This is a genomic window from Neisseria macacae ATCC 33926 (assembly GCF_022749495.1).
GTDB lineage: Bacteria > Pseudomonadota > Gammaproteobacteria > Burkholderiales > Neisseriaceae > Neisseria > Neisseria macacae.
The window spans coordinates 2471352-2586694 of the sequence record NZ_CP094241.1; the positions used below are offsets into that span (position 1 = coordinate 2471352).

The 115343-nt window shown below is 51.1% G+C and carries 108 protein-coding genes (2 of these 108 cut by a window edge); 45 read left to right on the forward strand and 63 right to left on the reverse strand.

The features are described from left to right. Window positions 1-602, reverse strand: partial view of a type IV pilus assembly protein PilM gene (pilM, locus tag MON40_RS11825; RefSeq protein WP_003776205.1) — the 5' portion only. The gene continues 508 nt to the left of window position 1, outside the view; the window shows 602 of its 1110 coding nt (coding positions 1-602); its start codon is at window positions 600-602; its stop codon lies beyond the left edge, outside the window. 150 nt (window positions 603-752) lie between these two features. On the opposite strand from pilM, the gene MON40_RS11830 reads away from it, so the two are divergent. Further along, window positions 753-3158, forward strand: a complete 2406-nt coding sequence (locus tag MON40_RS11830; protein ID WP_003776203.1) for a penicillin-binding protein 1A — start codon at window positions 753-755, stop codon at window positions 3156-3158. Window positions 3159-3679: 521 nt separating this feature from the next. On the opposite strand, the gene yihA is transcribed toward MON40_RS11830, so the two are convergent. Further along, window positions 3680-4333 (reverse strand): ribosome biogenesis GTP-binding protein YihA/YsxC, encoded by a 654-nt coding sequence (yihA, locus tag MON40_RS11835; RefSeq protein ID WP_003776201.1) that lies wholly within the window; start codon window positions 4331-4333, stop codon window positions 3680-3682. Between the two features lie 200 nt (window positions 4334-4533). On the opposite strand from yihA, the gene MON40_RS11840 reads away from it, so the two are divergent. The 7 genes from MON40_RS11840 (at window position 4534) to ribD (ending at window position 12191) form a co-directional block, all read left to right on the forward strand. Further along, window positions 4534-5160 carry a c-type cytochrome gene (locus tag MON40_RS11840; protein WP_003759506.1) on the forward strand — a complete coding sequence of 209 codons (627 nt, stop codon included), beginning with the start codon at window positions 4534-4536 and terminating at the stop codon, window positions 5158-5160. Window positions 5161-5403: 243 nt separating this feature from the next. Next, window positions 5404-7422 (forward strand): cytochrome c biogenesis protein ResB, encoded by a 2019-nt coding sequence (locus tag MON40_RS11845; protein WP_003776199.1) that lies wholly within the window; start codon window positions 5404-5406, stop codon window positions 7420-7422. Beyond that, window positions 7412-8599: a c-type cytochrome biogenesis protein CcsB gene (gene ccsB, locus MON40_RS11850; RefSeq protein ID WP_003776197.1), complete on the forward strand. Its 1188-nt coding sequence runs from the start codon at window positions 7412-7414 to the stop codon at window positions 8597-8599. Before MON40_RS11845 ends, ccsB begins: the two co-directional genes overlap by 11 nt. Window positions 8600-9018: 419 nt before the next feature. After that, window positions 9019-9861: a class II glutamine amidotransferase gene (locus MON40_RS11855; protein ID WP_003769129.1), complete on the forward strand. Its 843-nt coding sequence runs from the start codon at window positions 9019-9021 to the stop codon at window positions 9859-9861. Window positions 9862-9996: 135 nt separating this feature from the next. Next, window positions 9997-10458 (forward strand): transcriptional regulator NrdR, encoded by a 462-nt coding sequence (gene nrdR / locus MON40_RS11860; RefSeq protein WP_003776195.1) that lies wholly within the window; start codon window positions 9997-9999, stop codon window positions 10456-10458. Between the two features lie 40 nt (window positions 10459-10498). Beyond that, on the forward strand, window positions 10499-11029 hold the full coding sequence (locus MON40_RS11865) for a hypothetical protein (protein ID WP_242925918.1): 531 nt from the start codon (window positions 10499-10501) through the stop codon (window positions 11027-11029). A 64-nt stretch (window positions 11030-11093) separates the two neighbouring features. Further along, window positions 11094-12191, forward strand: a complete 1098-nt coding sequence (ribD, locus tag MON40_RS11870; protein WP_003776189.1) for a bifunctional diaminohydroxyphosphoribosylaminopyrimidine deaminase/5-amino-6-(5-phosphoribosylamino)uracil reductase RibD — start codon at window positions 11094-11096, stop codon at window positions 12189-12191. A 74-nt stretch (window positions 12192-12265) separates the two neighbouring features. On the opposite strand, the gene MON40_RS11875 is transcribed toward ribD, so the two are convergent. The 3 genes from MON40_RS11875 to MON40_RS11885 all read right to left on the reverse strand — a co-directional run bounded on the left by MON40_RS11875 (window position 12266) and on the right by MON40_RS11885 (window position 14025). Then, window positions 12266-13162, reverse strand: a complete 897-nt coding sequence (locus MON40_RS11875; protein ID WP_242925829.1) for an IS3 family transposase — start codon at window positions 13160-13162, stop codon at window positions 12266-12268. Next, window positions 13066-13416, reverse strand: coding sequence for a helix-turn-helix domain-containing protein (locus MON40_RS11880; protein ID WP_003756443.1), 351 nt, complete (start codon window positions 13414-13416; stop codon window positions 13066-13068). Before MON40_RS11880 ends, MON40_RS11875 begins: the two co-directional genes overlap by 97 nt. A gap of 348 nt (window positions 13417-13764) precedes the next feature. After that, window positions 13765-14025 (reverse strand): hypothetical protein, encoded by a 261-nt coding sequence (locus tag MON40_RS11885; protein WP_242925919.1) that lies wholly within the window; start codon window positions 14023-14025, stop codon window positions 13765-13767. 27 nt (window positions 14026-14052) lie between these two features. On the opposite strand from MON40_RS11885, the gene MON40_RS11890 reads away from it, so the two are divergent. From MON40_RS11890 to dtd, 17 genes are all read left to right on the forward strand, one after another. Beyond that, complete coding sequence (locus MON40_RS11890) at window positions 14053-15360, forward strand: nucleotide sugar dehydrogenase (RefSeq protein WP_039862706.1); 1308 nt, start codon at window positions 14053-14055, stop codon at window positions 15358-15360. A 164-nt stretch (window positions 15361-15524) separates the two neighbouring features. After that, the gene (locus tag MON40_RS11895) at window positions 15525-16958 is read left to right on the forward strand and encodes a lipopolysaccharide biosynthesis protein (protein WP_003776187.1); all 1434 of its coding nucleotides are present in this window, start codon (window positions 15525-15527) and stop codon (window positions 16956-16958) included. A 127-nt stretch (window positions 16959-17085) separates the two neighbouring features. After that, window positions 17086-18258: a glycosyltransferase gene (locus MON40_RS11900; protein WP_003776185.1), complete on the forward strand. Its 1173-nt coding sequence runs from the start codon at window positions 17086-17088 to the stop codon at window positions 18256-18258. Window positions 18259-18273: 15 nt separating this feature from the next. Beyond that, window positions 18274-19551, forward strand: a complete 1278-nt coding sequence (locus MON40_RS11905; protein WP_003776183.1) for an O-antigen ligase family protein — start codon at window positions 18274-18276, stop codon at window positions 19549-19551. Between the two features lie 13 nt (window positions 19552-19564). Continuing rightward, complete coding sequence (locus tag MON40_RS11910) at window positions 19565-20638, forward strand: glycosyltransferase family 4 protein (RefSeq protein ID WP_003776181.1); 1074 nt, start codon at window positions 19565-19567, stop codon at window positions 20636-20638. A gap of 14 nt (window positions 20639-20652) precedes the next feature. Next, window positions 20653-21825: a glycosyltransferase gene (locus tag MON40_RS11915; RefSeq protein ID WP_242925920.1), complete on the forward strand. Its 1173-nt coding sequence runs from the start codon at window positions 20653-20655 to the stop codon at window positions 21823-21825. Further along, entirely contained in the window at window positions 21818-22435 is a 618-nt protein-coding gene (locus MON40_RS11920; protein ID WP_003759473.1) for a sugar transferase, read from the forward strand. Before MON40_RS11915 ends, MON40_RS11920 begins: the two co-directional genes overlap by 8 nt. Continuing rightward, on the forward strand, window positions 22422-23396 hold the full coding sequence (locus tag MON40_RS11925) for an ATP-grasp domain-containing protein (RefSeq protein WP_003776174.1): 975 nt from the start codon (window positions 22422-22424) through the stop codon (window positions 23394-23396). The genes MON40_RS11920 and MON40_RS11925 overlap by 14 nt, the downstream gene beginning before the upstream one ends. Then, a complete protein-coding gene (locus MON40_RS11930) occupies window positions 23383-24093 on the forward strand; it encodes an HAD family hydrolase (protein WP_003776172.1) in 711 nt (236 codons plus the stop codon). Before MON40_RS11925 ends, MON40_RS11930 begins: the two co-directional genes overlap by 14 nt. 21 nt (window positions 24094-24114) lie before the next feature. Beyond that, a complete protein-coding gene (locus MON40_RS11935) occupies window positions 24115-24897 on the forward strand; it encodes a formyltransferase family protein (RefSeq protein ID WP_003776170.1) in 783 nt (260 codons plus the stop codon). After that, the gene (locus tag MON40_RS11940) at window positions 24890-26065 is read left to right on the forward strand and encodes a DegT/DnrJ/EryC1/StrS family aminotransferase (RefSeq protein ID WP_003776169.1); all 1176 of its coding nucleotides are present in this window, start codon (window positions 24890-24892) and stop codon (window positions 26063-26065) included. Before MON40_RS11935 ends, MON40_RS11940 begins: the two co-directional genes overlap by 8 nt. Before the next feature lie 193 nt (window positions 26066-26258). After that, complete coding sequence (locus MON40_RS11945) at window positions 26259-28148, forward strand: polysaccharide biosynthesis protein (RefSeq protein ID WP_242925921.1); 1890 nt, start codon at window positions 26259-26261, stop codon at window positions 28146-28148. Window positions 28149-28235: 87 nt separating this feature from the next. After that, the gene (locus MON40_RS11950; protein WP_003776166.1) at window positions 28236-29369 is read left to right on the forward strand and encodes a polysaccharide export protein; all 1134 of its coding nucleotides are present in this window, start codon (window positions 28236-28238) and stop codon (window positions 29367-29369) included. 162 nt (window positions 29370-29531) lie between these two features. Continuing rightward, a complete protein-coding gene (locus MON40_RS11955) occupies window positions 29532-29978 on the forward strand; it encodes an arsenate reductase/protein-tyrosine-phosphatase family protein (RefSeq protein ID WP_003759455.1) in 447 nt (148 codons plus the stop codon). 51 nt (window positions 29979-30029) lie between these two features. Further along, entirely contained in the window at window positions 30030-32216 is a 2187-nt protein-coding gene (locus MON40_RS11960; protein WP_003776163.1) for a polysaccharide biosynthesis tyrosine autokinase, read from the forward strand. A gap of 550 nt (window positions 32217-32766) precedes the next feature. Further along, the gene (locus MON40_RS11965; RefSeq protein WP_050797960.1) at window positions 32767-34161 is read left to right on the forward strand and encodes a tetratricopeptide repeat protein; all 1395 of its coding nucleotides are present in this window, start codon (window positions 32767-32769) and stop codon (window positions 34159-34161) included. 240 nt (window positions 34162-34401) lie between these two features. Next, complete coding sequence (dtd, locus tag MON40_RS11970) at window positions 34402-34863, forward strand: D-aminoacyl-tRNA deacylase (RefSeq protein WP_003776157.1); 462 nt, start codon at window positions 34402-34404, stop codon at window positions 34861-34863. A gap of 70 nt (window positions 34864-34933) precedes the next feature. Here dtd and MON40_RS11975 read toward each other — a convergent pair. From MON40_RS11975 to MON40_RS12085, 23 genes are all read right to left on the reverse strand, one after another. Continuing rightward, window positions 34934-35781, reverse strand: a protein-coding gene (locus MON40_RS11975) for an IS630 family transposase (RefSeq protein WP_242925872.1) whose coding sequence is annotated in 2 segments (ribosomal slippage) — window positions 34934-35466 and window positions 35466-35781 — 849 coding nt in all. Because the reading frame shifts where the segments join, the coding sequence is not laid out codon by codon here. Window positions 35782-35923: 142 nt separating this feature from the next. Next, window positions 35924-36223, reverse strand: coding sequence for a DUF2818 family protein (locus MON40_RS11980; protein WP_039862702.1), 300 nt, complete (start codon window positions 36221-36223; stop codon window positions 35924-35926). 127 nt (window positions 36224-36350) lie between these two features. Beyond that, complete coding sequence (nuoN, locus tag MON40_RS11985) at window positions 36351-37793, reverse strand: NADH-quinone oxidoreductase subunit NuoN (protein WP_003776153.1); 1443 nt, start codon at window positions 37791-37793, stop codon at window positions 36351-36353. Window positions 37794-37802: 9 nt separating this feature from the next. Next, window positions 37803-39299 (reverse strand): NADH-quinone oxidoreductase subunit M, encoded by a 1497-nt coding sequence (locus MON40_RS11990; RefSeq protein WP_003776152.1) that lies wholly within the window; start codon window positions 39297-39299, stop codon window positions 37803-37805. A gap of 240 nt (window positions 39300-39539) precedes the next feature. Next, a complete protein-coding gene (locus MON40_RS11995; protein ID WP_003776150.1) occupies window positions 39540-39860 on the reverse strand; it encodes a cupin domain-containing protein in 321 nt (106 codons plus the stop codon). Window positions 39861-40083: 223 nt separating this feature from the next. Further along, window positions 40084-40389 carry a chorismate mutase gene (locus MON40_RS12000; protein WP_003776147.1) on the reverse strand — a complete coding sequence of 102 codons (306 nt, stop codon included), beginning with the start codon at window positions 40387-40389 and terminating at the stop codon, window positions 40084-40086. A gap of 55 nt (window positions 40390-40444) precedes the next feature. After that, window positions 40445-42469 carry an NADH-quinone oxidoreductase subunit L gene (nuoL, locus tag MON40_RS12005; protein WP_003776145.1) on the reverse strand — a complete coding sequence of 675 codons (2025 nt, stop codon included), beginning with the start codon at window positions 42467-42469 and terminating at the stop codon, window positions 40445-40447. A gap of 493 nt (window positions 42470-42962) precedes the next feature. Next, on the reverse strand, window positions 42963-43379 hold the full coding sequence (locus tag MON40_RS12010; RefSeq protein ID WP_003776140.1) for a GFA family protein: 417 nt from the start codon (window positions 43377-43379) through the stop codon (window positions 42963-42965). Window positions 43380-43594: 215 nt separating this feature from the next. Further along, entirely contained in the window at window positions 43595-44122 is a 528-nt protein-coding gene (locus MON40_RS12015) for a DUF1697 domain-containing protein (RefSeq protein WP_003776134.1), read from the reverse strand. Window positions 44123-44246: 124 nt separating this feature from the next. Then, window positions 44247-44552 (reverse strand): NADH-quinone oxidoreductase subunit NuoK, encoded by a 306-nt coding sequence (nuoK, locus tag MON40_RS12020; protein WP_003776131.1) that lies wholly within the window; start codon window positions 44550-44552, stop codon window positions 44247-44249. Then, on the reverse strand, window positions 44549-45220 hold the full coding sequence (locus tag MON40_RS12025; RefSeq protein ID WP_003776130.1) for an NADH-quinone oxidoreductase subunit J: 672 nt from the start codon (window positions 45218-45220) through the stop codon (window positions 44549-44551). Before MON40_RS12025 ends, nuoK begins: the two co-directional genes overlap by 4 nt. 164 nt (window positions 45221-45384) lie before the next feature. Further along, window positions 45385-45777: a nuclear transport factor 2 family protein gene (locus tag MON40_RS12030; protein WP_003776126.1), complete on the reverse strand. Its 393-nt coding sequence runs from the start codon at window positions 45775-45777 to the stop codon at window positions 45385-45387. Between the two features lie 262 nt (window positions 45778-46039). Further along, on the reverse strand, window positions 46040-46519 hold the full coding sequence (gene nuoI, locus MON40_RS12035; protein ID WP_002216341.1) for an NADH-quinone oxidoreductase subunit NuoI: 480 nt from the start codon (window positions 46517-46519) through the stop codon (window positions 46040-46042). Between the two features lie 79 nt (window positions 46520-46598). After that, window positions 46599-47675, reverse strand: coding sequence for an NADH-quinone oxidoreductase subunit NuoH (gene nuoH / locus MON40_RS12040; RefSeq protein WP_003776119.1), 1077 nt, complete (start codon window positions 47673-47675; stop codon window positions 46599-46601). Window positions 47676-47677: 2 nt separating this feature from the next. Next, a complete protein-coding gene (gene nuoG, locus MON40_RS12045) occupies window positions 47678-49939 on the reverse strand; it encodes an NADH-quinone oxidoreductase subunit NuoG (RefSeq protein ID WP_003776117.1) in 2262 nt (753 codons plus the stop codon). 379 nt (window positions 49940-50318) lie between these two features. After that, window positions 50319-50675, reverse strand: coding sequence for an endonuclease domain-containing protein (locus MON40_RS12050; protein WP_039862699.1), 357 nt, complete (start codon window positions 50673-50675; stop codon window positions 50319-50321). A gap of 194 nt (window positions 50676-50869) precedes the next feature. Continuing rightward, complete coding sequence (gene nuoF, locus MON40_RS12055; RefSeq protein ID WP_003776111.1) at window positions 50870-52165, reverse strand: NADH-quinone oxidoreductase subunit NuoF; 1296 nt, start codon at window positions 52163-52165, stop codon at window positions 50870-50872. A gap of 151 nt (window positions 52166-52316) precedes the next feature. Then, on the reverse strand, window positions 52317-52757 hold the full coding sequence (locus MON40_RS12060; RefSeq protein ID WP_003776109.1) for a hypothetical protein: 441 nt from the start codon (window positions 52755-52757) through the stop codon (window positions 52317-52319). Window positions 52758-52901: 144 nt separating this feature from the next. Further along, the gene (gene nuoE, locus MON40_RS12065; protein ID WP_003741945.1) at window positions 52902-53375 is read right to left on the reverse strand and encodes an NADH-quinone oxidoreductase subunit NuoE; all 474 of its coding nucleotides are present in this window, start codon (window positions 53373-53375) and stop codon (window positions 52902-52904) included. Next, the gene (nuoD, locus tag MON40_RS12070; protein WP_003776106.1) at window positions 53375-54631 is read right to left on the reverse strand and encodes an NADH dehydrogenase (quinone) subunit D; all 1257 of its coding nucleotides are present in this window, start codon (window positions 54629-54631) and stop codon (window positions 53375-53377) included. Before nuoD ends, nuoE begins: the two co-directional genes overlap by 1 nt. Then, window positions 54621-55214, reverse strand: a complete 594-nt coding sequence (locus MON40_RS12075) for an NADH-quinone oxidoreductase subunit C (RefSeq protein WP_003776104.1) — start codon at window positions 55212-55214, stop codon at window positions 54621-54623. The genes nuoD and MON40_RS12075 overlap by 11 nt, the downstream gene beginning before the upstream one ends. 13 nt (window positions 55215-55227) lie before the next feature. Beyond that, the gene (locus tag MON40_RS12080) at window positions 55228-55710 is read right to left on the reverse strand and encodes a NuoB/complex I 20 kDa subunit family protein (RefSeq protein ID WP_003677002.1); all 483 of its coding nucleotides are present in this window, start codon (window positions 55708-55710) and stop codon (window positions 55228-55230) included. Continuing rightward, window positions 55701-56057: an NADH-quinone oxidoreductase subunit A gene (locus MON40_RS12085; RefSeq protein WP_003741940.1), complete on the reverse strand. Its 357-nt coding sequence runs from the start codon at window positions 56055-56057 to the stop codon at window positions 55701-55703. The genes MON40_RS12080 and MON40_RS12085 overlap by 10 nt, the downstream gene beginning before the upstream one ends. A gap of 350 nt (window positions 56058-56407) precedes the next feature. Here MON40_RS12085 and MON40_RS12090 point away from each other — a divergent pair, with 350 nt between their 5' ends. Continuing rightward, window positions 56408-58270: a ribonuclease catalytic domain-containing protein gene (locus MON40_RS12090; protein WP_003776102.1), complete on the forward strand. Its 1863-nt coding sequence runs from the start codon at window positions 56408-56410 to the stop codon at window positions 58268-58270. 73 nt (window positions 58271-58343) lie between these two features. Here MON40_RS12090 and MON40_RS12095 read toward each other — a convergent pair whose 3' ends face one another. The 7 genes from MON40_RS12095 to MON40_RS12125 all read right to left on the reverse strand — a co-directional run bounded on the left by MON40_RS12095 (window position 58344) and on the right by MON40_RS12125 (window position 64533). Continuing rightward, the gene (locus MON40_RS12095; protein WP_242925922.1) at window positions 58344-59240 is read right to left on the reverse strand and encodes an IS3 family transposase; all 897 of its coding nucleotides are present in this window, start codon (window positions 59238-59240) and stop codon (window positions 58344-58346) included. Beyond that, entirely contained in the window at window positions 59144-59494 is a 351-nt protein-coding gene (locus MON40_RS12100) for a helix-turn-helix domain-containing protein (RefSeq protein WP_003756443.1), read from the reverse strand. The genes MON40_RS12095 and MON40_RS12100 overlap by 97 nt, the downstream gene beginning before the upstream one ends. Window positions 59495-59600: 106 nt before the next feature. Continuing rightward, entirely contained in the window at window positions 59601-61142 is a 1542-nt protein-coding gene (gene murJ, locus MON40_RS12105; protein ID WP_039862698.1) for a murein biosynthesis integral membrane protein MurJ, read from the reverse strand. Window positions 61143-61379: 237 nt separating this feature from the next. Then, entirely contained in the window at window positions 61380-62099 is a 720-nt protein-coding gene (gene pyrH / locus MON40_RS12110) for a UMP kinase (protein ID WP_003686859.1), read from the reverse strand. Window positions 62100-62410: 311 nt separating this feature from the next. Beyond that, complete coding sequence (gene tsf, locus MON40_RS12115; RefSeq protein ID WP_003759406.1) at window positions 62411-63265, reverse strand: translation elongation factor Ts; 855 nt, start codon at window positions 63263-63265, stop codon at window positions 62411-62413. Window positions 63266-63388: 123 nt separating this feature from the next. Beyond that, a complete protein-coding gene (gene rpsB, locus MON40_RS12120; RefSeq protein ID WP_003759405.1) occupies window positions 63389-64117 on the reverse strand; it encodes a 30S ribosomal protein S2 in 729 nt (242 codons plus the stop codon). A 173-nt stretch (window positions 64118-64290) separates the two neighbouring features. Beyond that, the gene (locus tag MON40_RS12125; protein ID WP_003776094.1) at window positions 64291-64533 is read right to left on the reverse strand and encodes a hypothetical protein; all 243 of its coding nucleotides are present in this window, start codon (window positions 64531-64533) and stop codon (window positions 64291-64293) included. 77 nt (window positions 64534-64610) lie between these two features. Here MON40_RS12125 and MON40_RS12130 point away from each other — a divergent pair, with 77 nt between their 5' ends. From MON40_RS12130 to MON40_RS12145, 4 genes are all read left to right on the forward strand, one after another. Next, window positions 64611-65201, forward strand: a complete 591-nt coding sequence (locus tag MON40_RS12130; protein ID WP_003776092.1) for a 5-formyltetrahydrofolate cyclo-ligase — start codon at window positions 64611-64613, stop codon at window positions 65199-65201. A gap of 94 nt (window positions 65202-65295) precedes the next feature. Further along, window positions 65296-65883: a GNAT family N-acetyltransferase gene (locus MON40_RS12135; protein WP_003776090.1), complete on the forward strand. Its 588-nt coding sequence runs from the start codon at window positions 65296-65298 to the stop codon at window positions 65881-65883. Window positions 65884-66258: 375 nt separating this feature from the next. Next, a complete protein-coding gene (locus MON40_RS12140; protein ID WP_242925923.1) occupies window positions 66259-67734 on the forward strand; it encodes a malate:quinone oxidoreductase in 1476 nt (491 codons plus the stop codon). A gap of 226 nt (window positions 67735-67960) precedes the next feature. After that, window positions 67961-68332: a DUF488 domain-containing protein gene (locus MON40_RS12145; protein WP_003776084.1), complete on the forward strand. Its 372-nt coding sequence runs from the start codon at window positions 67961-67963 to the stop codon at window positions 68330-68332. A gap of 197 nt (window positions 68333-68529) precedes the next feature. Here the strand turns inward: MON40_RS12145 and MON40_RS12155 are convergent, their stop codons facing one another. From MON40_RS12155 to MON40_RS12170, 4 genes are all read right to left on the reverse strand, one after another. Further along, window positions 68530-69162 carry a DUF421 domain-containing protein gene (locus MON40_RS12155; protein ID WP_003776081.1) on the reverse strand — a complete coding sequence of 211 codons (633 nt, stop codon included), beginning with the start codon at window positions 69160-69162 and terminating at the stop codon, window positions 68530-68532. A 12-nt stretch (window positions 69163-69174) separates the two neighbouring features. After that, window positions 69175-69624 carry a DUF3290 family protein gene (locus MON40_RS12160; protein ID WP_003776079.1) on the reverse strand — a complete coding sequence of 150 codons (450 nt, stop codon included), beginning with the start codon at window positions 69622-69624 and terminating at the stop codon, window positions 69175-69177. Between the two features lie 98 nt (window positions 69625-69722). Further along, window positions 69723-71066: an argininosuccinate synthase gene (argG, locus tag MON40_RS12165; protein WP_003776077.1), complete on the reverse strand. Its 1344-nt coding sequence runs from the start codon at window positions 71064-71066 to the stop codon at window positions 69723-69725. A gap of 148 nt (window positions 71067-71214) precedes the next feature. Further along, window positions 71215-71733, reverse strand: coding sequence for a hypothetical protein (locus MON40_RS12170; protein WP_003776075.1), 519 nt, complete (start codon window positions 71731-71733; stop codon window positions 71215-71217). A gap of 68 nt (window positions 71734-71801) precedes the next feature. Between MON40_RS12170 and MON40_RS12175 the strand changes: the two genes are divergently transcribed. The 4 genes from MON40_RS12175 (at window position 71802) to apaG (ending at window position 74984) form a co-directional block, all read left to right on the forward strand. Then, window positions 71802-72614, forward strand: coding sequence for a competence/damage-inducible protein A (locus tag MON40_RS12175; RefSeq protein WP_003776072.1), 813 nt, complete (start codon window positions 71802-71804; stop codon window positions 72612-72614). 473 nt (window positions 72615-73087) lie between these two features. Beyond that, a complete protein-coding gene (thiL, locus tag MON40_RS12185) occupies window positions 73088-74044 on the forward strand; it encodes a thiamine-phosphate kinase (RefSeq protein WP_242925924.1) in 957 nt (318 codons plus the stop codon). Continuing rightward, window positions 74037-74525: a phosphatidylglycerophosphatase A family protein gene (locus MON40_RS12190; RefSeq protein WP_003759387.1), complete on the forward strand. Its 489-nt coding sequence runs from the start codon at window positions 74037-74039 to the stop codon at window positions 74523-74525. The genes thiL and MON40_RS12190 overlap by 8 nt, the downstream gene beginning before the upstream one ends. 90 nt (window positions 74526-74615) lie before the next feature. After that, entirely contained in the window at window positions 74616-74984 is a 369-nt protein-coding gene (apaG, locus tag MON40_RS12195) for a Co2+/Mg2+ efflux protein ApaG (protein ID WP_003759386.1), read from the forward strand. 257 nt (window positions 74985-75241) lie between these two features. Here the strand turns inward: apaG and ruvC are convergent, their stop codons facing one another. Both ruvC and MON40_RS12205 read right to left on the reverse strand, forming a co-directional pair. After that, window positions 75242-75778 (reverse strand): crossover junction endodeoxyribonuclease RuvC, encoded by a 537-nt coding sequence (ruvC, locus tag MON40_RS12200; RefSeq protein WP_141758454.1) that lies wholly within the window; start codon window positions 75776-75778, stop codon window positions 75242-75244. Window positions 75779-75896: 118 nt separating this feature from the next. Continuing rightward, a complete protein-coding gene (locus tag MON40_RS12205; protein ID WP_003776064.1) occupies window positions 75897-77429 on the reverse strand; it encodes a helicase HerA-like domain-containing protein in 1533 nt (510 codons plus the stop codon). 300 nt (window positions 77430-77729) lie between these two features. Between MON40_RS12205 and MON40_RS13425 the strand changes: the two genes are divergently transcribed. Next, window positions 77730-78251, forward strand: coding sequence for a thioredoxin family protein (locus tag MON40_RS13425; protein WP_003776061.1), 522 nt, complete (start codon window positions 77730-77732; stop codon window positions 78249-78251). Between the two features lie 613 nt (window positions 78252-78864). Here the strand turns inward: MON40_RS13425 and MON40_RS12215 are convergent. The 6 genes from MON40_RS12215 to MON40_RS12240 form a co-directional block, all read right to left on the reverse strand. Continuing rightward, window positions 78865-80256 carry a pentapeptide repeat-containing protein gene (locus MON40_RS12215; protein WP_003776058.1) on the reverse strand — a complete coding sequence of 464 codons (1392 nt, stop codon included), beginning with the start codon at window positions 80254-80256 and terminating at the stop codon, window positions 78865-78867. 213 nt (window positions 80257-80469) lie between these two features. Beyond that, a complete protein-coding gene (gene pntB, locus MON40_RS12220) occupies window positions 80470-81855 on the reverse strand; it encodes a Re/Si-specific NAD(P)(+) transhydrogenase subunit beta (RefSeq protein WP_003776056.1) in 1386 nt (461 codons plus the stop codon). A gap of 91 nt (window positions 81856-81946) precedes the next feature. Continuing rightward, entirely contained in the window at window positions 81947-82600 is a 654-nt protein-coding gene (locus tag MON40_RS12225) for a class I SAM-dependent methyltransferase (RefSeq protein WP_003776054.1), read from the reverse strand. A gap of 87 nt (window positions 82601-82687) precedes the next feature. Further along, window positions 82688-83089: a GFA family protein gene (locus MON40_RS12230; protein ID WP_003776052.1), complete on the reverse strand. Its 402-nt coding sequence runs from the start codon at window positions 83087-83089 to the stop codon at window positions 82688-82690. Between the two features lie 92 nt (window positions 83090-83181). Further along, entirely contained in the window at window positions 83182-83565 is a 384-nt protein-coding gene (locus tag MON40_RS12235; protein WP_003776050.1) for an MAPEG family protein, read from the reverse strand. Between the two features lie 3 nt (window positions 83566-83568). Next, complete coding sequence (locus MON40_RS12240; RefSeq protein ID WP_003776048.1) at window positions 83569-85110, reverse strand: Re/Si-specific NAD(P)(+) transhydrogenase subunit alpha; 1542 nt, start codon at window positions 85108-85110, stop codon at window positions 83569-83571. A gap of 235 nt (window positions 85111-85345) precedes the next feature. On the opposite strand from MON40_RS12240, the gene serB reads away from it, so the two are divergent. Together serB and MON40_RS12250 are read left to right on the forward strand one after the other, a co-directional pair. Continuing rightward, window positions 85346-86179 (forward strand): phosphoserine phosphatase SerB, encoded by an 834-nt coding sequence (gene serB, locus MON40_RS12245; protein WP_003776046.1) that lies wholly within the window; start codon window positions 85346-85348, stop codon window positions 86177-86179. Between the two features lie 399 nt (window positions 86180-86578). Beyond that, window positions 86579-88552 (forward strand): TonB-dependent copper receptor, encoded by a 1974-nt coding sequence (locus MON40_RS12250; RefSeq protein WP_003776044.1) that lies wholly within the window; start codon window positions 86579-86581, stop codon window positions 88550-88552. A 215-nt stretch (window positions 88553-88767) separates the two neighbouring features. Here the strand turns inward: MON40_RS12250 and lpxH are convergent, their stop codons facing one another. From lpxH to MON40_RS12265, 3 genes are all read right to left on the reverse strand, one after another. Continuing rightward, entirely contained in the window at window positions 88768-89475 is a 708-nt protein-coding gene (lpxH, locus tag MON40_RS12255) for a UDP-2,3-diacylglucosamine diphosphatase (protein WP_039862831.1), read from the reverse strand. A 162-nt stretch (window positions 89476-89637) separates the two neighbouring features. Next, window positions 89638-91017, reverse strand: a complete 1380-nt coding sequence (locus MON40_RS12260) for a PIG-L deacetylase family protein (protein WP_039862695.1) — start codon at window positions 91015-91017, stop codon at window positions 89638-89640. 457 nt (window positions 91018-91474) lie between these two features. Further along, window positions 91475-92479, reverse strand: a complete 1005-nt coding sequence (locus MON40_RS12265; protein ID WP_003776036.1) for a TraB/GumN family protein — start codon at window positions 92477-92479, stop codon at window positions 91475-91477. Window positions 92480-92753: 274 nt separating this feature from the next. Between MON40_RS12265 and MON40_RS12270 the strand changes: the two genes are divergently transcribed. Then, window positions 92754-93203 carry a CopD family copper resistance protein gene (locus MON40_RS12270; RefSeq protein ID WP_003776034.1) on the forward strand — a complete coding sequence of 150 codons (450 nt, stop codon included), beginning with the start codon at window positions 92754-92756 and terminating at the stop codon, window positions 93201-93203. Window positions 93204-93747: 544 nt separating this feature from the next. Here the strand turns inward: MON40_RS12270 and MON40_RS12275 are convergent. From MON40_RS12275 to MON40_RS12315, 9 genes are all read right to left on the reverse strand, one after another. Next, a complete protein-coding gene (locus tag MON40_RS12275; protein WP_003776032.1) occupies window positions 93748-95100 on the reverse strand; it encodes a hypothetical protein in 1353 nt (450 codons plus the stop codon). A 47-nt stretch (window positions 95101-95147) separates the two neighbouring features. Beyond that, on the reverse strand, window positions 95148-95561 hold the full coding sequence (gene tssE, locus MON40_RS12280) for a type VI secretion system baseplate subunit TssE (protein WP_003758401.1): 414 nt from the start codon (window positions 95559-95561) through the stop codon (window positions 95148-95150). After that, window positions 95561-96100, reverse strand: a complete 540-nt coding sequence (gene tssJ, locus MON40_RS12285) for a type VI secretion system lipoprotein TssJ (RefSeq protein WP_003765178.1) — start codon at window positions 96098-96100, stop codon at window positions 95561-95563. Before tssJ ends, tssE begins: the two co-directional genes overlap by 1 nt. A 20-nt stretch (window positions 96101-96120) precedes the next feature. Then, window positions 96121-97230 (reverse strand): type VI secretion system baseplate subunit TssG, encoded by a 1110-nt coding sequence (gene tssG, locus MON40_RS12290; protein ID WP_003776031.1) that lies wholly within the window; start codon window positions 97228-97230, stop codon window positions 96121-96123. Beyond that, on the reverse strand, window positions 97194-98960 hold the full coding sequence (tssF, locus tag MON40_RS12295; RefSeq protein ID WP_003758395.1) for a type VI secretion system baseplate subunit TssF: 1767 nt from the start codon (window positions 98958-98960) through the stop codon (window positions 97194-97196). Before tssF ends, tssG begins: the two co-directional genes overlap by 37 nt. A gap of 9 nt (window positions 98961-98969) precedes the next feature. After that, window positions 98970-100595, reverse strand: coding sequence for a type VI secretion system protein TssA (tssA, locus tag MON40_RS12300; RefSeq protein WP_003776030.1), 1626 nt, complete (start codon window positions 100593-100595; stop codon window positions 98970-98972). Continuing rightward, window positions 100595-103870, reverse strand: a complete 3276-nt coding sequence (locus tag MON40_RS12305; RefSeq protein WP_003776029.1) for an ImcF-related family protein — start codon at window positions 103868-103870, stop codon at window positions 100595-100597. The genes tssA and MON40_RS12305 overlap by 1 nt, the downstream gene beginning before the upstream one ends. A 212-nt stretch (window positions 103871-104082) precedes the next feature. Further along, window positions 104083-104346, reverse strand: a complete 264-nt coding sequence (locus MON40_RS12310) for a PAAR domain-containing protein (protein WP_009310839.1) — start codon at window positions 104344-104346, stop codon at window positions 104083-104085. A gap of 625 nt (window positions 104347-104971) precedes the next feature. After that, window positions 104972-106255: an FAD-binding domain-containing protein gene (locus MON40_RS12315; protein WP_003776026.1), complete on the reverse strand. Its 1284-nt coding sequence runs from the start codon at window positions 106253-106255 to the stop codon at window positions 104972-104974. Between the two features lie 383 nt (window positions 106256-106638). On the opposite strand from MON40_RS12315, the gene MON40_RS12320 reads away from it, so the two are divergent. Together MON40_RS12320 and argC are read left to right on the forward strand one after the other, a co-directional pair. Further along, the gene (locus MON40_RS12320; RefSeq protein ID WP_003776025.1) at window positions 106639-107484 is read left to right on the forward strand and encodes a DUF817 domain-containing protein; all 846 of its coding nucleotides are present in this window, start codon (window positions 106639-106641) and stop codon (window positions 107482-107484) included. Between the two features lie 137 nt (window positions 107485-107621). Further along, window positions 107622-108665, forward strand: coding sequence for an N-acetyl-gamma-glutamyl-phosphate reductase (gene argC, locus MON40_RS12325; RefSeq protein ID WP_003776024.1), 1044 nt, complete (start codon window positions 107622-107624; stop codon window positions 108663-108665). 407 nt (window positions 108666-109072) lie between these two features. On the opposite strand, the gene MON40_RS12330 is transcribed toward argC, so the two are convergent. Continuing rightward, window positions 109073-109348 carry a hypothetical protein gene (locus MON40_RS12330; RefSeq protein ID WP_003758370.1) on the reverse strand — a complete coding sequence of 92 codons (276 nt, stop codon included), beginning with the start codon at window positions 109346-109348 and terminating at the stop codon, window positions 109073-109075. A 299-nt stretch (window positions 109349-109647) separates the two neighbouring features. On the opposite strand from MON40_RS12330, the gene MON40_RS12335 reads away from it, so the two are divergent. The 5 genes from MON40_RS12335 to MON40_RS12355 all read left to right on the forward strand — a co-directional run bounded on the left by MON40_RS12335 (window position 109648) and on the right by MON40_RS12355 (window position 113290). After that, window positions 109648-110334, forward strand: coding sequence for a S24 family peptidase (locus MON40_RS12335; protein WP_003758368.1), 687 nt, complete (start codon window positions 109648-109650; stop codon window positions 110332-110334). Window positions 110335-110550: 216 nt separating this feature from the next. After that, on the forward strand, window positions 110551-110889 hold the full coding sequence (erpA, locus tag MON40_RS12340; protein WP_003758366.1) for an iron-sulfur cluster insertion protein ErpA: 339 nt from the start codon (window positions 110551-110553) through the stop codon (window positions 110887-110889). 289 nt (window positions 110890-111178) lie between these two features. Beyond that, the gene (locus MON40_RS12345; RefSeq protein WP_003776023.1) at window positions 111179-111853 is read left to right on the forward strand and encodes a hypothetical protein; all 675 of its coding nucleotides are present in this window, start codon (window positions 111179-111181) and stop codon (window positions 111851-111853) included. A gap of 286 nt (window positions 111854-112139) precedes the next feature. Then, window positions 112140-112490, forward strand: a complete 351-nt coding sequence (locus tag MON40_RS12350; RefSeq protein ID WP_003756620.1) for a helix-turn-helix domain-containing protein — start codon at window positions 112140-112142, stop codon at window positions 112488-112490. Next, window positions 112394-113290, forward strand: a complete 897-nt coding sequence (locus MON40_RS12355) for an IS3 family transposase (RefSeq protein ID WP_242925846.1) — start codon at window positions 112394-112396, stop codon at window positions 113288-113290. Before MON40_RS12350 ends, MON40_RS12355 begins: the two co-directional genes overlap by 97 nt. A gap of 72 nt (window positions 113291-113362) precedes the next feature. On the opposite strand, the gene MON40_RS12360 is transcribed toward MON40_RS12355, so the two are convergent. The 3 genes from MON40_RS12360 to MON40_RS12370 form a co-directional block, all read right to left on the reverse strand. Beyond that, window positions 113363-114121, reverse strand: coding sequence for an iron ABC transporter ATP-binding protein (locus MON40_RS12360; protein ID WP_039862830.1), 759 nt, complete (start codon window positions 114119-114121; stop codon window positions 113363-113365). Window positions 114122-114192: 71 nt separating this feature from the next. Further along, window positions 114193-114816 carry an FmdE family protein gene (locus MON40_RS12365; protein WP_003776021.1) on the reverse strand — a complete coding sequence of 208 codons (624 nt, stop codon included), beginning with the start codon at window positions 114814-114816 and terminating at the stop codon, window positions 114193-114195. Window positions 114817-114874: 58 nt separating this feature from the next. Next, window positions 114875-115343 carry the end of an acyltransferase family protein gene (locus MON40_RS12370; RefSeq protein WP_039862693.1) on the reverse strand. 1397 nt of this gene lie beyond the right edge of the window, so only the last 469 of its 1866 coding nucleotides appear in the window; its start codon lies beyond the right edge, outside the window; it ends in the stop codon at window positions 114875-114877.

Genomic DNA, 115343 nt, shown 5'->3' on the forward strand with positions numbered 1-115343 from the left:
GGTGCATGATTATTAATCCAAAAAGCATAGGCATTTCTCTGAGCCAAAAGATCCAAATCTAAGGCAGACAGATCAAGTCCTGCATTTTCAAACATTTCAATAACAGGCTCAATATCGTCTTTTCTAGCTGCTACGGTTGTAATCTGCTGCCCCGCCGGGGAAACGGATACGCCGGTCACCTGATAGTCATAACTCATTTCATCAATAGGACCGATTGCTGAAATTTCAGATTCAGCAAACTCGTCCAAATCAAGTTCGGTATCGCGAGGGTTGTAAGTTATGTTCTCTATTGTTGCCAAGCTTTGTGGTACAGCTGCAACAAAGTTCTTACAAGAACTGCGCAATTGCGTATAAGTATGTTGCAAATAGGTGACAAGTTGGTCGTAATCTTGGATTTTGTTACCTTTTACAATATTTTTAGGTAATTTGGTAATAACGTATTTTTCTAGCTGAATTTGGTTTAAACTACGGCCTGTCAGCTGAACCATCTTAATGGCATGCTGGCTGATGTCGATGCCGATAGCGGCTCGGTTGCTTAACCCTCCGGAAGCTTTACTTGCCTTGCTGGTTTTGCTTTTAGGGCTTTTTGATAAGCTAATCATATAATTTCCCTGTATTGTTAGGAGTGAGTAACTGTTTCGATATCCGTAAAGGATTTCTTTTTCTTTGCACAGTAAATACTGTGTTTCACAGAAATCGGTTTCTATTTTACTTTATTTAATGCCAGTGATGGCAAAAATTATTACTTAGTCATGATTAAAAAGATTATAACGACCTGTCTTGGTTTGATATTAGGATTGGCACTCTTCGGTGTCGGCTTGCTCGCTATTGCGATTTTGGTCACATACCCCAAGTTGCCTGCTCTTGATTCTTTACAACACTACCAACCCAAAATGCCCCTCACAGTATATTCTGCCGACGGTCAGATTATTGGGGTTTACGGTGAACAGCGCCGGGAGTTTACAAAAATTGGAGATTTTCCAAAGGTTTTGAAAGACGCTGTTATTGCCGCAGAAGATAAACGTTTCTATGAGCACTGGGGCGTAGACGTAGTAGGCATTGCCCGTGCCGCTATCGGCAACGTAGTCGCCGGCGGTTTGCAATCAGGTGCCAGTACCATTACTCAACAGGTAGCAAAGAACTTCTACTTGAGTAACGAGCGTACATTTACCCGCAAATTCAATGAAGCCCTATTGGCCTATAAAATCGAGCAGACGCTTAGTAAGGATCAGATTTTAGAACTGTATTTCAACCAAATCTATTTGGGTCAACGGGCATACGGTTTTGCCTCTGCCGCTCAAATCTATTTCAACAAAAATGTGAAGGATTTGACTTTGGCTGAAGCATCCATGCTGGCAGGCCTACCTAAAGCGCCTTCAGCGTATAACCCCATCGTTAACCCCGAGCGCGCCAAACAGCGCCAAGCCTACATCCTGCGGAATATGCAGGAAGAAAATATGATTACTGCACAACAACGCGATCAAGCTTTGAAAGAAGAGCTGCATTATGAACGTTTTGTGCAAAACATCGACCAAAACGCTTTGTATGTTGCTGAAATGGCACGCCAAGAGTTGTATGAAAAATATGGCGAGGACGCATACACCCAAGGCTTTAAGGTCTACACAACCGTCAATACTGCCAACCAACGTGTTGCTACTGAAGCCCTTAGAAAAGCGTTGCGTAATTTCGACAGAGGCAGCAGTTATCGCGGCGCAGAGAACTACATCGACCTCAGCAAAACTGATGACGTAGAAGAAACGATCAGCCAATATCTTTCTACTTTATATACGGTTGACAAAATGGTTCCTGCCGTTGTCTTGGAGGCTTCCAAAAAAGGAGTTCTGATTCAACTACCTAGCGGAAAAAGATTCAATCTGAACAGCTACGCGCTCGGCTTTGCAGCCCGTGCAGTCAACAACGAAAAAATGGGCGACGACCGTATTCGTCGCGGTTCCGTTATCCGTGTCAAAGGCGGCGGCAACAATTGGTCTGTCGTTCAAGAACCCCTATTGCAAGGTGCTCTGGTTTCATTAGACGCGAAAACAGGTGCCGTGCGTGCATTGGTCGGCGGTTATGACTTCCACAGCAAAACATTTAACCGTGCCACCCAAGCCATGCGCCAACCAGGTTCTACCTTTAAGCCTTTCGTATACTCTGCGGCACTCGCCAAAGGCATGACAGCATCCACCATGATTAATGACGCACCACTCTCCCTGCCGGGTAAAGGTGCCAATGGTTCTGCTTGGAATCCTAAAAACTCAGACGGCCGTTATGCAGGCTATATCACCCTGCGCCAAGCATTGACCGCCTCTAAAAACATGGTTTCCATCCGAATCTTGATGTCCATCGGTATCGGATACGCGCAACAATACATCCAACGTTTCGGCTTCAAACCGTCCGAAATCCCTGCCAGCCTGTCTATGGCACTTGGTACCGGTGAAACAACACCATTGCGTGTCGCTGAAGCATATAGCGTCTTTGCCAATGGCGGTTACAAAATTTCCGCATACGTCATCGACAAGATTTATGACAGCGAAGGTCGTCTGAAAGCACAAATGCAACCTCTTGTTGCAGGCGAAAACGCTCCTCAAGCCATCGACCCGCGTAACGCATACATCATGTACAAAATCATGCAGGACGTTGTCCGTGTCGGTACTGCACGAGGCGCCTCCGCACTTGGCCGTTCCGATATCGCCGGTAAAACCGGTACGACGAACGACAATAAAGATGCATGGTTCGTCGGCTTCAACCCAAGTATTGTCACTGCCGTATACATCGGCTTCGACAAACCGCGCAGCATGGGCCGCGCAGGTTACGGCGGCACGATTGCCGTTCCAGTCTGGGTCGATTACATGCGCTTCGCGCTCAAAGGCGTAGAAAACAAAGGCATGAAAGCACCGGCAGGTATCGTGAACAGCGGCGGCGAATACTATATGAAAGAACGTATGACCACCAGCTCCGATATCACTCTGGACAATAGCGGTACCGTTCCACGCCCTGCACAACAACCTTCCCGACAACAACGCCCGGCCAATGCCAACACTGCCGCAACGCCTGATAGCGATCGGGATGGCGGAGACCGCGGTCGCGGTGATTTGCAAGAAACGCCGGTACAGCCAAGTAATGTTAACAATCGACAATTAGACTCGCTGTTCTAATTACACCGTTCAAAAGGTCGTCTGAAACCCGAATCAGGAATTTCAGACGACCTTTTTATATATGGCAGCACAATCTCAATTCATTGCCATGTGAACAAGATAGAAAAATTCACTTTAAACCGATACTGCATTGTCTCATCCGAGCCTAAAGCGGAGAGTTTCCCCAAATGCTAAAAAACCAGTTTCATACCATCTGCACTGTTCATCAAACTTATCCCCTACCCCTTGATTTCAAATTACCTCACCACACTAGATTCCGCCCCTTCCACTCACTCCATCAATCAAACGAATAGTGGATTAACTTTAAACCAGTACGGCGTTGCCTCGCCTTGCCCTGATTTAAAGTTAATCCACTATAAAAACAACAAGGTCGTCTGAAACATGATCCAACATTTTCAGACGACCTTTTCGGATTTATCTATTTCAAAGCAACATACACGGCAGTAAGACGATTTTTTCCCTCACCCTGCAAGACAATAAACGGATTTGCGTCCCGTCAATGCAGATAATACTACGACCGATTACAATGACTCGGAATTTTCCGGATTTCCGATATTCAAGTTGTCGATTTCTTCTTGATGCGTAGCAAACCATTCGCCGACGACTTGGTTGACTTCTTCGATGCCTTGCTTTTTAAGGCTGGAAAACAGTTGTACGCTGATGCGCTGACGGGTCATATAGGGTTTGAGCGATTTTTTGACTGAGCCTAAAGTTTTGATTTGCTCGTTTTTCGACAGCTTGTCGGCTTTCGACAACAAAATATGCACAGGGCGACCGGTGATGTGGAAAAAATCCAGCATCCGCAAATCCAGCTCTTTCAATGGGTGGCGCGCATCCATAATCAACACCAAGCCTATGAGCTGACGCCGTTGTTGGAGGTAGTCGCCCAAGAGTTTGACCCAATGCGTACGGATGGCTTCGGGAACTTGTGCATAGCCGTAACCCGGCAAATCGACCATGAAGCTGCCGTTGCTCAATTCGAAGAAATTGATGTGTTGGGTTCGTCCCGGCATTTTGGAAACGTAGGCGAGCCGGACATGGTTGGTCAGGGTATTGATCGCGCTAGATTTGCCTGCGTTACTGCGTCCGACAAATGCGATTTCTGCAGGTGTGTCGGGCAGGTCTTTGAGATGGTTGACGGTGGTGAAGAATTTGGCGTTCTGAAAGAGGTTCATCCGTATTTCCTTGTTCCCTGAGACGGAGTGGCGGAATTTGCCGTGTCCATGTTGCGAAACATGGTAGTAATTTAATGTAAATCTAGTATAGAATAGCACGTTTATAGAATTATCGGTTTTTATCGGGTAAAATTTATCCGGCGTTTTGAGTATAAAAAAGGCATTGTCGCGGTATGCAATGCTGTAATCAGGAGCACTCCATGAAACGATTGACTTTAGCGGCCTTGGTTTTGGCTGCCGGCGCGGCTGTCGCTGCCCCGAAAGCGGATATTGCAAAAGGCAAAGAAGTGGCTACTACCATTTGTGCGGCATGTCATGCGGCGGACGGCAACAGCGGCATCGCCATGTATCCAAAGCTCGCCGCGCAACACAGTGCCTATATCTACCGTCAAACCTTGGACATTAAAGAAGGCAAACGTACAAACGGTTCCGCCGCTGTGATGAAACCTATGGTGATGAACCTGTCCGAACAAGACATTCTGAATGTATCCGCATTCTATGCCAAACAACAGGCCAAATCCGGCGAGGCTAACCCGAAACAAAATGATCCTGTTTTGGGCGGCAAAATCTACCGCGGCGGTTTGGTGGATAAAAAGGTTCCTGCCTGTATGTCCTGCCACGGCCCCAGCGGCGCGGGTATTCCGGGCGGCGGTACCGAAATCGGCGCATATCCGCGCTTAGGCGGCCAACATATGTCTTATGTGGTCGATCAAATGAAGGCTTATAAATCCGGACAACGCAAAAACGCGATTATGGAAGATATTGCCAAACGCCTGACCGAAGAAGAGTTGAATGCGGTTTCCAACTTCATCCAAGGTCTGCATTGATTCCTGTCAATCCGTCTGTTTGCGGATGATGTGAATATTAAGGTCGTCTGAAAACGCTTGCCCTCGGGCGGTTGTTTTCAGACGACCTTGTGCGATGGTATGCCGCCGCTTTTGAGGCAATAAGTATTTTCAAATGGCAGCCTTTGGCTTTTTGCCCCATCATGTCTATTTTTCGTGCCGTTCGATAATCGGGCCTCTTCCGGATCCCGACCATCCCCGTATTCTTTATCAAATCAAACCGCTATGAGCAAATCCCCTTCATCCGTCCCCCTTATCCGCAAACCTTGGTTCGCTTTTTTAAGCTCCATGCGTTTTGCCGTTGCCTTGCTCAGTCTTTTGGGTGTCGCTTCAGTTATCGGGACGGTGTTGCAGCAAAACCAGCCGCAGGTCAATTATGTTGTGAAATTCGGTCCGTTTTGGTCGCAGATTTTCAACTTTTTAGGCTTGTACGATGTTTATGCGTCCGCTTGGTTTGTGGTCATCATGATGTTTTTGGTGATATCGACCAGCTTGTGCCTGATTCGCAATGTTCCGCCTTTTCTCCGTGAAATCAAATCATTCCGTGAAAACGCTAAAGAAAAATCATTGGCGGCGATGCGCCATTCGACTGTGTTGGAAGGCAAGATGTCGTCTGAAATCGCCCGGCGTTATCTCGAAGTACAAGGCTTCAGCTGCAAAACCGTAACGCGCGAAGACGGATCGGTTTTGGTTGCCGCCAAAAAAGGGGCGATGAACAAGTGGGGGTATATCTTTGCCCATACCGCGCTGATTGTGATTTGCTTGGGCGGCTTGATAGACAGCAACCTCCTGCTGAAAATCGGTATGCTGACCGGACGCGTCGTGCCGGACAATCATTCCGTCTATGCCAAAGACTTCAAACCGGAAAGCATTTTGGGTACGTCGAACCTGTCGTTCCGCGGCAATGTAAACATTACCGAAGGGCAAAGTGCGGACGTGGTCTTCCTCAATGCCGACAACGGGATGCTGGTTCAGGATTTGCCGTTTGAAGTGAAGCTGAAGAAATTCCACATCGACTTTTACAATACCGGGATGCCGCGTGATTTTGCCAGCGATTTGGAAATTACCGACAAGGAAAGCGGCAAAAAATCGGAACACACCATCCGAGTCAATCATCCACTGACGCTGCACGGCATCACCATCTATCAAGCGAGCTTTGCCGACGGCGGCTCCGATTTGAAGTTCAAAGCCTGGAATTTGGGCAACCCAAGCCGCGAACCGGTAACGCTCAGGGCGACGTCTATGCGCGATTTCCCGCTCGACATCGGCAATACGTCCTACAAACTGGAGTTTGACCAATTCACGTCCATGAACGTGGAAGACATGAGCAAGTCGTCTGAAAAAGAGCAAACCCTGCAATCAGCGATTAACGACGTGCGCGCCGTCTCTCAAGAAAACAAAAAATACACCAACATCGGCCCATCCGTTGTTTACCGAATCCGCGACAAAGCGGGTCAGGCTGTCGAATATAAAAACTATATGCTGCCCGTTAAGCAGGAACAGGATTATTTCTTCATCACCGGTACGCGCACAGGTCTGGAACAGCAATACCGTTGGCTGCGCATTCCTGCCGATAAAACTTTCAAACCCGACACCTTCATGGCGATGCGCGAACTCTTGAAAGACGAAGCCGCACGCAAAGCCGTCATCCGCAACGCGACCTTGAATGCGCCCGACAACATCCGCGAGCAATTCACCCTTGCCGCCGAAAACACCTTGGGCATTTTTGCGAAAGGCGGCTATTTGGCGTTGGACGAATTTATCACCAAAAACATCCCCAAAGAGCAACAGGAAAAAATGCAGGGATATTTTTACGAAATGCTGTTCGGCGTCATGAACGCCGTATTGGAAGAAACCATCCAAAAATACAAGCTACCCGCATGGCCTCAAGACGAAGCGCGCAACCGCTTCCTGCTGCACAGCATGGACGCCTATACCGGCCTGACCGAATACCCCGCCCCCATGCTCCTGCAACTGGACGGCTTTGAAGAAGTCCGCTCCTCCGGCTTGCAAATGACCCGTTCGCCCGGTGCATTTTTAGTCTATTTAGGCTCTGTTTTGCTGGTTCTCGGCACGATATTTATGTTCTACATCCGCGAGAAACGCGCGTGGGTCCTGTTTTCAGACGACCACATCCGCTTTGCCATGTCTTCCAGCCGCAACGAGCGCGACCTGCAAAAAGAGTTTCCGCAACATACACAAAGCCTGCAACGACTGGCGAAAGATTTAAACCATGACGCATAACCATAACCCCCTACCCGAACACGAGCTGCTGACGCACAAATCGTTCCTCAAGTCCCTGAATACGGTCGACTGCCTATTCGCCCTCCTGACCGCAGCCGGCGCATTCTTCGCCCAAACCCGCATTCAGCACGCCATGGACATCTACGAAATGGTGATTTTGTGGGCAAGCGCGGGCATTACCGTCTTTTTAGGCTGGTTTTTCAAACCCATGCGCTGGTTTGTCCCCTTGTGTGCCGTCCTCGCATACGGCGCCGTCATGCTCTACGATGGCGAAATCACGCATTCCGACAGCTTCCTGCTCAAATACTTCCTCAGCAGCCAGTCCGCGATTATGTGGCAATGCGCCTTCGTCTTCTTCGCACTCTTCGCCTATATCACCGGCGCCGTACTGGCACAACGCAAAAACGTCGCCACCAACACCCTGCTCGGCATGGGTTCCGTATTCGCCTGGGTGTCCGCAGTTGCAGGCTTTACCGGACTTTTAGTACGCTGGCACGAAAGCTACCTCCTGCGCCCTGACGCAGGACACATCCCCGTTTCCAACCTCTACGAAGTCTTCATCCTCTTCCTCGTCATCACCGCACTGATGTACCTCTACTACGAAGCCCGTTTCGCCGTACAAAAACTCGGCGGCTTCGTCTTCAGCTTCATGGCAATCGTCGTCGGCTTCGTCCTTTGGTACAGCTTTTCCCGCGAAGCACACACCATCCAACCCCTGATTCCCGCCCTGCAATCATGGTGGATGAAAATCCACGTCCCCGCCAACTTCATCGGCTACGGCGCATTCTGTATTGCCGCCATGCTCGGCATCGCCGAACTTTGGGCATTGAGAAACGAAAACGCCGGCAAAAAATCATCGCTGCCGCCTTCGCAAGTCATCGAAGAAGTCATGTACAAAGCCATCGCCGTCGGCTTTCTATTCTTCACCATCGCCACCATCCTCGGCGCACTGTGGGCAGCCGACGCATGGGGACGCTACTGGAGCTGGGACCCGAAAGAAACGTGGGCATTCATCGTCTGGCTCAACTACGCCGTCTGGCTGCACCTGCGCCTCGTCGCCGGCTGGCGCGGCAAAATTCTCGCATGGTGGGCAGTCATCGGACTGTTCGTTACCGCCTTCGCCTTCATCGGCGTCAACATGTTCCTGAGCGGCTTGCACTCTTACGGCACCTTGTAAGCGTCAAAACACAATAAAAAAAGGTCGTCTGAAAAGCTTTAGCGCAACCCGCAAAGCATTTTTCAGACGACCTTTCCACACCATCAGCCACAACACTATAAAATCACACAAAACACCTCCCAATATCCCTCCCCTTCCTATTGAAACACCCCTTCCGATACACCATAATTCCATCTATAAGGCGATCACGCAAAACGCGTGTACATTGCGTCGATTTACCCGTTTTATAGTGGATTAAATTTAAATCAGGACAAGGCGACGAAGCCGCAGACAGTACAGATAGTACGGAACCGATTCACTTGGTGCTTCAGCACCTTAGAGAATCGTTCTCTTTGAGCTAAGGCGAGGTAACACCGTACTGGTTTAAAGTTAATCCACTATACCCTCAACCCCACATCAAAATAACAAAGGTCAACATCATGTGCCAACTGCTCGGCATGAACTGTAACACCCCCACAGATATCGTCTTTTCCTTTGAAGGCTTCCGCCGCCGCGGCGGCATTACCGACCACCATGCAGACGGTTTCGGCATCGGCTTTTTCGAAGGCAAAGGCGTACGCCTGTTCCACGACGACAAACCCAGCGCCGCCTCGCCCGTCGCCGACCTCGTTCGCGCCTACCAAATCAAATCCGAAAACGTCATCGCCCACATCCGCAAAGCCTCGCAAGGACAAACCTCGCTGGCAAACACCCACCCCTTCATGCGCGAAATGTGGGGCGAATACTGGCTGTTTGCACACAACGGCCATTTAATCGATTTCTACCCCGAACAAGGCGAGTATTACCATGCCGTCGGCACCACCGACTCCGAACGCGCCTTCTGCTACATCCTCAACCGCCTGCGCAGCCGCTTCGCCACCAAGCCCGACCCGGACACCCTATTCGACGCCCTCGCCGCGCTGACCCACGAAATCCGCCGCTTCGGACTGTTCAACTTCGTTATGTCCAACGGCGACAACCTGTTTGCCCACGCCAGCACGCTTTTGCACTACATCGTACGCAAAGCCCCGTTCGGCAAAGCACGGCTTTTGGACGACGACGTCATGGTCGATTTTTCCGAAGTCACCACCCCCAACGACAAAGTCGCCGTCATCGCCACCTTACCGCTGACCCGCGACGAAACTTGGTCGCAACTGGCAGTGGACGAACTGGTCATGTTCCGACAAGGCGACATCGCCCGCAGCGACCGTCCTGAACAACCCGTCTACATGAGCGTAGAAGAAGGCTTGGCAATCGCCCGCGCCGTCGGCGTATCCGTTTAAAACAAAGAGGTCGTCTGAAAACCCAGATTCAAGGTTTTCAGACGACCTCTTCAACCCATAATAAACCCACCGACTATACGGGAATAGCTCAATCGGCTACAATTCCGTTTCACAAACAAATAAATTCAAAAGCTTATGAAATGTCCGTTTTGTCAGCATCCCAATACTCAAGTCACTGATTCGCGGCTCTTGGAAGAGACGAACAGCATCCGCCGCCGCCGCCGTTGCGTGGAGTGCGGGCAGCGGTTCAGTACGTTTGAAACGGTCGAAATGCGGATGCCGCAGGTGATTAAATCCAACGGTACGCGCGTGGCGTTTAATCCGCACAAGCTGAGAACCAGTTTGGAACGGGCTTTGCACAAACGCCCGATTGCCCAGGAAAAAATCGATGAAACGGTCGCGCTGATTGAGCAGCGTCTGTATCAGTCGGGCAACAAGGAAGTGCCATCGCGCATGGTGGGGGAAATGGCGATGGAGGAGTTGGCAAAAATCGATCAGGTCGCCTATGTCCGTTTTGCTTCCGTGTATAAAAGTTTCAACGACGTGTCCGAGTTTACTCAGGCAATCGCCACGCTGGTGCAGACCGACGGGAAATAGGTCGTCTGAAAGCGGTGTGTTGATGATGAAGAGGATGTTTATGAAAAGAGTTTTATCCGTAGCCGCCGCACTATTCTGCCTTGCCGCCTGCAACCCCGAACAGGGCGATGCGGTGTCGAAAGCCGCCTCCGATACGGTTCAAACGCTGACGAGCATGGACGGCAAAATTTCCATCTCCGTCCACAACAGCCACTTCACCGACATCATCGCCGATTCTGCCCGCCATCCGAAAAACGTTCCCGCCTCCAACCTGATTCTGCTCCAACACGACCCTGAAGCGCGCATTACCATTTATGCGGCGAACAACGGCCCGGCGCAAACGGATGCCAAAACCTATTTCGCCGAACTCAAAACCGCCCTGCAATCGGACGAGACTCAAAATGTCCGCGTCGGTATCGCCACCGACAACCGCATGAATTACCAAACCGACCGCGAAGACCGGCAAGGTACGTTCAACCAATACTGCATCGCCATTCACGAAGCCAATATTTATACCGTTTGCGCGTACAGCCATCATGCGGGGCAGAAAGATTTGTCCGTCGTTTTGAAAGAAGTGAGTTTGGCGCATTAGCGTTTGAACGAATGGAACACGGCGAAGGTCGTCTGAAAACGGAAAACTTTAAGAAATCCACATTATGTTTGATTGTATTGATGCCCAAATGATGCAAAACGCCCTTGCCCTTGCGCGGCTTGGGCGTTTTTCCACTTCCCCCAACCCGCGCGTCGGCTGCGTGATTGCACACGGCAGCCAAATCGTCGGGCAGGGGTTTCATGTTAAAGCGGGCGAACCGCATGCCGAAGTGCATGCGCTGCGGCAGGCGGGCGAAATGGCGCGCGGGGCGACGGCTTATGTGACGCTCGAACCGTGCAGCCATTACGGTCGTACGCCGCCCTGCGCCGAAGCCCTAATCGGCTCGGGCGTGTCGCGTGTGGTCGCTGCCATGACCGACCCCAATCCTTTGGTGGCAGGCAAAGGTTTGGCAATGCTCGAAGCCGCAGGCATCCGCACCGAAAGCGGTTTGCTGGAAACCGAAGTGCGCGAACTCAACCGCGGTTTCCTCTCCCGTATCGAACGCGGCCGCCCGTTCGTCCGCATCAAATGCGCCGCCAGCCTGGACGGCAAAACCGCGCTCGCCGACGGACGCAGCTACTGGATTACCGGTGAAGCCGCAAGGGCGGACGTACAAACCTTACGCGCGGAAAGCTGCGCCGTCTTAACCGGCATCGGCACGGTGCTTGCCGACAACCCGCGCCTCAACGTCCGTGCCTTCCCGACCCTGCGCCAACCTGCGCGTATCGTGTTGGACAGCAAACTGCAAACGCCGCTAAACAGCCACATGGTTTCAGACGACCTCAGCCCCACCGTCATCGTAACCGACGTCGATGATGAAGAACGCCTCAAGCCATACCGCGCATTCAGTCATATCCGCATCTTGAGGTCGTCTGAAAACGCCGCCGGACGTATAGACCTTGCCGCACTGCTGCCCCAATTGGCAGAACTGGGTTACGGCGAGATTATGGTCGAAGCGGGCGCGACGCTGACCTCCGCCTTTATCGAATCAGGCTTGGCAGATGAAATCGTGTTGTACCAAGCGCCGAAAATCTTAGGCGAAGGCAGAAGCCTGCTCACTCTCCCCGCCAACCCCACCGTTTTGGCTTCGGAAGGCGAGTGGGAAAGCCGTTCGGTAGAGCTGATCGGGCAGGACGTAAAATGGGTTTTGCGTAAAAAATAGGCTGCCTTGTAAACCAGAAAGGTCGTCTGAAAACTGAACTGGCCCCCAAATCTTGGACACTCATAAAAGCCTATTCAGGCGCTCTGTGCAAGCTGGGTTCTGTATGCGACAGGACTCAGCTTTTTCAATTTCAAACTGCAACGCTCCCGGTTGTAGTAATCCATATAGTCATCTATCTGCTTCATCAATTCATCTACCGTCAATTCACCTGCGTTATAGAAACACTCCGTCTTTAACACCGCAAAGAAGCTTTCCATCGGCGCATTGTCCCAACAGTTCGCCTTTCGCGACATGCTTTGAACCATGGAATGCTCCGCAAGCAATTCCCTATACCCCGCCGTACGGTACAGCACACCTTGGTCCGAATGAAGCATCGTTCCTTTATCAGTCAGACGGGGGGCGGCTTTTTCGAGCATTTCCTTCACCATTTCGCTGTCGGCTCTGCGGCTCATGGCGTAGGCGACGATTTCTCGGTTGAACAAGTCCAATATCGGCGAGAGGTACAGTTTGCCGTCCTTTCCTTTGAGTTCGGTCACGTCGGTCAGCCATTTTTCGTTAGGCTTTTCAGCTTTGAATAGGCGTTTGAGGAGGTGTTCCGATATTTCGCCCATGGCGGGATGGCGGTAGGCTTTTTTCGCCCGTATGAGGGCTTTCAGCCCTAGCTGCCTCATCAACCGCGCCGCTTTTTTGCGGTTCCAACCCAATGCTGCGGCAATGCGCCTTTGTCCGTAGCGTCCTTTATGCCGCCGGTAGGTTTCGACAAGGAGGGCTTTGTCGGCTGCGTCGGTGTCGGGCTGGTCTTGGTGGTGGTAGTAAAAGCTGCTTTTGGGCAGGTTTGCGATGTGCAGCAGGTATTTGAGCGGGTGTTGCGCCCTCAGTGTTTGGACGGTTTGGCTTTGTCCTTTTCGGTCTGTTTTTGGCTGAGGGCTTTTAACTCCTTTAGGTAGGCGACCTCTGCGCGCATATAGCACAACTCTTCGATAAGCTCTGCCTGCGTTTTTTCTTGGTCGGGTTTGTCGGCGATGAAGGGGTTTTTGCGGTGTTGGGGCATGGTTTTGGATTGGGGATGTTCGAGTGCGCCGATACCGCCTTCTTGATAGGCGCGTATCCATCGTCTCAGGTGGGTTCGGGAAATGCCGTAGTGGTCTGCGGTACGTTGTTGGCTGCGTATATGCAGGTAGTGGAGTACGGCTTGGTATTTGAAGTGTAATGTATATTTGCTCATAAAAAAACTGCACCTTGTGAGTTGGAGGGGATGTCCAACTTTTGGGGTGCAGTTCAAACTGATTTTGGGTTTTCAGACGACCTTTTTGTCAGAAGCAACGGTGTTTTATAGTGGATTAAAATAAAAATGAGACAAGGCGGCAACGCCCGCCGTGTACGGGTAGTACATAAGGGTGTTGCCAACGCCGTATCATTGCAATTTTAATCCACTATACTGCATCGCCTGATTTGCTTGACAGAGTTACAAATACCGCTTCAACATATACTGAAGTAATATTAATTTTAGGTTAAATTACGCAAATATATTAATACTAATTTTTATTAATTATTTGTATTTCCGATATTATATTTAGTCACCACCGGTATAGTAATCACTAAAAATAATACAATTCAAAATCTTACCGCCGAGCTTGATTATAATATTTGCATAAACATTTCCCAACACTCCATTATCGTCGGGCAATGCTGCATTTGCACATGCAAAACTTTTACGTCCAAAACCAATCTTAGGGAAAGATTTATTTTCGACACCGACAAAACGGATTCCGACCCTGCTGTTTTTATGACTGCCGGCCGGGGTTCTGCTGCGGCATTTTGCACTGTGCGGCACGCCCTTTTCCATCACATGAGACTTGTCATGAAAAATATTACCATTCAGAAATTTGCAGATAAAACCGCCAAAATCGGCATCGTCGGCCTGGGCTATGTCGGCCTGCCGCTGATGCTCCGTTATGTGGACATCGGTTATCAGGTTTTGGGCTTCGACATCGACAAAACCAAAGTCGACAAACTCAACAAAGGCGAGACCTACATCGAGCATATTCCTGCCGAGAAAATCGCCGCCGCTTCAAACAGCCTGTTTGAAGCCACCACCGACTTCTCCCGCATCGGCGAAGTGGAAGCCGTGATTTTGTGCGTACCGACTCCGTTGAACAAATACCGCGAGCCGGACATGAGCTTTGTTATCGACACCACCGACGCAGTGAAACCTTACCTGCGCGCCGGTCAAGTGTTGTCTTTGGAATCCACCACCTACCCCGGTACGACCGAAGAAGAATTGCTGCCGCGTGTTGAAGAAGGCGGCTTGAAAGTCGGTAAAGACGTGTTCTTGGTGTACTCTCCGGAGCGCGAAGACCCGGGTAACCCGAATTTTGAAACCCGTACCATCCCGAAAGTCATCGGCGGTCATACCCCTGCTTGTTTGGAAGTCGGTATCGCGCTGTACCAGCCTGCCATCGACAAAGTTGTACCGGTAAGCTCCACCAAAGCCGCCGAGCTGACCAAACTTCTGGAAAACATCCACCGCGCCGTGAACATCGGCTTGGTGAACGAGATGAAAATCGTCGCCGACAAAATGGATGTCGATATTCATGAAGTCATCGCCGCTGCGGCAACCAAACCGTTCGGCTTCGTCGCCTACTATCCCGGCCCGGGCTTGGGCGGACACTGTATCCCCATCGACCCGTTCTACCTGACTTGGAAAGCGCGCGAATACGGCGTAAACACCCGCTTCATCGAGTTGGCAGGCGAAGTGAACTCCCACATGCCCGACTACGTCATCAGCAAAGTGGGTCTGGCTTTGAACGAACACAACCGTTCCATCAAAGACAGCAAAATCTTGGTTTTGGGTATCGCCTACAAGAAAAATGTGGACGACATGCGCGAAAGCCCGTCTGTGGAAGTGATGGACCGCCTGCACAAATTGGGTGCAAACATTTCCTACTCTGACCCGCACGTGCTTGAGTTCCCGTACATCCCCGGCCACCACTACTTCGACCTGAAGAGCGAGCCGCTGACGCCAGAAACCGTAGCGAAATACGACTGCGTAGTCCTGACCACCGACCACGATAAGTTTGACTACGACATGATTGCCGAACACGCCAAACTGATTGTCGATACGCGCGGCAAGTTCCCTGCGAAAAACCCGAAAGTCGTGAAAGCGTAATACCTTTGACGATTGAGGCAGACTGCCTGCCGACGGGTTTCGGCAGGCAGTCGGCTTTCTTAGACCGTTTGTTTTCAGACGACCTAAGAAAGCCCTTATTTATATGATGCTGCTGCGTTTTCAGGTCGTCTGAAAATCTTGGCGGCAGCCAATCCCTCCTATTTATGAATATAAGAAAAATACTCGGCTATGCTTTGGGTCCGATAGGCAGTGCGGCTTTCGGCATCCTCTCGCTTCCGCTGATTTCATGGTACTACCCTGCGGAAGACATCGGCCGTATCGTCTTACTGCAAACCATATCCGCTCTGACCATCCTGATTTTGGGGCTGGGCTTGGATCAGGCGTATATCCGCGAATACTACGCCAGCGAAGACAAAGCCGCGCTGTTCAAATCCTTCAGCCTGTCCCCGTTTGTTTTGAGCATTGTCGGGGTATTGCTGATACTTTTGTGGAATCCCTCTTGGCCTTCCGAAATTATTTTTGATTTGAACAACACCAAGCTGGGTATTCTGTTTTTAGTTTTTTTACTGACCACCCTGTTTATCCGCTTTTTCTCGCTCATCCTACGGATGCAGGAAAAGGCAATTGCTTTCTCACTCAGCCAGCTGACACCGAAATTCCTGATTTTGGTTTTAGTTTTGCTCTTCATCCTAATCGGTTTGCCAACCCATACCACCAGCCTGGTCTTTGCCTATACCGCCGCCCAAATACTGACCGTCGCTGTATTGATCTACCAAACCCGAACGGATTTGGCCGCCGCCATCCGTTCGCCTTGGTCGGCAAAGCTGCACAAAATGGGTCTGCAATACGGACTGCCTTTGGCATTCGGCAATCTCGCCTACTGGGGGCTGACGTCTATCGACCGTTTTGTTTTGAAAGAAATGGCAAGTTTGGAGCAACTGGGGATTTACTCAATGGCGGTCAGCTTCGGCGCTGTCGCCCTGATTTTCCAAAGCGTATTCTCAACCATATGGGCGCCATTGGTGTTCAAATGGGTTGAAGACAACACCAACCTCGACAAAATCGGCGGCATTACCCTGTCGATGACTGCGCTCATCAGCGCGATGGTTTGCTTTATCGGTATTTTTTCGCCGGTGGTCACTTGGATTCTTCCCGGGAAATATGCATCGGTACAGTTTATTTTACTGTCGTGCATGATGTTTCCTTTGTTTTATACGCTGACGGAAGTGACCGGCATCGGCTTGAACGTCGTCAAAAAAACCTGGCTGATTACCGCAGTCAATATTGCGGCATTCCTGCTGAACTTCGGCCTGCTGTATTGGCTGGTTCCGCTCTTGGGCGCACGGGGCGCCGCAATGGCGAGCGCGACTTCTTTTTGGGTGTTTATGCTCATCAAGACCGAATTGTCTTCAAGGATGTGGCAGAAGCTGCCCTGCCGGAAAATTTATACCCACACCGCACTCTGCCTGATTTTGTGCCTGGGCTACACCTACTTCGGCAACACCGGCAACTACTACATTTTTGCTTTAATCTGGCTGGCAGGTTTGATTGCCCTGACTGTGAAATACAAAACACCACTTTCTTCAGCTTTATCAGTAGTGAAAGGTCGTCTGAATAAAAAACATTCAACACAATAACAACCATACCGCGCGCAGTTTTTGATTCTGCCGCTACAAAACGCTTACTCACCGAGAATCTTTGATTTTGTGCCCTGTCCGCAACCTATGCGGCTTGTACGCCGACACACTCGACACAGGTATTATCATGCATACATTAATCATTCCTTCTTGGTATCCATCCACTCCGGACGACGTCAACGGAATCTTCTTCCGCCTGCAAGCGCAAGCCTTGCAACGCTCCGGAGTCAAAGTAGGGGTCGTTGCACCGATATTCCGTTCGTTCAGAACTCAGGCAAAAACTGCGTTCAACCCGAAAAATTACGGAATAAGGACCTACATCGACAAAGACGTACCGACTTATGTGTACGACAGCATGTTTTTCTTCCCGCGCATTCCGCATATCGACCGCAAACGGGAAATCGCCGCCAGTATGAAACTGTTCCGCCGATACGTTGCAGACCACGGCATGCCCGATGTCCTGCACGCGCACTGCGTCAACAGCGGCGGCATCATTGCATACGAAATCCACAAAGCAACCGGCATTCCGTATGTCATCACCGAACACAGCACTACCTACGCCCGCAAACTTATCCGCAACTGGCAACGCCCGCTGATGTATGCCGCCGCCCAAAACGCCGCCTGCCGCCTGGCAGTCAGCCGCGACTTTGCCGAACTGCTGAAAGAAGAATACCGCGGATTGGAGTGGCAATATGTTCCCAATATCCTGTCCGCCAGCTTTGAAGCACCGATCGACCTTGCCAACAAACCCGCCAACGAAGACTTTACCTTCTGCTCGGTCGCGCACCTGCAACATAAAAAAGGCTACGACATCCTACTGCCTGCCTTTGCCGAAGCAGTCAAAGCCTATCCGAACCTGAAACTGAAAATCGGCGGCGGCGGCTACGAAGAATTCAAGCTGCACCGTCTGGCAAAAGATTTGGGACTGGAAAACAACGTTATCTTTGAAGGTCGTCTGAAAAACGAAGAAGTCTTGGAATTGATGTATCAAAGCGATGCCTTCGTATTGGCCAGCCGCCACGAAACTTTCGGCGTCGTTTTCATCGAGGCTTTGGCTCAAGGGCTGCCCGTCATCGCGACGCGCTGTGGCGGTCCTGAGACTATCGTCAATCCATCCAACGGGCTTTTGGTCGATGTCGGAGACCAAAAATCGCTGACGGAAGCACTTATCTCCCTCTATCGGAACCGGAAAAAATATTTCCCGCGCCTGTTGCGCGAAAACTGCCTGAAAGAATTTGGAGAGCGTCCCGTTACCGAACAAATCATTTCTGCATATAATAAAGCTCTTGGAACGACCTAAATTTCAGGAAGCAACGTGAAAATTAAAAAACAAAATATATACATTACTATGCTTTATACGATGGTTACCGCCTACATGCTGGGGCCGATGCTGTCGTATAAGCTGGGGATTCCGCGTATCGACAATCCGCTGACCCTCTTGCTGGTGCCTGCCACCCTGCTGATTTTTTTCATAGAAAACAAAACATTCAACAGCAAGGCAGGACTCATGCTGATGGCGGTCGGGCTGATGACCGGCTGGAGCGCAATCCATCTGTTCATCACGCCCTTGGATTCGGTCAGGGTCATGGATACCTTTTTCTTCCTGTCGGTCGCCGGCTTGTTTTACCTGCTGTATCTGATTTTGAGCCGACACGAAAACCCCTTGCGCTTCGTACGCAGGCTGTTGGTTTACTTTTGCGCCTTTATCATTATTCCGCCCGTTATCGAGGTGTTGACCGGCATCCAGTTTGTCAAATCAGACGAAATTTTGGCGATTGAGGCCGGCGTGATTAAAGGCTTTTTCTTCAACCCCAACAACTTGGGTACGACCGCCCTCTTCTTCGCACCTGCCGTGTTGATATTTTTCAATATCGGCGTCAACAAGAGGGAATATTTGTTCGGCTGGATTTTATTTTTGAGTTTGGGCGCGATTGTTTTCGCCAGCGCATCGCGTACGGCGACGATGAGTTACATCATTTTGTTTATCCTGAACTTGATTTACCGTAACAACGGGCTGTTTACGCTGATGACCATAGGCGTTACAGGCGCAGGCTTGTCGATGATTCCGAAACAGTACATTGCCGATTTCCTGCTCTCGATGCACGGCAATGCCTTTTTGGAAAACATTTCTTCCCGCCTGTATTTGTTCCTGTTCAATTTGGAGAGCGACAACTCGGTCGGCTACCGCCAAGAAATTTACAACTACTTCTGGAGCAATCCGCCGCTTTTGCTTTACGGCTACGGCCCTAAAAACTTTCAGGAATACTTCGGCGGGCATTTGAGCGACAGCCTCGGTTTTGAAAATCCGCACAGTTTCATCATCGAACTGTATTTGGGCTTCGGCATGATTTCCTTAATCGGCTTCATCTGTTACATCATTTGGTATGCAGTGAACGTCTTTTTAAGCCAAAACCTGCGGAACAAACAAAAAGCCATCGGCTTGGCGGCAATCGGCCTGTTTATTTTGGGCGGCTTCATCCCGTCCACCATTTTGCGTATGCCCTTCCTCTGGCTGCCCTGCTTTTTGATTTTCCTGTACAGCGTCCTGCCGCAGCGCGATACGGCATATAACGCGTACCGATACACCCCTTGATAGAAAACATGATATGAAAAAAATTGTTTTGACTACTTCCATGTCCGGCCTCGGCGGCACTGAAAATGCGACCTTCCGCTTAGGACGGTTGCTCAGGCAGCGCGGCCACGAGGTCGTCCTTGCCTCTTCCGATGGCCCGCTCATCAAAGAAGCCCAAGCCTTGGGCATCCAATGGCGTCCGATTGATTTTTATCAGGGCGGCATCTTGGGCTACATCAAAGGCATGTTCGCCTACATGAAGATGTTGAAACAAGAAAAACCCGACATCATCCACTGCCAAATGGCGCGTATCGTTCCCGCCTGTGCCATCGCGGCGAAAATCTCTTCGCCGAAAACCAAAGTGTTCTACCACGCGCGCGGTTTGGATGCCGAAACTTATCCGAAAATCGCCAAACTTTTCGACAAACTGGGTGTATACATCATCGGCAACTGCAGGCACGAACAGGAAAAACTCATCCGCCACGGCTTCCCCGCCAACCGCATCACCTACACCTACAACGCCCTGCACAAAGCCGATTACGTTCCTGAAAAAACCGCCAAAGACTACGTCATGCTCGGCACGCTGTCGCGCTTGGATACCGTCCGCGCCGTGCATGTGATGCTGGACATCTTTAAGAAAATGGTTGACCGCAATATGCCCGTACGCCTGAACGTAGCGGGCATAGGCGAAGAGATGGACAATCTGAAAGCGCAAGCAAAACGCCTGGGCATAGACGACAAAGTCACCTTCCTCGGCGGCGTGCGCGATTTGACCGGCTATTTCAAAGACGTGGATATTTTGGTGAACACGCCGCACTGCATCGGTGACCACGGCGCAGGCGTCGGCAACAACATCCTTGAAGCCGGCCTCTACGACACGCCCGTCGTGACCTACAACATGGGCGGCATTTCCGAAATGGTCATTACCGGCGAAACCGGATACTGTTTCCCCTTCGGCGAAGACGAAGCCTTTATCGAAGCCGTCGATCAACTCATCAAGCAGCCCGAGTTGCGCGAAAAGATGGGCAAAGCCCTGCATAAACACGTTGAGACCTTGTGTTCCGATGATGAAATCTATCGCACCACAATGGCCGCTTACGATATGTGAGGTCGTCTGAAAATATGAACATCACCATCGTCGCCCCCTACTGTTCGCTGCCGTCCGAGCCGCATTTCAACCGCTTCTGGTATCTCGCCGAGCTGTTGTCACAGTCTCATGATGTATTGCTGATTACCAGCAATTTCAAACACTACGACAAATCTTTCAGACGACCTGAAGATGCCGAATCTGCCTCGCAAGGTCGTCTGAAAGTCATGCTGCTGGAAGAGAGCGGCTACGGCAAAAACGTCTCGCTGGACCGCGTCAAAAGCCATCATGTGTTCGTCAAACATTTTGAGCAATGGCTGAACAACTGCCGTCCGGGCGAACAAGACGTCGTCTTTTCCGCCTATCCGCTGATCGCCACCAACCTGCTTTTGGGCGAACACAAAGCGCGTTTGGGCTACAAGCTGATTATCGACGTGCAGGACGTATGGCCGGAATCCTTCTCCTCGGTCATGCCGTTTTTGAAAAAAATCCCGCACAACCTGCTGCCCTTCTCCTCCCGCGCCAACCGTGCCTACCGCTACGCCGACGCGCTGGTCGCCGTATCGCAGACCTACCTCGACCGCGCCAAAGAAGCCAATCCGAACGTACCCGGCGAAGTCGTCTATATCGGTGCGGATTTTCCGAAACTCGATGCCGCGCCGGCAAAAGACTTTGGCGACGACAAAACCCGCTTCTTCTACTTGGGTACGCTCAGTTACAGCTATGACGTAGAAACCGTGTGCAAAGGCGTTCGGAAACTGTTGGACGACGGCGAAAATGTAGAGCTGCACATCATGGGCGGCGGCCCCGATTTGGACAGGCTCAAACAATACGCCTGCGACGGTATTAAGTTTTACGGCTACATCCCCTACGCCGAAATGATGTCGGTCGCCAAAGGCTGCGACATCTCCGTCAACGCCATCCATTCCTACGCCATGCAGTCGATTACCAACAAACTGTCCGACTACATGGCATTGCAAAAACCGATTTTAAACAGCCAGGTCAATGACGAAGTTGCCGAAGTTCTCACCCTGCTGCCGCACGCGGACTACCGTTCCGGCGATGTAGACAGCTTCGTCCAAGCCGCCAAAGACATTCTGGCGCGCAAAAACGACCCCGTTCAATCCGACGAAATCGTCCGCCGTTTCAAGCGCGATGTGGCGTACCAAAAAATCGTCAACCTGATTGAAAGATTAGCCCATGAGTAAATTCTTCAAACGCCTGTTTGACATCATCGCCTCCGCCTCAGGACTGATTTTCCTCTCGCCCGTATTTTTGATTTTGATATACCTCATCCGCAAAAACTTGGGCGAACCGGTATTCTTCACCCAAGAGCGGCCGGGCAAAGACGGCAAACCGTTCAAAATGATCAAGTTCCGCTCCATGCGCGATGCGGTCGACCAAGACGGCAACCCGCTGCCCGACAGCGAGCGGCTGACCCCTTTCGGCAAGAAACTGCGCGCGACGAGCTTGGACGAACTTCCTGAGCTTTGGAACGTTCTAAAAGGAGAGATGAGCCTGGTCGGCCCGCGTCCGCTGTTGATGAGCTACCTGCCGCTTTACAACGAATTTCAAAACCGACGCCACGAAATGAGGCCCGGCGTAACCGGTTGGGCGCAGGTCAACGGGCGCAACGCGCTTTCGTGGGACGAAAAGTTCGCACACGATATTTGGTATATCGACCATTACAGTTTTTGGCTGGATATGAAAATCCTGTTTCTGACAGTCAAAAAAGTCTTTATCAAAGAAGGTATTTCGGCTGAGGGAGAAGCCACCATGCCCTATTTCACAGGAAATGACACTGATGCGAAAAAATAACGTACTCATCCTTTCCGCGGGAAGGCGCGTTGAATTGGTACAGGATTTTCAAACCGAAGCGGCCAAGTTTTCAGACGACGTCAAGATTTTGACGACGGATTTGGTGCCGCGTATGTCCTCCGCCTGCCACGTTTCGGACGGTTCGTTTGAAGTGCCGCTGATTAGCGCCGATTCATATATCGACAGCATTTTCGATCTGGCGGTACGCGAAAACATCGGTTTAATCATCCCGACCATAGACACCGAACTACAAAAGCTGGCAGACGAGCGCGAACGCTTCGAAGCGGCAGGCATCCACATCGTCGTTTCCGACTCGGACTTCATCGCGCAATGCCGCGACAAACGGAAAACCGCCAGCTTGTTTGCCCGCTACGGCATACGTTCGCCCGAAATTTACGACCGCGAGAAGTTGGTTTTCCCTTGCTTCGCCAAACCCTACGACGGCAGCCGCGCCATCGGGGCCAAACGGATCGACACGCCAGCCTGCCTGACGCCTGAAATCGTGGACGACCCCAAGCTGATGTTCTGCGAGCTTATCGACATCGAAAACGAATTTTCCGAATTTACCGTCGATATGTATTACGACCATGAAAGTCGTCTGAAATGCGCCATCCCGCGAAAACGCTTGGAAGTGCGTTCCGGCGAAGTCAGCAAAGGCATTACCCGCAAAAACAGCCTCTACCAAACGCTGCTGGAAAAAATGGCGGTATTGGAAGGCGCGCGCGGCTGCATCACGGCGCAGTTCTTCTGCAACGAAGAAACCGGCGAATTCTACGGCGTGGAAATCAACCCCCGCTTCGGCGGCGGCTTCCCGCTGACGTATGCCGCGGGCGGCAATTACCCGGGCTGGCTGATGCACGAATACTTCCGCAACGAAGAAATCCCGTTTTCAGACGACTGGGAAAACAACCTCATCATGCTGCGCTACGATGCCAAGGTCTTGGTTCATGAAAACGATTAATCCCGAAACCGCCGTCATTGTCTTCGACTTGGACGATACGCTGTACTCGGAATACGAATACAAACTCTCCGGCATCCGTGCAATCGTCGATACCGTTGCCACCCTGTATCCCGATTGGGATTCAGACGACCTATGGCGCAGTATCGACCCCGACGGTAAAGACTGGCTGGACAAGTTGTGCCGCCACTGCGGTTTCAACGAATCGGAAAAACAGGTTCTTCTGTGGCAATACCGGCTGCACCGCCCGACGCTGACGCCGTATGCCCCGCATGATTTCCTGTCCAAGCTGACCGCGCCCTTCGCCGCACGCGCGCTGATTACCGACGGCAGAAGCTTGACCCAACGCTTGAAGCTGGAAGCCTTGGGGCTGTATTCCCTGTTTGACGACATCCTCGTCTCCGAAGCCTGCGCTTCGGAAAAGCCCGACGGCAAACGCTTCCGCTATTTACAAGACAAATATGCCGAAAAGGCAGACTGTTTCATCTACATCGGCGACAACCTTTCCAAAGACTTCATCGCGCCGAACGCTTTGGGCTGGATCACCATAGGGCTGCATCCGTCCGAGCACAATATTCACCACCACTTACCCGAAAACTTTAACAAAGAACACCATCCCGATGCGTGGATCAGCTCCCTGCAGGATTTGGCGCAGCTGATTGCCCCTTCGGACTGTTCAACAAAATCACACATTAGCTGATAAAACAAAAAGGACTCTCACATGACAAAAATATTATTCATGGGACGTAAACGGCTTTCCGCCAACCTGCTCCGGCTCTTATCCTCACAAAACGGCATCGAAATCGTCGGCGTACTGACCGACAGCCACCTGCAAGGCTCGCCGACGGCCGCCGCCGCCAAAGAATTGGGCTTGCCGCTCTACACTTTCGACACCGCCTTGGAAGCAATGAAAGAAGGTCGTCTGAAATACGACTTGGGCTTGTCCGTACTCTACTGGCGCAAACTGCGCGACGAATTCCTGACCGTCCCGCGCTTGGGTACGATCAACTTCCACCCGGCCCTGTTACCCGAATACAAAGGCACGGGCGGCTACAACCTCGCCATCATGGACGAATTGTCCGAATGGGGCAGCACCGCCCACTACGTCGATGCCTCCATCGACACCGGCGAAATCATCGAAGTGGACCGCTTCCCCATTGATTCTTCTGCCGAAACCGCCCAATCGCTCGAACGCAAAACCATGCAGGCATTGGAGCCGTTTGCACAACGCATTATCGCCCGCGCCGTCGAAGCGCAAGCCAAACTGCCGACCACGCCCAACATCGGCGGCCGCTACGTCAGCCGTGATGAAATGGAAGCCATGAAGCAAATCCGTGACGGCGATGATGTCGAGAAAAAAATCCGCGCGTTCTGGTTCCCGCCTTACGACGGCGCATACGTCGAAATCGACGGTCAAAAATACACCTTAATCAATCGCCAACTGCTGGAAGAAGTCGCCCCCAAAGACTCCACCAGCCTTTTCGCAGGAAAAGCCAATGCTTAACACATCCCTCTCCCCGTGGCCGAGCTTCACCCAAGAAGAAGCCGATGCCGTTTCCAAAGTCCTGCTGTCCAACAAAGTCAACTATTGGACGGGCACCGAATGCCGCGAATTTGAAAAAGAATTCGCCACCTTCGCCGGTACGCAATACGCCGTCGCCCTTTCCAACGGCACGCTGGCACTCGATGTCGCGCTTAAAGCAATGGGCATCGGCGCAGGCGACGATGTCATCGTTACCTCGCGCACCTTCCTCGCCTCCGCTTCCTGCATCGTTACCGCAGGCGCAAACCCCGTGTTCGCCGACGTGGATTTAAACAGCCAAAATATCAGCGCGGAAACCATCAAAGCCGTGCTGACGCCGAATACCAAAGCCATCATCGTCGTCCACCTCGCCGGTATGCCTGCCGAAATGGACGGCATCATGGACTTGGCAAAAGAACATGATTTATGGGTTATCGAAGACTGCGCCCAAGCGCACGGCGCGAAATACAAAGGCAAATCCGTCGGCTCCATCGGACACGTCGGCGCATGGTCGTTCTGCCAAGACAAAATCATGACCACCGGCGGCGAAGGCGGCATGGTCACCACCAACGACAAAGAGCTGTGGAGCAAAATGTGGTCGTACAAAGACCACGGCAAAAGCTATGACGCCGTGTACCACCGCGAACACGCACCCGGCTTCCGCTGGCTGCACGAAAGTTTCGGCACCAACTGGCGCATGATGGAAATGCAGGCAGTCATCGGCCGCATCCAGCTCAAACGCATGCCCGAATGGACGGCACGCCGCCAAGCGCACGCCGCCAAACTGGCAGAAAGCTTGGGCAAGTTCGCCAGCATCCGCCTGATTGAAGTCGCCGACTACATCGAACACGCGCAATACAAGTTCTACGCCTTCGTCAAACCCGAACACCTCAAAGAAGGCTGGACGCGCGACCGCATCGTCAGCGAACTGAACGCGCGCAAAGTCCCCTGCTATCAAGGCAGCTGCTCCGAAGTCTATTTGGAAAAAGCCTTCGACAACACGCCGTGGCGTCCGAAAGAGCGGCTGAAAAACGCCGTCCAACTGGGCGACACCAGCCTGATGTTCTTGGTGCACCCGACGCTGACCGACGACGAAATCGCATTCTGCAAAGAACACATCGAAGCTGTGTTGGCAGAAGCCACAGCATAAAGTACAAACCGCCGCGCCCGTCTCATCGGGACGGCGGCGGTTTACCGCTTCAGCCGAATAAAAAAGGGAACCGGCAAGCAGCCGACACATACGGAAAACCAATGCTCCGTAGCAACAAACGTCTTTTCAGACGACCTTTGCATGACCGGGGTCGTCTGAAACCCACCCACAACATTATTCAGAACATACCAAAATGAATTTGGAAACCCTGTTATCCCTGCCCCGCAACGTCAAGAAAACCTTCTTCGTCATCCACGACGTTTTGATGATTTTTATCGCCTTTTGGTTTGCGCAAAGCCTCCGAGTCCAATACTCCGACGAATGGGCAAGCATGGCGAACTGGCTTGCCTTCGGCTCGACCGCCTTTTTGACCATCGCCCTGTTTGTCAGACTGGGGCTGTACCGCGCCGTTACCCGCTTCGTCAGCACCCGCGTCCTGACCGCCGCCGCTTTCGGCAGCTTGATTTCGGCAGTCTTGTTCTGCCTGACCACCTTGGTTTTCGAACGCAAACTGCACCTTGCCCTGCCCGTCGTTTATTTCTTGCTGCTGGTCGTCTGCATCACCAGTTCGCGCATGATTCTGCGCGCCATCCTAACCGACCGGCACAAAAAACAAATGGCGCCCGTCATCATTTACGGCGCAGGACAATCCGGCCGCCAACTGCTGGAAGCCATCAAACAGGTCAACGAATATTCCGCCGTCGCCTTTGTGGACGACAACCCCAAAATCCGCCGCACCGTCATCTACGACCTGACCGTCTATGGTCCTGAAGACATCCAATCGCTCATCGACCGCTACGGTGTGGAAAAAATCCTGCTCGCCATCCCCAGCTCCACTCAGGAAGAACGCCGCCGCATCATCCAAAGCCTCGAAAAATACAAATGCGAAGTGCTGACCATCCCCGGCATGAAAGACTTAGTGGACGGCAAAATCAAAGTCAGCGCGCTGAAAAAAATCTCCGTCGTCGATTTGCTCGGCCGCGACCCCGTCGCTCCGCGCCCCGAACTCATGGGCGCGGACATTACCGGCAAAACCGTGATGGTGACAGGAGCGGGCGGTTCCATCGGCTCCGAACTCTGCCGCCAAATCCTGAAATGCCGCCCGTCCAAATTACTGCTGTTCGAACTGTCCGAGTTCTCCCTGTACAGCATAGACAAAGAATTGCGCGAAACTCAGGCAGCCGCCGGCAGTCAAATCGAAGTCGTCCCCCTGCTCGGCTCCGTGCAAAACAAAGAACGCCTGATCAGTGTCATGACCGCGTACGGCGTTGAAACCGTCTATCATGCCGCCTACAAACACGTCCCCATGGTCGAGTTCAACACCGTCGAAGGCATCCGCAACAACGTCTTCGGCACGCTCTTGTGCGCCCAAGCCGCCGTCGAATCCGGCGTCAGCACCTTCGTACTCATCTCCACCGACAAAGCCGTGCGCCCGACCAACACCATGGGCGCCAGCAAACGCATGGCAGAACTCTGCCTGCAGGCACTCGCCGCCGAACCCGGCCAACACACCCGCTTCTGCATGGTGCGTTTTGGCAACGTTTTAGGCTCCTCCGGCTCCGTCGTCCCCGTGTTTGAAAAACAAATCGCCGAAGGCGGCCCCATCACCCTGACTCACCAAGACATCACCCGCTACTTCATGACCATCCCCGAAGCCGCCCAACTCGTCATTCAAGCGGGCGCGATGGGCAAAGGCGGCGACGTATTCGTGTTGGATATGGGCGAATCTGTTAAAATCATTGACTTAGCCAAACAAATGATTACGCTTAGCGGCCTGAAATTGAAAGATGCCCAACATCCCGACGGCGATATCGAAATTAAAATTACAGGACTACGTCCGGGCGAAAAACTTTACGAAGAGTTGCTCATCGGAGACGAAGTGCAAAAAACCACTCATCCCCGAATTATGACCGCCAGCGAAGTAATGCTGCCATGGGCGCAATTAAATGACATAATTATGCGTATGGACTTAGCGTGCTCAAATTCAGACCAACAAACCCTGCGCGCCCTGCTGCTCGAAGCCCCCGCCGGCTTTAATCCCAAAGACGATATTTGCGATTTGGTTTGGCAGCAGACACATTAAATACCCGACCGACAAAGCAAAACATTCCACAAAAAGGTCGTCTGAAAGTTTTCAGACGACCCCGATAAGACTGACAAGGATACCGACATGAAAAAACAGCTTGCCCTCATCAGCCTGTCCCTGATGGCACTGACCGCCTGCAACAGCAGCACCGTCATTCCCGGCTCCACCATCAACACACGCAACAAAACCATCGTTTACGAAAACGGCGAAACCGTAGCAGACACCAAATTCGACAAGCGCGTCGCCATCTATCCGATCACCTTCGGCCTCGTTGAAAAAATGCGCAAACCGCCAGTGTTGTCACAAAACAACGGTGCGCTTGAGCGCAGCAAAGCCGCCTACCGCTACCATATCGGCAAAGGCGACGTATTGAACATCATGGTCTGGGCGCACACCGACCTCAATTCGCCCGTACAACAAAGCAACCCGCAAACCAACCAAGTCAGCCGTGGCGCATGGGTGGACGAAGGCGGCTACATCACCTATCCGCTGGTCGGCAAAATCCAAGCGCAAGGCAAGACCATAGACGAGCTGCAAAACATCCTGACAGGTCGTCTGAAACGCTATCTTAAAAATCCCCAAGTCGCCATCAACGTAACCGAATTCCGCTCGCAACGCGTATCCGTTTCCGGCGCCGTCGGACAAGCAGGACAACTGCCGATTACCAACGTCCCCATGACCATCCTCGATGCCGTCAACCAAGCGGGCGGCGTGGCGCAAAATGCCGACACCCACAACATCAAATGGACGCACAACGGCGTTGACCGCACCATCTCCCTGCAAAACATCATGCAGTACGGCGATATGTCGCAAAACCACCTCTTAAGCAACGGCGACATCGTTTACGTTCCGAACAACAGCAACAGCAAAGTATACGTTATGGGCGAAGTCGGCCGCCAAGCCACCCTGCCTATCGGCAACCACGGCCTGAACCTCACTCAAGCCTTGGGTGAAACCGGTGGCATGAACCAAGCCTTGGCAGACGCAACCGGCGTCTTCGTCATCCGCCGTGCGCCCGAAGATGCGGCCAAACCTATCCACATTTACCAACTTAACCTGAAAGACGCGACCGCTTACGCCTTGGGCAGCGACTTCGACCTGCGTCCGAACGACGTTGTTTATGTGACTGCCGCCCCGGTTACCCGTTGGAACCGCGTAGTGTCGCAATTGACCAGCTTCTTCAGCAACGTCAACGCCATCGACAACACGTTCAAATAACCTGACGGCGCCTGACAGCACCTGCTGTCAGGCAAAACGGCAGGCCGGTTATTTATCGTCTGACGACATATAAACAAAACCCTTTCAGACCGACCAAATATCCGACCTCAAACCTTTTTATCATGATTTGACCCTATACAAGAAAAAAATACCGCTTCTCTTATGTTTCAAAATATTTTAGTAGTATGCATGGGAAATATCTGCCGCTCCCCGATAGCGGAGCGCATCTTGCAGAAAAAGCTGCCCGGACACCGTGTCAGTTCGGCCGGCATCAACGCATTGGCGGGAAAAGATGCCGACTTCCAAGCCATTAAAACCGCCCTTAAACACGGCGTAGTCGTTGCCGGACACACCGCCCGCCAACTGACCCCTGAAATGTGCAATGCAGCAGACCTGATTTTGGTGATGGAGCCGGCCCATATCGATATGGTTGCCGACATCCTGCCTTCCGCGCGCGGGAAAACCATCCTGCTCGCCCAATGGCTGCCCAAGAAAAACATACCCGACCCGTTCAAACAAAGCAGCGAAATGTTTGAAGCCGTATTCCAACAAATACAAAGCGCAGCCGAGACTTGGGCTGAAAAATTGAACGGACCAACCCCGGCATAACACTCACTTACGCCGGATTCAATCAATTAAATCCAAACAGAAAGCCTACTGATGTATAAACAATATCCGTCATCAGCATCCTCCAACAACGACGAAATCGATTTCGGCCAACAACTGCACAATTTGTGGCTGCACAAATCCAAAATTGCCACCGCACTGATTGCGGGCGGCTTGCTCGGTGCTGTTTTCAGCTTTGCGTCCACGCCTGTCTACCGCGCCGACGCCATGTTGGAAATCGAAACCAAACAAAACCAGATTCTGACCGAAATCAACAACATGCTTTCCAACGAGCCGGCGCCTTCCGAAGCCGAAATCGAATTGGTCCAATCCCGCATGGTTATAGGCAAAACCGTTGACGAGCTTCAGCTTGACCAAGAAGTCAAAGCCACCTACTTCCCGGTTTTCGGCAACATGATTCACAACCTCAGCGGCAACGATGATCCGATTTTGAAAATCGGTACATTTACCGTTTCCGAAGAATGGATCAACAAACCCTTCAAACTGACCGTCAAAGACAGCAAAAACTATATCCTGACGCTCCCGAACGGTACAGCCAAAGAAGGCCGCGTCGGCACTCCGCTGAAAATCAATAACGAAACCGTTCTGAAAGTCGACCAAATCCTTGCCGAAACAGAGCAGGATTTCGAGTTGACCAAGTTTTCCAAGCTCAGCGCCATCGAAAACATCAAAAACCAACTCTCAGTCATCAGCAAAGGCAAAACCAGCCCCATCATCAACCTTGCCTACACCGATGTTGATCCGAAAAAAACCAGCGCCGTCCTCAACAGCATCGCCGACAACTACGTCGCGCAAAACCGCGAACGCGACATTCAAGTCGCCTCCAGCGGCTTGGCGTTCATCAGCGAAGAATTGCCTCGTCTGAAAGAAACCCTGCAAGAAGCAGAAAACAAACTCAATGCTTACCGCGAACGCGCAGGTTCGCTCGACATTCCGCTTGAGTCCAAAGGCGCGCTTGAAAGCCTGACCAGCATCGAAACCCAAATCACCCTGCTCAAAACCGAAGAAGCAGGCTTAGCGGAACTGTATACTCCGGAACACCCTTCCTATAAAGCCGTTTTGGACAAACTGGCGGTACTCGAACGCGCCAAGAGCAAAATCAACCAGCAAATCGCCGGCCTGCCCAACACCCAACAGGAAGTCATCCGCCTGACCCGCGACGTAGAAACCAACCAAGCGACCTACGTCCAACTCTTGGCGAAACAACAAGAACTCAACATCATGAAAGCCAGTGCGCAAGGCAATGTCCGCGTCGTTGACCATGCCTACACGCCGGAACAACCGATCGCCCCGCGTAAAGCCGTCATTACCGCATTAAGCGCACTTGCCGCAGGCGCACTCGCCTCCATGTGGGTCATGCTGCAAGGCCGTATGCGCCGAGGCATCACGTCGTCTGAAGAGATTGAAAACCTCAATCTCGAAGTCGCCGCCCTCGTACCCTACTCCAAAACCCAGCAAAAACGCGACCTATTGAAACGCAAATTCAAATCCCTGACCGGCCGCTCCAATTATCTGCTGGCAAACGAGGATGCCTCCGACGTCGCCGTCGAAGCCATCCGCGCCCTGCGTACCAACATCTACTTCTCCATGCTGGATGCGCGCAACAATGTCCTCATGATTACCGGTGCGGCTCCGGAAGCGGGCAAATCCTTTATTTCCGCCAACCTCGCCACCGTAATGGCACAATCAGGCAAACGCGTATTGCTGATCGATACCGATATGCGTAAAGGCTATTTGGACCAACTGTTCAAACTGACGCCCGAATACGGCTTGGCAGACATCCTTTCCGGCCATGTCTCCCCTGCCAAAGCCGTCTGTGAAACGCGGATTGAAAACCTGCACCTCATCAGCAACGGAGGTTATCCTAAAAATCCATCCGAGCTGCTGATGGACAGCCGCTTCACAGAATTGCTGGCAAACGCCCAAAAACGTTACGACTACGTGATTATCGACACCCCGCCTGTCCTCGCAGTGACCGACGCAACCATCGTCGGACAGCTGGCAGGTACGGTTCTGCTGGTCAGCCGCTACGGCAACACTACCACCAGAGAGCTTGAAATCAGTGCCGACCGTCTGCGTCAGAACAAGATCAATATCAAAGGCGTCATCCTGAACGGCATGAAGCGCGAAGCCAACAGTATGTATGACTACTACGCCTACCACTCTCCGCAGGATAGTAAGAAACCGGTTAAAAAAGAAGCGCCGGAAAACAAAGCTTAAAGCTGAAAACCAGCTATTTTCTGCCCAAGAGGTCGTCTGAAACGGAAAAATCAAGTTTCAGACGACCTTTTGTCATGCCTTTCAACAGATGCGATAAAAATCATCTTATTTGCGCTTAAGCAAGATAACGGCGTACCGATTTAAAGTTCGCCCCCTAGATTCACTGTACAATACCCCATCCCTTCCAATCTTCAGATTGTTGTAAACAAAAGACAGCCCCCAGTTTCCTTTACAATCCATTGAAACTGACACAGCCTGCCAATCCACGCCAAACCGACCGCACCCTCTGCCCATCGCCGCCTGCACCCGGTTGCCACCTGAGACGATAAGAATTTATCTTATTGTTTATATTTAAAATTTCCAACACATCCAAACCACCATATTTTTATTGGACTTCCATACCGCACAATATTAAGAGAAAATATAACTAACTGTATTTATTCCATTTACCGCCATTGCAAATAACTACCGATATTCTCGTCATATCATTAACAATAAATTACAGAAAACAGTATAATAACCAACCTAGTCCCTTTTCCCATTTCATCTTATGACTGCAGTACCCGACTCTTCCCGTACGCTCTCTGTCAAGCCGGCAAACAGAATGACCGCCGACACAGTCAGCCCTGCACTGCTGCCCCAACAAGCAGCAGGCAATCGGTACGCCGGTACTGCCTATCAAGTCAACAAAATCACCTATGCCTCCGGTCTGACACGCCTGGCCACAGCGCCCAAGCCGCAACCCAAACCTGTCGAGCTGACACCTGAAGAAGAATTCTCGCTATTGCAAAACAGCGAGCAGCAAGGCATTCCGACCGAACACCACTTATCTGCCTATACCCGCCTGGCCGAAGCAGGAATGCCGGAAGCGCAGCACGTCCTGATGCGCTTTTACCAAGAGCGCAACGAACCCCAAATGTACCACTGGGCGCAGCTTGCCTCAGCGCAAAACTCCGCCGAAGCCCAATACTGCCTTGCCTACCGCCACAGCCTGAAGCCTGATTTTGAAAGCGCAATCAAGTTGTACCGACAAGCGGCGGAACAAGGATTTGCCCCTGCACATTGGCAATTGGGAAAAATGTACTACCGCGGTATCGGCATGAAAGCCGACCCAGCCCAAGCCGAAATCCATTTACGGCAGGCAGCGGAAGCAGGGGTTATCGCCGCACAAGTTATGTTGGGCGACTTGCTTGCCGCGCAAAATCAGGCGGAATCCATGACCTGGTATCGGAAAGCCGCCGCAAAAGGCAGCGGGGACGCCGCCGCCGCTTTGGCGCAGCACAGCCTGACAGGCAAACTGACCGGACGCGATCCGCTCCAAGCCATGCGCCACACCCGTTTCGCCGCAGACCGACGCCATCCGGAGGCCTTGCGCATTATGGGCGACCTCTACCGCTACGGACTCGGCGTCAAAGCCGACCCGCACGCAGCGCACGACTATTACCACCGTGCCGCAACACTCGGCTGCGCCACCGCCATCCAAAAGCTGCTCAGCGATGCCGCGCTGCACAACCCCCAACAGTATGAACAAATCCGGGAAGCCGCCCTGTTTTTCCAAAAAACGGAACAAACCTTCCGCAATGCCGAAGCATGCCATTACGGCATAGGGACGGCGGTGGATTACGACCGTGCCAGAAAACTTTATCTGGAAGCCGCCGAATTCCATCACAAAAATGCCGCTGCCGCTTTGGGCAAATTGTATTATTACGGACAAGGCGTCGAACCCAATTTCCAATCTGCCGCCCACTGGTTTGAAATCGCGGCGGAACAAGGCCATACCGAGGCGCAATACTATCTGGCACGACTCTATTACCACGGGCAAGGTGTCTCCAGCCATATTCCCACTGCCTGCCGCTGGTTGCAGGCAGCCATCAGTGGCTGTTATGAAAATCCCGATGCCTTGCGCCCCCTGTTGGCAAAATGGCAGAAGGAAGCAAGCCGTTAAACCTGACGGCATCCCGCTATAAAATCCAAACTTATATAGTGAATTAAATTTAAATCAGGACAAGGCGAGGCACCGCCGTACTGGTTTAAAGTTAATCCACTATAAAACAAATGGCTCTAGACCAACAGAAATACTCTGTTAGACTAGAGCCAATCGTTTTCAGACGACCTCTACAGACAAATCAACATCAGTCAGCAAAATCATCCACCTTGCTGCACTATCCCTATCCGAGGAAACCCCATGCGCGCCGTTATTCAAAAAGTAAGCCATGCCCAAGTTGATGTCCTGAGCGAAGGACACCGAGAAACCAGCGGCAAAATCAATCACGGCTTTTTGATTCTTTTAGGCATTACACACGATGACAACGAGACCGATGCCTCCTATATCGCCGACAAAATAGCCAATCTGCGCATTTTTGAAGATGAAGCCGGAAAATTGAATCTGTCGCTTAAAGACACGGGCGGCTCAGTCTTGCTCGTTTCACAGTTCACTCTCTACGCCGATGCGCGCAGCGGTCGCCGCCCCTCTTTTTCCGAAGCCGCCCCTGCCCGGCAGGCAGAATCCCTGTATCAACGCACCGCCGAATTATTGCGCGCCCACGGTCTGACGGTAGAAACCGGCCGCTTCCAAACCCATATGCAGGTTTCACTCTGCAATGACGGTCCTGTCACCTTGTTGCTGGATTCCAAAAAACTGTTTTAAAACAAACACGATCAACCGCATGTTGACCAAAATTCAGATAAGCCAGCGAAGGCTTAGGGTAAAAATATAGTCAATTAAAATCAAAATAGGACAGTAACGCATCGTCAAATCGGGCGTAATCAGACAATACGGTTCGCAGATACCGCTTAATATTCGCCCACACCTTCTCAATCGGGTTGAGCTCAGGTGAATAAGGTGCAAGAGGCAATACCTTATGTCCCCATTTTTCCGCCATTTCCCGTAAGACACCCATACGGTGAAATCGCGCATTATCTAAAATAATCACCGATTTTTGAGTCAATGCGGGCAGTAGGCATTGCTGAAACCACGCTTCAAAAAAGACTCCGGTCATCGTATTTTGATAAACCATCGGAGCAATCAGCCGGTTGCCGACTTGTGCGGACACCAGAGATAAGCGTCGGTATCTTTTTCCACTTATCTGCGCTTTCACTATTTGCCCTTTCGGGCTGCGGGCATAGGGGCGGAACAGGTAGCGGTCAAATCCTGTTTCATCCAAATAAACACGTTGGTAGTCGGGAAATTCGGCCAGCTGTGTCAAATAATGCGTCACTTTGGCCGGGTCTTGTTCTTTGTAAGTGGTGGTCTTTTTTTGCGCGTCATCCCCATCTGTTTGAGTGCATAGCAAACGGCGGCTGGCGTACAATCAAAATGTTTGGCGATTTCATGTAGATAGGCATCCTGGTGTTGCTCAACATATTGAGCCAGTTTTTGCCTATCCAATTTGACGGCATTTAGACCGGTGACTTGATGTTTTAGGCTGCCTGTTTGCTTTTTAAGGCGAATCCACAGGTAAAGCGTGTTTCTTGACAAGTTAAACGTTGCTGCGGTTTGGCTGATGTTTTTGCATTGTTCGTAATAGTTTAAAGCTTTGTTTCTTAAGTCCGCAGAGTATGCCATGGTTAGACCTTCAAAGTTGAGTATTGTACTATTTTATTTTTAATTGACTATATAGTGGATTAACTTTAAACCAGTACGGCGTTGCCTCGCCTTGTCCTGATTTAAAGTTAATCCACTATAACGCTGGGGTCGTCTGAAAAGCTTATTCGTGGTTGCGCGTGTGCCAGAAGTAGCGCCACACGAAGCAGGGGAAGGCGAATATCAGATAGAGGCAGACTACGGTGGCGTAAAACTCCCAGTCTTGATGCTGTACCGCACCGGCACGGGATTCGAGGATGTAGGCGAGGACGGCGGTCAAGATGAAGCCTGCCGCCAATTCGACGAGATGATGCCCGAAATGTTTGCGCTTGAGCGGGAACACGCCGAAAAATTTGGTGGTAATGAAAGGGACATTGGCGAAGATGAGCGCCAATATCAAAAGGATGTACATGGATGCGGTCATGATGGTGTGTCTTTCTGTTTTCAGACGACCTCTTTGATTCAAAGGGTCGTCTGAAAAAACAATCTTGGGCTGCGTATCTTAACAAAAACGGCAGCCTCTGACACGGCTGCCGTTTCGGTTTATCGCCTTACAAAGTGTTTTCCAAAGCCTTTGCGCACCAGTCAATCATCGTTTGCGGCATAACGCCCCACAAAACCAACAAGAACGCATTGACGCTCAGGAAGAATTTGGCGGCATAGTTGCTGCCGATGGGTTGGTCATGGGTGGGTTCGTCGAAATACATGACTTTAACCACGCGCAGGTAGTAGAACGCGCCGATTAAGGACATAACGACCGCGAAGACCGACAACCAAACGTAATGGAATTTCAGCAACACCATGATGACGCCGAATTTGGCGTAGAAGCCCATCAGCGGCGGAATGCCTGCCATAGAGAACATGACCAGCAGCATCAGTAAGGCAAACCAAGCATGACGTTGGTTCAAGCCTGCCAAATCTTTGATTTCTTCACACTCGATATTGTCGGTGGACAATACCATCAATATGCCGAAGCCCGCAGCCGCCATCAAAGCGTAAGTAATGGCGTAATACAGACCCGCAGTAGAGCCGATTGAGCCTGCCATAAACGCCAGCAGGATAAAGCCCATGTGCGACACAGTCGAATAGGCAAGCATCCGCTTGATATTGGTCTGCATAATCGCGGCAAGATTACCGACCACAAGCGACGCAACGGCAAGGACGGCAAACATAGGCGCCCAGTATTGATGCACTTCACCAAAACCGGTAACCAAAATACGGAAGGCAAAGACGACGGCGGCGATTTTCGGCGCCGTACCCACAAACGCGGCGACGGATGTCGGCGCGCCGTGGTACACGTCGGGCACCCACATATGAAACGGCACCGCGCCCAGTTTGAACGCTACCGCCACAACGATAAACACCAGCCCCAGTTTCAACAGCCATTCGTTGGCAAGTTCGCTATAAGACGACGCCAAAACAGTGGCGAATTCGAGCGAACCCGTCGCGCCGTACACCATCGAAATGCCGTAGAGCAGCAGGCCGGAAGCCAGCGCACCCAAGACGAAATATTTGAGCGCGGCTTCGGCGGAACGGCCGGAATCGCGGCGCAGCGCAATCATGGCGTAAAGCGACAGCGACAAAAGTTCCAGACCGATATAGGCGGTCAGGAAATGCGCCGCGCTCACCATCACGCTCATGCCTAACAGGGCAAACAGCGACAGGGTATAAAACTCGCCTTTAAAAATACCGCGCGCCTGATTGTACGGTTTGCTGTAAATAAACAGCCCGAAGGTCAATCCGTACAACACCAGCTTGGACAGGCGCGACATACCGTCGGCGATATACATCCCGTGAAACGCCAGCGTACTGCCCTGCTCCCACACTGCCAGCTGCGTAACCGCTACGATAATAACGGTTCCCAAGCTCATCAGATGGGTCAGATAGCGGTTTTCATCGCTAACCCACAAATCTGCCAGCAATACGGCAATCAGCAGCGCAAACAGCACGATTTCGGGCATGGCAGGCATTAAGTTCAAATCAATCAAGTTCATTCGCACACCTCAAATCTTGCTTTGCGCCACATGGGCAATCAAATCGTTTGCCGCCTGATGCACCACTTCGATAAACGCCTGCGGATACAGGCCCATACCCAATACCGCAACCGCCAAAATCGCCAGAATCGCAAATTCGCGGCAGTTGATGTCTTTCATATCGGCAACGTGCGGATTGCCGACCGCGCCGAAAATCACGCGCTTATACATCCACAACGTGTAAGACGCACCATAAATCAGCGTCAGTGCTGCCAGCGCGCCTACCCAGAAATTCACTTTGACCGCGCCCATAATCACCATAAACTCGCCCACGAAGCCCGAAGTCGCCGGCAGACCCGCATTTGCCATCGCAAACAGCATCATAAACGCCGCAAACTTGGGCATCACGTTTACCACGCCGCCGTAATCGGCGATATTGCGCGTGTGCAGGCGGTCGTACATCACGCCGATACACATAAACATCGCCGCCGACACGAAGCCGTGCGAAATCATCTGAATGACCGCGCCTTTCAACGCCCAGTCGTTCAACTGGCCGTTAATGAACAAGAACATCCCCAAGGTAACGAAACCCATATGGCTGATGGACGAATACGCCACCAGTTTTTTCATATCGGTCTGCACCAACGCGACCATACCGATGTAAATCACCGCAATCAGGCTCAACACGATGATGACCGGCGCGAAATAGCGCGACGCGTCGGGCAGAATCGGCAGGATGAAGCGCAAAAAGCCGTATGCGCCCAATTTCAGCGTAATCGCCGCCAACACCATCGAACCGCCGGTCGGCGCCTCAACGTGGGCATCCGGCAGCCAAGTGTGCACGGGGAACATCGGCACTTTCACCGCAAACGACAGGAAAAACGCCACAAACAAAAGCTGTTGTACGCCCAGCGGAATCTGTTTGATGTTTTGGAAATCCTCAATCGAAAAGCCGCCCGCCTGGTAAGACAGATACACAATCGCCACCAGCATCAGCAACGAACCCATCAGCGTATAGAGAAACAGCTTCACCGACGCATACACGCGGCGCGGACCGCCCCACACGCCGATAATCAGGTACAGCGGAATCAGCATACCCTCGAAGAACACATAAAACAGCAGGGCATCCCGCGCTGAAAACGCGCCGTTAATCAGGCCCGACATGATTAAAAACGCCGCCATATACTGCGCCGGACGCTTCTGAATCACTTCCCAACCCGCCAGCACCACCATCAGCGTGATAAACGCGTTCAGAATGACAAACAGCACCGAAATACCGTCCACACCCAGCGAATAGTTGATTCGCAAAAGCGGAATCCACTCGTGGAACTCAGTAAACTGATAGCCGCCGCTCAAACGGTCGAAACCCGTAAACAAGGGCAGCGTTACCAAGAAACCGGCAAGCGCACCGATTAAAGCGAGCACGCGGGCAAGCGGCGCACGGCTGTCCGGCCCCGTCGCCAAAACCAGCACGCCCGCAGCGATGGGTATCCATATTGCCAAGCTGAGTAGGTAGTTGGAAAACATAGTGGTTAACCTGTGGTTAAAATAAAAATATAGTTGTATGGGTTGGTTTTTCAGACGACGTTTTAAGAGGTCGTCTGAAAAAGGTTTGTTCAGGCTTCTGCTATTTATCTCAAGCTAATTCTGCCGAATCTTCCAGCCGTAGGTCGGATTCTCGAATCCGACACGCTGTACTATTTTCTTTTTCATGTCGGATACAAGTATCCGACCTACAACTTGAATGGTTTTCTTTTTCAGACGACCTCAAACGCTGCCTTCTTTCTCGATCACCAAAATCCGCGCTTCGCCGCACGGATGGGCGACGTGTTCCGTGCCGATTCCTGCGTAGAAGATATCGCCGCTTTTCAACCGAACGATGCGTTCTTCGCCGTTTTCTCGGTAGTGCATATCTACTTCGCCGTCCATCACGGCAAACACTTCCTCGCCGTCGTTGACGTGCCATTTGTAGGGCTGGTCCGTCCAGTGCAGGCGCACGGTGGTGCCGTTCATATTGGCGATGTCGAGTGCGCCCCATGCGTGGGAAGCGGTAAATTCGGTGGAGCGGATGGTTTGTGTGTCGGGCATTTTCGCGTCTCTTTGATTCTGTATTTAGATAAACCTGTCGATACAACTTTTATTAAATCCCGTCATTCCCGCGCAGGCGGGAATCCAGAACGTAGATTTTAGGAAACCTTTTTCCTTGACAGGTTTATGCGCCGATAGGTCTGGATTCCCGCCTGCGCGGGAATGACGGCGGTCGGCAAATTCCGTATCTATCCAAGTAAATCAATTATGACCGAAATGTTGACTACGCCCCGTCGGCACGGTTGGTTTCCATCTCCAGTTTAATGAACGCATCAATCATACTGCGCCAAACTGTTTCGGCTACTTCGGGCGACAAACCGGCCTTTTCGGCATAGGCACGGCGCGAGGCAATCACTTGTGCCACCCGTTCGGGCGCGGAAACCGCCTGCACATCGTTTTTAGGTTTCAGACGGCCTGCCTGCCGTACCAGCTTCTGCCGGCGGGCGAGCAATTCTATTAATTCCTTGTCCAAACCGTCGATGGCTTCGCGGACTTCGTCTAGGGTTTGCGGTAATTTGTCTTCAACCATTGTTTCTCGTGTTTCCTTTTTCAGACGACCTAAACGTCGTCTGAAAATCTCATCCTTATCTGAACAACCCCCAGAAGGTCATGCCGAGCAATACCAATACGCCGAACACCATAGCGGCGGCGTAGGTGTAGATAAAGCCGGTTTGGACTTTGCGTATCTGAGCGGCAATCGCGCCGACTAGTTTGGCGGAGCCGTTGACGATGCCGTTGTCGATAATGGCGGTATCGCCGACTTTCCAGAAGAAGTTGCCCAATGCGCGCGTGCCTTTGGCGAAGACGTTGAAATACAGGGCGTCGAGGTAGTATTTGTTTTCAAACAAAACGTAAACCGGACGGAACGCCTGCGCGATTTTGGCAGGCAGGTGCGGCAGTTTGACGTACAAAAGCCATGCGCTCAATACGCCTGCGATAGCGAGGTAGAGTACGGGCGAATGCAGGCTGTGCGACACCATCGCCAATGCACCGTGGAACTCTTCCTTCATGATGTGCATGGTCGGATGCGCGTCGGCGTTGACGAAAATCACGTCTTTGAAGAAATCGCCGTAGAGCATGGGTTCGATGGCGATGTAGCCGATGATGACGGACGGAATCGCAAGCAGAATCAGCGGCAGGGTAACGACCAGCGGGCTTTCATGCGGATTGTCGTTTTTGCCCAAGCCGTGATGTTCTTCGCCATGATGATCATCATGATGCTCAGGCAGGCTGCGCCATTTTTCTTCGCCGTGGAACACCATAAAGTATTGGCGGAACGCGTAAAACGCGGTAACGAACACGCTGGCGAGGACGGCGAAATAGGCAAAGCCGCTGCCCGGCAGGGTGCTGTATTTCGCCGCTTCGATAATCGAATCTTTGGAGTAGAAGCCGGAGAAGAATGGCGTACCGATCAGCGACAAGTTACCGATCAGCATGGTCAGCCAAGTAATCGGCATGTATTTTTTCAGATTGCCCATGTGGCGCATATCTTGGTCGTGGTGCATACCGATAATGGCGCTACCCGCCGCCAAGAACAGCAAGGCTTTAAAAAAAGCGTGGGTCATGACGTGGAACATCGCCACTGAATAGGCGGACGCGCCCAGAGCCACGGTCATGTAGCCCAGTTGCGACAGGGTGGAATACGCAACCACGCGCTTGATGTCGTTTTGAATCACGCCCAAGAAGCCCATAAACAGGGCGGTAATCGCGCCAATCACCATAATGACCGACAGCGCGGTGCTGCTCATTTCGTAAATCGGCGACATGCGCGACACCATGAACAGACCGGCAGTAACCATGGTTGCAGCGTGAATCAATGCGGAAATTGGGGTCGGGCCTTCCATCGAATCGGGCAGCCAGACATGCAGCGGGAATTGAGCCGATTTACCCATCGCGCCCACAAACAACAGCAGACAGGTTACGGTAATCAAAGACCATTCCACACCGGGAAAAAGCTGGATAGTGGCATTTTGTACGTTGGGCAGATAGGCGAATACGTCCTGATAGCGCAGGCTGCCGCCGAAATAGGCCAGCACCAGCGCGATACCCAGCACAAAGCCGAAGTCGCCGACGCGGTTGACCAAAAAGGCTTTCAAATTGGCAAAGGTGGCCGACGGTTTTTTGAAATAGAAACCGATCAACAGATACGACACCAAGCCCACCGCTTCCCAGCCGAAGAAAAGCTGGATGAAGTTGTTGGACATAATCAGCATCAGCATGCTGAAAGTAAACAATGAGATATAGCTGAAAAAGCGTTGGTAGCCTACTGCTTCGTCGTGCATATAGCCGATGGTGTAGATATGCACCATCAGCGACACGCCGGTAACCACCGCCATCATCATCGCCGTCATCGAATCGACCAGAAAGCCGACCGAGAAATCAATGCCGCCCATTGTCAGCCAGGTATAGACGTTTTCGTCAAACTTGGCGCGCGAGCCGTCGATAAAGCCCCACAACACCCAGCCGGACAACACGGCCGACACCGCCACGCCGAGTATCGTTACCGAATGCGCCCCTGCGCGGCCGATTTTATTGCCGAACAGCCCCGCCAGCAGCGAGCCCGCCAGCGGCAGAAGGGCGATGGTGAGGTATAAAGTCATATCAGTCATGTTGTGAACCTTAGGGGTTGAACTTTTAATCTTTTGGCTAACGGGGCTGGTGGGCTGTCTGGTTTCAGACGGCCTTTCACATTTTCAGGTAGCCTTTTGGCGTTTCAGGCTGCCTTGGTATTTGTCCGCGTGCGTGGCAGAGCTACACACCCTACATTGTTTGGGTTTTCAGGCTGCTTTACAGGCCGTCTGAAACCGTCGGACTTCTGCCATCTGCTCCCTCCCCCGTCTTGCGGGGGAGGGTTGGGGTGGGGGTGTGCGTTTCTGCGGAAACGCTTTTTTCGCCGACGTAGTAGCAAAGGTTTCTGCTGCCCTACCGCCCCCACCCTAGCCCTCCCCCGCGAGCGGGAGAGGGAATTAGTTTGCTGTCGGGCTATCGGTTTCAGGCTGCTTTTCAGACGGCCTTTTCGTAGGTCGGATTCTCGAATCCGACGTTTCCCGCAAGGGAAAATGGTGTTTTAGCTCCGCAACTCCGCTACGCTACGCAAGCTGCCTATTCTGCCGCGCCAACCCACGCCAGAAATTCTTGTTCGGTCATTTTCGGGGTGTCGTCGGACAGGTGGTAATACGGTGCTTGGCAGTCGGTAAATATTTGCAGTTTCAAAGCAAAGTCGGCGTTGTCGGCAAACAGTCCGGCATTAACATACCACGCTTCATCCATGCCGCTTTCGGGCAGCAGGTGGAAATACAGATCGTTGCCGCATTCTTTGCAGAAAGTACGCTCGCCCCAGTCGGAAGAACGGTAGCGGCCGATGTTTTCTTCACCGCTGATTTGCGGTGCGCCTTCGGCGGTCAGGGTAAACGATGCGCCGCCGGTGCGTTGGCGGCATTTGCTGCAATGGCAGGCGTGAACTTCGTGATTATGCCTGACTTCGAGCGTTACGCTGCCGCACTGGCATTGGGCTTTCATGGCTTTTCCTTATTTTGTGTGCACGGTTTTCAGGCTGCCTTTAAGGCCGTCTGAAAACAAGGTTTCTTTCACTTTCGTCATTCCCGCGCAGGCGGGAATCTTTTTGGCATTACAGCGGCTGCAGGTTTCAATCAGGTTTCCCGTTGCCCCGCCAAGATTCCCGCCTGCGCGGGAATGACGCCGGTGGGCGGCTGCGGGCTTTCAGGCTGCCTGTTTTAAAACGCCATCATCTTACGCAAGGTATTGCCGTTGCGCGTGGTCAGGCTCAGGCCGAGCTGTTTTTCCAAAAACGCATTGCCCAGCTTGCTGCGGGAAGCGTCCTGCGGGATGTAGAGATACGCGGCGCACGGGCGGATATGCAGTTTTTCACTGCCGAAGTCCTGCGCCTCCAAACCGGCGGTATCGGCCAGCGGTGTGTTGCACAGCGTAAAAAATACGCGCTTGGGGTCGTATGCCTCATCGGCAAACGGATTGCCGTCCAATATTTCACGCAACTGGGCAGGCGTTTTGACAATAACGGCCAAATCTACATTCAGATGCGTATGCAGCAAATCATGTATCCGCACGGCGGCTTCGTCCGCAGCCAATCCGCTTTCCAGTGCAATATTGCCGCTCTGTATCCATGTCCGCACATTGTCGAAACCGTTACCGCCCAATACGGCACGGACATCTGCCATTTTGACGGCGTTTTTCCCGCTCGGCATCACACCGCGCAGAAATGCGATCAGGGTTTGTCTGCTCATGGTTTGGTCTTTCAAACGGGTTTTCAGGCTGCTTTAAGGCCTTGCAGCTTGAGTCTCATCCCAATATGGTTTTCGGTTTGGCAGATTGTTGGGTTTACAACCCAACCTACCTGCTGACACCACCCTACCCTTTCAAACTGTCCAAATCGCTGATGTTGATGCTCTGGCGGTTGCGGAACACCAAAACCATAATCGCCAAACCGATGGCGGATTCGGCAGCGGCGACGGTCAGTACGAAGAATACGAAAATCTGTCCGGCGGTATCGCCCAGATGCTGCGAGAAGGCGATAAAGTTGAAGTTCACCGCCAAAAGCATCAGCTCGATCGACATCAGCAATACCAGCACGTTTTTACGGTTCATAAAGATACCCATCGCGCTGATACCGAACAGGAGCGCGCCCAATACCAGATAATGCGTCAAGGTAATCATGCTTTACCCTCCTCTTTCGGCTTGAGGTCGTCTGAAACTTCGCTTTCTTCGACAAATTCGGTTTGCGGTTTGACCGCTTCCATTTTCACCAAGCGCATACGGCCTTGGTCGGCGCGTACTTTGACTTGGTCGGCAGGATCCATGCGTTTCGGGTTGAAAGTTTTACGGTGAACCAGCGCAATCGCGGCTACCATACCCAACAGCAGCAATACCGCCGCCAACTCAAACGGCAACAGGTAGTCAGTATAAATACGGCTGCCCAAATCGCGGATGTTGTTGTAATCCGCAGGAATGTCTTTCATCAAGCCAAATGCGGCAAGGTCGGTTTTCGGGTTAACCAGAATCAGAATCAGGGCAACCGCCAACAGCGTACCGACCACACCGGCAACAGGCGCATGACGCCAGAAACCGGCGCGCATGGCTTCGATGTCGATATTCAGCATCATCACGACGAACAGGAACAGCACCATCACCGCGCCCACATACACCACCACCAGCGTGATGCCGAGGAATTCGGCCTGCATCAGCATCCACATCATCGCGCTCATACAGAAAGTGAGCACCAGATACAGCGCGGCATGCACCGGGTTTTTCACGGTTACGGTTTTCAGCGCGCCGAACAGGATGATGGCGGCCAGGGTGTAGAACATAATCAGTTGGAAGCTCATAAAGGTCTTTCCGGTGGGGGTTGATACTTTCAGGCTGCTTGTTTGGGTTTTCAGACGGCCTTTCAGGCTGCCTTGCCGCGGGCTTGGGCGTTTCAGGCTGCCCGCGTAGGTCGGATTCTCGAATCCGACGTTTCCCCGCAAGGGGAAATGGGTTTTAGGCTGCCTTAGCGGCGCGAGCCGATGTCGGCGTCTTCACTACCGCCTTCAAGCAGGCGGGTGAGTTCGTCGCACAGGGCGATTTGGCCGTTTTCGTCGAACTCGAATTGTGCCAGCACCTGCACGGCGATGCGGCTGCCGTCGGCTTTTTTGGCGCGGACGATGTGGTTGCTGAACACGGTGCCGCCGTCTTCGGCCAGGGCAAGAAACTCGGTTTCTGCTTCGGCGATGTGCTGTTTTTGGGCGCGCATATGGGCGATAAAACCGTCCAAGTCCAGCGTTTTGCCATCCACTTTCTGTACGTAGCCGACGGCGAACAGGCGGCGGATTTCGGCTTCGTCAACTTGGCTGCCGCCGACGATGTCGCGGAAGATGTGGCGGATGGTGTCTTTTTTGTTCATGGCTCTCGGCTTCGGTGTGTGGTTTCAGCCCGCGTAGGTGGGAATCTTGTTGGGGTTCGGCGGCAGTTGGATTGGCCGCTGTTGCTGTTGTGCTGCCAAGATTCCCGCCTGCGCGGGAATGACGACAGTTTAAATTTTTGTTTCTTTCAGGCTGCCTTGCCGGCGGGCGGCCGTCGGATTCGAGAATCCGACCTACGGGTTTCAGGCTGCCTGTTTGTGTTTTAGCTGTATTGAGACCCGCGTTTTGCGTTTTCAGGCTGTCTTAGCGGTATGGCGCATCGGCCGCTTTGCGCTTGGCGATTTCGGCTTCGTATTTGTCGCCGATTGCCAAGAGGATCGGCTTGGTCATGTGCAAGTCGCCTTTTTTCTCGCCGTGGTATTCAAAAATGTGCGTTTCCACAATCGCATCGGTCGGACAGGCCTCTTCGCAGAAGCCGCAGAAGATGCACTTGGTCAGGTCAATGTCGTAACGCTTGGTGCGGCGCGTACCGTCTTCGCGTTCTTCCGATTCGATGTTGATCGCCATTGCCGGACACACCGCCTCGCACAATTTGCACGCGATGCAGCGTTCCTCGCCGTTCGGATAACGGCGTTGCGCGTGCAGGCCGCGGAAACGCACGGATTGCGGCGTTTTCTCTTCGGGGAAATAAATCGTGTCTTTGCGGGCGAAAAAGTTCTTGAGCGTTACGCCCATGCCTTTGACCAACTCGCCGAGCAAGAAAGTTTTTACTAAATTAGCCATATTCTGTTCCCTCAAAACAGGGATTCCGTTAAATATTCAAAACTGCGTTTTCAGACGACCTTGATACGTCGTCTGAAACTTATTTCCACAAATTCAGCGGCGAAATCATCCACAGACCCAAAATCACGATATAGGCGAAGCCGATGGGAATCAGCACTTTCCAGCCCAAGCGCATGATTTGGTCGTAGCGGTAGCGTGGGAAGGTTGCACGAATCCACAGATACCAGTACAGCACCGCCGCCATTTTCACGAACATCCAGAATGCGGAAGGCGTGCCGACAATGCCCCAGCTTTGCGGGAACGGGGACAGCCAGCCGCCGAGGAACATCAGCGATGTCAGCGCAGCAATCAGAATCATGAAAATGTATTCGGCGAGGAAGAACAGCGCGAACGCGAAGCCGGAATATTCGACGTGGTGGCCGGCAACGATTTCAGACTCACCCTCTGCCACGTCAAACGGTGCGCGGTTGGTTTCGGCAACGGCGGAAATCAGATAGACGATGAAGATGGGGAACAGCGGCAGCCAGTTCCACGAGAACACAGAACCGCCCGCGATGCCTTTTGCCTGCGCGGCAACGATGTCGGAGAAGTTCATGCTGCCCGACACCATCACGACGCACACCAGCGCGGCACTCATGGCGATTTCGTAAGAAATGCTTTGCGCGGAGGCACGCATTGCGCCCAAGAACGAATATTTGGAGTTGGAAGCCCAGCCCGCGATGATCACGCCGTAAACCGACAGCGAGGTAATCATCAGGATGTACAAAAGGCCGATATTGATGTTGGTCAGCACCCATTCTTCGTTGAACGGAATCACTGCCCACGCCGCGAAAGACGGGGCGAGCGACATAATCGGGCCGATGTAGAACAGGGCTTTGTTTGACAGCTTCGGACGGGTAACTTCTTTAAACAAGAGTTTGAACACGTCGGCAAACGGCTGAATCAGCCCCCACGGGCCGGTTACGTTCGGGCCGACGCGAAGCTGCATGAAGCCGATGACTTTGCGTTCGAAATAAGTCAGGTAGGCGACGGTCAGAATCAGCGGAATCAGGATAATCACGATTTTGACGATGACGGATACCACCAAGCCCACGGTGATGCCCAAATCGCCCAGACCAAGCGTTGCGGCAAAGAGGTTTTGGAACCATTCCTGCATAATCAAGCTCCCGCCAGTTCAATAGTGTCCATCAACGCACCCAGCGCGGCATTTTCGGTATGCAGCGGCAGATACACCACGTTTTCAGACAGTCCGGCATCGGCTTTGACCATCACGGACACGCCTGCGCCGTTTTGTTTGGCGATGACGGTTTGTCCATCTTGCAGGCCTAAACGCGCCAAAGTGTTCGGATTCACACGCGCGGCAGGCACGGCGGCATGGCTGGTCGCTTGCAACGGCGCGGAACGGCGCACGATGGCATCGGTGTGATAAATACCGACTCCGCCCACGCGCACGAGGCGGTTTGAGGTCGTCTGAAAATCTTTTTGAATCGAAGCGGCGCGGTTGTTCAGTTTGGACGGCAGTTTGTCCGCATCCAGCGCGTCTTTCAGAATCGCGGCGGTATCGTGGTATTCAAAGCCTTGCAGGTCAAACAGGTTGCCCAATACGCGCAACACTTTCCACAGCGGACGCGAGTCGCCGAAGCCCTGAACGACGCCGTGGAAGGATTGCAGACGGCCTTCCATATTGATGAAGCTGCCCGAGGTTTCGGTAAACGGCGCAATCGGCAGCAATACGTCGCACACGTCCAGCAGTGTTTCGCTGACAAACGGCGTAAACGCCATCACGCTTTTCGCCTGTTTCAACGCGGCTACGGTTTTTGTGCCGTCTGCCGTATCGATTTCCGGCTCGACGTTGAGCAGCAAAACTGCCTGTTTCGGCGCATTTGCCATTTCGGCAACGCTCTCGCCTGAGTTCACGCCCAATACGTCCGCACCGACGCTGTTGGCGGCTTGCGGCAAAATACCCAGCACTGCGCCGGTCGCGTCTGCCAGCTCTTGCGCGGCGGCATAAATGGCGGCGTAATCAGGATGGTTTTGCACTTCCGCACCTAAAATCACCGCTGCTTTTTCAGCGTTTTTCAGGCTGGCGGTAACTGCGTGTTCCGCATTGGCAGACAGGTTTTTCAGACGGCCTGCCCACTCGTCGGGATGTGCGGCTTCTTGAGACAGAAGCGGCATCAACAATTCTTCCTTGCTGCTGGCCAATACGCTCAAAGCCATGCGTTCTTTGGCAGCGCGGCGCAGGCGGGCAGTCAGGAGCGGCTGCTCTTTGCGCAGGTTTGCACCGACTACCAGTACGGCTTCGTTGTCCGCCAGCGATTCGATACTTTGTCCCAGCCATTGCGCACCATTGAGGTCGTCTGAAAGACGTTTGTCCTGTTGGCGCAGGCGGGTGGCGAAATTTTTAACGCCCAAACCGTCGGCAAGTTTCTTCGCCAGATACAGTTCTTCAACCGTATTCATCGGGTTCGCCCAAATGCCGACTTGGTTTTGGTTGCCGTCTTTGGCGATACATTCAATCGCGCTGCGGACATATTCCAACGCGGTTTTCCAATCCACGTCCATCCACTCGCCGCCCTGTTTGATTTTCGGGTTTTTCAGACGACTTTCGTGATACAGACCTTCGTAGGCGAAACGGTCGCGGTCGGACAGCCAGCATTCGTTAATCGCTTCGTTTTCCAACGGCAGCACGCGGCGGACGGTATGGTCTTTGGTTTGCACAATCAGGTTGCTGCCCAAAGCATCATGGGCGGAAACGGATTTGCGGCGGTTCAATTCCCAAGTACGCGCGTTGAAACGGAACGGTTTGCTGGTCAGCGCGCCGACGGGGCACAAATCGATGACGTTGCCCGACAGCTCGGTTTCCACCGCTTTGCCGATGAAGGGCATGATTTCGGAGTGTTCGCCGCGATTCGCCATCGCAATTTCCTGCAAGCCGGCGATTTCTTCGGTGAAACGTACGCAGCGGGTGCAGTGGATGCAGCGGCTCATTTCCTCGGCGGAAACCAAAGGCCCCATGTCTTTGCCGACGACGGAACGTTTTTCTTCGGTGTAGCGGCTGGTGGTTTTGCCGTAGCCCACCGCCAAATCCTGCAACTGGCATTCTCCGCCTTGGTCGCAGGTCGGACAGTCGAGCGGATGGTTGATCAGCAGGAACTCCATCACGCCTTCCTGCGCCTCGCGGGCTTTTGCCGAATGCGTACGCACAATCATGCCGTCCGTTACCGGCGTGGCACAGGCGGGCAGCGGTTTGGGGGCTTTTTCCACGTCCACCAGACACATACGGCAGTTGGCGGCGATGGAGAGCTTTTTGTGGTAACAGAAATGCGGAATATAAGTACCGAGCTTGTGCGCGGCCTCAATCACCGTCGCGCCCTGCTCCACAGATACCTGTTTGCCGTCGATTTCGATTTGTAACATGGTTCGTTCCTAGTTACGGGTATTTGATAAATAATCTTTTATGGAGGTCGTCTGAAAAATAGGCTTCAGACGGCCTTTAAAGTATAAGTTTATTGCTTGTTTATTTTTAGGATGGGCGTTTCTTAATTTTGAAAAATCCAAATTCTGTACAATCCGCACCAACCTCTCCCTACCCCTCTCCCGCCAGACGGGAGAGGGAATAGGTTTCTGTCAGAACATATAGTGGCAGATTCCGCCGCAATGTCTTTCAATATCATGTTTTATATTCGCTTTATCTCAGGAATCAACCTGAAACATTCAAATCTGCTACCGTCTGTCCCTTCCCCCGCCAGGCGGGGGAAGGCTAGGATGGGGGTGGCTTTACAACGTTGCAGCCGTCTTATTTTCCGCCGCACATTTCGATAATCTTTTCCAGTACTGCTTCGGTTTGCTGCAAAGCCTCATTATTCCAAAACCGCAACACACGATAACCTTGAGCATTCAAAAACGCCGTCCGCCGCTCGTCATACTCAATCTGTTCCGAATGTTGCCCGCCGTCCAATTCAATAATCAAACGATGCTCCATACTGACAAAATCGACGATGTATCCGCCTATTGTCTGTTGGCGTCGGAATTTTATTCCGTTTAACCGTTTGCCGCGCAAGTGATGCCACAATTTCTGCTCGGCCAAAGTCATATTCTGCTTCAGATTACGGACATTCTGTTTTAATGCCGTATTTCTTGTGCTGTACCGCATAGCCGAGTTGGCCTTAATCTTTTTCAGACGACCTATACGGAGGACGCCTGAATCTTGCCCGTATAAAAATCTGTTTCGAAATATTCCAAGTACCACCCCCACCCTAACCCTCCCCCGCAAGCGGGAGAGGGAATCAAGTCGTTGGTGAATCCCAAACAACACCGATACCTCAGATATTCAGGTCGTCTGAAACCTTAACACCACTTATTCGGCTTCATCGGTCCGCCGTGTTCAATGTAATGCACAAACTCATCACGGAAATGCTTGGTAAAGCTGCGGACGGGGAAGACGGCGGCGTCGGCGAGGGCGCAGATGGTGCGGCCTGCCATTTGGTTGCCGACGGAATCCAGCAAATCCAAGTCTTCCATGCGGCCTTTGCCTTCTACGATGCGGTGGACGATGCGGTAGAGCCAGCCGGTACCTTCGCGGCAGGGGGTGCATTGGCCGCAGGATTCGTCGTAGTAAAAATAGCTTAATCGCTCAAGGGCTTTGACCATGCACACGTCTTCGTCCATCACGATAATCGCGCCGGAACCGAGCATCGAGCCGGCTTTGGAAATCGAGTCGTAGTCCATATTGGTCTGCATCATGATGTCGGCAGGCAATACGGGCGCGGACGAACCGCCGGGGATGACGGCTTTGAGTTTTTTGCCGCCGCGCATACCGCCTGCCATTTTCAGGATTTCGGCAAACGGCGTGCCTAGCGGCACTTCATAGTTGCCCGGACGTTCGACGTGGCCGGAGATGCAGAACAATTTGGTACCGCCGGCATTCGGAATGCCTTTGTCGGCAAACGCCTGACCGCCGTCGCGGACAATAAACGGTACGGAAGCGAAGGTTTCGGTATTGTTGATGGTGGTCGGTTTGCCGTACAGTCCGAACGAGGCGGGGAACGGCGGTTTGAAGCGCGGCTGGCCTTTTTTGCCTTCCAGCGATTCGAGCAATGCGGTTTCCTCGCCGCAAATGTATGCGCCGTAGCCGTGGTGGGCGAAGAGTTCAAATTCAAAGTCCGAACCTAAAATATTCTTACCCAAAAAACCTGCGGCGCGCGCTTGGGCTAGTGCAGCTTCAAAACGTTGATAACCTTCGAAAATTTCGCCGTGAATATAGTTGTAGCCCGCTTTCGCGCCCATCGCGTAACCGGCGATAATCATGCCTTCAATCAGGGCATGGGGGTTGAACATGATGATGTCGCGGTCTTTGAACGTACCCGGTTCGCCTTCGTCGGTGTTGCAGACGACGTATTTTTCGCCGGGGAAGGAACGGGGCATAAAGCTCCATTTCAAGCCTGTCGGGAAGCCCGCACCGCCGCGCCCGCGCAAGCCGGAGGTTTTGACTTCGTCAATCACGTCGGTTTGCGAGATGTTTTCGGACAGGATTCTACGCAGCGCGCTGTAACCGCCGCGTTTGACGTATTCGTCCAATGTCCAGCAGTCGGGATTGGCGGTATCCACTTGGTCAAAAATCACGCCTGATTGGTAAATAGCCATTTTGGTGTGCCTGTTCGTTTTCGTATCGGTTGCGGCTGCGCTTTAGCAGCTTGCTTTAGGTTTGTGTCTGTATGACGGTTTGCGTAGGGCTTTGTTTTCAGACGACCTTTGGTTATTTTTATTGAGTCTCGGTCTAACTTACCTTGCCAACCTAGACAGTAAAATCTAACTTACGTTTTTCAAATGATTTCAGTACATCTTGATACCATTGCTTAATAATCTTTGTCGTTTCTGCATCATTACTTACACAAGGATTTAACGTGCCACGCGGTTGTGGCAGAGTCCGTTTTTCAATCGCCCAATCCAAAATACGAACAGGGCGGCGATTAACTATCCAAGAAGTTTCAGGATTTGTATCATCTGTAACTTGATATGCTCCACCAGTAACTTGAACAAGTGCAATCAATTCCGAACCTCGCTTTAAAGCGACAACATCATTAACCTTAATATCGTTAATAAATTGGTCAATTTGATCCTGTCCTTCTTTCCATTGTCCCAATCCAATAATTTTTTTATGTTCTAAAATCCAATCAATATTTTTAGAAAATCTAATTTCACCTGTTGGGTGCATTTGCATATGCCAAAATTTCATTTTCCCACATCCTTTTATCTTTAGATGATTTTCAAAATTGTCTGATATGTTTTCAATTAGATTGAAAACCTAACATTTTCAGACGACCTTTAATCGCTTTTGTTGGGTTCAGCCCCAAATTACTTTCTTTACTTTTCAGACGACCTATTCCAACTCCGCAAGTTTCTTCTCAATCGCTTCTTCGGTCATAAAGCTGCACATGCTGTGGTTGTTTACCAGCATGACCGGAGCGTCGCCGCATGCGCCCATGCATTCGCCTTCGACGAGGGTGAATTTGCCGTCGGGCGTGGTTTCGCCGTAGCCGATACCGAGTTTTTTCTTCAGGTATTCGCCGGTATCCATGCCGCCGCGCAGGGCGCAGGGAAGGTTGGTGCAGACGGTCAGTTTGTATTTGCCGACCGGCTCAAGGTCGTACATATTGTAGAAAGTGGCGACTTCGTATGCCTGCGCCGGCGTGATGCCGATGTAGTCGGCAACAAAGGCGATGGTCTCGGGGGCGAGCCAGCCTTTTTCGGTTTGAGCGATACGCAACGCGCCCATGATGGCGGAACGGCGTTGGTCGGCGGGATATTTCGCCAACTCGATGTCGATTTGTTTTAAAGATTCTGCGGATAACATTATCGGTCAACCTCCCCGAATACGATGTCCTGCGTACCGATAATGGCAACAACGTCGGCGAGCATGTGGCCTTTTGCCATTTCGTCCATGCCTTGCAGGTGGGCGAAGCCGGGTGCGCGGATTTTCAGGCGGTAGGGTTTATTTGCGCCGTCTGAAATGATGTAAACGCCGAACTCGCCTTTCGGGTGTTCGACAGCGGTGTAGGTCTCGCCCTCGGGAACGTGCATACCCTCGGTAAAGAGTTTGAAATGGTGAATCAGGTCTTCCATACCTGTTTTCATTTCGGTACGCTTGGGCGGAGCGAATTTGTGGTTTGTGGTAATGACCGGACCCGGATTGACACGCAACCACTCGGAACATTGTTTAATGATGCGCACGGATTGACGCATTTCTTCCATGCGGCAGAGGTAACGGTCGTAGCAGTCGCCATTGACGCCGACGGGGATGTCGAAATCCATTTGGTCGTACACTTCATACGGCTGTTTCTTACGCACGTCCCACTCCACGCCCGAACCGCGCAGCATCACGCCGGTAAAGCCTTTCTGCATGGCGCGCTCGGGGGAGACGACGCCGATGCCGACGGTACGCTGTTTCCAAATACGGTTGTCGGTCAGGAGGGTTTCGAGTGTGTCGATGTTTTTGGGGAAACGTTCGCAGAAGGCGTCGATGAAGTCGAGCATGGTGCCTTCGCGGGATTCGTTGAGCTGCTTCAATACTTTGGCGTTGCGGAATTTGCTGCTCTCGTATTTGGGCATGAAGTCGGGCAAGTCGCGGTAAACGCCGCCGGGACGGAAGTAGGCTGCGTGCATACGCGCGCCGGAAACGGCTTCGTACAAGTCCATCAGCTCTTCGCGATCGCGGAAGGCGTAGAGGATGGCGGTCATCGCGCCGATGTCGAAAGCGTGCGAACCGATGCCCATCAGGTGATTGAGGATGCGCGTTACTTCGGCAAACATCACTCGGATGTACTGGGCGCGGATAGGCACGTCAATACCGGCGAGTTTTTCTACCGCCAAGCAATACGCCTGCTCGTTAACCATCATGGAAACATAGTCCAAGCGGTCCATATAAGGCAGGGCTTGCAGATAGGTTTTGGTTTCAGCCAGTTTTTCGGTACCTCGGTGCAAGAGGCCGATATGCGGATCGGCACGGACGATTTGTTCGCCGTCCAACTCCAAGATCATGCGCAATACGCCGTGCGCCGCAGGGTGTTGCGGGCCGAAGTTGATGGTGTAGTTTCTTAATTTATTGGCCACCGTAGTTCTCCTCACGGACGATACGCGGCGTGATTTCGCGCGGCTCGATGGTAACAGGTTGGTAAATCACGCGTTTTTGCTCTTCATCGTAACGCATTTCGACATAGCCGGAAATCGGGAAGTCTTTGCGGAAAGGATGTCCGACAAAACCATAATCGGTCAGGATGCGGCGCAGGTCGGGATGGTTGTTGAACATGATGCCGTACAAATCGAAGGCTTCGCGCTCGTACCAATCCGCGCTGTTGTAAACGGGAACCACGGATTCGACCACGGGGAAATCGTCGTCTGAAACCCAGACGCGCACGCGGATGCGTTGGTTGTTTTTCAGAGAAAGAAGCTGGCTGACAACGGCGAAGCGTTTGCCCTGCCATGCTTCGTTTTTGTAAGTGCTGTAATCGACGCCGCACAAATCTACCAAAAGCTCGAAATGCAGTTCTTCATGGTCGCGCAACGTAGTCATCACTGAAACATAGTGTTCGGGCAGACACTCGACGGTAATCTCGCCCAAAGCGGAAATGACTTTGCTTGCCTGATCGCCCAAAATGCGGACGACGGTTTCGTATAATTTGTGGATGCTTGCCATATCGTTCCCTCCCCTACTCGTCCCGCGCGATGGTGGAAGTGCGCTTGATTTTTTGTTGGAGCTGCATCAGGCCGTAAATCAGGGCTTCCGCAGTCGGCGGACAACCCGGCACATAAACGTCTACCGGCACGACGCGGTCGGCACCGCGCACGACGGAATAAGAATAATGATAGTAGCCACCGCCGTTGGCACACGAACCCATAGACAACACCCAACGCGGCTCAGCGAGCTGGTCGTACACGCGGCGCAGGGCGGGCGCCATTTTATTGGTCAGCGTACCCGCCACAATCATCAGGTCGGCCTGACGGGGAGACGGACGGAAAATAATGCCGAAACGGTCAAGGTCGTAACGCGCCATACCCGCGTGCATCATTTCCACGGCGCAGCAGGCCAGGCCGAAAGTAACCGGCCACAGCGAACCGGTACGCATATAGTTCAGCACCGTATCCGCGCTGGTGGTGATGAAACCTTTTTTCAAAACGCCTTCTATTCCCATTCCAGCGCACCTTTTTTCCATTCGTAAACAAAGCCTACCGTCAGAACGACGATAAACACCAGCATAGACCAGAAGCCGTATGCGCCCAAATCTTTGAACACCACCGCCCACGGCAGCATAAACGCAACCTCCAAATCGAAGAGGATGAACAAGATGGCGACGAGATAATAACGCACGTCAAACTTCATCCTGGCGTTTTCAAAGGCTTCGAAACCACATTCGTAAGCCGCGTCTTTTTCGGCGTAGTGGTGTTTCGGACCTAAAATCGTGCCGAGCAGGATAAACAGCACGCCGGCCGCAAGGCCGACGAGGATGAATACAAGGACGGGAAAGTAACTGGCCAACATGGGTTTATGCCTAACTGGTTGACAGACAAATCTTAATATCCTGCTATTTTATCGAATTTCAAAATCCATTAAAAGGTAAATGTCGGTCAACCTGCAAAAAAATCTTAATAAATTCAATAAGTTTATGATAACGATTCTTATTTGTGTTTTATAACAACCCAACTTCATTCCTTTACCCATATCAACGCCAATAAAATTGGATAGAAAATGCAACACCCACCGCCAGCCCTAAACACAACAAACCCTTCCAATAAACCAGATTCGCTTTTCAGACGACCTTTTGTCCGTCTTTATCAGTAAGAATCTGCTAAAATCGCCCGTTTCCCACTTCAACCTGACAGCAGCAATACATGAATATCTTTTACGAAGAGTCCGGCCAATTCAAAGTCGCCGCCATCGTCCAAAAAAACGACGCCACCTACCAAGTCGATACCCAACACGGCAAGCGCACCAAAGTGAAGGCGAACAACGTCTTTGCCGAGTTCGACGGCGATATGGCGGCGTTTTTGGAGAACGCGCAGGCGCAGGCGGCGGACATCGACACCGATTTATTGTGGGAAGTATGCGGCGAAGAAGAATTTTCCGCCGAGGCGATTGCCGAAGAATATTACGGACATGCACCGACCAAAACCGAGCTGGCGGCGACCTTGATTGCGCTTTACGCCGCGCCGATGTATTTCTACAAAAAAGCCAAAGGCGTGTTTAAAGCCGCGCCCGAAAAAACTTTGAAACAAGCGCTTGCCGCCATCGAACGCAAAAAACAGCAAGACGCGCAAATCGACACTTGGGTGGAAGCCTTGAAACGCGGCGAGATGCCGTCTGAAATCACGGCGGATTTGAAAACCATCCTGCACGCGCCCGACAAGCAGTCGCTGACCTACAAAGCCTTTACCAAAGCCGCCGACGCGCTGAAAACCTCCGCCTACGAATTGGCGAAAAAAACAGGCGGCATTACGTCCATTCCGCAATACCTGCAAGACGGTTTTGAAATCAAATACTTCCCCAAAGGCACAGGCTTCCCCGACCTTGCCCTTCCCGAAATGCCCGACTTGCCTAAGGCCGACGTTACCGCCTTTTCCATTGACGACGAATCGACCACCGAAGTGGACGACGCTTTAAGCCTGACCGATTTGGGCAACGGCATGAAGCGCGTCGGTATCCACATCGCCGCGCCGTCGCTTGCCATTAAACCAGGCGACAAAATGGAAAAAAACATCATGGAACGCTTGAGCACGGTCTATTTCCCCGGCGGCAAAATCACCATGCTGCCTGAAAACTGGATTGCCGCATTCAGCCTCGATGCGGGCGCGTACCGTCCTGCCGTCAGCATTTATTTTGATGTGGACAGCGAGTTCAACGTCGGCGAGCCGACCTGCAAAATCGAAGCCGTCAACATCGCCGAAAATCTGCGCATCCAAACCATCGAGCCGCATTTCAACGCCGAAACCGGCTTGGACGAAGCCGGCGAAATGATGTTCGCCCATCATCAAGACCTGATTTGGTTCCACCAATTCGCCGTTGCCCTGCAAAAAGCGCGCGGCAAATACGAACCCGACCGCGCGCCGCAATACGATTACAGCATCGAATTGGATGAGGAAGGCAAAGTATCCGTCGTCCACCGCGAACGCGGTTCGCCCATCGATATGCTGGTCAGCGAAATGATGATTTTGGCTAACAGCACTTGGGCGCAGATGCTCCATGACAACGACCTGCCCGGCCTCTTCCGCGTCCAACCCGCCGGAAAAGTGCGCATGAGCACCAAATCCGAGCCGCACATCGGCATGGGTGTGCAGCATTACGGCTGGTTCACCTCGCCACTGCGTCGTGCCGCCGACTACATCAACCAAAAACAACTCCTCAGCTTGATAGACGACTCCGCCGAGCCGCTCTTCCAGCAAAGCGATGCCGAACTCTTCGCCGCACTGCGCGATTTCGACACCGCCTACGCCGCCTACGCCGATTTCCAACGGCAGATGGAAGCCTACTGGAGCCTCGTGTACCTGCAACAGCAAGGCACAAGCGAGCTGACCGCAACCATCCTCAAAGAAGACCTCGTCCGTATCGAAGGCCTGCCGCTGGTAACCCGCGCCACCGGCATCCCGTTCGACGCGCTGCCCAAATCGCAAGTCCTGCTCAAAATCACCGAGCTTGATCCCGAAAAGCAGTTTATCGCGCTGAACTATGTGAAAGCCGTTGCCCCTGCAGTTGCGTAAGTTTGCCGTTATGAAAAAAGGTCGTCTGAAAACTGAACTGGCCCCCAAATCTTGGACACTTATAAAAGCCTATTCAGGCGCTCTGTGCAAGCTGGGTTCTGTATGCGACAGGACTCAGCTTTTTCAATTTCAAACTGCAACGCTCCCGGTTGTAGTAATCCATATAGTCATCTATCTGCTTCATCAATTCATCTACCGTCAATTCACCTGCGTTATAGAAACACTCCGTCTTCAACACCGCAAAGAAGCTTTCCATCGGCGCATTGTCCCAACAGTTCGCCTTTCGCGACATGCTTTGAACCATGGAATGCTCCGCAAGCAATTCCCTATACCCCGCCGTACGGTACAGCACACCTTGGTCCGAATGAAGCATCGTTCCTTTAGCAGTCAGACGGGGGGCGGCTTTTTCGAGCATTTCCTTCACCATTTCGCTGTTGGCATTGCGGCTCATGGCGTAGGCGACGATTTCCCGGTTGAACAAGTCCAAGATCGGCGAGAGGTACAGTTTGCCGTCCTTCCCTTTGAGTTCGGTAACGTCGGTCAGCCATTTTTCGTTGGGCTTTTCAGCTTTGAATAGGCGTTTGAGGAGGTTTTCCGATATTTCGCCCATGGCGGGATGGCGGTAGGCTTTTTTCGCCCGTATGAGGGCTTTCAGTTCCAACTGCTTCATCAACCGCGCCACTTTTTTGCGGTTCCAACCCAATGCGGCGGCAATGCGCCTTTGCCCGTAGCGTCCTTTATGCCGCCGGTAGGTTTCGACAAGGAGGGCTTTGTCGGCTGCGTCGGGATCGGGTCGGTCTTGGTGATGGTAGTAAAAGCTGCTTTTGGGCAGGTTTGCGATGTGCAGCAGGTATTTGAGCGGGTGTTGCGCCCTCAGTGTTTGGACGGTTTGGCTTTGTCCTTTTCGGTCTGTTTTTGGCTGAGGGCTTTTAACTCCTTTAGGTAGGCGACCTCTGCGCGCATATAGCACAACTCTTCGATAAGCTCTGCCTGTGTTTTTTCTTGATCGGGTTTATCTGCGATGAAGGGGTTTTTGCGGTGTTGGGGCATGGTTTTGGATTGGGGATGTTCGAGTGCGCCGATACCGCCTTCTTGATAGGCGCGTATCCATCGTCTCAGGTGGGTTCGGGAAATGCCGTAGTGGTCTGCGGTACGTTGTTGGCTGCGTATATGCAGGTAGTGGAGTACGGCTTGGTATTTGAAGTGTAATGTATATTTGCTCATAAAAAAAACTGCACCTTGTGAGTTGGAGGGGATGTCCAACTTTTGGGGTGCAGTTCAAACTTGAGGGGTAGGTTTTCAGACGACCTTTTGAACATTTCAACACCCTCTAATGTGCTTCCACCCGTTTGAAATCTCTCGGTCGGAAACCCAGCGCAGCCAGCGACACGAAATACAAACCGCCGCCTATCGCAATCAAGATGCACAACTGTCCTGCTTTGCGCAAACCGCCGACATGCACCCACTCAAACGGCAGGTAAGTCTGCGCAGCCCACAGCCCGCCGCCCATTACGACAAGCGACAGTAGCATTTTACTTAGGAAACTCCTCCACCCTTTACCGGGTTGGTAAATACCGTGTTTACACAAAAGGAAGAACAACAATCCCGCATTGATACACGCGCCCAAACCGATGGCAAGCGAAAGCCCGACGTGTTTCAGAGGGCCGATAAAGGCGAGGTTCATCAACTGTGTGCAGACGAGCGTAAAGATGGCGATTTTGACGGGCGTTTTAATGTTTTGCCGTGCATAGAAACCGGGTGCCAACACTTTAATCATGATTAAGCCGATTAAGCCGAAAGAGTAGGCAATCAGCGCATGTTGCGTCATCTGCGCGTCAAACAGCGTAAATTCGCGGTACATAAACAGCGTCGCCACCAACGGGAACGACAATACTGCCAACCCGACCGCCGCCGGCAGGGTCAGCAGCATACACAGGCGCAAACCCCAGTCGAGCAGTCCGGAAAACTGCTCTGTATTCTGATTGGCTGCATGCTTGGACAAAGTCGGCAGCAAAATCGTACCGAGCGCCGCACCCAAAACACCGCTGGGCAATTCCATCAGGCGGTCGGCGTAATACATCCACGAAACGCTGCCCGATTGCAGATAAGACGCAAAAATCGTGTTGATCACCAAAGAAATCTGCGCCACGCTCACGCCCAAAATCGCAGGCGCCATCTGTTTCATCACGCGGTTGACCGCCCTATCTTGAAAATTCAGCTTAGGCAGTTTCAAAAAACCCAGTTTCGCCAACCAAGGGAGCTGAAAGCCAAGCTGCAAAATCCCGCCGACAAAGACCGCCCAAGCCAGCGCGGTAACGGGAGGATCAAAATACGGTATGAAATACAGCGAAAAGACGATAAAAGAAATATTCAAAAACGTCGGCGTAAACGCGGGGATGCTGAACTTATGATAAGAATTCAGTATCGAACCGACAAAGGAAGACAACGAAATCAATAAGATATAAGGAAACGTAATCCGCAGCAAATCGATGGAAAGCTGGAATTTGTCCGCATCCTTGGCAAACCCGGGCGCGGAAGCCCAAATCACCCAAGGCGCGGCAAGAATACCCAGCGCGGTAACGATAACCAGGACAAACGACAGCATCCCCGCCACATGGCGGATAAACGCCTCCGTCGCTTCTTTCGAACGCGTTTCCTTATATTCCGCCAAAATCGGCACAAAAGCCTGGGCAAACGCCCCTTCCGCAAATACGCGGCGCAGCAGGTTCGGCAGTTTGAACGCCACAAAAAAGGCGTCGGTTGCCATACCTGCACCAAACGCTCGGGCAATTACCGTATCGCGCAAAAATCCAAGTATGCGCGACACCATCGTCAAACTGCCGACCTTGGCCAAAGCCCCTAACAAATTCATCCGTTTTATTCCTTCAAAAGTCCAGACGTCGTCTGAAAGCGCGTATTGTACGACAGAATATACAAATCTAGGCAAATCGGTATGCCGACAGGCAAACATATAGCGGATGAACCACCCTGCTTCGTTGCCTGTTCCTTATGTTGCTCCACCATCAAAAAGATCGTCTGAAAACCTGTATCTTGGTTTTCAGACGACCTTTTGCTTGATCAAATCACTTCAATTATTGCCCGATGGGAATCAGCAGTGAACCAGCGTGCCTTCGTCTTCGCCGGTAATGACGCGTTTGAGCGAGCCTTGTTTGGCGATGCCGAAGACGACGATGTTGAGTTTGCGTTCGCGGCAGAGGGCGAAGGCGGTCGCATCCATGACTTTGAGGTTTTTGTTCAAGGCTTCGTCAAAGGTAATGGTTTCGTAACGTGTGGCGGACGGGTCTTTTTTCGGGTCTGCGGTATAAACGCCGTCCACGTTGGTGGCTTTGAGCATGACGTCGCAGTTCATTTCGGCTCCGCGCAGGGCGGCGGCGGTGTCGGTGGTGAAGAACGGGTTGCCCGTACCGGCGGCGAAAATCACGACTTTGCCTTCTTCAAGGTATTGGATGGCTTTGGGACGGGCGTAGGTTTCAGCGATTTGCTGCATGGAAAGTGCGGATTGCACGCGCGCTTTGATGCCGAGGGTTTCGAAGGCATCTTTGAGGGCGAGTGCGTTCATGACGGTCGCCATCATGCCCATGTAGTCTGCGGTGGCGCGGTCCATGCTGCCTGCTTGGGCGGATACGCCGCGGAAGATGTTGCCGCCGCCGACAACGATGCCGACTTGTACGCCCATTTTGACGATTTCGGCGATTTCACCGACGGTTTGGACGATGGTGTCATGGTTGATGCCGAAAGGGTCGGAACCCATCAGGGATTCGCCGGAGAGTTTCAGTAATACGCGTTTGTATTTGATTTGCTGTGTCATGGGATACCTTGCTTTCTTTGGGTGGTTAGCGCCGATTATTCAGAGTGAACTGACCATTCATTCCAAATGATCAGTTCACCCTGCGGCGCTGCTTCAATTCGGGGAAAGGGTGTTTGATTTTTCAGACGACCTTTCGGGATGTTTGGCTAACAGGGTAACGCGTTTTCCGTGGATGTATGGGTTTGGATAAATTATTATTTGTTGATTATGATGAAATATTCGATTTCCAACAGTATTCTAAACAGTGTAACTCTCAAAAAAAAGCACCCTGATTCGTTTGGAATCCAGGTGCTTTCTTTTTCATTTCTGCCTTACACTTTAGCAGCAGCGGCAACTTCGGCTGCGTAGTCGACAACGGCTTTTTCGATGCCGTCGCCTACTTTGTAGCGAACGAAGCTGATGATTTCGGTGCCGTTTTCTTTAGCGAATTGGGCAACGGTTTGGTCAGGGTTCATTACGAATGCTTGGCCGTTCAGGGTGATTTCGGCCAAGAATTTGCGGATACGGCCTTCAACCATTTTAGCGGCGATGTCGGCAGGTTTGCCGGAAGCGATGGCTTGCTCAGTGTAGATGTGGCGTTCTTTTTCGATGGTTTCGGCATCTACTTCGGCTTCGGTTACGCATTGCGGTTTGGCGGCAACGATGTGCATACCGATTTTACGCGCTACGTCTTCAGAGCCTTTGAACTCAACCAATACGCCTTCGGTAGCCAATGCACCGTGGATGTAGGCAACCAGCTGGTTGGCGGTGTCGATGACTTGGAAGCGGCGGACAGACATGTTCTCGCCCAATTTGGCGATGATGGCTTTGCGTTCTGCTTCAACCAGTTCGCTCAGTTCTTCAACGGTAGCCGGTTTTTTCTCGGCAGCGGTTTTCGCAACGAAGTTGGCGAATTCTACGAAGCCTGCGTCTTTGGCAACGAAGTCGGTTTCGCAGTTTACTTCAACCAATGCGCCGACATTGCCGTTGATGGCGTAAGCCAATACGCCTTCGGCAGCGGTACGGCCGGCCAGTTTGCCCGCTTTCGCGCCGGATTTGATGCGCAGGATTTCTTCGGCTTTTTCGAAGTTGCCTTCGGCTTCAACCAAGGCTTTTTTGCATTCCATCATGCCCAGGCCGGTAGCGGCGCGCAGGTCGGCAACCATTTTTGCAGTAATTTCTGCCATTTTGAATCTCCTAGATTTTGGGGAAACACGGGATATCCGTGTTTGGGAATGGGGTCGTCTGAAAAGGCTTTTCAGAACGGGATTTGAGAAAAGGGGCATAACGCCCCTCTTCGGTTTGCCGGATTACTCGGCAGCAGCTTCTTGGGCAGCGGCTACGGTTTCTTGCAGCGCTTGGTTTTTGCCTTCCAAAACTGCGTCGGCGATGCCGCGGCAGTACAGGCGGATGGCTTTGGCGGAGTCGTCGTTACCGGGGATAACGTATTTCACGCCGTCAGGGCTGTTGTTGGTATCGACTACGGCGATAACGGGGATGCCCAGTTTTTCAGCCTCGACCAGAGTACCTTTTTGGTAGCCGGTGTCGATAACGAAAATCGCGTCAGGCAGGCCTTTCATGTTTTTGATACCGCCCAAAGAACGTTCCAGTTTTTCAACGTCGCGTTGCATTTCCAGAATTTCTTTTTTGTTGAAACCGCCTTCGGCAGCGTTTTCCAAAGCGGCGGTTTTTTCTTCCAGGCGTTTGATGGATTGCTTAACGGTTTTGTAGTTGGTCAGCATGCCGCCCAACCAACGGTGATCGACGAAAGGCATACCGGCGCGGGTAGCTTCTTCGCGGATGATTTCACGCGCTTGGCGTTTGGTGCCGACAAACAGCACAGTGCCTTTGTTGGCAACCAGACGGCGTACGGCTTCTTGCGCTTCTTGGAACATCGGCAGGGTTTTTTCCAGGTTGACGATGTGGATTTTATTGCGCGCACCGAAAATGTATTGTGCCATTTTCGGGTTCCAGAAACGGGTTTGGTGGCCGAAGTGAACGCCGGCTTCAATCATCTGACGCATAGTAATTTGAGACATTTTATTTCCTTGAAAGGGTTAAGAGCACACATTCAATCGCATAGAACTTGATAGGCTGCGCCTATTGTCAAGCACCCTTCGGCGAAAGTGGGCATAAGTTTTAAAAAATAGTGTGTTTCCGAAATGGAAAACTGACGGATTATAGCGGATAAGGGGTCGTCTGAAAAGGGATTTTATGCACTGCCGTCCTGTTTGCCACCTTCTTGTCCGGCTGCGCCGCGGCTTTGTTCGAATGCTTCTTTTTCCTGCTGCTTCATCAGACGGTTGCGGCGGCGGATGGTGACGGTGAAAACGGTAAACGCGACGGGCAGGACCGCCCAAAAAACCAAATAAATCAAAGCGCGCGCGATGCTGGGCTGGGCAGCGGAATACACGACGGCGACGAAGAGGTAGCCGATAAGGACGATATGCCACATGGCGGAATCCTGTTTTGATGTTAACGGAGCGTTTATAATCGCCGTATTCTACAACAACACTCAAAAGGTCGTCTGAAATGAGGAATGAGGAAAAACACGCCCTGCGCCGAGAATTGCGCCGCGCCCGCGCGCAGATGGGGCATAAAGGACGGTTGGCGGCAAGGCAAACGGTTAACCGCCTGCTCAAGCGTTATATCAAGAAGGGGCGGAAGATCGGCGTGTATTGGCCGATGGGCAGCGAGCTGCGGCTGGACGGCTTTGTGCGTGCGGCACAAAAACGCGGCGCCAAACTCTATCTGCCTTATATCGAACCGCGTTCGCGGCGGATGTGGTTCACGCCCTATCCTGCCGACGGAGTGAAACAAGAACGCAAACGCGGCAGGGCGAAGCTGCATGTGCCGCAATTTTCGGGACGCAAAATCCGCGTACACGGTTTATCGATATTGCTTGTCCCGATTGTCGGCATGGACCGCGAAGGCTACCGCTTGGGGCAGGCTGGCGGCTATTACGACGCGACGCTCGCAGCGATGAAATACCGTTTACAGGCAAAAACCATAGGCGTAGGCTTCGATTGCCAACTGGTTGACACACTACCGCGCGAACCGCACGACCTGCCGCTGGACGGGTTTGTATCGGAGTCGGGCGTGCTGGTGTTCAAACATCATTAATCAATAGCTTTCAGACGACCTCAAAGATGCCGTCCGTTAAGACACTATAAAAGGTCGTCTGAAAACTCAAACCATCCAATACAAAGGAAACCTCATGACTGATTTTTCATCCGTTCCCGTTTTGTCCTTCGACCGCGTCCGTCTCGAACCTTTGACGGCAGCACACGAAGCCGGTTTGCGCGAAGCAGTTTGCGACGGCGAAGTCTGGAAACTGAACGTAACCACCGCACCCGAACCCGACCAAGTGGCGGACTACATCCGCACCGCCACGCAAACCCGCCTCGCCTTTGCCGTCATCGACGAAGACACGGGCAAAATCGTCGGCTCGACTTCGCTTTACCACATCGACCCCACCATCCCCCGCCTCTACATCGGTTTCACATGGTACGCCCTGTCGGCACGGCGCACGCGCATCAATACCGCCTGCAAAATCATGTTACTCGACTACGTCTTCGACACTTTAAACTGCCGCTGCGTCTGCTGGCAGACCGACAACCTCAACACCGCCTCCCAACGCGCCATCGAACGCTTGGGCGCTCACCAAGACGGCATCTTGCGCCGCCACAAATTGCGGAAAGACGGCAGCGTACGCGATACGGTGGAATACAGCCTGCTGCGCGAAGAATGGCCGCAGGCAAGGGCAAAACTGCTCAAAAAAGCGGCAGCTTATGACGCGTCCTGAAAAAACGTTTTCTTCTTCATTTTTTCATCAAAACACGCCCATCTTGCTGACAATCTGAAGTCTTTAAGAAGTGAATGAAATCAGGTTCAACCCCGCCAAACACCTGATAAATAAAGGTCGTCTGAATGTTTCAGACGACCTTTTCAAACCGCGTTTATGTAAATCCAAACAGAAAATCTTTGCAATTCTCAGAAAAATCCACTAAATTCTCAATAACATATTATGAACGGTTTAACATCGGTTCAAAACGTAAAACCCGCGCGCAATCTTCCACGCCAAAAACACCGCGCCAGCAGGTTTTACCGCCGAAACAGGCGTTCGTAATACAACGGATAATCATAAAGGCAGGATATGCCTGTTTCTAGGAGTACAACCATGGCTGAAGCAACAGATGTTGTCTTGGTGGGTGGAGGCATTATGAGCGCGACTTTGGGCGTTTTGCTCAAAGAACTCGAACCGTCTTGGGAAATCACCCTTATCGAACGCTTGGAAGACGTAGCGTTGGAATCGTCAAACGCTTGGAACAATGCCGGCACAGGGCATTCCGCGTTATGCGAACTCAATTACGCCCCGCTCGGCGCAGACGGCACCATCGACCCGACCCGCGCCCTCAATATTGCCGAACAATTCCACATCAGCCGCCAGTTCTGGTCATCGCTTGTCGAAGAAGGCAAAATCACCGACAACTCCTTCATCCATACCGTCCCGCATATGTCGCTGGTCATGAACACCGACCATTGCGACTACCTGCAAAAACGTTTCGACGCCTTCAAATCCCAAAAACTCTTCGAACGGATGGAATTCTCCACCGACCGCGCCAAAATCGCCGAATGGGCGCCGCTGGTCATCAACGGCCGTAAAGAAGGACAACCCGTCGCCGCCAACTACTCCGCCGAAGGCACAGACGTCGATTTCGGCAGCCTGACCCGCCAAATGGTGCAATACCTGCGCGAAAAAGGCGTCAAAACCGAGTTCAACCGCCACGTCGACGACATCAAACGCGAATCCGACGGCGCATGGGTGCTCAAAACCAGCGACACCCGCAACCCTGACGGACAGCTCACCCTCCGCACCCGCTTCCTCTTCCTCGGCGCAGGCGGCGGCGCACTGACCCTGCTGCAAAAATCCGGCATCCCCGAAGGCAAAGGCTACGGCGGTTTCCCCGTTTCCGGTCTGTTCTTCCGCAACAGCAACCCCGAAACCGCCGCGCAACACAACGCCAAAGTGTACGGACAAGCCTCCGTCGGCGCGCCGCCCATGTCCGTCCCGCACCTCGACACCCGCAATGTGGACGGCAAACGCCACCTCATGTTCGGCCCTTACGCAGGTTTCCGCTCCAACTTCCTCAAACAAGGCTCGCTCATGGATTTGCCCCTGTCCATCCACTTGGACAACCTCTACCCCATGCTGCGCGCCGGCTGGGCGAATATGCCCCTGATCAAATACCTCTTGGGCGAATTGCGCAAAACCAAAGAAGAACGCTTCGCCTCCCTGCTGGAATACTACCCCGAAGCAAACCCTGACGACTGGGAACTCATCACCGCAGGACAACGCGTTCAAATCATCAAAAAAGACTCCGAAAAAGGCGGCGTCCTCCAATTCGGTACCGAAATTGTCGCCCACGCCGACGGCTCGCTCGCCGCACTCTTGGGCGCATCCCCCGGCGCATCAACCGCCGTACCTTTGATGATCAAGCTCATCCACCAATGCTTCCCAAGCCGCATTTCCTCATGGGAAGGTCGTCTGAAAGAACTTGTTCCCGGCTTCGGCATCAAGCTCAACGACAACCCGCAGCTTGCCGAAGAAATCATCAGCCACAACGCCAAAGTATTGGGTATTCATTACGCTTGAGGCAGATAAATTGCAAGGCGGGCGTTCTTGCCCGCCTTTTTTCAAACCATTAAAGCATTAAAATATAGTGGATTAAATTTAAATCAGGACAAGGCGACGAAGCCGCAGACAGTACAGATAGTACGGCAAGGCGAGGCAACGCCGTACTGGTTTAAAGTTAATCCACTATAAAACATCAGGTCGTCTGAACATTCAGACGACCTGAATCCATTGGAGACAGGCAAACATGTTTACCGTACAGCGCATTTACGCATACCGGCCCGACCCCGAACAAACCGCAGTCTTTATCGACCGCCTCTATCCGCGGGGCATCCGCAAAGAGGTCTTTGCTACGGCGCTCTGGCTCAAAGACATCACCCCCAGTGCAAACCTGCGCCGCTGGTATCATGAGAATCCGGCTGAACATTTTGACGGTTTCGTCAGCCGTTACCATGAGGAGCTGCACGGCGATACCGAACAAACCGCCATTAGGCAGCTCTTGGAGTTGGAACGGCAACACGGCAGCATTTTACTGCTGACTGCCGTCAAAGACCCGCATCATTCCCATGTTTCTGCCTTAGAGCAGTTTTTGGGGACGTCGTTTGAATATCGCGATTAACAAAAACAGCAAGACCTGCGTCATTTGGGGTTGATGCAAAAAGGTCGTCTGAAATCCAGTCTAGGTTTCAGACGACCTTTGTTTTTTTTATAGTGGATTAACTTTAAACCAGTACGGCGTTGCCTCGCCTTGCCGTACTATCTGTACTGTCTGCGGCTTCGTCGCCTTGTCCTGATTTAAATTTAATCCACTATAAATTAAGAAGGATAAGGGTGTGCCACCAATTTCCCGTCGATGTATTCGCCGATATAGACTTTCGAGACATCAAGATGGAGGCGGTCAAGCTCCTGTTTCAGCCACTCGTCGTCGCGTTTGATGATTTCCAAGATGTCGTGGTCGATTTGCCCATCGGTAATCAGGGGGTAACGCAGGCTTTCGTCGCCGTATTGGATGACGGTGAGCTGACCGTTTTGTTCCATGACGGCGCGTTTGACGGCGGCGATTTCGTAGATGCCGGCGGCACGGAGCTTAAACATCAGGTCGTGTGCGCTGATGCCGTTTTTCATACATTCTTCGGTTTGGATTTCGCCGTTGACGATGACCCAGACGGACTTCCCGTCAATGATGGATTTGACCCAGCGGTTGTTGTTTTTGATGAACTTGAGGCTCAATACCAAAAGCGTCCACAAAACCATCACGAGGAAAAACTGTAAAAGCCCGACGCTGTCGCTGTAAATCACGCCGCCGATGATGCCGCCGAGAACATAGTTTTGCACTTGGTCCATGGCGGAGGTGGGGGCGAGGTTGCCTTTACCTAAAAGGTTGATTTGCAAAACCAAGCCTAAAATGCCCATGAGAAGTTTGAGGGCAAGGAGGGAGTATGCTTCCATGAGTGTGTCCTGTTATTCTTTATCGATGAGTTCGATGTTGTTGTTGACCAGATTGGTGGGGGTCAGGGTGTAGGCGGAGAAGTCTTGATTGAAATGGACTTCGTAGTATTGGTTTTTGATGCCGACGATCATGCCGTTGTATAGGTGCGTGCTGTTGACGCTGATGTCGTGCTTTTCCACTTTTTGGTTTTCAATCAAGGCATTGAGAAAACCCACCATGCGCGAGGTGTCGGCGGCAAAGTTTTGGCGTTCGCTGTATGAGAGATATTGGATGCCGCTGATGAGGATGAGCAGCAGCAGGGCAATGATGCTCAGGTCGCGGTATTTGGTATCCATGCGGTGGCGCAGGTATTGCGATACGGCGAGCAGGAGGACGACGAGCGCGGCGAAAATGAGGACGTATTTCAAGTAGTCGTTGAAATACATATGGTTTTCAAGATAAAAGTGTGTGAAGAATTTCATGATTTCAAATGATTTGAGGAAAAAATAAAAAGGTCGTCTGAAAACTGAATTTCAGACGACCCTTCCCGTTTGAAACAGTCCAAAACAGCAGGGCTGCTTTATTTCTTATTGCCCAACTGCGGCAATACCGAACCTTCGCCCAGCGACAACAAACCGCTTTGCGAGTAGATGCCGAGTTTGGCGCGGGTGTCGGTGATGTCGAGGTTGCGCATGGTGAGCTGGCCGATGCGGTCAAGCGGGGTGAACGCGGCGTCTTCGACTTTTTCCATGCTCAGGCGTTCGGGTTGGTAGGTCAGGTTGGGCGATTCGGTGTTCAGAATCGAGTAGTCGTTGCCTCGGCGCAGTTCGAGGGTGACTTCGCCGGTAATGGCTTTGGCGACCCAGCGTTGGGCGGTTTCGCGCAACATGAGGGCTTGGCTGTCGAACCAGCGGCCTTGGTAGAGCAGGCGGCCGAGGCGTAAGCCGTTGATGCGGTATTGTTCGATGGTGTCTTCGTTGTGGATGCCGGTAACCAAGCGTTCGTAGGCGATGTGGAACAATGCCATACCCGGGGCTTCGTAGATGCCGCGCGATTTGGCTTCGATGATGCGGTTTTCGATTTGGTCGCTCATGCCCAAACCGTGGTGTCCGCCGATGCGGTTGGCTTCGAGGAAGAGTTCGACGGGGTCGGCGTATTCTTTACCATTCAGTGCAACGGGCACGCCTTCTTCAAAGCGCACGCTGACTTCTTCGGGTTTGACTTCGACGCTTTCGTCCCAGAAGGCAACGCCCATGATGGGTTTGACGATTTTGATGCCGCTGTTGAGGAATTCCAAATCTTTGGCTTCATGCGTCGCGCCGAGCATATTGGAATCGGTGGAATAGGCTTTCTCAACCGACATTTTGTAGTTGAAGCCGTTGGCAATCAGAAATTCGCTCATTTCGTGGCGGCCACCGAGTTCGTCGATAAATTGTTGGTCGAGCCAAGGTTTGTAGATTTTCAGCGCGGGATTGGTCAAGAGGCCGTAGCGGTAGAAACGCTCGATGTCGTTGCCTTTGTAGGTGCTGCCGTCGCCCCAAATGTTGACGTCGTCTTCCTTCATGGCGGAAACGAGCATGGTGCCGGTCACGGCGCGGCCCAGAGGCGTGGTGTTGAAGTAGGCGATGCCGCCGGTGGAAACGTGGAACGCGCCGCATTGGATGGCGGCGATGCCTTCATGTGCCAACTGCGCGCGGCAGTCGATTAGGCGGGCGTTTTCCGCACCGTATTCCATCGCTTTTTTGGGAATGGCGTTGTAATCGTCTTCGTCGGGCTGGCCGAGGTTGGCAGTGTAGGCATAAGGCAGCGCGCCTTTGAGTTTCATCCACAACAGCGCGGCAGAGGTATCGAGGCCGCCGGAGAAGGCGATGCCGACTTTTTGACCGATGGGGAGGTGTTGCAGGATAGTATTGTTTTGGCTCATGGGGGAATCCTTTGGACTAAAAATAAATGGGCGCAACCGCCCCTTTTCGTAAAATTAGGTTTATTATCTAATAAATATTGCCGACAATCCAGCCGAGTAAACCAAATAGGTCGTCTGAAAACGGATTTCGGTTTTCAGACGACCTATGTCAATCTTGATTTAAAAAACAGCATTTTGCATACAGCTCCGACAAGGTCGCCGAGCCGATATCGCCGAAATCCTGCAAGCCTGTGCATTCGGCAATCCGATGGCGGATGTAATTTACGGACTCCGGGGGTAAAGCCGGTAGACGAGTAAACGACTGTACTGCGGTATATACCGTCAGCGGCGTATCGTACGGCTGCTTGGGGACGAGCGCAATCCGGTAGATATTAATGATTCTGCTTCGTTTCGTATCAGTAAATACCGCTACACCGCAAAAATCCTCTAAAGGCAGTGTTTGCGTGCCTTCGCGGCTGATTTTACAAATCCCTTCTTCTGAAAATACGATTTCGCGGCTGCATTTATAAAAGTCACGCCACAGCGACCATGCGGTAAAGGCAAAGAGAGTTAAGCCTAGTGCAATGCGCCGTTCCATCAGTATCAAACCCAAGCCGAAGACGGCAAAGAAGACACTTTCCAAACGGTCAAGCAGGTTTTTCGGTTGTTTCAAACGATATTCGTGCATGGTTTTCCTTTTGTTTAACCCTTTGGAAGCGTCCGGACATTTTCAGACGACCTTCGAGAAGAAAGATTATGAAAGACCAACAGCATTTGTTCAACCTCATCATCATCGGCGACGAAATCCTGCACGGCAGCCGCCAAGACAAGCATTTCGCCTTTTTCAAATCCCTGCTGGAATCGCGCGGACTGAAGCTCAATCAGGTGCAATACCTGCCCGACGAACCTGATTTGCTGGTCAAACAACTGCGCCGCAGCTTTTCAGACGGCCTGCCGACCTTCGTTACCGGCGGCATCGGCTCCACGCCCGACGACCATACCCGCCAAGCTGCCGCCGCTGCTTTGGATTTGCCCGTCGTCCGCCATCCCGAAGCTGCCAAGTTCATCGAAGCCGTTACCCTTAAACGCGGCGAGCCGCTCGACGCCCCCGAACACGCCCAACGCCTGAAAATGGCGGATTTTCCCGCAGGTTCGGAACTTGTGCCCAACCCGTTCAACAACATCGCCGGATTTTCCATCCGCGAACATTATTTCTTCCCCGGCTTCCCCGTGATGGCGCACCCGATGGCGGAATGGGTTTTGGATACTTATTACGCCGACCGCTTCAACCAAACCGAACGCGGCAGCCGCAGCGTGTATGTATTCGGTCAGCCCGAATCGCGCGTCGCGCCGATTATGGAATACGTCGAACGCACCTACCCGGGCGTGCGCTCTTACAGCCTGCCCAGCGTCGGCTGGCAAAGTGCGGACGGAACGGCGGTCAAACCGCATATCGAGTTCGGCATCAAGGCGGAAGGCGGGGCGTGCCGCGATTTGGACAAAGCATGGGACGAAGTATTGCAGCGTTTGAAAGATGTGGGCGCGGAGTTGAAAGATACGCCTGCCTAAGCCAGCCGTTTTGTTCTTATAGTGGATTAAATTTAAATCAGGACAAGGCGACGAAGCCGCAGACAGTACAGATAGTACGGCAAGGCGAGGCAACGCCGTACTGGTTTAAAGTTAATCCACTATATTTTGACAAAAGGTCGTCTGAAAAACCTAAAACGGCTTTTCAGACGACCTCGATATCCCGATATCAACTTGCAGACTTTCCTATATTACCGTTCCTCTTGCGCGGCTTGATACTCTTTTTTGAGGCACTTTTTATCCTGCTCAGAAATAATTTTTGATAGAAGTACGCTTTTTTGACCGTTATCATTTGGATTAAAAATCTTATTTACTTTTGCAATCGACTCGATTATATTACCGTTTAATGCAATTTATTACATTAACTAACATATATATTGTATAAATATACATTATTCATCTATCAAAAATTCCGATTCGATTGATAACAATCTTTATCACTTTAGATGCAATATATGACGGAATTTGACTTTATCAGACAATATTTGCAAAAACAGAAAAGCAGCGGTTTGATTTTGGGCATTGGCGACGATGCCGCGATTATCCGCCCAAGTCACGGATTTGATTTATGTTTTAGCGCGGACATGCTGTTAAAAGACAGACATTTTTTTTCTGACACCGCTCCGGAAGATTTGGCATGGAAAATGCTAGCTGTCAATATATCCGATATGGCCGCGATGGGCGCAACCCCGAAATGGGTGTTATTGAGTGCCGGATTACCCGAATTGGACGAAAATTGGCTGAAACGTTTTTGTGACAGCTTTTTCAGTTTGGCGCAGCGCTTCGGCATTACCCTGATCGGCGGCGATACGACCAAAGGCGATTTGGTCTTCAACGTCACCATTATCGGCGAGCTTCCGCAAGGACAAGCCCTACGGCGCGATACCGCGAAAGACGGCGACGATATTTGGGTATCGGGACAAATCGGATCAGCAGCAGCCGCTTTAAACTGCCGCCTGAACACACACACACTACCGCCCGATTTGTTCGACCGCTGCCATGACAGGCTGCTCCGTCCGGAGCCTAGAGTGGAATTGGGACAGGCACTCCTGCCCATTGCCCATGCCGCTCAAGATATTTCGGATGGTCTGGCACAAGACCTCGGTCACATTTTGACCGCGTCATCGGTCGGAGCGGAAATTTCGGCAAATGCGCTGCCGGTTTTAGAAGAATTGAAAAACGTCTTACCGCACGAAAGCTGGCTCTCCTGCGCACTGGCAGGCGGCGATGATTACGAACTGGTTTTCACCGCCCCCGAATGCCGGCGCAGCGAGATTCAGAAAGCAGCCGAACAATGCGGCGTAGCAGTAACGCCCATCGGGAAAATAAATAATACAGGTCGTCTGAAAATAATAGATTCCAATGGCGGCGAATTAAAACTGACTTCATTAGGATTTGATCACTTTGGCTGAATTTAAACCTACTTTCGACTGGTTGAAGCAGCGCCCGTTATGCCTGTTGGCATTCGGATTCGGCAGCGGCCTCGCGCCCGTCGCGCCCGGCACATTCGGAACGATGGCGGCGCTGCCGATAGCATTTCTCTTGGTTTTAATCGGTATCGACGGCTGGATTCTGGCTTTTTTGTGTGTCGCCCTGTTTATGTGGGGCATCCGCATTTGCAACCACACCGAAAAAGCACTCGGCATCCAAGACTACGGCGGTATCGTTTGGGACGAAATGGTAGCGATGCTTCTGATTCTGGCTTTTGCGCCGTTTAAATGGAATTGGTGGCTGGCGGCATTTATTCTGTTCCGCCTGTTTGATTCCATCAAACCTTGGCCGATCAAATGGTTTGACCGGCATGTGCACGGCGGATTCGGCATCATGCTGGACGACATCATCGCCGCCATCATGACCTTGATAGTTTTAGGCATTGCCGCCTGGATTATCTGATTTTTTCAACACACTTATTTGAAGCCATAAGACTTCAAACGCATCGAAAAAATCGGTGCAAACAAAAAACACTATTACGGGACAACAAAAATGAACGAAATCGAAATCAATGTTCAACCACGCTACGTTGCGGGTCAAAGCGATGTTTATCGCGACCGCTATGCCTTCAACTATGTGATTACCATCTGCAACCGCAGCAACGATGTCATCACGCTGCGCCAGCGTTTCTGGGAAATCACCGACGGACACGGCGCGACCGAGCCGGTAGGCCATTCCGGTCTGATTGAAGAACAGCCGGTACTCTATCCGGGCGAGGCTTATGAGTACAACAGCGGCTCCCAACTCTGCACCCCATGGGGCAGCATCGAAGGCGCATACGAGTTTGAAGACAGCATCGGCGAACGCTTTATCGTCGGCGTACCGAAGCTGGAATTCAAAGCAGGCTTCACCCTGCAATAAACACCGAGCAAAAACAATACAGATCGGGAAAACCAAAGGTCGTCTGAAAGATTAAGGGGCTTTCAGACGACCTTTTTTATAGTGGATTAACTTTAAACCAGTACGGCGTTGCCTCGTCTTAGCTCAAAGAGAACGATTCTCTAAGGTGCTGAAGCACCAAGTGAATCGGTTCCGTACTATCTGTACTGTCTGCGGCTTCGTCGCCTTGTCCTGATTTAAATTTAATCCACTATACCGAAGCAATGCCGCGTCGAGTCTTATTGGAAACGCCCCCTCTTCACCTGCATCTGCCCCTTGCCCAACTGCGCCGCCAAGCCGTGATTGCGCAAAGCGTGTGTCAGCGCGATGGCGAGTCCGTCGGCGGCGTCCGATTGCGGCGTACCCGACAGCGACAGCATCTGCACCACCATATGCTGCACCTGCTCTTTCGCCGCTTTGCCCTTCCCAACCACCGCCTGCTTGACCTGCAACGCCGTATATTCAAACACAGGCAAATCTTCCATTACCAACACCGCCAATGCCGCCCCGCGCGCCTGTCCCAGCATCAGCGTAGCCGCCGGATTCACATTGACAAACACCTGCTCCACCGCCGCCTGATGCGGGCGGTATTGCTGCACAATCTCCCTGATATGCCGCGCAATCACGGCGATACGCTCCGCCAACGGCGCATTCGGCGGCGTTTTGATACAGCCTGAAGCCACATAAAAATGTTCCCTGCCGCATACGTCGATGATGCCGAAACCGGTCACCCGACTGCCGGGGTCTATCCCCAAAATGCGGACGCTTTTTTGCACAGTCATCTCAGTTTCTTATTCCCATATCGTCAACCAACCTCCCGCCTCCTCCAGCATAAAAGGTCGTCTGAAAACCGATTTTCAGGCTTTCAGACGACCTTTGCCTTCTTTTTACGCCTTATTTTTTAAACATATTTTTAATAATGCCCATCACGCTGCGGGAAATGGCGTTGGTCACTTGGCGGTTGATTTGGCTGCCGATGGCATCGGCGACGTTGTAGCCCAAGCCCTGTCCTGACTTTTTACGTCCGCCGCTCAAGCCGCCGAGCAGTCCGCCGAGTATGCCTGGGTCGGCATTGGCGGCTTCTTTTTCAGCGGCTTTTTGCGCTTTTTCCTGCTCTTTTGCCGCCGCTGCCGCCTCTTTCTCCGCCGCAGCCTGACTGTCGGCTTCGGCTAAGGCTTCAAAGGCGGAATAGTTGTCCACCATGTCTTTATAGGTCGGATACAAATCGTCGTTTTGGAACAAGCGGTTGCGCTCTTCGGCAGCAAGCGGGGTCAAGGAAGATTGCGGCGGCAGGACGAGCGCACGTTCTACCGGCTCGGGCATACCTTTTTCATCGAGGAAGGAAACGAGCGCTTCGCCGACGCCCAGTTCGGCAATCGCTTCGGCAACTTTGATATTCGGGTTGCTGCGGAAGGTTTCGGCAGCGGCTTTAACCGCTTTTTGGTCGCGCGGCGTGAAGGCACGCAAGGCGTGTTGCACGCGGTTGCCGAGCTGTCCGAGGATGGTGTCGGGCAAATCGAGCGGGTTTTGGGTCACGAAATACACGCCCACGCCTTTTGAACGGATCAGGCGCACGACTTGCTCGACCTGCTCCACCAGCGCATTGGCGGCGTTGTCGAACATCAAATGCGCTTCGTCAAAGAACATCACGAATTTCGGTTTGTCCAAATCGCCGACTTCGGGCAGGGTTTCAAACAACTCCGCCAACATCCACAGCAAAAACGCGCTGTACATACGCGGCGAGCGCATCAGTTTTTCCGAATTGAGGACATTGATGACGCCTTTGCCGTTGTCGGTCTGCATCCAATCTTGCAAGTTGAGCGACGGCTCGCCGAAGAATTTTTCCGCGCCTTCGTTCTCCAGCGTCAAAAGCTGCCGCTGAATCGCGCCGATACTGGCGGCGGAGACGTTGCCGTATTGCGTGCGGTATTCCGAAGCGTGGTCGGAAACGTGTTTCAGCATGCTGCGCAAGTCTTTCAAATCCAGAATGTGCCAGCCTTTGTCGTCGGCGACTTTGAACACAAGGTTCAACAAGCCTTCCTGCGTGTCGTTCAAATTCATCAAACGAGCCAGCAGCAGCGGGCCCATTTCCGAAACGGTCACGCGCACCGGAATGCCGGTTTCGCCGTAAACATCCCAAAAGCGCACGGGGAAACTTTGCAGCCATTGCTCGCCCAAGCCAAACTCGGCAATGCGTTCACCCACCTTGCCGCTGGCGGCACCCGCTTGCGCGATGCCCGACAAATCGCCTTTGACGTCAACCAAAAATACGGGAACGCCCTCGCTGCTGAAGGCTTCCGCCATACGGCGCAGGGTCACGGTTTTACCCGTACCGGTCGCACCGGCAATCAAGCCGTGGCGGTTCGCCATTTTGCCTTGGATTTCGAGTGTCTTATCGCCCGCGCGCGCGATGGGGAATGTCGTCATGAAGGTTTCCTTTGATTGGATGGTTTATATCGGTATAGAAACGGCGCGCCCGAATATCGGCGCAAACCGTCTGTCAAACTGACGCCATTCTACCGTTTTGCAGGGGATGGCTTCAACCCGCAGCAAACCGACGCCCTCCCCCAAACCATCGCGGGCGAAGCCCACGCTACACAACGCTACTTCGCCCGCCCATTGCCATACATCAAAAGGTCGTCTGAAAAAAGCCGTTTCCCGAGTTTCAGACGACCCCACCGCCGCGAAAAGCGTATACTTTCCTTATCGCAACCAAGGAGCCGAATCATGAAAATCCTACCCGTCCTGACCGCCGCGCTGCTCTTGTGTTCCTGCACCGCCGACCGTGAAACCGAAGCCCTGAAAAACAGCCTGTCCGAAGCGCAAACCGCCGTGCGCCTTTCCGCCGAAAACACCAAACGGCTGGAAGACACCTATTCCGACATCTACTTCCACCTCGACAGCCTGACCGTCGAAAGCTTCAAAAAACGCGTCGCCAACGGAGACACCGTTTACGCCTACATCGGCCGCCCGAGCTGCGGCGACTGCAACGCCTTCGAACCCATGTTCAAACGCTACATCGCCAGCCGCAACCTGAACGGCAAAATCTACTTCGTCAACGTCCACCGCCTGCACCAAGACAAAGAAGCATGGACCGCGTTCCGCCAACAATACAAACTCGGCGGCACGCCCGTCCTAGCGAAATACAGCAAAGGCAAACAGGTCAACAAGCTTGATTTGGAAGAAAACGGCGGCAAAATCAGCGCTGAAGACTTGGAGAAATGGCTGGACGCAAACGGCTTGCGGTAAACCGTCCGTTTGAGATTGCGCCGTTTGAGAGTTAGAGATTTTGTGTAGGAATGAAGAGAGGTCGTCTGAAAACAGGATTTTGGTTTCAGACGACCTCGTTTATTCAATCAACGCAAGCTTGGGATAACTCAAGTAGCGTGGGCTTCGCCCACGAATGAATAAAAACACAGCTATTTTTCGAATTAACATACAGCAAGTTTCGTGGGCAAAGCCCACGCTACTCGTGGCTTCAACGGCAACTTGTCCCTTCCCCTGTCCGGCGGAGGAAGGTTAGGATGGGGGTGGCTTTATGACTTTGGGAAAAATCAAATTCGTGCAGCCCATAGAGCCACCCTCTCCCCCAGCCCTCTCCCGCCGGACGGGAGAGGGGGCAGGCTGCACGTCGCGGCATAGATTTCTGTCCGACTGTCGTCATTCCCGCGCAGGCGGGAATCTACTTTTGAATCTCGGCAACTGTTTTTCAGACATCTGTTTCTTAAAATTTCCGATGGATTCCCGCCTGCGCGGGAATGACGGCAGCGGGGTGTTTAGCGTGGTTTGTTCATAAGAAAAGGTCGCCTGAAACTATGCTTTCGGTTTCAGACGACCTTTAAGGGATAAGTTACGATTGAAGTCAGGTTTTACTTTCCAAAGGTGGAGGCATTATTTGTGTTCCACTTTTATCAAAAATCAGCATCCCTGTTTCATTACAGAATTTTTTCATTGTTTTCTTTTGCTCCTCATCCGTCAATACTTCCCATTCAGGATCATTTTCTTTTTTCCAATCAGGATAAATTCTTTTGATAAAATCATATATCGTTATTTCCGCAGAAGACAACTGCCCATTATCCTTTAATTTTTCCCATCCAAATTTACATGCTTTTAAATTAGCAGATGACAAATCCGCATTTTTTAAGTTGGCGTATTGTAAGTTGGCGTAACTCAAATCAGCATTTTGTAAATTAGCATCAATCAAAACAGCATTTTGTAAATCAGTCCCTACTAAATGAATATTTTGCAGCGTAGCTGCCCACAAGTTGGCTCCATCCAACTTAGCTCCCGTTAGGCGGCATCCTTGAAGTTTAGCTCCGATAAGCACAATTCCCCGAAAATCCGCCCCTCTCAAATCTAAGTTTGATAAACCCTTATCTCTAGCAATTTCACTCACCACATTTAAATGAAAATTCATCCCAGCCAAGCAAATATTAGACAGCATTTCGGGAAAATCCCTCAAACTGAGTTGCTTGTTTTCCTGATTTAAACTCAATAATACATGGGTTAAAGCTACACCCATTGGGCTTCTTGCTTTCTGCTGCAATTCATCAATGATGTCCTTCCATGCTTCATCAGATAAATTCTTCTTTTCCAATTTCTTCAAACTATCCTGCTGCATCGCCTGCCAAGCAGATTTTAATAGGTTGAATGCGGGACGACGGAAACTTTCGCCGTAATCGCCTCGAAAAAACGGCAGTAGATTATAGATAGCGGAAATCTGCAAAGCGACTGCGCCGTCCCATTTGCTGAATGTATCGAAATCGGTGGTCTCAGGTTTCTTACTATATTCTTCTGTCTCTTCCGTAGTATATTCAATGGGCAGCGTTAATAGCCTGGCAAGTTCATCATTGCTTTTTAAATTACGCTTGTTTGTAGTTTTATTGACCGTTTTTATTTCCGGCAAATGTGCGCCGCTGACCCATTCGGACAGTTTTTGAAATTCTTTCAGGTTAATGTCTTTGCGTTGATTCTCGATTTGCTGTCTGTTGTTTTCATCACGAAAATGCCAAACAACCAAAGCGACAGGAACAGAAATCAACACAATAAGAAAATTCCAATAACCTGCGGATTCTTGAACTTTATCTGTGAGAGAAATCCACTTAGGAAAATATTGAATTAACAAATACAGTAATTCAATTGAAATGACTCCTGCAATCAACATTACAGTCATATTTGAAGCACTATTGAGCCTTTTCCTGAGCCCATTTGGCTTTTTTTTAGAGTTATTTGGTTTATTTTTGTGTTGCCCCATAACTTTTTATTACCTGTTACCCGTTAATTGGTTATCAATCATTCTAGCAAACAATATAATCTAAAACTATTTTGCTATAAAGTATTTTTTATATCCCTCAATATTATATATTCAAATAAAAACAGAGCATTGTATCTGGCTTCATTACCAAAAAGGTCGTCTGAAAACCTTGAAATCAGGTTTTCAGACGACCTTTTGTCTTGGTTTCGGGTGTTATTTCTTCAATTCCGCCAAAATCTCGTCAACGGTTTTCTTCGCGTCGCCGAAGCACATTACGCTGTTTTCGTTGAAGAACAGCGGGTTTTGTACGCCTGCGTAGCCGGTGTTCATCGAGCGTTTGAAGACGACGACTTCTTTTGCCTTCCACACTTCCAATACGGGCATGCCGGCAATCGGGCTGTTCGGGTCGGTTTGGGCGGCGGGGTTGACGGTGTCGTTCGCGCCGATAACCAGCACTACGTCGGTTTCGGGGAAGTCGTCGTTGATTTCGTCCATTTCCAACACGATGTCGTAGGGTACTTTGGCTTCGGCGAGCAGTACGTTCATATGACCGGGCAGACGGCCGGCGACGGGGTGGATGCCGAAGCGTACTTCGGTGCCGTTTTTACGCAAAAGCTCGGTGATTTCGGCAACGGGGTATTGCGCCTGCGCCACTGCCATGCCGTAGCCCGGGGTGATGATGACGCTGCTGGCGTTGCGCAGCATTTCGGCGACTTCGGCGGGTTTGACTTCGCGGTATTCACCAACTTCTTGGCTGCCTGAGGCTGCGGCGGAACCGTCGGTACCGAAGCCGCCTGCGATGACGGAGATGAAGGATCGGTTCATGGCTTTACACATGATGTAGGACAGAATCGCGCCGCTGGAGCCGACAAGTGCGCCGGTAACGATAAGCAGGTCGTTGGAGAGCATGAAGCCTGCCGCTGCGGCCGCCCAGCCGGAATAGGAGTTCAGCATGGACACGACCACGGGCATATCCGCGCCGCCGATGGAGGCGACCAAGTGCCAGCCGAATGCGAGGGCGATCAGGGTCATCAGGATCAGGATGAAGCCGCTGCCGTCAACGGATACGAACACCAGCATCAGGATAAAGGATAAAACCAATGCGGCGAGGTTGAGCTTGTGTTTGGCGGGCAGTTGCAGCGGCGCGCTGCTGATTTTACCGTTGAGCTTGCCGAACGCGACCAGCGAGCCGGTAAAGGTTACGGCGCCGATGAAGATGCCCAAATAGACTTCGACCAGATGGATGGTGTGCATATCGTGCGAAACGTTGCCCGGCGCGATATAGCTGTTGAAGCCGACCAAAACGGCTGCCAAGCCGACGAAGCTGTGCAAAAGCGCAATCAGCTCGGGCATTTCGGTCATTTCTACTTTTTTAGCTTTGTAGATGCCGATGGCGGCGCCAATCAGCATGGCGATGATGATCCAGCCCAGTCCGTGGGTGTTTTCGGAAAACACGGTAACGAACAAGGCGACCGCCATCCCCGCTACGCCGGAATAACAGCCCTGCTTGGCGGTTTCCTGCTTGGACAGCCCTGCCAGCGAGAAGATGAACAGTATCGCGGCTACGATGTACGCCGCTGTAACGAGTCCTGAAGACATGGTGATTCTCCAATTATTTGTGAAAGTAACTGTGTTTTTTTAATCGGGTCGTCTGAAAACTGAATTTCGGGTTTTCAGACGACCCTGATGCTTAGTATTTTTCAAAGACGACTATGACAAACTCCCTCCGCACCAGATTGCCGCTTTTGCTGACCGCCCAATCGCGGCTTCGCTGTTCCCGAATGCAGCGCAACGGCAGGTTTCCCGACAGAGAGCGGATGTCGGCGGCATCATAGAGCGCGAAGCCGTGCGCGGCAAACGGCAGTTTCGCCATAAAGTCTTTTTCGCAAAAATTCAGGCATAGCCGCCCGCCGGATTTCAGCACGCGGCTCAGTTCTGAAAGCGCGCTTGGTGCGTCGTCCCAAAAATAGACGGTATTGACGGAAACGATTTTGTCGAAGCTTTCATCGGTAAAAGGCAGCGCGCCGCCGTCGTACAGCCGGTAATTCGCCAGCCCTGCTTCGAGAAACGGGGCATTGAATGCCTGCGCCTGTGCGTGCATTAACGGGGAAATTTCCAAACCTGTGTAATGCAGGTTTTCTGCCTGCGACAAAATGTAGCCGAGCAGCCCGCCGTTGCCGCAACCCGTTTCTAGGATGCGGTCTCCGTTTTGCAGCTGCACCGCTTCAAATGAACCGAGAATCTGTGTCAGGTTGCGCAGGTTCATCATCTGCCCGAACGCTGTTCCCGCTTCGTCATGCGGGCAGCGCAGTTGGGCGGCGGTTTGTTCGGGGGACAGGTTCATAGGGTTCTCCGACTATCGGGGCGGTTGATTCAACGTCGTCTGAAAATCTGAAATGAGGGTTTTCAGACGACCTCTGTATCCGGTTTCCTATTCGCCGCCGAATTGTGCCAAAAATTCTTCTTCGGTCAGCTTGGGCGTGTCGTTTGCCAGTTCGTAATACGGGGCTTTGGCGTCGATGTAAATCTGCTCTTCCAATTTGAAATCGGCGTTGTCGGCAAACAGTCCGGCAAAGACGAAATAGCTGTCGTTCGGCAGGAAATGGTAGAACAAATGTGTACCGCAGTTTTTGCAGAACGCGCGTTCCGCCCATTCGGACGAATGGTAGCGGGCGATATTTTCACCGCCATCGATTTTAGGCGGCTTGGCAGCAATCAGCGAAAACGTCGCACCGCTGCCCCAAGTGCGGCACATGCCGCAATGGCAGGCGTGGACATGTTTGTCGTGTTCCACTTCTAAAGATACGTTGCCGCACAGGCATTTTGCTTTCATGATCGAACTCCTTATATTTGAAAGCTGACTTCTAGGTCGTCTGAAACGGTGTTGCCAAAACTTACGTCGCTCGTTTTCAGACGACCCCGCTGTCAGACAGCGGCTACAAACAGCCCGATGGTGCAGACAAATCCGCCCGTCCACATTGCCGAACGCAGGCTTGGTTTGTCTTTCAGATAGCTGAAAATATAAGCGATGCGGAAGGCAATGAACGATACTGCCAAAAGGTTGATGGTCGCTTGTTCGGCGTTGCCTGTGGCGTGTGCCACCAAAACAGCAGCGGCAAACGGGGCGAATACTTCAAAACCGTTTTGCTGGGCGGCATTGGCACGCGCCGACAAGCCTTGCGTGCGGGCGAGGAAATCGCGCGGATTTCGGTTGTCCGACGGCTGAAAACCGCCCTGCGCTTTGGCGATGAAGGAACAAAACAGCGGCAGCAGCGATGCGATCAGAATGCACCAATAGGCTAAAGTCATGGTTTACCCTTTCCTAAACATGTTCAACATCCGGCGCGTTACGAAGAAGCCGCCGAAGATGTTGATGCTGGCAATCAGGATGGCGATGAAGGCCAGCAGGGTAACGAAGCCGTTGCCTTGGCTGATTTGCAGCAGCGCGCCGACGACGATGATGCCGGAAATGGCGTTGGTCACGGACATCAGCGGGGTATGCAGCGAGTGGCTGACGTTCCAAACGACGTAGTAGCCGATGACGCAGGCGAGGACGAACACGATAAAGTGGTTCAAGAATGCTGCGGGCGCGACCGCTCCGACCCACAGCACCAATACGGCGGCGATGACGGCGGGCGCGAGTTTTTTCCACAGGGGAAGGGGTTTCGGCTCAGGCTTGGCGGCAGGCGCGGCTTTTTCAGACGACGTTTGCTGCGGCTGGGCGGAAACTTGAATCGGCGGAGGCGGGAAGGTGATTTCGCCGTCGCGGGTAACGGTCATGTTACGGATAATCACGTCTTCGAAGTCCAACGTGATTTCGCCGTCTTTGTTCGGGCTTAACAGCTTGGTCAGATTCACCAAGTTGGTGGCGTAAAGCTGGGAAGCCTGTCCGGCAAGGCGGTTTGCCATGTCGGTGTAGCCGATGATTTTCACGCCGTTGTCGGTTACGAACAATTCGCCCGGCTTGGTGAGTTCGCAGTTACCGCCCGTCGCCGCCGCCAAATCGACGATGACGGAGCCGGATTTCATGCTTTCCACCATTTCTTTGGTAATCAGCTTGGGCGCGGGTTTGCCCGGAATGGCGGCGGTAGTGATGATGATGTCCACCTCTTTCGCCTGTTCGGCAAAGAGCTTCATCTCGGCGGCGATAAATTCGTCGCTCATCACTTTGGCGTAGCCGTCGCCGCTGCCGCCCGATTCTTGCGGGAAGTCGAGTTTCAGGAACTTGCCGCCCATCGATTCGATTTGTTCCGCCACTTCCAAGCGGGTATCAAACGCGCGCACCACTGCGCCGAGCGAGTTTGCCGTACCGATTGCCGCCAAACCCGCCACACCTGCACCAATCACCAAAACCTGCGCGGGCGGCACTTTGCCGGCGGCAGTGATTTGACCGGTGAAGAAACGGCCAAAGGCGTTGGCGGCTTCAATCACGGCGCGGTAGCCGCTGATGTTTGCCATCGAAGACAAAGCGTCCAAAGCCTGCGCGCGCGAAATGCGGGGTACCATGTCCATCGCCAACGCGTTCACTTTCTTGGCGCGCAAGGCTTCCACCAAAGCCTCGTTTTGGCGCGGCCACAGGAAGCTGACAATGGTCTGCCCTTCTTTGAGCAGCGGCAGCTCGCCTTCGGACGGCGCGTTGACCTTATAAATCAAAGGACAGGCCCAAACCGTCGCTTTGTCGGCAACGGTCGCGCCTGCTGTTTGGTAAGCGGCATCGTCCAAACTTGCCGCCAAACCTGCGCCGCTTTCGACAACGGTTTCAAAGCCCAGTTTGCTCAACAGGGCAACGGTGGCAGGCGTACAGGCGACGCGGGTTTCGCCGGATAATGACTCGCGTGGGATACCGATTTTCATCTCTGAATCCTTTTTTAGGTTGTCTGTATATAAATGTTAATATATTCCATATAATCCCCTTATAGCGAATTTTCAGTGGACTGGCAATAGGCAAGCCGACAATTCGGCATTTCCTCCCTGTATTGCCTTACACATACTGCCGTCTGCGTTTGAAATCATTTCCGAAAATACGGCTTGGGTGCCGTAACATTTTTCGCTGTTTCACTATATAATCCGTATTTTTTGAGCCACCGCCATGCCGCACGCCCTCGTCCTCCAATTCCCCTCCGCCGAAGCCCTGCCTTCCGCCCTCCTCACCCGCCTGCCCGAGCCTGATTACGCCGATGAAAAACGTATGCGTTTTATCGTTGAAGAAGGGTTTTCTTTAAGCGGGGCAGACGCGGCGTTGCTGGACAGCCGTCAAATCGACCACGCCGTGTTGCCCGATAGGGCGTTTGGCGAACTCGGGCTGATTGTCAGCGATATGGATTCGACGCTGATTACCATTGAATGTGTCGATGAAATTGCGGCGGGCGTCGGCTTGAAAGACCGCGTGGCGGAAATTACCGAACGCTCGATGCGCGGCGAATTGGATTTCGAGCAGTCTTTGCGCAGCCGCGTCGCCCTGTTGGCGGGATTGGACGAGCGGGTTTTGGCGGAGGTTTATGAAAACGTTTTGCAGCTCTCGCCCGGCGCGGAATTTTTGCTGGACGAATGCAAGGCGCACGGCGTGAAATTCATGCTGGTGTCGGGCGGATTCACGTTTTTCACCGAAAGGCTGCAACAACGCCTCGGCTTCGAATACCAACACGCCAATGTTTTGGAAATTGAAAACGGCAAGCTGACAGGTCGTCTGAAAGGCAGAATCATCGACGCGCAGGCAAAGGCGGATTTATTGCGCGAATACCGCGACCGCCTCGGATTGCAGCCGCATCAGGTTTTGGCGATGGGCGACGGTGCGAACGATATTCCGATGCTCAAAGAAGCGGGCGTAGGCGTGGCTTACCGCGCCAAACCGAAAGCGCAGGCAGTCGCCGATGCCTGCATCAACTTCGGCGGGCTGGAGCGCGTCAGGGGTTGGTTTAAATAAACCGCCGGTATCGTTTGTCAGGAGTTTCCCGTTAAAACCAAGGTCGTCTGAAAAATTTTCAGACGACCTTTTTGCTGTTTGAAATATCGTAATGACTGTAAACGTAATGCCAAGGGACACGCCGTCTCAACATACCAAAACAGGTTTGCATCCCGCTCCCGAACACCACCCTCTTTATCCCCGTAACAGCCTTATCCCTTCTTCCTGCCAGATGGAAAAACAAGTAATTAATCAACACAGTTATTACTATTAATCAAATAATTTAATTATGACTCAAAAATATTGACTTAAATTAAACAAAACCGTTTTCTTATTCACAAACTATCTGACATTCTTTATACTACCAAAGTATTAATTAACTACGCACAATGAACTAAACCAATAAAAGGAGCTCTAAGAATGAAACACCAGCTACTCCTTCTGCCGATTGCCTTAGCCGTCTCCCAGGCTTGGGCGGACACAGACCCTGTTCCCGAAGAAACTGTTATCCTTTCCCCCGTTACCGTCACCGGCACACAACAACAAAAAGCCAATAGCGTTACTTTCAACCCCAAAGCTGCTTTGCAACCCCTCCCTGCCGGAGACGGTGCGGACCTTTTACAATCCGTGCCCAACATGAGCATCATCCGCAAAGGCGGAAGCTCGGGCGATCCGCTGTTCCGCGGTTTGGGCGGTTCGCGCCTGTCGATTAACGCCGACGACCAGTTTATTTACGGCGGCTGCAGCATGCGTATGGACCCGCCGACTGCCTACATCCACCCGAATTCTTTCGACAAAGTCGTCGTCACCAAAGGCCCGCAAACCGTAACCCAAGGCATGGGTTTGGTCAGCGGCTCGGTACAATTCATCCGCAAAGACCCTGATTTCAGCGAAAAACCTTACAACATCAACGCCTCCCTGACCGCAGGCAGCAACGACCGCCGCGACGGTTCGCTTGAAGCCGAATTCGGCGGCAAATACGGCTACGTCCGCAGCAATATTTCCCATAACGAGGCCGGCGACTACAAAGACGGCTCAGGCAAACGCGTCCACTCCCATTTCAAACGCGACAGCCAAATGCTGCAACTGGGCATCACCCCGACCGAAAACACCACCATCGCCGGCACATACGAACGCAGCAGAGCCAAGGTCGCCTACGCCGACCGCATGATGGACGGCAGCAAATTCGACCGCGACGCATGGAACGTCCGCTTTACCCAACGCAACCTCACCCCTTGGTTCAGCGAACTCGAATTGCGCTACGGTGAAAGCGAAATCGACCACGTCATGGACACATACAGCCTGCGCACCATCCGCAATCCCGCAGGCAAACAGATTAAAAACGCCAACAACCCCAAACGCAATACCGACACAGGTCGTCTGAAAGCCACCTTCGATTGGGATAACCTCAACCTGCAAACCGGCGTAGATTATATGGACGACGTACACGTCGCCCGCATGGAACGCGGCGGCGACGGTTACCGCCACAAGCCCTATATGCCCAATCAAAGTTTCAAACAATGGGGCGTTTTCACCGAAGCCGCCTGGCAGCAAACCGACAAACAACGTTGGGTAGCAGGCTTGCGCCACGACCGTGTCAAAGCGCATTACGATTCCGCAGACGTAACCGATCCTGTTTTGAAACATCAGAAATTCAACTTGAATTCCGGTTTCTTACGTTGGGAACGTGATACGGATAACGGCTTGAAATACTACGCCGGATTCGGTATCGCCGAACGCTCGCCCGACTACTGGGAACGTCTGCGCGCCAAAAAGAAAATCATCCATCCCGAACAAAACCGCCAAATCGATGCGGGCATCATCTGGAAACGTCCCAACCTCCATGCCTCCGTATCCGTATTCGGCAGCGATGTCAAAAACTTCATCATACTCGAACGCCAAGGCACGGATTTAGGCGTACGCAACGTTAAAGCCTCGCGTTTCGGCGGCGAAGCCGAAGTCAAATGGACGTTTGCACCCAATTGGGAAATCGGCAGCAGCCTCGCCTACACCCACGGCAAAAACCGTACCGACGGCAAACCTTTGGCGCAAACCCCGCCGCTCGAGTGGAACAACACCCTCGCCTTCGACAACGGCAAATTCAGCGCAGGCGCGTTATGGCGCGTCGTGGCGAAACAAAACCGTTACAGCAAAGGTCAAGGCAATATCGTCGGTCAGGACATCGGCGCCTCTTCCGGCTTCGGCGTACTCTCGCTCAATGCCGGCTGGAAATTCAGCAAATACGCTACCTTGCAGGCCGGTATAGACAACGTGTTCAACAAAACCTATGCCGAATTCGTCAGCAAAGGCGGCGACCCTTCAGCAGGCACGCAAACCTTGCGCGTCAACGAACCCGGCCGTACCGCTTGGTTGAGGTTGCAAGCGAAATTCTGATGTTGAGTTGAGAAAGTGAAAGGTCGTCTGAAAACCCGATTGTGAGTTTTCAGACGACCTTTTTGATGATGGCTTTAAAGCGAAGCTGTTTTACAAGAGACGATGTTTTAGTGATTCAAATCATATTCAAACCATACGGAACAGTTGAAATATCGTACCGAGATGAAAGCTTAAACCCAAACCCCTGTATTTTTACCCGCCACCGCCCCACAAATTTATAAAGGAACAAACCGGAAACCCTGTTCATCAACCTCCAGTATGGAAGCGTAATCAGGCTTCCAGTCCCCCAACACAATACGGGTAAAGCCATCTTCCTGATGGATATGCTCACGGTGGGTGTGTCCGTGAATCAACAGTTGGGCATGATGCCGACGCACAATATCTGCGGTGAATTGCGGCTGGACGTCCATGATTTCGGCAGCTTTATATTGTTTGCCCTGCTTGCTGGTGCGGCGTATTTTGCGGGCGATTTTCAGGCGCAGGGCAAGCGGCAGGCTTAGGAATAGGCGTTGCAGCCATTTTTGGTGAACAACCTTTCTGAACTTCTGATAACGCGCATCATCGATACACAAAGTATCTCCGTGGCAAATCAAGGCAGAGCTGCCGTATAAATCGACCACCGCATATTCGGGCAGCAACTTCATACCGGATTGCGCTGCAAATTGCTTTCCGATCAAAAAATCCCGATTGCCGTGTACAAAGAAACATTCCACCCCGCGCTGCACGACCGATTGAATCGCTTGCGCGATGGTTTGGGTCAATTCGGATTGTTCGTCGTCGCCTATCCAAAAATCAAACAAATCCCCCAAAATATAAACCGAACGCGCCTTTGGTGCTTTTTCGCGCATAAAGCGCAAAAACAATTCGGTCAATTCGGGATGGGATTCGCTCAGGTGCAAATCGGAAATAAAGTAAATCGGCATGGCGGGCAACAGGTGTGAAATCCTTGCCATTATAGGTTTTCAGACGACCTTTGTATATCGGCCGCCAACGTATGTGGCATGGTCTCACCCGTTGCCGGAACTTCGCTCAATTTCTCTTTTTATCCGACATTCAGGCAGGCAATGATTTGAAACCCGATCCAATCAGCCGCATTGGACGATTTTTTGATAACTGTCTTCCTGATGCACATCACTGACAGGAACAACGTAAAACAATTCATTGCTGCGGACAAAACGGTTGACCAAATCCCTATCGATATCAAATACATGATGGCGCAAGCCGTTCAAGCCGCGGAATATCATGGTTTTCCAGTCCGCATACCCGTTGGCGTTGGGGCGGATATCGTTCATCGCGTCCAGCGCCAGCAGTTTGCGGTTCTGCTCTTCCTTGTTCAAAGGCAGGGAATAAACGGAGTGGAAATGGAACGGCTGACCGAACATCGGCGGCAGGCTCAACATCGAGCCGGACTTGCCGATCGGGAAATCGTCGCTCAAAAAATGCAGCGTATGCAAAAACAGCGAGCCTTTCCGATAATCCAATTGTTTCAACGCTTCAACCGCAGCAATCGTCGTATATTGATGGTCTTTGTGTGCATCAATATTGGGCGACGGGCTGACGATGATGTCGGGCTGGAAGGTTTCGATAATATAGGCCAGATTATTGACCAGACCGCGCCAATTCGAGCCGCCGTTCAAGCCTTTGGACAAAGGCGAGGTATTGGCACGGCGGAACAGATTGACATCCGCCGTATCCAGTTTGGTCGACTTCACATCGGCATCAGGATTCTGCTTCATGACTTGCAATGTGCTGTCAAAATAGCCGAGCTGCAAAATGTTTTCAGACGACACCCCCGCCAAAAGCGGCACGGTCAGGCTGTTCCATACGCGCATCCTGCCCTTTTGCAGATACTGCGCCTGCATTTGCTCGGGATTGCGCGCATACAGATTGTTGTAATGGAAGCTGCCGCCCTCCCCTGCGGTAATCGTAACCACCAACGTATCGGCAGCATGTTTTTCATATAATCCGTAAGCCGCCAATTCCGCATCATCCGCATGGGGCGCAAGGACCAGGATTTTTTTACCGCTCAAACACTCACGCGGATAAACCGACAATTCGACTTCCTGATCAGGCAGGGACACGCGGTTGCCGCTTAATGTAATTTTTCTGCTGCCGTCGTCGAAGGTATCGGTCAAATTGAGGTAGCGCGCGCCGTTGCCGCCATGTTCGACATACGCCCGCCATTCCCCGCGGTTGGTTTTGACGCCGATCCAAGGCATCACCAATCTGCCCAGCCAACCTGATTTCACGTTGATTCTGGCGATTACCGTATCATTCGCGCCGATGGTGTCGGGCAAGATCAGTTCGCCCTCACGCAAACTGACTGTCGCCGACTTGGGCAATTGACCGTATTCGTAATCGCGGCTGACATCGTAAGCAAAGCGTTTTCTGCGAATTGATGCCACGATAAAGGCAGCAATTACAAGCAGGCAAAGTATCATGCAAAACAATACTAGCAATAACATTTTATTCCCCTGTGATTATTTCCTTTATCTTATTATCTAAAAATGCGCCCGTCTTAACTTTCTAACAAACGGTCGTTTTAAAAACCAAACGTCATTTAAAAGAGTAATTTACAATTTGAAATCATACAGTTTTCAATTGCACAATCCCTTTATTTATAAGCGGTCTGCGCCATCTGACCGTTAAATTTCGAGCAGCCTTCCCCATAAAATAAACACATGGGAAACCTGTCGCGACAATGCAAAGGTCGTCTGAAACCATCTATGCCTTCACGCCCATCATGTTTCTTGCCATATTTGAAACAAAAAATCGAACACCAAGCGTTCAGACGACCTTTTCTGCCCCTTGATACCAACAACCCGCCCAAAAACAAACCGACCGCTGTATCTCGCGGTCGGTTTTTTGGATTTTTTATTATCAAACGTCGTCTGAAACCTTTTTCAGACGACGTTTTACGCTTTACCACATCAAGATTGAAGGCTCCGGCGTCACCTGATAACCCTCCTTGCGCAACTTCTCAATCAAGCCTTGTTCAGACATCAGGTGCATGATGCCTACGGCAAAAACCGTTTTCTTTTTAGCAGATATCTCTTTGATTTTCGGCAGCCAATTTTGATTGCGCTTAATCAGCAAATCGCTGCGTACCCAAGATAAAGCGGGAATAGTATCGGGATACTTTTGAGCAAATTCCTTTTCGAATTCAGTTTGCACCAAAGGTAAATCCTCGAACTTTCCTTTCTCATAGGCATTGAAAAGACGTTTGGTTTCCCGCTCGGCATACTCTTCATTCGTTCTCAATGTCAACATTTTAATCATCAACTTTTCCGACTGACTGGCAAAAATTTGAGAAAAATCCATCACATCCTCTAAAGCAAGGCGTGTTTTACCGGACTCTTGTGCCGCTTTCGACAGCAAAATATCCACACCTGTCTGGTTGCTGTATTCAGGCGGATAAATACTTAAAGCAAACAGCAACACCGCCCAAGGATGCATGTGGTCGATGTACGGTGCCATCTGAGCCAACTCCGGACTTTTCATAAAGTCCTGTTGCAACAGTTCAAAATTCTTATCGCCCAACTTGGATTTCAAAGAATCTTGACTATAAATTTTTTGCATAAACTCTTGATATTTCGCCATCTCTTCATCATTGATCTGGGGCAGCATATCGGCCTCGGTAACCAACTGTTCGGCAGATGCCAGCAGATTCTTTGCATCTTTAGACAAGGTGGCATTGGGCTTACCGATATGGATGGTACCGACCAAATAAGAATCCGGCTGCCCAGCTTTACTGATTTTCCAAACATTACTGGTTAATTTAGGGGTATCCCAATTCAATTCAGGACGGATAACAACAGAAGCCGCTTTTTCTTGCTTTGCTGCCGGTTTCTCCGAAACCTCCTGTTTACATGCAGACAACGGCACAATCGCCAAACATACAGCCAACAGAGACAATAATTTATTCATCTTTTCCTCTTCATCATCATGAAATGTGGCAACAGTATAGTGTATAGGGAGTTAACTTTAAAATAGACCGATATGTTAAATAAAATACCCGATTTTATTACCAGATTTGAAAACTATTTTGCCCCTTACCTATCAAACTGCCCTAATGAACAAAATGGCTTCTTTGCACACCCCGAACAACACCTGCTATTGAGCCACCAATAAGGAAAAGGTCGTCTGAAACTGCCCGACTGATGATACAATTTCGCTTGAATATCCACTTCGGAACACGGTCATGAGTCTCTACGCCATCGCCCACATCATCCACCTCTATTGCGCCATCGCCTTTGTCGGCGGCGTATTTTTCGAAATGCTGGTTTTGTCCGTCATGCACACCGGCCGCGTCTCGCGCGAATCGCGCCGCGAAGTCGAACGCGCCATGTCCTACCGCGCCGTCCGCGTTATGCCGCCCATCGTCATTACGCTTTTCATCAGCGGCATCGTCATGGTATTCAACCGCTACCTGCCCTTTTTGAGCCAACCCTTCGCCACCTCATTCGGCACGCTCCTCACCCTCAAAATCCTGTTGGCAGTCAGCGTCCTCGTCCATTTCGCCATCGCCGTCGTCAAAATGGCACGGCGCACCCTGACCGTCGGCTGGTCCAAATACATCCACGCCGTCGTATTTTCCCATATGCTGTTCATCGTATTTTTTGCCAAAGCCATGTTCTATCTGTCTTGGTAAGCTGTTTTCAGACGACCTATTTACCATCAGAGGTCGTCTGAAAAACAAAGAACGAACACAAAATAACACGCTGACAAATAGCGGCATTTGAAAGCAAAAAATCCGCCATAACCCGCAAAACCAATATGACCAAGTCAGCCGCGCTATCCCCCTCTTTCTCATCAGCTGGGGCAGATTATTCAAAATTAAAAGGCAACGAGGTTCATATATAGTGGATTAAATTTAAATCAGGACAAGGCGATGAGGCCGCAGACAGTACAGATAGTACGGAACCGATTCACTTGGTGCTTCAGCACCTTAGAGAATCGCTCTCTTTGAGCTAAGGCGAGGCAACGCCGTACTGGTTTAAAGTTAATCCACTATAAAACCGATTTACTTCTTGCTTCCTAAGCGTGAGGAAATTTGTCTCTTTGAGCAAGAGTGAGCAAAAATGTTGTATCGCTAAAATCAATTCATAACAAAAGGTCGTCTGAAAAAATTCAGACGACCTTTTGTATGAAAAACAGCAAATCGACTCTGCTATTTTATTGGGCTTGCCTGCCTTTTATTCATATGCGTCATCATCATGCACGATGACCTTATTGACATAAACCGGCTGCACTGAAGTTTCTTCATTCACAACAGGAGGCTCTGTCTGTGACGCAGATGTTTCGGTAGTCATTGGCGTTGCCGGCAGCGTGTTGTGTGCAGAATGAGTTTCTTCGCGTTGGATATCTACTTGCGGCGCCAAAGGCTCATGCTCTACCGATGGAGATTCCTGCTTACCGGTTTCAGGCTTCAATTCGGATACGGTAGTGGTTTCTATCAGCTGACTTTCCGATGGCAAAGCCACGGGAGCCACAGGCTCAGATACGGACGGATGCTCCTCTACATCAACCGCTTTTGTCGAAGCTTCTTCCGCTACCGGAGCTTGCGTAGTTGGCGTAGTTTCTGTTGTTACCCGTGTTTCTACTGTTGCAGGTGCCTCCGTTTGGGCTGGTGTTTCTTCGGTTGCAGAAATTTCCGTCTTGGTTGGCAGCGTTTCTACCTTTTCAAGTGGTTCAAATCGGATTGGTGCTTCTACTACTGTTTCATGCGTTTCTGCTTTAGCCGGCACTTCTATTGTTTCAGATGCTTCTGCTTTAGCCGGCACTTCTACTGTTTCAGATGCTTCTGCTTTAGCCGACGTATCAATTTCCTTGTTTTCTACGGCTTTTTTCTCGGTTGGCGCAGTTGTATTGGATACTTCCGGTGTCGCCGAGCCAGCATTTGTGCGACCAGATTTCTCGGTATCTGTCTGTTTGACATCCTTTGTTTTCACACTTTCTTTAACGAGGTCGTCTGAATTTGACTTGCCTTCAGACTTTTTACCGTCTTCCGATTGGTTAGTCTGTGTAACTTCAGGATAAGGAATCGGCTCTTCTGACTTGCCTGCCGTTTCTTCCGGTTTATCCTGTTCTGCCTTAGCTTGTTGGGACTCCGTAGCTTTTAATTTCGCATTGTCTTGTTTAGACTCAGGCTTCCTTCCTATCGAACCTGATTTCTGCTGATTAAGCGGATACTCTCGAATAACGACTTCGGCAGGCGGAGTTTCGGTATGCGGCACATGACAGCTCTCGCCCATTTTGATGAAATCAATGCCTGAAATCAAAAAATTGGTGTTTTCCAGATTGCCTCTTAATCCGACATAGATTGGTGTATTTTCAGGCGTATTTTTTCTGACGCTGATGATTTCCGCTGCGGCTTCATAGCCGTTTCCGCTACCGGGAAGCAAAGTGTAATTGTTTTTCAAATCACAACTTCGAATCCGGACATAATTGTTTTGAGTGACCAACATGCCTTCCAGCTCTTTGGCAAAGGCGGTTTGAGCGGTTGCTGAAAGCAACACGCCGCAAGTAAGGAAAATGTGTTTAACCATATTTTATTTCTTAATTTTCAAAGTAATCTATTCACGCCAAAGAAAGCTTATGTCCGGCTGCGTTTAACGGAAACCGTCCCCTCAGGCATAAAATAAGTGTCTATTACTACCGCACCCACGTTTTCGATTTCGCATTCCAGCTGATAACACAAGACCATGATATTGTCTTTGGATTCAGTGAGGTGGATATCCAAGTTCCTTAATCTCGGCTCGTATTTCAACAAGGTTTTCCTCATAAAATACCGCAAGTCATGCGCGCTGGACGGCAGGTTTTTATAAACCATGCTGAGATCGGGAATTCCATAATCCGGCAGATGTTTCAAGGAACCGCTCCTGCTGTTAAGAATGCGTTGGATATTGTCCAAAACACTGCGAACCAACTGGAAGCTGCCTGGCAAATCATCTATCGGCAAACCGTCGGAATAAAATCCGGTCAGTTTCTCATAGAGTGCGGCATCCATTATTTGACTTTCTTGACCGTCTCTTGAAGCAAGACTTTGTTATCCACCAATTCGATAACGACCGGTTTTTTATTGGTCAGCTGCTTTTTGGTAATCAACATTTTCCAAGTCTGCTCTTCCCCTACTTTGTTGTAGAAAGCGACAACACCGACATATTTGGTGTCTTTATTCAGCGTTTCATCAAAGCTGATGGTTTCCCCCGGCCGGATGGTATATTGCTTGTAACCTTCTGCCAGATCGTTGCTCAAGATGGTTTTGTCTTGATTGAGCAAATCACGATATGAGGCAACTTCATAATTTTGCTTGTCTTTCAACTGATACACTCGGACGACTGTCGACAGCGACTGCCCGCGCTCGTTTTGATTCAAACCGTTTCGTGCAATCAGGTCGATTTTCAAAATCTTGAGTTTGGTATAAAAAACACTTTTCGTTGCTTCAACCGTTCCATCTTTCATGCCTTGCCAAATCCCGCATCCTGAAAGCATGGCGCATAAAAGGGCTAATGAGCAGACTGACGTAATTCTGGTTTTTTTATTCATGATTTTCCGTTTTCTTGAAGTTAGTTTGAGTAAGTATAGTTCGCTATTTTTATTTGTTTGTCTTGGTGCATCGCACCTAAACCGGTATTAATCCCCAATATTTGTTTTTTTTCCAAACGGCTTTTGGGTATCCATTGTTTTTTAATATTCAGGTAAACACTCGCATCAAAACGACGACCCAAATAGAGTTTTAATAGCTCGAGCAATTTTTGGTGCAATTGCTGCTTTGGCAACAGAAGCTGCGCGTTGTCAAATGTATCGGGCGTAATTTCAATACGCACCAAATGACTGTAATCTTTTATCCGTCCGCCCAAAGATGCGCTTCCCCCGTCTAACCGCAAACCGGCTTTCCCCAGTTTGCGGTCCTTCTCCAAAATGACCCACTGCGGCTGGAACTCTTTTACTTTTACGTCGGCAAAGGGAAGAAGGTATCTGACGATGCTGACAATCCCTTCTTTGGTTCGGGTTCGTTGGTAAAAAATACTGAACAATCCCAAGATCCTGCTATCCAGCAAAGGATGCATGAATTTCCCGTTGAGCATGCCTTGCCCGATTAGGTGCAAGAGGGAACGCGATAGGTCATCCTGCCCTTCCCGTTGAAACAGAAACGGATAACGGTATTTTTTCCATGCTTGGAAAAACAGGGTCGTGATTCGGTGGTTAAAAATATCTAAAAATGCCGCCAGGCTTTCACTGCCGTCTTTATGCGTCGCAATATCGTTCAGGAAGTAATCCGGCAAAACCGCATCGACACCGTACAAACCTAAAAATGTCGTCCTGACAGTCGGCAGATCGGCTTCTGCGTCATATTCAACCGATGCGATCTCCCCCGAAGGGAAAGATAAAGACTTTACCCTTCTAAATCTTACGGTTGACTCGACAGCCTTTTCTTCATTTCCTTCGGCAAGGGTTTCCAGAACCCGGCAAAATTGGAAGAAATTCATCGTTGCCGCATTGCGTACAATAAACTCCCCCAATTTCTCCTGGAAGATTTCAGACGACCCGCTTTCGCGCTGCGCTTTATTTCTAGGAATCTCCCATAAGGGAAGCGTTTGCCTGTCGTTATTTTCTTTGGCGCTTTTGTGCGCCGTTTCTAAAACCGTGTGATAGTTGTTTTGCTGTCTTTCCATGTATATGTTTTCCCGGATGGCAGAGAAACAATGCTGAACCGGGTAAACAGGTTCAAATCAGCATACATTGCAAAAAATTCGTTCAATAATTCTCCGAACAAATAAATTTCCGCCTCACCGCTAAATGCGGTCGAATCAAATGTTACGGTAATATGAATTCCGCGGTGGACTGCGCCACGCTCGATTCTCTGTACTGTTTCATGTTTGACATCAACAATACCATTCAGTCTGCGCTTGTTCAGCTCGTCTTCAGTCCAGTCGTAAATGGACAATGCCCCTTTCAAACTGTCGACATTCAATAGTGATAAATAGTTGGGTGACAAATGGGACAATATGCGCCATTGGAATCTATCCTCTGTCGGCGGATAACAAGACAATGTCGGCGTGGTAAGATTTCTGACCATTTTGACATTTGGTTCGGCGATATCGTCGTCTTGAATCTGAGTCTCCCTCAGACTTTTACGCGGCAAAGCGCCATTTGTCCCGACCACCTTCAATGAAAGCGTCTCGGTAGGCAATATATCTTTTCTATCCCACAACAATCCGCCAAGCATGATAAATGTTTCATGTCTTCCTGATACGCCTTGTTTGACTTTGGTATGGAAATACCTTTCAGGCGCATCATATTTCATCAATCCGCCACGATGCTGGAATGAGGAAAAAGGAATATAGGGGTAACGTTTGCCTGTTTCATGATTAACCGCCTCTACCTCTTCGACGGAATAAACTTCAACAGCCATACCTTCATGTAACAGCGGCTTCACCTGATATTCGAACGCCTTATGATCCACTCGGATAGGCTCTGCTTCCATATCAAACAGATTGATGGCAGGCACGCAGTTCAATTTCAAACAGTCAGGAGGGAATCGAAGCTCTGAAGGGTATTGCTTGGAAAGAACCACATTCACGCTAAACTCATTAATCCGTTCCGACCACGCTCCGGCATCGATGCCCACTAAATCAATAAAGAAAAACTTCTGTTTGAAACAAAAATATTCCAGCAATAGTTGATAGCCGCTAAAGCTGTTATTGACTTTCTCCCACAACCTTTCATCTTCAGCAAATCCGACTGCCTTAAACTGTATATTGCCGGCAGATGGCAATTCGGCATGATGCAGGCTGATTCGCGCTGTCTGATTCAACAAAGCATGACGCAATGCGAAGGCAATCGGTTCATCAGCGGAAATATAAATTCTGATTTTGGAAAAATCTAAATTCTCTTTCTGTATTTGCCGGTGGATACCGAAAGTTAATTTGATGACGCTTTGACCATTCGCATCATAATCCAACAATGTATGCAATATGCTCAAAGGCTGGAGCGCAACATCAGCAGTGGTCCGATACAAGCATCTGGTCAATCTATCGTTGATATTGATAGGTTCGGACTGAACGGACAATCCTTTTTTAACGACTTGCCCTCCTTGCAACTTTTTATTATCCGGAATCAATTCCAAAACAGTCAGGGAAGGAATCATCCTCAGATAATGTGGCCACAGCATATGGACCAACCCCTCCGTCAATTCCGGAAAGTCATCATCTAATTTTTGTCTGATTCTCCCTGTCAAAAAAGCAAAGCCTTCAAACAGTCTTTCTACATAAGGATCGCGCGTACCTACTCTGTCTAAATTCAGCATTGCGGCACGATCAGGGTGGGCTTTTGAAAACTCTAATCCCGCCTCTTTGAGATACCGCATCTCTTCTTCATAATAGCGTAATGTGGGATCTGACATAATATATGCTTAATAAATTAATTCCAATGCACGGACAACATCTGCCTGCATCAACTCTGTCCGTAAAAATTCGAGCTGTCCGACTTCCTCAATATCTTTATTATCAAGGTTTTCACTTAATAGTTGATACCAAAGGGCATACACTTCAAACGTAAAATGTCTGTCCCACTCTTTAACTGTCAACACTTGCATCTGCTTCGAAGCCTGTTCCAACAGTTTCACTGCCCAGTCCGCCTTTTGGGCGCTTACAGCCAACCGAGCCATCATCACCCATTTTTTAACCTGCCCTGAGCCTGTCTGCCACTCCGGTAATGTTTCCAACCAAGCAAATGCAGCGTCTAAACCGTGTTCTTGTGTTTTCAACAGAGCCTGTTGCCAGTAACTTTCTTGATTTTTTGTCTGAGATGGCGACGCTAACACTGCTTTTTGAATGGCTTGACTACTCGTCTGCTTGCGCACGGACGACATGACCTTTTCTTCCAGCCATTTAAGCGTATCAGCCGATACGAACGGGAATCCGTTATCAAAACTCAAGCCGGTCAGGCCTTCGCATCGGGTCAATAAGGATTTCAACTCAAATAGCGACGAATCAATTTGGGAAAGATATAAACCACCCAATGCCTGCTGACCTTGCCATGCGTAATATTGCAAATCCAGCCAATAGTGATTAGCACCTTCCAAAAAAGCCGCTTCCACTTTATCGAGCAAATCGCGCCATTGCTGCTCCTGAACCAAACGATTCAGGTTTGCCAATAAATCTGCCCTCGGAGCCTTCAAACGCGTCTGACCGTTTTGATGCGGAGGAATGCCGTTCAATCCGCCCCAACGGACAGCCCGAATCATCTTGTTTGCAGACCAATAACCATCATCCTGTTCTCTCAAGTAGGCAGCATTAATCCTGACTTGGTCAAGCAAGGCTTTAGAAGAGTTAACCTTTGTGACAGTCAGACTTTCAGACGACCCTCGACTCCCTTGATGAATTTGCGGCGTTGCCACTTGCTCAACAGGCGCAACAGCTTCCTGATTTTGATTTGAACTTGTCGGTGAGGATGAAAAACGAACAGATGACTCTTCAAAATATTGCAACAATGGGAATAAGCTAGGGCGTACTGCCTCTTCCCATCCATCAAAGTAATGTTGCAACGACATCAAAGCCGATAATGTCCGCTTAAGCTCCGTAGAATCGGATAATCCTACTTCTTTAAGCGTATCCAACACCCTTTCACCGGACAACCAATTTAATGCATTACGTTTTTGTACCGGCTTTTTCGGCCAAAGCGACTGATCGAATTTTTGCAGCAAGCCGCACAAAATCTCCAAGCCGTCTGAAAACCCTGCCAAGCCCCTGTCTCTCAACGAGGCAAAAATGTAATAGGTTGCCACCCTCAGGTCTTTAGATTCACGCTTCAACAGGCGTTCTGAAGCATCCAAAATCAATCGGTAATCCATACCCGAAAGTTTGGCCAACTCAATTTTGATGGCTTCAAAATCATCCGCATAGGCGACATCCTCGCCACAAGGATGGTCGTCTGAAACAGGCTCCAACCATTCTTGCCAGCGATGGATATTGTTATCGGTGATAGATGTACCTTCATCACCGAGTATCGGCTTTACCCATTGGGGTAATGTCATCATTATTTAACCTCAAAAATCTTATTCGGCAGATGGATATTTTTCAGATCCAACAGTCCCAACGGTCCTTTACCGGAATTGGTCCGCATATAGAAGCGCATCAATTTGTCTTTTTCCAGTGGGAACTCAACCAAATAGGTACTTCCATCAATCGGTGTAACCCTGGATTTTTCAAGCATACGGATGAAACCGAAACGTCCGCTGATTTCCTGAGTTTTACGCATACCTTCTGCCTCGGTTTCCCAAGAAATACGCAAACCGGCATTGCTGACATCACCCGGCCATTTAAATGGCTTCCACTCTGTCTGCTGGTTGAAATAATTCAATGATTGACCATCAACAACCAAGTCAAACTGAACAATCCCTTGAGTAGATGTCGGCTTCAGCTCAAAGCTGTAACCCCCTTCTCCGTTGACGAAGAAATCCTCAGAAATCGCACTCAATTTATTCAGCTGTTGCAACAATCCCGGATTGACTTTCAATTCGCTTCCCGGCGCCACAATCCATTGATTGCCTTGTTTGGTCAAAACACCTGCCAATTGGGTCGTTATAAACTGATTCAATGCGCCTTTGTTGATATCCAAGTATTTTGCCAATACGGGAATCGAAACCTCGGTTTCTGATTTGGCAAACGGATATCTGCCACCCAACTCGGACTGCATAGGATTAACAAAATTGTTTGCCCACAGATTATTGATGTCTTTTTGGGCCACGCCTGCAATCGAATCCCATACGGAATTAAATGGCAAGACAAAAACGTTGCGCGCGAACGGCAGCAATCTGTCGCCCACACCAGCTTCAATCAAACGCGCATACTGCATACCTTCAAGAAATTCATTGTCTCCGCCGTTCAAGACTCCTTGAACGGCCGATCTGGCTACACCACCGGTATCGGAAGAAGACGCCATTTGAATCAAACGTTGTTTAATGGTCGTCACGCGCTCAAGGTAGCGTTGCAGGCTCAAATCGCTCTTCGGATTGATTTGCGCGTCAATCAATTGCAGCAAGTTTTCAAATTCTGCTTCCAACGGTCCTGCCAGATAATCATTGACTTTACCTTCCAGTGCGTTGATGTTTTCTGCCTGTGAATTTAATACCGTATCGGCAACCCTACGCGAGCGGGAAGACAGCTGCCTTGCCGCCGCACGTTTTGCAGCATCGGCAACCGCCGGATTTACGTCGATTTTTTTGCTGTCCAACTGGCTGCTTTCTTTCACAGCATGGAACAATGCCACCAATGGGGAACGCTGAGGATCTGCATAAACGTGGAACTGATTGACCGAATCCAAATTGGTCGTTCTTGGCTGCCATGTAATACTGTTCATCATGTCATACCAAGCCGCAGCATATTCTTTGAAATAACGCTCTTTCAGACTGTTGATCGCAGCTTCCGTCACCGGTGCCTGATGCAGGTTTCCGCCCAGCACCCAGTCAGTATTCTTGCTGTCTTTAACAGCTTGGTCCAAAGCAGGTTTAACATATTTCTCCCAGCCTTCGACTGTATACACACGAGGCAAAGGTTTGCCGACATTCCAAATGCCTTTCAAATCCTTATTCAGCAGCTCTGCCAATGTGATGGTTTTCAGCTTGGCATCCGTACCTTGTACGATGCGTTTGTATAACTGTTCACTGCCTTGGTCGCGATTGATCCAATCCACCAGAATCTGACGGCTTCGTGACACTAATTCAGGTTGCTCCGTTTCCAGCCAACCGGAATGGGTAGCCATGCGCGGTACGAAAAATTGGGCCAAAATCTGTGCATCCTTGATAGAAACATTCTGCGCCGACAGCATTTCCACCAGTTTTTTCGTCAGGAATTCAGCATCTTTTGTGTCTTTGGTTTTCTCTACATGAGACGTCAGCATCAAATATGCTTTCAGGTCTTGATAAGAACTGTCTTGCAGTTCAAAGTCGTCCGGAATCTGCCCTTCGAGCATAGTCAAACCATCCAACTTATTCGCAAAGAATACGGTAGCAGGGCGGCTGACGACATCTTTAACCAAAATACCGTATTTACGATACGCGGCAGCCAACAACTCTTTTCTATGCTCATAGCCCAAGAACTTGGCTGTATATTGCAAGAAATCCCTGCCGGATTCCATTTCGGCAATACTTTGTTGCAGTTTGATTAAGGCTGCAACTTTTTCCGAGCGTGATTTTGCCTTCTGAACACTTTCCAAATCAGCATTCAGACGACCTATATCTTGATAACTGCTGTGCGCACCCACTGCAAACACACTACCGACCAACAAGGCTACGGCACTCATTGCCAGATAGGTTTTTTCCGTTTTGGACAAATGCAGTTTTTTACCTGAACCCAAAACAGACAGATCGTTAAACGCACGGTAAATCAAATCTCCTGATTGTTCGGGATTGTTGGTTTGAATAAACGAAACACCGGCAACTGTATCCAGTTTTCCCAAACTCCGTTTTTCAGCAGCAATATGATCTGCCAAAGCCTGACTTTGAGAGGGCAATGTGGCAGACAGTTTTGCAATAGGTGTTTGGCGCAAATCTTCCTCAATCAGCTGCGTACCCACTGCCGCCAGCTGGTTGGCAAACTGATCCAATTCTTTCGCCAACTCCGTTGCCGATACAGTCGAACCATATTTCAAAGCATGGCTGATGGCTGATGGCATTTCATCGGCTTCATTGGTCAGATACACCTGATTAATCGGCAGCTTCCATCCGAGCTTTTTCATCAACTCAGTCAATTGCGCGGCATTTTCGTGAATTGAGGATTTTGCTTGAAGCGAAACAATGCCTTCGGCAGGACGTTTACCCACACCCCTCAGATATTGCCAACCGCCCGCAGGCTCCATAGCCTGTGCATCAATCCAAATAGCCGATGCAGTTTCTACCCACAACTGACGGCGGATATCCGGCAAAGAGGCTTCCAGCAAAGCAGTATCTTGAGTGACCACAAAAATCCAAGGCTTACGGTGTTTTTTATATTGCTTGGTCAGCAAGTGGATATGCCTCAACTGCTCCCAGCGTTCCGACACGCCGATCAAATGGGTAGATTCCGCACTGTCGCCGCTTAAATCTTCGGGATTCAGATGCTTCAAATTGGAATGTCTGTCGGACACGCCTGACCAAAGCATTCGTGTCAACAGAGGGATAAAGAATATCAACGAGGTCACTACCGTGATACATGCCCACACAACCGCTTTGGCTGCAGATGTATCGATTCCGAATTTATGACCTAAAAAGTAGAGTAAGACTGCACTGACGATGCTTAGAATAATAACCACTATGCCAGTAAAAATTGGCTTCATAATAACTTCCGAAAAATAAATTTAAAATCTAAAAACTTAATCTGTATTTTGAATATCAGAACTTTTGAATTATTAAGATGAAAGGCTTCTTGCCAAACCTGCCCCGAATCAGGCATGCGCCCCTAAAAACCTGCAACACTAAAAGGATTATGCAATTTTGTATCTTATTTCAGACAATCCGGCACTTTAGCTCCTTGCAGATTCCATTCCCCTTAGTCGCTTCCGACAGTCGGCATACTGCTGATCAAAGCGCAGCCGCATGCAGTTTTACAACCGTCCACAGCGACATCGCGCCCTTTAAACGACATATATTGACTGCCTTCGATAATCGGATTGGTGCCATGCCCGGGTATGGGGCAAGAAACCAAATCGCCTACCAGAGCGGCAGGCTTTCCTTCAATGACCATATCCGAAGACGCTTGAACCACAACGCCTCCATGAGTAGTCGCATCTCCCAGCCTGATAATACCTTTCATAGTTTTTACCTTTTTAAAAAATTTACTTATCATATCAAAAAATAAATAAATTAGTAACTACCGTTAAATATCAAATTCATACCGCTTATCACCCGGGTTATAACGCGGGCAAAATTACGATGGTTTGAGTGCCAATCGATTTTTTAAAATAATGAATAAAGCCATTGCCATTCAAATATTTATGACAACTTAAGTTCATACCGAATCAAAACAGGATAAAGCCCGACTGGTTTTAAAATTAATCCGCTCTAGAAAAAATAAACAAAACAATTTTCAGACGACCCCTTGAGGTAACCTGACTTGCTCCTTTCAAAAATGAATTAACTGTCCACCATGGGACGGTTTTAAGTTTGAGAATAGGAGATTTAAAGAGAAAAGTGTTTCAAGGGCGGACTTCTTCAAGCTATAGTGGATTAAATTTAAATCAGGACAAGGCGACGAAGCCGCAGACAGTACAGATAGTACGGAACCGATTCACTTGGTGCTTCAGCACCTTAGAGAATCGTTCTCTTTGAGCTAAGGCGAGGCAACGCCGTAATAGTTTAAAGTTAATCCACTATATTTTTACGCTTAAAGAGGTCGTTTGATGAGAAACCCATAGCCATTACCGATCGATAATCACGCTCTAGGGCGCGACGACGGGTGGCGGATAGCCGTGTGCATCAATTTCAGACGAGGCGAGCCACGGGGTATGGACGAGATTGACGGGCAGATGCGCCAACTCGGGGATATGGCGGCGGACGAATGTGCCGTCCGGGTCAAGCCGGCGGGCGGTTTGGATAATATCGATGGAACACCTGCGGGCATTGCGGGCGGCGGTTTGCCAGTTGCCTTCGTTCAACGCGGGGTCAAAATCGGTTTGCTGCGCGGCGAACCAAGCGATGCCGTGTTCGGACGGCTGATGCAGGATGCCGCACAAAAATTCCGCCGTCAGGGAGCGCAGGGCGGGATGCAGCCAGCCGCTCGATTTCAGGCTGCGCATGGCGGCATCGATAAGCGGGAAACCTGTTTCCCCCTGCCGCCAGCGTTCCGTCAGGTCGTCTGAAAACGGCGCAGATTCAGCAGCAGATTCAGGCTCGATGCGGGCGCGGTGATAGGCAAGCTGCTGATAGAAATCGCGCCGAATCAAGTTGTCCAACCAAGCATCTGCGCCCTGCCCTGCGGCTTCGGCCGCCAACACGCGCGGCGAAATGCAGCCTGCGCTCAAATACGCACTCAATCGACTGGTGCCTTTTCTGGTGGGAAAATCCTTCATAATCGGATAAAACCTGATATTTTCTTTGAACTTCCGCCATTGCTTATCCGCTTCATCTTCGCCGCCACGTTGTGCGGAAACCATGTCCTGCTGCCCGTTCCACGCAGGAAATGACGGCATTTCAACAGAGGTCGTCTGAAAAATTTCAGCGAGTCCGCCTCCCGCATCCCGCCCGCCGAACCGCTGCCGAAACAAAGCCAGCCACGCTTCTTTATAATGCGGGAAGTCGGTATAAGGCGCGCCGTGACTGCCCATGATTTCTGCCTTGGCGAATATGGCACGGTCGTTAACACGCTCGAACGCAACGCCTTGTTCATCCAAAATCCGCCAAATGCGGTTATCTTGCCCGATTTCAGACGACGTATAGGCTTCGTCTGCAATTACGGTCTGAACATTCAACCGCGTCGCCAAAGCAGGCAATTCTTCCACACGGTTCACCGCATACAAAGCCACGCCACGGGCCGCCAGCAAGCCATGCAAAGCCGCCGCCGCCTGATAATGAAACCAATCCTGACGCGGATTGGGGATTTCAGACGACCTCCGCGCCACCCACACGCCTGCCACAGGCAATCCCCGCTTCACGGCGGCGGACAACGCGGCGTTGTCGCGTATGCGCAGGTTGCGGCGGAACCAGACCAATGTATGTGCTTGCATGGCGATGTCGTCTGAAAGGGATAAGGCATTTGATTTTAGCAGAAATTTTACAGCCCGAAGAAGGAGGAGGAATACGGGAAGGTCGTCTGAAAATCTAGGGCGTGCTATTCGCAAAAGCTGTTTGCTGTTTCAACCTGTGCGATACTCCCTATTCCGAACCTGCCTTAAACCCTGCTCTCCTACTCTGCTCGAATAATCTGCACGCCACAGGTCCGTTGTCCTGACCCATCCTATCGCTCAAAAAATGCTAAACATCGCACACGCTTTCAGACGCCCCCTCATCGCCCCGTCTTCCGACATTGCCGTTCGTCATACCATATCCCATCCTTTCCCCATTTCCGTTATATTCCGTCACTTTGCAAATCTGAAGATCGTCTGAAAATATGTTGGGCAAACTGGATACTTGGCTGATGGAACACCCGAAACGGGATGATTTGCACGGTTGGCGTCGTTTTGCGGTCGAATTCTGGTTTTTTGGACTGAAAGAAGCGCGCGCCTGTTTGTTTGCAGGTTTGTTTTTCATTGCCATGTTCCTGATTCCGAAAACAGGCTGGCTGGGGATTTCGCGCTATGACCTACTGCTGATTTTTGCAGTCTCCGTGCAGGCTGCGATGCTGTATTTCAAGCTGGAAACGTGGGACGAAGTGAAATCGATTACGCTGTTTCACTTGGTGGGCTTTGCTTTGGAGTGGTTCAAAACATCGGGCGACATCCAGTCTTGGAGCTATCCGGACGAGGCATACACCAAAATCGGCGGCGTGCCGCTGTTTGCAGGCTTTATGTATGCGGCGGTCGGCAGCTACATCATCCAGGCTTGGCGGCTCTTTAATATCAGAATCAAAAGCCATCCGCCGTATTGGTTGAGCACATTGTGCGCGCTGGCAATTTACGTCAATTTTTTCACTCATCACTATCTCGGCGACTACCGCTGGTATCTCGCCGCATTCGCACTCGGGCTGTATGCGCGGACAACTGTTTTATACACGCCCTATGACACTACCCGAAAAATGCCGCTTCTGCTGGCGTTCGTCCTCATCGGTTTTTTCATTTGGCTGGCGGAAAACTTAGGGACTTTGTTCGGCGTTTGGCGTTATCCCAACCAAATCGGCGCATGGGCATCGGTACACATCAGCAAATGGAGTTCGTGGGCCTTGCTGGTGATGATGACGTTTACCATCGTGGCGAATTTAAAACACGTCAAACACACCATCAGCGTTTCTAAAGACTAAGGGATGCCGTCAGACGAATACCGATTTCCACACGGTCAATCGTCAGAACATGCCGTATTACCCCCTTCCCCTTTTCAGACGACCCTCATCCCATTAAACTAAACCTCCATATTTAAAGCCCACCCAACGGAGAAATCATGAATCAAAAAATCAAAGCCGGCATCGTCGGCGCAACAGGCTACACCGGCGTAGAACTGCTCCGCCTGCTCAGCACGCACCCCAATGTCGAAGTAACCGCCATTACCAGCAGGAGCGAAGCGGGCATTGCCATTGCTGATTACTTTCCCAGTTTGCGCGGCATTTATGACTTAACCTTCCAAACGCCGGACCAAGCCCGACTGGATCAATGTGACGTCGTGTTCTTTGCCACACCCAACGGCGTCGCCATGAAGGAAGCACCCGCGCTTCTGAACCAAAACGTCCGTATCGTCGACCTATCCGCCGACTTCCGCATCCAAGACATCCCGACATGGGAACAATGGTACGGCATGCGCCACGCCAGCCCCGATATTATCCCGCAAGCCGTATACGGATTAAGCGAAATGAACCGCGACACCATTGCCAACGCACGCATCGTTGCCAACCCCGGCTGCTATCCTACCTGCGTTTCACTGCCCTTATTGCCTTTGTTGCAACAAGGTCGTCTGAAAGCACACATGCCATTGATTGCCGACTGCAAATCCGGCGTCTCCGGCGCAGGGCGCAAAGGCAACATCGGTTCACTCTTCTGCGAAGCGGGCGACAATTTCAAAGCATACGGTATCGGCGGACACCGCCACCTTCCCGAAATCAAACAAACCATCCGAACATTGCAGGCAGACATTGCCGATGGTTTTGTCTTCACTCCGCACCTCACACCCATGATACGCGGTATGCACGCAACCCTTTACCTGCATCTTGAGGACGGTTGCCATCCCGAAGAAATACTTCGCGAATACTATCGGGACAGCCCCTTTGTCGACATCCTTCCTGCCGGTTCCACACCCGAAACACGCAGTGTCCGCGGAGCCAATTTGTGCCGCATCAGCATCCAGCAAGCGCCGCAATCCGACGTTTGGATTGCCTTGTCCGTCATCGATAATTTAGTGAAAGGCGCAGCAGGACAAGCCATTCAAAACATGAACATCATGTTCGGTTTTGACGAACAACTCGGTCTGCAAAACGCCCCGCTACTCCCCTGATGTATACAGTCATTCCGAACAAGCGGGATTTTCATCCATCTAAAGGGGTCGTCTGAAAACCACTCACGCCGTTTTCAGACGACCCTCATCAACAACCACAATAGCAAATGCCTTCCAAATCACAAATCTAAAGAATTTCTAGTCGGCGAGCTTTAACCACACGGCGCATGCCTACCCTGCCCGTCCATTATATAGTGGATTAACTTTAAATCAGGACAAGGCGACGAAGCCGCAGACAGTACAGATAGTACGGAACCGATTCACTTGGTGCTTCAGCACCTTAGAGAATCGTTCTCTTTGAGCTAAGGCGAGGCAACGCCGTAATAGTTTAAAGTTAATCCACTATACAAACTCAAAAATTCCCCGCCTCCCGCTTTAGAGCTTCGCAACAGCAGCCTCACAGCCACTCACTCATACACAATACCGGCAACCAATTCTTCTTCATTCAAATTGCCGTACTGCTGCTCCCAATCATGCGAAGCCTCAACCGTATCACACTCGCGCGCAAATACTTGCTGCTGCCCGTTCATATTTTCCAAAACCAAATTATTCAACTGCTCGCACTCTTGTGCCGAAACGCTGATATCAGATTGATGCGCTTGCGAATAGCTGAAAGGAAACGCCAAAAAACCCAATACAAAAGCAGTCAGAACCAACCAAGCATTTTTACGATAACGAGTCATTTTCACAGCCTCCAACAAAATCTAAAACACATTCAAATAAAACATAATTCAGTCTAAAAAATCAGATTAATCAGAATAAAGCATCAAAACTGAGATACAAATTAAAAATAAAAGTATTTTTAAACCGAAATTATTCGATTAATCTAACAATAAGCACATAATACTCAGAAAAAACAAAAACAGCAATACTTTTTCTTAGCTTGACTAATATTTTTCTTACAATTTGATAAAAACTAAGGTAAAATACACATTAATCATTCAAAGTGTATTAAAAATCACACTTAAACCAAAGGAACAACATGGATACCTTTAAAGACAGACTGGCTTTTCTATGGAAAGATGAAGCACGACAAGCCAAAATCGCGGCCGATATCGATATGACCATCGCCGGCTTCAGCCGCATCTGGAACGAGGGCGGATTACCCAAATCCGAAACCCTGAAAAAAATCAAACAGCTCAAAGGATGCAGCATAGACTGGCTTCTGACGGGAGAAGGAGAGCCGTTTCCCAATACCGAGCCGCCTAAAGCCACCGCTTACGACACTTTGGGCAATCCGGTCGATATTGACGAATTTATCTTCGTTCCGCGCTACGACATCCATGCCGCCGCAGGACACGGACAGCTTGTCGGCGATGAAAAACCCATGTTTACCATGGCATTCCGCCGTTACTGGATTGAAAACTACGTTACCCGCGACACCAAAAACCTGTCGGTCATTTCCGTCAAAGGCGACTCTATGGAAGGCGTCCTGAACGACGGGGATACCATCCTCATCAACCGCAGCGAAACCACCCCGCGCGATGGGTTATATGTTCTGCGTATCAATGAAAATCTTTTGGTGAAACGGCTGCAAGTCATACCCGGCGGCATCGTCAACGTTATCTCCGCCAACGAAGCCTATCCGGCCTTTGAAATCGATTTAAACAAAATGACCGAAGATGTTGCCATCATCGGCCGCGTGGAATGGTTTGGACGGATTATCTGATCTGCGTTGTATTCAGACGACCTGAATTCATGTTTTCCTATTTTTTAACAGGACGGACGGTGTAAAGGCTGTCCGCCTGCCTATTGAAATTTTTCGAGATTGCAGCCATGTAAGCGGTTGACAGATATTGCCGCCCGACCCGCAACACCCTCTTCTTGCTTCAAGAATCCGTTTGCGCGACAATACTGGCAATATTTATATAAAAGGAATCACATCATGTCAGACGAAAGCCCTATCATTTTTACAGAAAGCTGCTGCACCAAAGTAGCTGATTTAATTGCCGAAGAAAACAATCCCGACTTGAAACTGCGCGTATTCGTCAACGGCGGCGGCTGCTCAGGCTTCCAATACGGTTTTACCTTTGACGAAATCAAAAACGATGACGATTTTGAAATCCAAAAAAACGGGCTGACTTTCTTGGTCGATCCGATGAGCTATCAATATTTGGTCGGCGCGGAAATCGACTACACCGAAAGCCTGCAAGGTTCCCAATTCGTTATCCGCAATCCGAATGCGGAGACCACTTGCGGTTGCGGTTCTTCATTTTCCGTCTAATACACTGTTTTCTAAAAAAGGCCGTCTGTTCACTCAGGCGGCCTTTTAGATTGATATGCTTTCAAAGCAATAACATCTATCTTATAATTCATAGTTCCATTTGGTAATATTCATTAATATACTATAATCGGTCAGAATCGGGCATTTATACTATTTCAGCCGAATAAAATACCCTTTATCCTTCGGTTAAGACAAATAGACGAATAATAATCTATACTTTATAACAAAACCGACACTAAATACCTGCCTTCAAATAACAAAGCAGGATTTTATATCTCATGGGATCACAATGAAGAAACAAGATAAACTTTACGACGTTTATGTTTCTTATCCGCCGGATGTCGATCGCGAGCGCATCAACGCCTGCTTGTACGATAATCTGCAGGAAAAAGAAGCCGAAGATTTGGTTCAAGCGCTTGCCGAACGTCCGCAAGCCATTATTGCCGAGAACTGCACCCAAGACGAACGTGAAAACGCCCAACAATATTTCAATTATTTGGGATTGGATGTCATCGTCCGCCAATCGATGGAATTGGAGCTGGATCTCAGCGGCGAAGAACAGGAAGAAGCGGCTCCTGAAATCCGCCAGTGTCCCGTATGTTTGACCCTGATTGAGGATCACGAGGCGACGGAATGTCCCGTCTGCCATTTCCACCTTGCCAGCGCAACCGAGCAAATCATCCAGCGCAAGCGCATCGAATGGCAGGAACGGGTGGCGTTTGAGCATAAAAAACAAGCGGAAATCGCCCATAAGCTGCAAATCGAAAAAGAGCGTGAAGAAAAACTCCTGCGCAAACAAATCCGTTCGGAACTGGAAAGCAAACTCCGCCAAGAATTGGGTGAAGATCCCCAATTGGCTGCTTTGCAATCCAAAAAGAACACTTACATCCTGATCAGCGTATTGGGTATTCTTGCCATGTTCGGCTTGGTGGCTGCCGGATACCTTGCCGCCAAGTTCCTGTAAAACGGAAATAACGCGATAAAGTCGATTAAGTTTAAATTAGGACAAGGCGGCGAAACCGCAGACAGTACAAATCGTACGAAACCGATTTTTTAAGGTGCTTCAACACTTTAGAAAATGCCTCTCCGCGAGCTGAAGTGAGGGCAACACCCTACCAGTTTAAACTTGATGCACCCTCAATCTGCCTAGCTGCTCAAATAAGATGGATATAACAAAAGGTCGTCTGAAAACTGAACTGCACCCCAAAAGTTGGACACATCCCCTCCAACTCACAAGGTGCAGTTTTTTTATGAGCAAATATACATTACACTTCAAATACCAAGCCGTACTCCACTACCTGCATATACGCAGCCAACAACGTACCGCAGACCACTACGGCATTTCCCGAACCCACCTGAGACGATGGATACGCGCCTATCAAGAAGGCGGTATCGGCGCACTCGAACATCCCCAATCCAAAACCATGCCCCAACACCGCAAAAACCCCTTCATCGCAGATAAACCCGACCAAGAAAAAACACAGGCAGAGCTTATTGAAGAACTGTGCTATATGCGCGCAGAGGTCGCCTACCTAAAGGAGTTAAAAGCCCTCAGCCAAAAGCAGACCGCAAAGGACAAAGCCAAACCGTCCAAACACTGAGGGCGCAACACCCGCTCAAATACCTGCTGCACATCGCAAACCTGCCCAAAAGCAGCTTTTACTACCATCACCAAGACCGACCCGATCCCGAAGCAGCCGACAAAGCCCTCCTTGTCGAAACCTACCGGCGGCATAAAGGACGCTACGGACAAAGGCGCATTGCCGCAGCATTGGGTTGGAACCGCAAAAAAGTGGCGCGGTTGATGAAGCAGATGGAACTGAAAGCCCTCATACGGGCGAAAAAAGCCTACCGCCATCCCGCCATGGGCGAAATATCGGAACACCTCCTCAAACGCCGGTTCAAAGCCCGAAAGCCCAACGAAAAATGGCTGACCGACGTTACCGAACTCAAAGGGAAGGACGGCAAACTGTACCTCTCGCCAATCTTGGACTTGTTCAACCGCGAGATCGTCGCCTACGCCATGAGCCGCAGAGCCGACAGCGAAATGGTGAAGGAAATGCTCGAAAAAGCCGCCCCCCGTCTGACTGCTAAAGGAACGATGCTGCATTCGGACCAAGGCGTGCTGTACCGTACGTCGGGATATAGGGAATTGCTTGCGGAGTATTCCATGGTTCAAAGCATGTCGCGAAAGGCGAACTGTTGGGACAATGCGCCGATGGAAAGCTTCTTTGCGGTGTTAAAGACGGAGTGTTTCTATAACGCAGGTGAATTGACGGTAGATGAATTGATGAAGCAGATAGATGACTATATGGATTACTACAACCGGGAGCGTTGCAGTTTGAAATTGAAAAAGCTGAGTCCTGTCGCATACAGAACCCAGCTTGCACAGAGCGCCTGAATAGGCTTTTATGAGTGTCCAAGATTTGGGGGCCAGTTCAAACTTTCAGACGACCTTTTCCACATCCGTATCTCAAACGTGATGGATAACCAGCTTCTTGCCCTGATAGTCCAATACGTCCACATCCATATCAAACAAATCTTTAATATTTTCAGCGGTAAAGATGTCGTTCGGCGCGCCGGTCATGGCGACTTGTCCGTTTTTCATGGCGACGACGTGGTCGGCGTAGGCGGCGGCTTGGTTGATGTCGTGCAGGACGACGACGGTGGTGCGTTTGTGTTCGCGGGTCAGCCGCTGGAGCAGCTGCATGAGGGCGCGGGCGTGGTACATATCGAGGTTGTTGAGCGGTTCGTCCAAGAGGACGTAATCGGTGCTTTGGCAGAAGACCATGGCAATCATGGCGCGTTGGCGTTGTCCGCCGGAGAGTTCAGTCAGGTAGCGGTTGGCGAAGCTGTCCAGTTTGAACTCAGAAAGTGCGTTTTCGACGATGGCGAGGTCTTCGGGGGTCGGCCTGCCTTGGTGGTAGGGGTAACGCCCGAACATGAGCAGGTCGCGCACGGTAATGCGGCTCATGACGCTGTTTTCTTGGGTTAGGATGGAGAGCGTTTTTGCCAGCTCGGCGGTGGGCGTGGTCGAAACATCTTTGCCGGCGTAACTGATGCTACCCTGTTCCAGCGGGCGGAGGCGCGCCATGAAGGAGAGGAGCGTGGATTTGCCTGCGCCGTTTGGACCGATGAGCGCGGTGATGCCGCCTTCGGGGATGTCGAGGCTGACGTTGTTGAGGATGGGGTTGCCGCCGATGTGGAAGCTGACGTTGCGGATGGTAATCATGATGGGTGTGATGTGTGGATTTGTTTTCAGACGACCTCCGAACATGAGAGGTCGTCTGAAAAGGATGGGCTTCAGATTTCGCGAACGATGACGAATTGGGGATTGTCTGCCAAATCAATCAAGAAGGCTTTAACACGCGCCTGCCAGAGTTCGCCGAAACGTTTGAGTTCTTCTACGGTGGCGGTGCCGCTGACGGCTTTGGGCATGATGTCGCGCATTTCGGGGGCGAAGGGCTGCATGGCGGCGTTGAGGCTGACGGCGACGGTTTTGCCGTTGTCTTTGCGGCGCAGGGTCAGCGTGCCTTCGATGTCGGCATCGAAACTCAACAGGTTGCGACGGACGAAGCGTCCTTGCGGGCCGACGCCGCCGAAGCCGGTTTCGGGAGCGGCGCCGGTTAAGAGTTGGACGACGGATGCGGTAACGCCGACCGTGCCTTCGTCGCGCGCGCCCTGCATGGCGGCTTCGATTCCGCCGCGCTGCGGCAGGTCGCTGCCGTAAAGTGCTTTCAGGCCTTTAAGCGTCATGAGGTACGCGCCTGCGACGGTGGGGCAGGAGTGTCCGCACAGGCGGACGGCATCGGCGTAGCGATACTGCATGATGCCCTCCTCTGCCGCGCCGAGAAATTCGGCGAGCGCGTCTTGGACGGTCAGCGTCGGGGCTTGCTCGAAAAATTCGGGAAAGTGTTCTTGAGTCATACGGTATCCTTTTGCTTTAAAGAGGTCGTCTGAATCTGTTTTCAGACGACCTTTGTGCTTATTTCAACAGGGTGCGTTTATCGTTGATAAACATTTCGGCAATTTTACTTGAACCGAACGGGTTGAGGTGGTTGGTATCGAAATACACCGGCAGCCCGTCTATGAGTTTGTCCGCGGGGATGTACTGCATAAAGTCCACCCACTGCACGCCGCGGTGCTGCTTCACGATTTTTTCGACTTCGTCTTCAGACTTGGCGGAATCGCGGATTTCTGCCTTTTTATCCTCTGAAACATAATTGATGTCGATACCGAGCTTTTGTCTCAGATAATAACGCCGCAACGGCAACTGCCCGTCCATAGGCGTATCGGCCAAAACGTACACTTTTTTGCCCGCCTTCACCAAATCCTCCAGCATTGTGTTGAACCGTTCCAAAAATTCCGGTTTGGCGGTATGGAGGAACCAGCGTTGCGAAATGATGATGACAGGATAGTCTTTGGTTTTTTGTTCGATAAACCTGTTATATGGA

Excerpts from the sequence above, each read along its gene's own strand:
- MON40_RS12320 (WP_003776025.1), top strand. The coding sequence starts at position 106,639 with ATGTTGGGCAAACTGGATACTTGGCTGATGGAACACCCGAAACGGGAT.
- MON40_RS11890 (WP_039862706.1), top strand. The coding sequence starts at position 14,053 with ATGAAAAATATTACCATTCAGAAATTTGCAGATAAAACCGCCAAAATC.
- tssJ (WP_003765178.1), bottom strand. The coding sequence starts at position 96,100 with ATGAATAAAAAAACCAGAATTACGTCAGTCTGCTCATTAGCCCTTTTA.
- nuoI (WP_002216341.1), bottom strand. The coding sequence starts at position 46,519 with ATGGCTAATTTAGTAAAAACTTTCTTGCTCGGCGAGTTGGTCAAAGGC.
- MON40_RS11980 (WP_039862702.1), bottom strand. The coding sequence starts at position 36,223 with ATGACCGCATCCATGTACATCCTTTTGATATTGGCGCTCATCTTCGCC.
- MON40_RS11995 (WP_003776150.1), bottom strand. The coding sequence starts at position 39,860 with ATGCCCGACACACAAACCATCCGCTCCACCGAATTTACCGCTTCCCAC.
- tssA (WP_003776030.1), bottom strand. The coding sequence starts at position 100,595 with ATGATGACATTACCCCAATGGGTAAAGCCGATACTCGGTGATGAAGGT.
- nuoK (WP_003776131.1), bottom strand. The coding sequence starts at position 44,552 with ATGATTACCTTGACGCATTATCTGGTATTGGGCGCGCTCCTGTTCGGT.
- MON40_RS12060 (WP_003776109.1), bottom strand. The coding sequence starts at position 52,757 with ATGAAATTTTGGCATATGCAAATGCACCCAACAGGTGAAATTAGATTT.
- MON40_RS11935 (WP_003776170.1), top strand. The coding sequence starts at position 24,115 with ATGACAAAAATATTATTCATGGGACGTAAACGGCTTTCCGCCAACCTG.
- nuoH (WP_003776119.1), bottom strand. The coding sequence starts at position 47,675 with ATGCAGGAATGGTTCCAAAACCTCTTTGCCGCAACGCTTGGTCTGGGC.
- MON40_RS13425 (WP_003776061.1), top strand. The coding sequence starts at position 77,730 with ATGAAAATCCTACCCGTCCTGACCGCCGCGCTGCTCTTGTGTTCCTGC.
- MON40_RS12160 (WP_003776079.1), bottom strand. The coding sequence starts at position 69,624 with ATGAAATTCTTCACACACTTTTATCTTGAAAACCATATGTATTTCAAC.
- MON40_RS12080 (WP_003677002.1), bottom strand. The coding sequence starts at position 55,710 with ATGGGAATAGAAGGCGTTTTGAAAAAAGGTTTCATCACCACCAGCGCG.
- serB (WP_003776046.1), top strand. The coding sequence starts at position 85,346 with ATGCCGCACGCCCTCGTCCTCCAATTCCCCTCCGCCGAAGCCCTGCCT.
- MON40_RS11855 (WP_003769129.1), top strand. The coding sequence starts at position 9,019 with ATGTGCCAACTGCTCGGCATGAACTGTAACACCCCCACAGATATCGTC.
- MON40_RS12275 (WP_003776032.1), bottom strand. The coding sequence starts at position 95,100 with ATGGTTAAACACATTTTCCTTACTTGCGGCGTGTTGCTTTCAGCAACC.
- MON40_RS12315 (WP_003776026.1), bottom strand. The coding sequence starts at position 106,255 with ATGCAAGCACATACATTGGTCTGGTTCCGCCGCAACCTGCGCATACGC.
- MON40_RS12335 (WP_003758368.1), top strand. The coding sequence starts at position 109,648 with ATGGATACCTTTAAAGACAGACTGGCTTTTCTATGGAAAGATGAAGCA.
- MON40_RS12260 (WP_039862695.1), bottom strand. The coding sequence starts at position 91,017 with ATGTTATTGCTAGTATTGTTTTGCATGATACTTTGCCTGCTTGTAATT.
- MON40_RS12155 (WP_003776081.1), bottom strand. The coding sequence starts at position 69,162 with ATGGAAGCATACTCCCTCCTTGCCCTCAAACTTCTCATGGGCATTTTA.
- MON40_RS12265 (WP_003776036.1), bottom strand. The coding sequence starts at position 92,479 with ATGAATAAATTATTGTCTCTGTTGGCTGTATGTTTGGCGATTGTGCCG.
- MON40_RS11840 (WP_003759506.1), top strand. The coding sequence starts at position 4,534 with ATGAAACGATTGACTTTAGCGGCCTTGGTTTTGGCTGCCGGCGCGGCT.
- MON40_RS12310 (WP_009310839.1), bottom strand. The coding sequence starts at position 104,346 with ATGAAAGGTATTATCAGGCTGGGAGATGCGACTACTCATGGAGGCGTT.
- MON40_RS11830 (WP_003776203.1), top strand. The coding sequence starts at position 753 with ATGATTAAAAAGATTATAACGACCTGTCTTGGTTTGATATTAGGATTG.
- MON40_RS12365 (WP_003776021.1), bottom strand. The coding sequence starts at position 114,816 with ATGACTCAAGAACACTTTCCCGAATTTTTCGAGCAAGCCCCGACGCTG.
- MON40_RS11880 (WP_003756443.1), bottom strand. The coding sequence starts at position 13,416 with ATGAGCAAATATACATTACACTTCAAATACCAAGCCGTACTCCACTAC.
- MON40_RS12135 (WP_003776090.1), top strand. The coding sequence starts at position 65,296 with ATGACTGATTTTTCATCCGTTCCCGTTTTGTCCTTCGACCGCGTCCGT.
- MON40_RS12025 (WP_003776130.1), bottom strand. The coding sequence starts at position 45,220 with ATGAGCTTCCAACTGATTATGTTCTACACCCTGGCCGCCATCATCCTG.
- MON40_RS12270 (WP_003776034.1), top strand. The coding sequence starts at position 92,754 with ATGAGTCTCTACGCCATCGCCCACATCATCCACCTCTATTGCGCCATC.
- MON40_RS12230 (WP_003776052.1), bottom strand. The coding sequence starts at position 83,089 with ATGAAAGCAAAATGCCTGTGCGGCAACGTATCTTTAGAAGTGGAACAC.
- MON40_RS12130 (WP_003776092.1), top strand. The coding sequence starts at position 64,611 with ATGAGGAATGAGGAAAAACACGCCCTGCGCCGAGAATTGCGCCGCGCC.
- MON40_RS11895 (WP_003776187.1), top strand. The coding sequence starts at position 15,525 with ATGAATATAAGAAAAATACTCGGCTATGCTTTGGGTCCGATAGGCAGT.
- ribD (WP_003776189.1), top strand. The coding sequence starts at position 11,094 with ATGTTTGATTGTATTGATGCCCAAATGATGCAAAACGCCCTTGCCCTT.
- nuoN (WP_003776153.1), bottom strand. The coding sequence starts at position 37,793 with ATGAACTTGATTGATTTGAACTTAATGCCTGCCATGCCCGAAATCGTG.
- nuoG (WP_003776117.1), bottom strand. The coding sequence starts at position 49,939 with ATGTTACAAATCGAAATCGACGGCAAACAGGTATCTGTGGAGCAGGGC.
- tsf (WP_003759406.1), bottom strand. The coding sequence starts at position 63,265 with ATGGCAGAAATTACTGCAAAAATGGTTGCCGACCTGCGCGCCGCTACC.
- argC (WP_003776024.1), top strand. The coding sequence starts at position 107,622 with ATGAATCAAAAAATCAAAGCCGGCATCGTCGGCGCAACAGGCTACACC.
- MON40_RS12240 (WP_003776048.1), bottom strand. The coding sequence starts at position 85,110 with ATGAAAATCGGTATCCCACGCGAGTCATTATCCGGCGAAACCCGCGTC.
- MON40_RS12100 (WP_003756443.1), bottom strand. The coding sequence starts at position 59,494 with ATGAGCAAATATACATTACACTTCAAATACCAAGCCGTACTCCACTAC.
- argG (WP_003776077.1), bottom strand. The coding sequence starts at position 71,066 with ATGAGCCAAAACAATACTATCCTGCAACACCTCCCCATCGGTCAAAAA.
- MON40_RS12215 (WP_003776058.1), bottom strand. The coding sequence starts at position 80,256 with ATGGGGCAACACAAAAATAAACCAAATAACTCTAAAAAAAAGCCAAAT.
- MON40_RS11865 (WP_242925918.1), top strand. The coding sequence starts at position 10,499 with ATGAAAAGAGTTTTATCCGTAGCCGCCGCACTATTCTGCCTTGCCGCC.
- MON40_RS12140 (WP_242925923.1), top strand. The coding sequence starts at position 66,259 with ATGGCTGAAGCAACAGATGTTGTCTTGGTGGGTGGAGGCATTATGAGC.
- MON40_RS12125 (WP_003776094.1), bottom strand. The coding sequence starts at position 64,533 with ATGTGGCATATCGTCCTTATCGGCTACCTCTTCGTCGCCGTCGTGTAT.
- dtd (WP_003776157.1), top strand. The coding sequence starts at position 34,402 with ATGCGCGCCGTTATTCAAAAAGTAAGCCATGCCCAAGTTGATGTCCTG.
- MON40_RS11910 (WP_003776181.1), top strand. The coding sequence starts at position 19,565 with ATGAAAAAAATTGTTTTGACTACTTCCATGTCCGGCCTCGGCGGCACT.
- MON40_RS12170 (WP_003776075.1), bottom strand. The coding sequence starts at position 71,733 with ATGCACGAATATCGTTTGAAACAACCGAAAAACCTGCTTGACCGTTTG.
- MON40_RS12345 (WP_003776023.1), top strand. The coding sequence starts at position 111,179 with ATGAAGAAACAAGATAAACTTTACGACGTTTATGTTTCTTATCCGCCG.
- MON40_RS11950 (WP_003776166.1), top strand. The coding sequence starts at position 28,236 with ATGAAAAAACAGCTTGCCCTCATCAGCCTGTCCCTGATGGCACTGACC.
- MON40_RS12090 (WP_003776102.1), top strand. The coding sequence starts at position 56,408 with ATGAATATCTTTTACGAAGAGTCCGGCCAATTCAAAGTCGCCGCCATC.
- murJ (WP_039862698.1), bottom strand. The coding sequence starts at position 61,142 with ATGAATTTGTTAGGGGCTTTGGCCAAGGTCGGCAGTTTGACGATGGTG.
- MON40_RS11955 (WP_003759455.1), top strand. The coding sequence starts at position 29,532 with ATGTTTCAAAATATTTTAGTAGTATGCATGGGAAATATCTGCCGCTCC.
- MON40_RS12175 (WP_003776072.1), top strand. The coding sequence starts at position 71,802 with ATGAAAGACCAACAGCATTTGTTCAACCTCATCATCATCGGCGACGAA.
- nrdR (WP_003776195.1), top strand. The coding sequence starts at position 9,997 with ATGAAATGTCCGTTTTGTCAGCATCCCAATACTCAAGTCACTGATTCG.
- MON40_RS12360 (WP_039862830.1), bottom strand. The coding sequence starts at position 114,121 with ATGATTACCATCCGCAACGTCAGCTTCCACATCGGCGGCAACCCCATC.
- MON40_RS11920 (WP_003759473.1), top strand. The coding sequence starts at position 21,818 with ATGAGTAAATTCTTCAAACGCCTGTTTGACATCATCGCCTCCGCCTCA.
- MON40_RS12145 (WP_003776084.1), top strand. The coding sequence starts at position 67,961 with ATGTTTACCGTACAGCGCATTTACGCATACCGGCCCGACCCCGAACAA.
- MON40_RS11945 (WP_242925921.1), top strand. The coding sequence starts at position 26,259 with ATGAATTTGGAAACCCTGTTATCCCTGCCCCGCAACGTCAAGAAAACC.
- MON40_RS11845 (WP_003776199.1), top strand. The coding sequence starts at position 5,404 with ATGAGCAAATCCCCTTCATCCGTCCCCCTTATCCGCAAACCTTGGTTC.
- MON40_RS11990 (WP_003776152.1), bottom strand. The coding sequence starts at position 39,299 with ATGTTTTCCAACTACCTACTCAGCTTGGCAATATGGATACCCATCGCT.
- lpxH (WP_039862831.1), bottom strand. The coding sequence starts at position 89,475 with ATGCCGATTTACTTTATTTCCGATTTGCACCTGAGCGAATCCCATCCC.
- MON40_RS12350 (WP_003756620.1), top strand. The coding sequence starts at position 112,140 with ATGAGCAAATATACATTACACTTCAAATACCAAGCCGTACTCCACTAC.
- MON40_RS11960 (WP_003776163.1), top strand. The coding sequence starts at position 30,030 with ATGTATAAACAATATCCGTCATCAGCATCCTCCAACAACGACGAAATC.
- nuoL (WP_003776145.1), bottom strand. The coding sequence starts at position 42,469 with ATGACTGATATGACTTTATACCTCACCATCGCCCTTCTGCCGCTGGCG.
- MON40_RS11965 (WP_050797960.1), top strand. The coding sequence starts at position 32,767 with ATGACTGCAGTACCCGACTCTTCCCGTACGCTCTCTGTCAAGCCGGCA.
- tssF (WP_003758395.1), bottom strand. The coding sequence starts at position 98,960 with ATGTCAGATCCCACATTACGCTATTATGAAGAAGAGATGCGGTATCTC.
- MON40_RS12330 (WP_003758370.1), bottom strand. The coding sequence starts at position 109,348 with ATGACTCGTTATCGTAAAAATGCTTGGTTGGTTCTGACTGCTTTTGTA.
- MON40_RS12225 (WP_003776054.1), bottom strand. The coding sequence starts at position 82,600 with ATGAACCTGTCCCCCGAACAAACCGCCGCCCAACTGCGCTGCCCGCAT.
- MON40_RS12030 (WP_003776126.1), bottom strand. The coding sequence starts at position 45,777 with ATGAACAAAAAAGACACCATCCGCCACATCTTCCGCGACATCGTCGGC.
- MON40_RS12305 (WP_003776029.1), bottom strand. The coding sequence starts at position 103,870 with ATGAAGCCAATTTTTACTGGCATAGTGGTTATTATTCTAAGCATCGTC.
- MON40_RS12235 (WP_003776050.1), bottom strand. The coding sequence starts at position 83,565 with ATGACTTTAGCCTATTGGTGCATTCTGATCGCATCGCTGCTGCCGCTG.
- pyrH (WP_003686859.1), bottom strand. The coding sequence starts at position 62,099 with ATGACACAGCAAATCAAATACAAACGCGTATTACTGAAACTCTCCGGC.
- MON40_RS12010 (WP_003776140.1), bottom strand. The coding sequence starts at position 43,379 with ATGAAAGCCCAATGCCAGTGCGGCAGCGTAACGCTCGAAGTCAGGCAT.
- MON40_RS11915 (WP_242925920.1), top strand. The coding sequence starts at position 20,653 with ATGAACATCACCATCGTCGCCCCCTACTGTTCGCTGCCGTCCGAGCCG.
- nuoF (WP_003776111.1), bottom strand. The coding sequence starts at position 52,165 with ATGGCTATTTACCAATCAGGCGTGATTTTTGACCAAGTGGATACCGCC.
- MON40_RS12000 (WP_003776147.1), bottom strand. The coding sequence starts at position 40,389 with ATGGTTGAAGACAAATTACCGCAAACCCTAGACGAAGTCCGCGAAGCC.
- MON40_RS11925 (WP_003776174.1), top strand. The coding sequence starts at position 22,422 with ATGCGAAAAAATAACGTACTCATCCTTTCCGCGGGAAGGCGCGTTGAA.
- MON40_RS11900 (WP_003776185.1), top strand. The coding sequence starts at position 17,086 with ATGCATACATTAATCATTCCTTCTTGGTATCCATCCACTCCGGACGAC.
- tssE (WP_003758401.1), bottom strand. The coding sequence starts at position 95,561 with ATGGATGCCGCACTCTATGAGAAACTGACCGGATTTTATTCCGACGGT.
- MON40_RS12075 (WP_003776104.1), bottom strand. The coding sequence starts at position 55,214 with ATGGCAAGCATCCACAAATTATACGAAACCGTCGTCCGCATTTTGGGC.
- MON40_RS12015 (WP_003776134.1), bottom strand. The coding sequence starts at position 44,122 with ATGAGCAGACAAACCCTGATCGCATTTCTGCGCGGTGTGATGCCGAGC.
- rpsB (WP_003759405.1), bottom strand. The coding sequence starts at position 64,117 with ATGTCTCAAATTACTATGCGTCAGATGATTGAAGCCGGCGTTCACTTC.
- pntB (WP_003776056.1), bottom strand. The coding sequence starts at position 81,855 with ATGTCTTCAGGACTCGTTACAGCGGCGTACATCGTAGCCGCGATACTG.
- yihA (WP_003776201.1), bottom strand. The coding sequence starts at position 4,333 with ATGAACCTCTTTCAGAACGCCAAATTCTTCACCACCGTCAACCATCTC.
- MON40_RS12085 (WP_003741940.1), bottom strand. The coding sequence starts at position 56,057 with ATGTTGGCCAGTTACTTTCCCGTCCTTGTATTCATCCTCGTCGGCCTT.
- MON40_RS12050 (WP_039862699.1), bottom strand. The coding sequence starts at position 50,675 with ATGCGGTACAGCACAAGAAATACGGCATTAAAACAGAATGTCCGTAAT.
- nuoE (WP_003741945.1), bottom strand. The coding sequence starts at position 53,375 with ATGTTATCCGCAGAATCTTTAAAACAAATCGACATCGAGTTGGCGAAA.
- erpA (WP_003758366.1), top strand. The coding sequence starts at position 110,551 with ATGTCAGACGAAAGCCCTATCATTTTTACAGAAAGCTGCTGCACCAAA.
- MON40_RS12250 (WP_003776044.1), top strand. The coding sequence starts at position 86,579 with ATGAAACACCAGCTACTCCTTCTGCCGATTGCCTTAGCCGTCTCCCAG.
- apaG (WP_003759386.1), top strand. The coding sequence starts at position 74,616 with ATGAACGAAATCGAAATCAATGTTCAACCACGCTACGTTGCGGGTCAA.
- tssG (WP_003776031.1), bottom strand. The coding sequence starts at position 97,230 with ATGGAAAGACAGCAAAACAACTATCACACGGTTTTAGAAACGGCGCAC.
- MON40_RS11930 (WP_003776172.1), top strand. The coding sequence starts at position 23,383 with ATGAAAACGATTAATCCCGAAACCGCCGTCATTGTCTTCGACTTGGAC.
- thiL (WP_242925924.1), top strand. The coding sequence starts at position 73,088 with ATGACGGAATTTGACTTTATCAGACAATATTTGCAAAAACAGAAAAGC.
- MON40_RS12205 (WP_003776064.1), bottom strand. The coding sequence starts at position 77,429 with ATGACGACATTCCCCATCGCGCGCGCGGGCGATAAGACACTCGAAATC.
- MON40_RS11940 (WP_003776169.1), top strand. The coding sequence starts at position 24,890 with ATGCTTAACACATCCCTCTCCCCGTGGCCGAGCTTCACCCAAGAAGAA.
- ccsB (WP_003776197.1), top strand. The coding sequence starts at position 7,412 with ATGACGCATAACCATAACCCCCTACCCGAACACGAGCTGCTGACGCAC.